This is a genomic window from Pseudenterobacter timonensis (assembly GCF_900021175.1).
GTDB lineage: Bacteria > Pseudomonadota > Gammaproteobacteria > Enterobacterales > Enterobacteriaceae > Enterobacter > Enterobacter timonensis.
In genome coordinates, this window is the sequence record NZ_FCOP01000010.1 from 224,716 (window position 1) to 338,623 (window position 113,908).

Annotated in this window: 109 protein-coding genes and 2 tRNA genes (2 of these 111 running past the window's edge); 68 read left to right on the top strand and 43 right to left on the bottom strand. The window is 56.3% G+C overall.

Translation table 11 applies throughout. The features are described from left to right. The 8 genes from csrD to tldD all read left to right on the top strand — a co-directional run. A protein-coding gene (gene csrD, locus BN3796_RS03535; RefSeq protein ID WP_061707021.1) for an RNase E specificity factor CsrD crosses the window boundary here: on the top strand, positions 1-1,299 show its 3' portion. Its footprint begins 642 nt before the window's first position; 1,299 of the gene's 1,941 nt are visible here — the last part of the coding sequence; the start codon falls outside the window, past its left edge; the stop codon is at positions 1,297-1,299. Positions 1,300-1,578: 279 nt separating this feature from the next. After that, entirely contained in the window at positions 1,579-2,622 is a 1,044-nt protein-coding gene (gene mreB / locus BN3796_RS03540) for a rod shape-determining protein MreB (protein ID WP_000913396.1), read from the top strand. A 61-nt stretch (positions 2,623-2,683) separates the two neighbouring features. Continuing rightward, positions 2,684-3,703, top strand: coding sequence for a rod shape-determining protein MreC (gene mreC / locus BN3796_RS03545; protein ID WP_061707022.1), 1,020 nt, complete (start codon positions 2,684-2,686; stop codon positions 3,701-3,703). Beyond that, positions 3,703-4,191 carry a rod shape-determining protein MreD gene (gene mreD / locus BN3796_RS03550; RefSeq protein ID WP_061707023.1) on the top strand — a complete coding sequence of 163 codons (489 nt, stop codon included), beginning with the start codon at positions 3,703-3,705 and terminating at the stop codon, positions 4,189-4,191. Before mreC ends, mreD begins: the two co-directional genes overlap by 1 nt. Before the next feature lie 8 nt (positions 4,192-4,199). After that, positions 4,200-4,793, top strand: coding sequence for a Maf family protein (locus tag BN3796_RS03555; RefSeq protein ID WP_061707024.1), 594 nt, complete (start codon positions 4,200-4,202; stop codon positions 4,791-4,793). Then, positions 4,783-6,252: a ribonuclease G gene (rng, locus tag BN3796_RS03560; protein WP_061707025.1), complete on the top strand. Its 1,470-nt coding sequence runs from the start codon at positions 4,783-4,785 to the stop codon at positions 6,250-6,252. Before BN3796_RS03555 ends, rng begins: the two co-directional genes overlap by 11 nt. A 40-nt stretch (positions 6,253-6,292) precedes the next feature. Continuing rightward, entirely contained in the window at positions 6,293-10,090 is a 3,798-nt protein-coding gene (gene yhdP, locus BN3796_RS03565) for an AsmA2 domain-containing protein YhdP (RefSeq protein WP_061707026.1), read from the top strand. Between the two features lie 83 nt (positions 10,091-10,173). Continuing rightward, positions 10,174-11,619, top strand: a complete 1,446-nt coding sequence (gene tldD / locus BN3796_RS03570; protein ID WP_061707027.1) for a metalloprotease TldD — start codon at positions 10,174-10,176, stop codon at positions 11,617-11,619. 52 nt (positions 11,620-11,671) lie between these two features. Here tldD and aaeR read toward each other — a convergent pair whose 3' ends face one another. After that, complete coding sequence (aaeR, locus tag BN3796_RS03575) at positions 11,672-12,598, bottom strand: HTH-type transcriptional activator AaeR (protein WP_061707028.1); 927 nt, start codon at positions 12,596-12,598, stop codon at positions 11,672-11,674. A 180-nt stretch (positions 12,599-12,778) separates the two neighbouring features. Between aaeR and aaeX the strand changes: the two genes are divergently transcribed. The 5 genes from aaeX (at position 12,779) to BN3796_RS03600 (ending at position 17,753) form a co-directional block, all read left to right on the top strand. After that, the gene (gene aaeX, locus BN3796_RS03580) at positions 12,779-12,982 is read left to right on the top strand and encodes a p-hydroxybenzoic acid efflux pump operon protein AaeX (RefSeq protein ID WP_061707541.1); all 204 of its coding nucleotides are present in this window, start codon (positions 12,779-12,781) and stop codon (positions 12,980-12,982) included. Positions 12,983-12,989: 7 nt separating this feature from the next. Continuing rightward, positions 12,990-13,922, top strand: coding sequence for a p-hydroxybenzoic acid efflux pump subunit AaeA (aaeA, locus tag BN3796_RS03585; RefSeq protein WP_061707542.1), 933 nt, complete (start codon positions 12,990-12,992; stop codon positions 13,920-13,922). A gap of 5 nt (positions 13,923-13,927) precedes the next feature. Continuing rightward, positions 13,928-15,895 carry a p-hydroxybenzoic acid efflux pump subunit AaeB gene (gene aaeB, locus BN3796_RS03590; RefSeq protein WP_061707029.1) on the top strand — a complete coding sequence of 656 codons (1,968 nt, stop codon included), beginning with the start codon at positions 13,928-13,930 and terminating at the stop codon, positions 15,893-15,895. A gap of 84 nt (positions 15,896-15,979) precedes the next feature. After that, a complete protein-coding gene (locus BN3796_RS03595) occupies positions 15,980-17,434 on the top strand; it encodes an NAD-dependent succinate-semialdehyde dehydrogenase (protein ID WP_061707030.1) in 1,455 nt (484 codons plus the stop codon). A 46-nt stretch (positions 17,435-17,480) separates the two neighbouring features. Further along, positions 17,481-17,753: a barstar family protein gene (locus BN3796_RS03600; protein ID WP_061707031.1), complete on the top strand. Its 273-nt coding sequence runs from the start codon at positions 17,481-17,483 to the stop codon at positions 17,751-17,753. Between the two features lie 64 nt (positions 17,754-17,817). Here BN3796_RS03600 and yhcN (BN3796_RS03605) read toward each other — a convergent pair whose 3' ends face one another. The 3 genes from yhcN (BN3796_RS03605) to argR all read right to left on the bottom strand — a co-directional run bounded on the left by yhcN (BN3796_RS03605) (position 17,818) and on the right by argR (position 19,292). Further along, positions 17,818-18,084 (bottom strand): peroxide/acid stress response protein YhcN, encoded by a 267-nt coding sequence (gene yhcN, locus BN3796_RS03605; RefSeq protein WP_061707032.1) that lies wholly within the window; start codon positions 18,082-18,084, stop codon positions 17,818-17,820. Between the two features lie 100 nt (positions 18,085-18,184). Next, positions 18,185-18,448 carry a peroxide/acid stress response protein YhcN gene (gene yhcN / locus BN3796_RS03610; protein WP_061707033.1) on the bottom strand — a complete coding sequence of 88 codons (264 nt, stop codon included), beginning with the start codon at positions 18,446-18,448 and terminating at the stop codon, positions 18,185-18,187. Between the two features lie 373 nt (positions 18,449-18,821). After that, complete coding sequence (argR, locus tag BN3796_RS03615) at positions 18,822-19,292, bottom strand: transcriptional regulator ArgR (RefSeq protein WP_061707034.1); 471 nt, start codon at positions 19,290-19,292, stop codon at positions 18,822-18,824. 399 nt (positions 19,293-19,691) lie between these two features. On the opposite strand from argR, the gene mdh reads away from it, so the two are divergent. Further along, entirely contained in the window at positions 19,692-20,630 is a 939-nt protein-coding gene (gene mdh / locus BN3796_RS03620) for a malate dehydrogenase (protein WP_061707035.1), read from the top strand. Between the two features lie 57 nt (positions 20,631-20,687). Here the strand turns inward: mdh and degS are convergent, their stop codons facing one another. From degS to zapG, 3 genes are all read right to left on the bottom strand, one after another. Next, a complete protein-coding gene (gene degS, locus BN3796_RS03625; RefSeq protein ID WP_061707543.1) occupies positions 20,688-21,755 on the bottom strand; it encodes an outer membrane-stress sensor serine endopeptidase DegS in 1,068 nt (355 codons plus the stop codon). A gap of 89 nt (positions 21,756-21,844) precedes the next feature. Beyond that, the gene (gene degQ / locus BN3796_RS03630) at positions 21,845-23,212 is read right to left on the bottom strand and encodes a serine endoprotease DegQ (protein WP_061707036.1); all 1,368 of its coding nucleotides are present in this window, start codon (positions 23,210-23,212) and stop codon (positions 21,845-21,847) included. Between the two features lie 168 nt (positions 23,213-23,380). Then, entirely contained in the window at positions 23,381-23,779 is a 399-nt protein-coding gene (gene zapG, locus BN3796_RS03635) for a Z-ring associated protein ZapG (protein WP_061707037.1), read from the bottom strand. Positions 23,780-23,969: 190 nt separating this feature from the next. Between zapG and zapE the strand changes: the two genes are divergently transcribed. The 11 genes from zapE (at position 23,970) to BN3796_RS03690 (ending at position 34,060) form a co-directional block, all read left to right on the top strand. Continuing rightward, the gene (gene zapE / locus BN3796_RS03640) at positions 23,970-25,094 is read left to right on the top strand and encodes a cell division protein ZapE (protein WP_061707038.1); all 1,125 of its coding nucleotides are present in this window, start codon (positions 23,970-23,972) and stop codon (positions 25,092-25,094) included. A 300-nt stretch (positions 25,095-25,394) separates the two neighbouring features. Beyond that, positions 25,395-25,823: a 50S ribosomal protein L13 gene (gene rplM, locus BN3796_RS03645; protein WP_040073847.1), complete on the top strand. Its 429-nt coding sequence runs from the start codon at positions 25,395-25,397 to the stop codon at positions 25,821-25,823. Positions 25,824-25,838: 15 nt separating this feature from the next. After that, positions 25,839-26,231 (top strand): 30S ribosomal protein S9, encoded by a 393-nt coding sequence (gene rpsI / locus BN3796_RS03650; RefSeq protein ID WP_000829818.1) that lies wholly within the window; start codon positions 25,839-25,841, stop codon positions 26,229-26,231. Between the two features lie 307 nt (positions 26,232-26,538). Beyond that, positions 26,539-27,180 (top strand): stringent starvation protein SspA, encoded by a 642-nt coding sequence (sspA, locus tag BN3796_RS03655; RefSeq protein WP_061707039.1) that lies wholly within the window; start codon positions 26,539-26,541, stop codon positions 27,178-27,180. Positions 27,181-27,185: 5 nt separating this feature from the next. Next, entirely contained in the window at positions 27,186-27,677 is a 492-nt protein-coding gene (gene sspB, locus BN3796_RS03660) for a ClpXP protease specificity-enhancing factor (RefSeq protein WP_061707040.1), read from the top strand. Between the two features lie 387 nt (positions 27,678-28,064). Then, positions 28,065-28,805, top strand: a complete 741-nt coding sequence (locus BN3796_RS03665) for a DUF1120 domain-containing protein (protein ID WP_073885064.1) — start codon at positions 28,065-28,067, stop codon at positions 28,803-28,805. Between the two features lie 50 nt (positions 28,806-28,855). Then, positions 28,856-29,602 (top strand): DUF1120 domain-containing protein, encoded by a 747-nt coding sequence (locus BN3796_RS03670; RefSeq protein ID WP_061707042.1) that lies wholly within the window; start codon positions 28,856-28,858, stop codon positions 29,600-29,602. A gap of 145 nt (positions 29,603-29,747) precedes the next feature. Then, positions 29,748-30,419, top strand: coding sequence for a fimbria/pilus chaperone family protein (locus tag BN3796_RS03675; protein ID WP_061707043.1), 672 nt, complete (start codon positions 29,748-29,750; stop codon positions 30,417-30,419). Positions 30,420-30,438: 19 nt separating this feature from the next. Then, on the top strand, positions 30,439-32,832 hold the full coding sequence (locus BN3796_RS03680; RefSeq protein WP_073885065.1) for a fimbrial biogenesis usher protein: 2,394 nt from the start codon (positions 30,439-30,441) through the stop codon (positions 32,830-32,832). Further along, on the top strand, positions 32,829-33,359 hold the full coding sequence (locus BN3796_RS03685) for a DUF1120 domain-containing protein (protein WP_073885066.1): 531 nt from the start codon (positions 32,829-32,831) through the stop codon (positions 33,357-33,359). Before BN3796_RS03680 ends, BN3796_RS03685 begins: the two co-directional genes overlap by 4 nt. Further along, positions 33,356-34,060, top strand: a complete 705-nt coding sequence (locus BN3796_RS03690) for a DUF1120 domain-containing protein (protein WP_061707045.1) — start codon at positions 33,356-33,358, stop codon at positions 34,058-34,060. The genes BN3796_RS03685 and BN3796_RS03690 overlap by 4 nt, the downstream gene beginning before the upstream one ends. A gap of 150 nt (positions 34,061-34,210) precedes the next feature. Here the strand turns inward: BN3796_RS03690 and BN3796_RS03695 are convergent, their stop codons facing one another. From BN3796_RS03695 to gltB, 4 genes are all read right to left on the bottom strand, one after another. Then, complete coding sequence (locus BN3796_RS03695) at positions 34,211-35,491, bottom strand: cytosine deaminase (RefSeq protein ID WP_061707046.1); 1,281 nt, start codon at positions 35,489-35,491, stop codon at positions 34,211-34,213. Further along, on the bottom strand, positions 35,481-36,731 hold the full coding sequence (gene codB / locus BN3796_RS03700) for a cytosine permease (RefSeq protein ID WP_061707047.1): 1,251 nt from the start codon (positions 36,729-36,731) through the stop codon (positions 35,481-35,483). Before codB ends, BN3796_RS03695 begins: the two co-directional genes overlap by 11 nt. Before the next feature lie 288 nt (positions 36,732-37,019). Next, positions 37,020-38,438, bottom strand: coding sequence for a glutamate synthase small subunit (locus BN3796_RS03705; protein WP_061707048.1), 1,419 nt, complete (start codon positions 38,436-38,438; stop codon positions 37,020-37,022). A gap of 9 nt (positions 38,439-38,447) precedes the next feature. Next, a complete protein-coding gene (gene gltB, locus BN3796_RS03710) occupies positions 38,448-42,908 on the bottom strand; it encodes a glutamate synthase large subunit (protein WP_061707049.1) in 4,461 nt (1,486 codons plus the stop codon). Between the two features lie 682 nt (positions 42,909-43,590). On the opposite strand from gltB, the gene BN3796_RS03720 reads away from it, so the two are divergent. Both BN3796_RS03720 and BN3796_RS03725 read left to right on the top strand, forming a co-directional pair. Then, positions 43,591-44,517 carry a TIGR01212 family radical SAM protein gene (locus BN3796_RS03720; protein ID WP_148381766.1) on the top strand — a complete coding sequence of 309 codons (927 nt, stop codon included), beginning with the start codon at positions 43,591-43,593 and terminating at the stop codon, positions 44,515-44,517. 73 nt (positions 44,518-44,590) lie between these two features. Further along, a complete protein-coding gene (locus BN3796_RS03725) occupies positions 44,591-46,228 on the top strand; it encodes a dihydroxyacetone kinase subunit DhaK (protein WP_061707051.1) in 1,638 nt (545 codons plus the stop codon). A gap of 42 nt (positions 46,229-46,270) precedes the next feature. Here BN3796_RS03725 and ahr read toward each other — a convergent pair whose 3' ends face one another. Both ahr and BN3796_RS03735 read right to left on the bottom strand, forming a co-directional pair. After that, complete coding sequence (gene ahr / locus BN3796_RS03730; protein WP_061707052.1) at positions 46,271-47,290, bottom strand: NADPH-dependent aldehyde reductase Ahr; 1,020 nt, start codon at positions 47,288-47,290, stop codon at positions 46,271-46,273. 83 nt (positions 47,291-47,373) lie between these two features. Next, positions 47,374-47,877 (bottom strand): GNAT family N-acetyltransferase, encoded by a 504-nt coding sequence (locus BN3796_RS03735; protein ID WP_061707053.1) that lies wholly within the window; start codon positions 47,875-47,877, stop codon positions 47,374-47,376. A 183-nt stretch (positions 47,878-48,060) separates the two neighbouring features. Here BN3796_RS03735 and BN3796_RS03740 point away from each other — a divergent pair, with 183 nt between their 5' ends. Beyond that, positions 48,061-49,254 carry a YjgN family protein gene (locus BN3796_RS03740; protein WP_061707054.1) on the top strand — a complete coding sequence of 398 codons (1,194 nt, stop codon included), beginning with the start codon at positions 48,061-48,063 and terminating at the stop codon, positions 49,252-49,254. A gap of 38 nt (positions 49,255-49,292) precedes the next feature. Here BN3796_RS03740 and BN3796_RS03745 read toward each other — a convergent pair whose 3' ends face one another. The 3 genes from BN3796_RS03745 to pepA all read right to left on the bottom strand — a co-directional run bounded on the left by BN3796_RS03745 (position 49,293) and on the right by pepA (position 54,221). Then, positions 49,293-52,148, bottom strand: a complete 2,856-nt coding sequence (locus tag BN3796_RS03745) for a valine--tRNA ligase (protein ID WP_061707055.1) — start codon at positions 52,146-52,148, stop codon at positions 49,293-49,295. After that, positions 52,148-52,591 (bottom strand): DNA polymerase III subunit chi, encoded by a 444-nt coding sequence (gene holC, locus BN3796_RS03750; RefSeq protein WP_061707056.1) that lies wholly within the window; start codon positions 52,589-52,591, stop codon positions 52,148-52,150. The genes BN3796_RS03745 and holC overlap by 1 nt, the downstream gene beginning before the upstream one ends. Positions 52,592-52,709: 118 nt before the next feature. Then, positions 52,710-54,221: a leucyl aminopeptidase gene (gene pepA, locus BN3796_RS03755; RefSeq protein ID WP_061707057.1), complete on the bottom strand. Its 1,512-nt coding sequence runs from the start codon at positions 54,219-54,221 to the stop codon at positions 52,710-52,712. A gap of 266 nt (positions 54,222-54,487) precedes the next feature. Between pepA and lptF the strand changes: the two genes are divergently transcribed. The 5 genes from lptF to mtgA all read left to right on the top strand — a co-directional run bounded on the left by lptF (position 54,488) and on the right by mtgA (position 60,751). Then, positions 54,488-55,588: an LPS export ABC transporter permease LptF gene (gene lptF, locus BN3796_RS03760; protein WP_061707058.1), complete on the top strand. Its 1,101-nt coding sequence runs from the start codon at positions 54,488-54,490 to the stop codon at positions 55,586-55,588. After that, on the top strand, positions 55,588-56,670 hold the full coding sequence (gene lptG, locus BN3796_RS03765; RefSeq protein WP_061707059.1) for an LPS export ABC transporter permease LptG: 1,083 nt from the start codon (positions 55,588-55,590) through the stop codon (positions 56,668-56,670). The genes lptF and lptG overlap by 1 nt, the downstream gene beginning before the upstream one ends. Before the next feature lie 132 nt (positions 56,671-56,802). Continuing rightward, a complete protein-coding gene (gene arcB / locus BN3796_RS03770) occupies positions 56,803-59,136 on the top strand; it encodes an aerobic respiration two-component sensor histidine kinase ArcB (protein ID WP_061707060.1) in 2,334 nt (777 codons plus the stop codon). A gap of 230 nt (positions 59,137-59,366) precedes the next feature. Continuing rightward, positions 59,367-60,020 (top strand): isoprenoid biosynthesis glyoxalase ElbB, encoded by a 654-nt coding sequence (gene elbB / locus BN3796_RS03775; protein WP_061707061.1) that lies wholly within the window; start codon positions 59,367-59,369, stop codon positions 60,018-60,020. Continuing rightward, entirely contained in the window at positions 60,017-60,751 is a 735-nt protein-coding gene (mtgA, locus tag BN3796_RS03780; protein WP_061707062.1) for a monofunctional biosynthetic peptidoglycan transglycosylase, read from the top strand. The genes elbB and mtgA overlap by 4 nt, the downstream gene beginning before the upstream one ends. A gap of 23 nt (positions 60,752-60,774) precedes the next feature. Here the strand turns inward: mtgA and npr are convergent, their stop codons facing one another. The 11 genes from npr to BN3796_RS03835 all read right to left on the bottom strand — a co-directional run bounded on the left by npr (position 60,775) and on the right by BN3796_RS03835 (position 68,691). Then, on the bottom strand, positions 60,775-61,047 hold the full coding sequence (npr, locus tag BN3796_RS03785; protein ID WP_061707063.1) for a PTS phosphocarrier protein NPr: 273 nt from the start codon (positions 61,045-61,047) through the stop codon (positions 60,775-60,777). After that, a complete protein-coding gene (gene rapZ / locus BN3796_RS03790; RefSeq protein WP_061707064.1) occupies positions 61,044-61,898 on the bottom strand; it encodes an RNase adapter RapZ in 855 nt (284 codons plus the stop codon). Before rapZ ends, npr begins: the two co-directional genes overlap by 4 nt. Positions 61,899-61,943: 45 nt before the next feature. Next, entirely contained in the window at positions 61,944-62,435 is a 492-nt protein-coding gene (gene ptsN, locus BN3796_RS03795) for a PTS IIA-like nitrogen regulatory protein PtsN (RefSeq protein ID WP_061707065.1), read from the bottom strand. A gap of 82 nt (positions 62,436-62,517) precedes the next feature. Next, positions 62,518-62,805: a ribosome hibernation promoting factor gene (hpf, locus tag BN3796_RS03800; RefSeq protein ID WP_061707066.1), complete on the bottom strand. Its 288-nt coding sequence runs from the start codon at positions 62,803-62,805 to the stop codon at positions 62,518-62,520. A 22-nt stretch (positions 62,806-62,827) separates the two neighbouring features. Continuing rightward, positions 62,828-64,261, bottom strand: a complete 1,434-nt coding sequence (gene rpoN / locus BN3796_RS03805) for an RNA polymerase factor sigma-54 (protein WP_061707067.1) — start codon at positions 64,259-64,261, stop codon at positions 62,828-62,830. Positions 64,262-64,308: 47 nt separating this feature from the next. Beyond that, positions 64,309-65,034: an LPS export ABC transporter ATP-binding protein gene (gene lptB, locus BN3796_RS03810; protein ID WP_061707068.1), complete on the bottom strand. Its 726-nt coding sequence runs from the start codon at positions 65,032-65,034 to the stop codon at positions 64,309-64,311. 6 nt (positions 65,035-65,040) lie between these two features. Continuing rightward, on the bottom strand, positions 65,041-65,595 hold the full coding sequence (lptA, locus tag BN3796_RS03815) for a lipopolysaccharide ABC transporter substrate-binding protein LptA (protein ID WP_061707069.1): 555 nt from the start codon (positions 65,593-65,595) through the stop codon (positions 65,041-65,043). After that, a complete protein-coding gene (gene lptC / locus BN3796_RS03820) occupies positions 65,564-66,139 on the bottom strand; it encodes an LPS export ABC transporter periplasmic protein LptC (RefSeq protein WP_061707070.1) in 576 nt (191 codons plus the stop codon). The genes lptA and lptC overlap by 32 nt, the downstream gene beginning before the upstream one ends. After that, complete coding sequence (kdsC, locus tag BN3796_RS03825; protein WP_061707071.1) at positions 66,136-66,702, bottom strand: 3-deoxy-manno-octulosonate-8-phosphatase KdsC; 567 nt, start codon at positions 66,700-66,702, stop codon at positions 66,136-66,138. Before kdsC ends, lptC begins: the two co-directional genes overlap by 4 nt. 14 nt (positions 66,703-66,716) lie before the next feature. After that, on the bottom strand, positions 66,717-67,703 hold the full coding sequence (gene kdsD / locus BN3796_RS03830) for an arabinose-5-phosphate isomerase KdsD (RefSeq protein WP_061707072.1): 987 nt from the start codon (positions 67,701-67,703) through the stop codon (positions 66,717-66,719). Positions 67,704-67,716: 13 nt separating this feature from the next. Beyond that, a complete protein-coding gene (locus BN3796_RS03835; RefSeq protein ID WP_061707073.1) occupies positions 67,717-68,691 on the bottom strand; it encodes a calcium/sodium antiporter in 975 nt (324 codons plus the stop codon). A 247-nt stretch (positions 68,692-68,938) separates the two neighbouring features. Here BN3796_RS03835 and mlaF point away from each other — a divergent pair, with 247 nt between their 5' ends. From mlaF to murA, 7 genes are all read left to right on the top strand, one after another. Further along, positions 68,939-69,751, top strand: a complete 813-nt coding sequence (gene mlaF, locus BN3796_RS03840) for a phospholipid ABC transporter ATP-binding protein MlaF (RefSeq protein ID WP_061707074.1) — start codon at positions 68,939-68,941, stop codon at positions 69,749-69,751. A gap of 6 nt (positions 69,752-69,757) precedes the next feature. Continuing rightward, on the top strand, positions 69,758-70,540 hold the full coding sequence (gene mlaE / locus BN3796_RS03845) for a lipid asymmetry maintenance ABC transporter permease subunit MlaE (RefSeq protein WP_061707075.1): 783 nt from the start codon (positions 69,758-69,760) through the stop codon (positions 70,538-70,540). Positions 70,541-70,545: 5 nt separating this feature from the next. Further along, entirely contained in the window at positions 70,546-71,094 is a 549-nt protein-coding gene (mlaD, locus tag BN3796_RS03850; protein WP_061707076.1) for an outer membrane lipid asymmetry maintenance protein MlaD, read from the top strand. Between the two features lie 18 nt (positions 71,095-71,112). Continuing rightward, positions 71,113-71,748, top strand: a complete 636-nt coding sequence (mlaC, locus tag BN3796_RS03855; protein WP_061707077.1) for a phospholipid-binding protein MlaC — start codon at positions 71,113-71,115, stop codon at positions 71,746-71,748. Then, positions 71,748-72,041, top strand: coding sequence for a lipid asymmetry maintenance protein MlaB (gene mlaB, locus BN3796_RS03860; protein WP_061707078.1), 294 nt, complete (start codon positions 71,748-71,750; stop codon positions 72,039-72,041). Before mlaC ends, mlaB begins: the two co-directional genes overlap by 1 nt. A 126-nt stretch (positions 72,042-72,167) precedes the next feature. Beyond that, positions 72,168-72,422 (top strand): BolA family iron metabolism protein IbaG, encoded by a 255-nt coding sequence (ibaG, locus tag BN3796_RS03865; protein WP_061707079.1) that lies wholly within the window; start codon positions 72,168-72,170, stop codon positions 72,420-72,422. 51 nt (positions 72,423-72,473) lie between these two features. Next, positions 72,474-73,733 (top strand): UDP-N-acetylglucosamine 1-carboxyvinyltransferase, encoded by a 1,260-nt coding sequence (murA, locus tag BN3796_RS03870; protein ID WP_061707080.1) that lies wholly within the window; start codon positions 72,474-72,476, stop codon positions 73,731-73,733. A gap of 225 nt (positions 73,734-73,958) precedes the next feature. Here murA and sfsB read toward each other — a convergent pair whose 3' ends face one another. Together sfsB and ispB are read right to left on the bottom strand one after the other, a co-directional pair. After that, positions 73,959-74,222 carry a DNA-binding transcriptional regulator SfsB gene (gene sfsB, locus BN3796_RS03875; protein ID WP_061707081.1) on the bottom strand — a complete coding sequence of 88 codons (264 nt, stop codon included), beginning with the start codon at positions 74,220-74,222 and terminating at the stop codon, positions 73,959-73,961. A 228-nt stretch (positions 74,223-74,450) separates the two neighbouring features. Next, positions 74,451-75,422 carry an octaprenyl diphosphate synthase gene (gene ispB, locus BN3796_RS03880; protein ID WP_061707082.1) on the bottom strand — a complete coding sequence of 324 codons (972 nt, stop codon included), beginning with the start codon at positions 75,420-75,422 and terminating at the stop codon, positions 74,451-74,453. Between the two features lie 258 nt (positions 75,423-75,680). Here ispB and rplU point away from each other — a divergent pair, with 258 nt between their 5' ends. From rplU to cgtA, 4 genes are all read left to right on the top strand, one after another. Continuing rightward, positions 75,681-75,992, top strand: a complete 312-nt coding sequence (gene rplU / locus BN3796_RS03885; protein WP_000271401.1) for a 50S ribosomal protein L21 — start codon at positions 75,681-75,683, stop codon at positions 75,990-75,992. Between the two features lie 19 nt (positions 75,993-76,011). Continuing rightward, a complete protein-coding gene (gene rpmA, locus BN3796_RS03890) occupies positions 76,012-76,269 on the top strand; it encodes a 50S ribosomal protein L27 (RefSeq protein WP_003861831.1) in 258 nt (85 codons plus the stop codon). A gap of 93 nt (positions 76,270-76,362) precedes the next feature. Next, positions 76,363-77,328, top strand: coding sequence for a DMT family transporter (locus BN3796_RS03895; RefSeq protein WP_061707083.1), 966 nt, complete (start codon positions 76,363-76,365; stop codon positions 77,326-77,328). A 15-nt stretch (positions 77,329-77,343) separates the two neighbouring features. Continuing rightward, complete coding sequence (gene cgtA, locus BN3796_RS03900; RefSeq protein WP_061707084.1) at positions 77,344-78,516, top strand: Obg family GTPase CgtA; 1,173 nt, start codon at positions 77,344-77,346, stop codon at positions 78,514-78,516. A gap of 38 nt (positions 78,517-78,554) precedes the next feature. Here the strand turns inward: cgtA and pmrB are convergent, their stop codons facing one another. From pmrB to dacB, 3 genes are read right to left on the bottom strand one after another with little or no spacing between them, the layout of a single operon-like run. Continuing rightward, the gene (gene pmrB / locus BN3796_RS03905) at positions 78,555-79,598 is read right to left on the bottom strand and encodes a two-component system sensor histidine kinase PmrB (protein ID WP_061707085.1); all 1,044 of its coding nucleotides are present in this window, start codon (positions 79,596-79,598) and stop codon (positions 78,555-78,557) included. Then, positions 79,595-80,257, bottom strand: coding sequence for a two-component system response regulator PmrA (gene pmrA / locus BN3796_RS03910; protein WP_061707086.1), 663 nt, complete (start codon positions 80,255-80,257; stop codon positions 79,595-79,597). The genes pmrB and pmrA overlap by 4 nt, the downstream gene beginning before the upstream one ends. A 2-nt stretch (positions 80,258-80,259) precedes the next feature. Next, positions 80,260-81,693, bottom strand: coding sequence for a serine-type D-Ala-D-Ala carboxypeptidase (dacB, locus tag BN3796_RS03915; RefSeq protein WP_061707087.1), 1,434 nt, complete (start codon positions 81,691-81,693; stop codon positions 80,260-80,262). 247 nt (positions 81,694-81,940) lie between these two features. Here dacB and greA point away from each other — a divergent pair, with 247 nt between their 5' ends. Continuing rightward, positions 81,941-82,417 (top strand): transcription elongation factor GreA, encoded by a 477-nt coding sequence (gene greA / locus BN3796_RS03920; protein ID WP_061707088.1) that lies wholly within the window; start codon positions 81,941-81,943, stop codon positions 82,415-82,417. 151 nt (positions 82,418-82,568) lie between these two features. Here the strand turns inward: greA and yhbY are convergent, their stop codons facing one another. Next, the gene (gene yhbY / locus BN3796_RS03925; RefSeq protein WP_061707545.1) at positions 82,569-82,862 is read right to left on the bottom strand and encodes a ribosome assembly RNA-binding protein YhbY; all 294 of its coding nucleotides are present in this window, start codon (positions 82,860-82,862) and stop codon (positions 82,569-82,571) included. 127 nt (positions 82,863-82,989) lie between these two features. Between yhbY and rlmE the strand changes: the two genes are divergently transcribed. The 6 genes from rlmE to BN3796_RS03955 all read left to right on the top strand — a co-directional run bounded on the left by rlmE (position 82,990) and on the right by BN3796_RS03955 (position 88,580). Further along, positions 82,990-83,619, top strand: coding sequence for a 23S rRNA (uridine(2552)-2'-O)-methyltransferase RlmE (gene rlmE, locus BN3796_RS03930; RefSeq protein WP_061707089.1), 630 nt, complete (start codon positions 82,990-82,992; stop codon positions 83,617-83,619). A 99-nt stretch (positions 83,620-83,718) separates the two neighbouring features. After that, the gene (gene ftsH / locus BN3796_RS03935; protein WP_061707090.1) at positions 83,719-85,653 is read left to right on the top strand and encodes an ATP-dependent zinc metalloprotease FtsH; all 1,935 of its coding nucleotides are present in this window, start codon (positions 83,719-83,721) and stop codon (positions 85,651-85,653) included. A 97-nt stretch (positions 85,654-85,750) separates the two neighbouring features. Further along, positions 85,751-86,599 carry a dihydropteroate synthase gene (gene folP, locus BN3796_RS03940; RefSeq protein ID WP_061707091.1) on the top strand — a complete coding sequence of 283 codons (849 nt, stop codon included), beginning with the start codon at positions 85,751-85,753 and terminating at the stop codon, positions 86,597-86,599. Continuing rightward, on the top strand, positions 86,592-87,929 hold the full coding sequence (gene glmM, locus BN3796_RS03945) for a phosphoglucosamine mutase (RefSeq protein WP_061707092.1): 1,338 nt from the start codon (positions 86,592-86,594) through the stop codon (positions 87,927-87,929). The genes folP and glmM overlap by 8 nt, the downstream gene beginning before the upstream one ends. Positions 87,930-88,152: 223 nt before the next feature. Then, positions 88,153-88,485, top strand: coding sequence for a preprotein translocase subunit SecG (secG, locus tag BN3796_RS03950; protein WP_061707093.1), 333 nt, complete (start codon positions 88,153-88,155; stop codon positions 88,483-88,485). 8 nt (positions 88,486-88,493) lie between these two features. Beyond that, positions 88,494-88,580, top strand: a tRNA-Leu gene (locus BN3796_RS03955). A gap of 172 nt (positions 88,581-88,752) precedes the next feature. On the opposite strand, the gene argG is transcribed toward BN3796_RS03955, so the two are convergent. Further along, the gene (gene argG / locus BN3796_RS03960) at positions 88,753-90,099 is read right to left on the bottom strand and encodes an argininosuccinate synthase (RefSeq protein ID WP_061707094.1); all 1,347 of its coding nucleotides are present in this window, start codon (positions 90,097-90,099) and stop codon (positions 88,753-88,755) included. A 285-nt stretch (positions 90,100-90,384) separates the two neighbouring features. Between argG and BN3796_RS03965 the strand changes: the two genes are divergently transcribed. From BN3796_RS03965 to mtr, 12 genes are all read left to right on the top strand, one after another. Beyond that, positions 90,385-90,461, top strand: a tRNA-Met gene (locus tag BN3796_RS03965). A gap of 208 nt (positions 90,462-90,669) precedes the next feature. Beyond that, a complete protein-coding gene (gene rimP / locus BN3796_RS03970) occupies positions 90,670-91,122 on the top strand; it encodes a ribosome maturation factor RimP (protein WP_061707546.1) in 453 nt (150 codons plus the stop codon). Between the two features lie 27 nt (positions 91,123-91,149). Next, positions 91,150-92,637: a transcription termination factor NusA gene (nusA, locus tag BN3796_RS03975; RefSeq protein WP_061707095.1), complete on the top strand. Its 1,488-nt coding sequence runs from the start codon at positions 91,150-91,152 to the stop codon at positions 92,635-92,637. 24 nt (positions 92,638-92,661) lie between these two features. Beyond that, positions 92,662-95,343: a translation initiation factor IF-2 gene (gene infB, locus BN3796_RS03980; protein WP_061707096.1), complete on the top strand. Its 2,682-nt coding sequence runs from the start codon at positions 92,662-92,664 to the stop codon at positions 95,341-95,343. 103 nt (positions 95,344-95,446) lie between these two features. Continuing rightward, positions 95,447-95,848, top strand: a complete 402-nt coding sequence (gene rbfA, locus BN3796_RS03985; protein ID WP_061707097.1) for a 30S ribosome-binding factor RbfA — start codon at positions 95,447-95,449, stop codon at positions 95,846-95,848. After that, positions 95,848-96,798, top strand: a complete 951-nt coding sequence (truB, locus tag BN3796_RS03990) for a tRNA pseudouridine(55) synthase TruB (protein WP_061707098.1) — start codon at positions 95,848-95,850, stop codon at positions 96,796-96,798. The genes rbfA and truB overlap by 1 nt, the downstream gene beginning before the upstream one ends. A 156-nt stretch (positions 96,799-96,954) precedes the next feature. Continuing rightward, positions 96,955-97,224 (top strand): 30S ribosomal protein S15, encoded by a 270-nt coding sequence (gene rpsO / locus BN3796_RS03995; protein WP_003861789.1) that lies wholly within the window; start codon positions 96,955-96,957, stop codon positions 97,222-97,224. 240 nt (positions 97,225-97,464) lie between these two features. Continuing rightward, a complete protein-coding gene (pnp, locus tag BN3796_RS04000; RefSeq protein ID WP_061707099.1) occupies positions 97,465-99,600 on the top strand; it encodes a polyribonucleotide nucleotidyltransferase in 2,136 nt (711 codons plus the stop codon). A 109-nt stretch (positions 99,601-99,709) separates the two neighbouring features. Then, complete coding sequence (gene nlpI / locus BN3796_RS04005) at positions 99,710-100,594, top strand: lipoprotein NlpI (protein ID WP_061707100.1); 885 nt, start codon at positions 99,710-99,712, stop codon at positions 100,592-100,594. Positions 100,595-100,699: 105 nt separating this feature from the next. After that, complete coding sequence (gene yrbN / locus BN3796_RS20655; RefSeq protein WP_010723222.1) at positions 100,700-100,780, top strand: protein YrbN; 81 nt, start codon at positions 100,700-100,702, stop codon at positions 100,778-100,780. Beyond that, positions 100,773-102,656 carry an ATP-dependent RNA helicase DeaD gene (deaD, locus tag BN3796_RS04010; RefSeq protein WP_061707101.1) on the top strand — a complete coding sequence of 628 codons (1,884 nt, stop codon included), beginning with the start codon at positions 100,773-100,775 and terminating at the stop codon, positions 102,654-102,656. Before yrbN ends, deaD begins: the two co-directional genes overlap by 8 nt. A 143-nt stretch (positions 102,657-102,799) precedes the next feature. Next, positions 102,800-104,044, top strand: a complete 1,245-nt coding sequence (gene mtr / locus BN3796_RS04015) for a tryptophan permease (RefSeq protein ID WP_061707102.1) — start codon at positions 102,800-102,802, stop codon at positions 104,042-104,044. Between the two features lie 133 nt (positions 104,045-104,177). Here mtr and BN3796_RS04020 read toward each other — a convergent pair whose 3' ends face one another. From BN3796_RS04020 to ubiU, 3 genes are all read right to left on the bottom strand, one after another. After that, positions 104,178-105,185, bottom strand: coding sequence for a luciferase-like monooxygenase (locus tag BN3796_RS04020; RefSeq protein ID WP_061707103.1), 1,008 nt, complete (start codon positions 105,183-105,185; stop codon positions 104,178-104,180). A 218-nt stretch (positions 105,186-105,403) separates the two neighbouring features. Continuing rightward, positions 105,404-106,282, bottom strand: coding sequence for a U32 family peptidase (locus BN3796_RS04025; protein ID WP_061707104.1), 879 nt, complete (start codon positions 106,280-106,282; stop codon positions 105,404-105,406). A 7-nt stretch (positions 106,283-106,289) separates the two neighbouring features. Continuing rightward, positions 106,290-107,285 (bottom strand): ubiquinone anaerobic biosynthesis protein UbiU, encoded by a 996-nt coding sequence (gene ubiU, locus BN3796_RS04030; RefSeq protein WP_061707105.1) that lies wholly within the window; start codon positions 107,283-107,285, stop codon positions 106,290-106,292. Between the two features lie 220 nt (positions 107,286-107,505). Between ubiU and ubiT the strand changes: the two genes are divergently transcribed. Together ubiT and BN3796_RS04040 are read left to right on the top strand one after the other, a co-directional pair. Continuing rightward, positions 107,506-108,030 (top strand): ubiquinone anaerobic biosynthesis accessory factor UbiT, encoded by a 525-nt coding sequence (ubiT, locus tag BN3796_RS04035; RefSeq protein WP_061707547.1) that lies wholly within the window; start codon positions 107,506-107,508, stop codon positions 108,028-108,030. Further along, positions 108,024-108,527: a GNAT family N-acetyltransferase gene (locus tag BN3796_RS04040; protein ID WP_061707106.1), complete on the top strand. Its 504-nt coding sequence runs from the start codon at positions 108,024-108,026 to the stop codon at positions 108,525-108,527. The genes ubiT and BN3796_RS04040 overlap by 7 nt, the downstream gene beginning before the upstream one ends. Here the strand turns inward: BN3796_RS04040 and BN3796_RS04045 are convergent. Then, complete coding sequence (locus BN3796_RS04045) at positions 108,514-108,843, bottom strand: GIY-YIG nuclease family protein (protein ID WP_073885069.1); 330 nt, start codon at positions 108,841-108,843, stop codon at positions 108,514-108,516. The two genes, BN3796_RS04040 and BN3796_RS04045, sit on opposite strands and share 14 nt — an antisense overlap. Before the next feature lie 14 nt (positions 108,844-108,857). Here BN3796_RS04045 and BN3796_RS04050 point away from each other — a divergent pair, with 14 nt between their 5' ends. Further along, positions 108,858-109,292: a YhbP family protein gene (locus BN3796_RS04050; RefSeq protein ID WP_061707108.1), complete on the top strand. Its 435-nt coding sequence runs from the start codon at positions 108,858-108,860 to the stop codon at positions 109,290-109,292. Here the strand turns inward: BN3796_RS04050 and BN3796_RS04055 are convergent. Further along, the gene (locus tag BN3796_RS04055; protein ID WP_061707109.1) at positions 109,272-109,790 is read right to left on the bottom strand and encodes a type 1 glutamine amidotransferase domain-containing protein; all 519 of its coding nucleotides are present in this window, start codon (positions 109,788-109,790) and stop codon (positions 109,272-109,274) included. The two genes, BN3796_RS04050 and BN3796_RS04055, sit on opposite strands and share 21 nt — an antisense overlap. 130 nt (positions 109,791-109,920) lie before the next feature. On the opposite strand from BN3796_RS04055, the gene BN3796_RS04060 reads away from it, so the two are divergent. Then, the gene (locus tag BN3796_RS04060; RefSeq protein ID WP_061707110.1) at positions 109,921-110,565 is read left to right on the top strand and encodes an NAD(P)H-binding protein; all 645 of its coding nucleotides are present in this window, start codon (positions 109,921-109,923) and stop codon (positions 110,563-110,565) included. A 40-nt stretch (positions 110,566-110,605) separates the two neighbouring features. Then, on the top strand, positions 110,606-111,643 hold the full coding sequence (locus BN3796_RS04065; protein ID WP_061707111.1) for a permease: 1,038 nt from the start codon (positions 110,606-110,608) through the stop codon (positions 111,641-111,643). A gap of 48 nt (positions 111,644-111,691) precedes the next feature. Here BN3796_RS04065 and dolP read toward each other — a convergent pair whose 3' ends face one another. The 4 genes in view from dolP to BN3796_RS04085 are tightly spaced (at most 21 nt apart) and all read right to left on the bottom strand, a layout consistent with a single transcriptional unit that may run on beyond the window. Next, positions 111,692-112,267: a division/outer membrane stress-associated lipid-binding lipoprotein gene (gene dolP / locus BN3796_RS04070; RefSeq protein WP_061707112.1), complete on the bottom strand. Its 576-nt coding sequence runs from the start codon at positions 112,265-112,267 to the stop codon at positions 111,692-111,694. Positions 112,268-112,276: 9 nt separating this feature from the next. Further along, a complete protein-coding gene (diaA, locus tag BN3796_RS04075) occupies positions 112,277-112,867 on the bottom strand; it encodes a DnaA initiator-associating protein DiaA (protein ID WP_003861754.1) in 591 nt (196 codons plus the stop codon). Between the two features lie 21 nt (positions 112,868-112,888). Beyond that, positions 112,889-113,284, bottom strand: coding sequence for a YraN family protein (locus tag BN3796_RS04080; RefSeq protein WP_061707113.1), 396 nt, complete (start codon positions 113,282-113,284; stop codon positions 112,889-112,891). After that, on the bottom strand, positions 113,242-113,908 hold the end of the coding sequence (locus tag BN3796_RS04085) for a penicillin-binding protein activator (protein ID WP_061707114.1). Its footprint extends 1,499 nt past the window's final position; the window shows 667 of its 2,166 coding nt (coding positions 1,500-2,166); its start codon lies off the right edge, out of view — the gene reads right to left on this strand; the stop codon is at positions 113,242-113,244. Before BN3796_RS04085 ends, BN3796_RS04080 begins: the two co-directional genes overlap by 43 nt.

The following is a 113,908-nucleotide window of genomic DNA, read 5'->3' on the forward strand; positions in this document are numbered from 1 at the left end:
AGAATGGATACGCTTATCCGCTCCTATGCCGCTCACGATAATAAAACCGGCCTTAATAACCGCCTCTTTTTTGATAATCAGCTGGCGACGCTGCTGGACGATACGGAGAAAGTGGGCACGCACGGCGTGGTGATGATGATTCGCCTGCCGGATTACGATCTGCTGCGCGACAGCTGGGGGCGCAAGGCGGTGGAGGAGAATCTCTTCACCATTATCAACCTGCTCTCCACCTTTATTATGCGCTATCCCGGCTCGCTGCTGGCGCGCTATTACCGCAGCGATTTTGCCGTCCTGCTGCCGCACCGTACGCTGAAAGAGTCTGAAAGCATCGCCAGCCAGCTGCTGAAAGCGGTGGATGCCCTGCCGCCAAGTAAAATGATCGACCGGGGCGATATGGTTCACATCGGCATCTGTGCCTGGCGCGGCGGGCAGTCGGTCGAACAGGTAATGGAGCATGCCGAGGCCGCCACGCGAAACGCGGTGCTGCAGGGGGCAAACAGCTGGGCCATCTATGATGACTCCCTGCCGGAGAAGGGGCGTGGCAACGTGCGCTGGCGAACTCTGATCGAACAGATGTTAAGCCGTGGCGGGCCGCGTATTTATCAAAAACCGGCGGTACTGCGTAACGGGCAGGTTCATCATCGGGAGCTGATGTGCCGGATATTTGATGGCACGGAAGAGGTAGTGTCGGCGGAATATCTGCCGATGGTCTTGCAGTTTGGCCTTTCGGAAGAGTATGACCGCCAGCAGATCACTCGCCTGATCTCCTTTTTAACCTTCTGGCCGGAGGAGAACCTGGCGATTCAGGTGACGGTTGAGTCGCTGATTCGTCCTCGTTTTCAGCGCTGGCTGCGCGATCTTTTAATGCAATGCGAAAAATCGCAACGCAAGCGGATTATTTTTGAACTTGCAGAGGCAGATGTTTGTCAACATATCGGCCGACTGGAGTCGGTTGTCAGACTGTTGAATGCGCTCGGCGTCCGCGTGGCGGTGTCGCAGGCGGGCCTGACGCTGGTCAGCACCAGCTGGATCAAGGAGCTGGATGTCGAGCTGTTGAAGCTGCATCCGGGGCTGGTAAGGAATATCGAAAAACGCACGGAAAACCAGCTGCTGGTACAGAGCCTGGTGGAGGCGTGCAAGGGAACGCGAACACAAGTTTTTGCCACAGGCGTACGCTCAAAAAGCGAATGGCAGATGTTGACGGAGCGCGGTGTTGCGGGCGGTCAGGGGGATTTTATCGCCTCCTCGCAACCCATCGACAGCAATGTGAAAAAATATTTGCAAAGATACTCTGTTTAACCTGCCGTTTAATTTGTTTTCACGTAGAATATCGCGCCTGTAGCTTTGAGTAAGACGAGCAAAAAGCCAGTGAACGCCCTTTGAGTGGTTAAAGATCAAGACAGGAACGTTGCTGATGACTCAGTCCTGAAGGATTCAGGTGACGACTTGTAACAAAGGAAACGTACTGCACTAATTTTCACCGTAGCAGATGATTTTTGCGCCTTGTCGCTGCTGCGTGTGGTTGGTAAAGTAAGCGGATTTTGTTTTCCGCCCCAGCTTTCAGGATTATCCCTTAGTATGTTGAAAAAATTTCGTGGCATGTTTTCCAATGACCTGTCCATTGACCTGGGTACCGCGAATACCCTGATTTACGTAAAAGGACAAGGCATCGTATTGAATGAGCCTTCCGTTGTGGCCATTCGTCAGGATCGTGCCGGCTCTCCGAAAAGCGTGGCCGCCGTCGGCCATGATGCTAAGCAGATGCTGGGGCGTACCCCTGGCAACATCGCCGCGATCCGTCCGATGAAAGATGGCGTTATCGCTGACTTCTTCGTAACCGAAAAAATGCTTCAGCACTTTATTAAACAGGTGCACAGCAACAGCTTTATGCGCCCAAGCCCGCGCGTGCTGGTGTGTGTGCCGGTCGGCGCGACCCAGGTGGAACGCCGCGCCATTCGCGAATCTGCACAGGGGGCAGGGGCACGTGAAGTTTTCCTGATTGAAGAGCCGATGGCCGCCGCGATTGGCGCGGGCCTGCCGGTTTCCGAAGCGACAGGTTCGATGGTGGTGGATATCGGTGGTGGTACGACCGAAGTGGCCGTCATCTCCCTGAACGGCGTGGTCTACTCCTCCTCCGTGCGTATCGGCGGCGACCGCTTTGACGAAGCGATCATCAACTACGTGCGCCGTAACTACGGCTCGCTGATCGGTGAAGCTACCGCAGAGCGCATCAAGCACGAAATCGGCTCTGCCTATCCGGGCGACGAAGTCCGCGAAATCGAAGTTCGCGGCCGTAACCTGGCCGAGGGCGTGCCGCGCGGCTTTACCCTCAACTCCAACGAAATTCTCGAAGCGCTGCAGGAGCCGCTGACCGGTATCGTGAGCGCGGTCATGGTGGCGCTGGAGCAGTGCCCGCCGGAGCTGGCGTCCGATATCTCCGAGCGCGGTATGGTACTGACCGGTGGTGGTGCGCTGCTGCGTAATCTCGACCGCCTGTTGATGGAAGAGACAGGTATTCCTGTCGTAGTTGCAGAAGATCCACTGACTTGCGTAGCCCGTGGCGGCGGCAAGGCGCTGGAAATGATCGACATGCACGGCGGCGACTTGTTCAGCGAAGAGTAGTTGGGTGTGAAAGGGTAGCGGTGGCTACCCTTTCTCTCTGACGCGAGAATACGCATAGCCTATGAAGCCAATTTTTAGCCGTGGCCCGTCGCTACAGTTTCGCCTTATTCTGGCGGTGCTGGTTGCGCTCGGCGTCATTATTGCCGATAGCCGCCTGGGTATGTTCAGCCAGATCCGAACATACATGGATACCGCCGTCAGTCCTTTCTATTTTGTCTCAAATGGTCCGCGTGAGTTGCTTGATACCGTCTCCCAGACGCTCTCGTCCCGCGACCAGCTCGAACTTGAAAACCGCGCCCTGCGTCAGGAACTGTTGCTGAAAAACAGCGAACTGCTGCTGCTGGGCCAGTATCGTCAGGAAAATGCCCGTCTGCGTGAGCTGCTGGGTTCGCCGTTGCGCCAGGATGAGCAGAAGATGGTCACGCAGGTGATCTCCACCGTCAACGATCCTTACAGCGATCAGGTTGTGATCGACAAGGGCAGCGTTAACGGCGTCTATGAAGGCCAGCCGGTGATCAGCGATAAAGGGGTGGTGGGGCAAGTTGTGGCCGTGGCCAAACTGACCAGCCGCGTACTGCTGATCTGCGATGCGACCCACGCGCTGCCGATTCAGGTGCTGCGTAACGATATCCGCGTCATCGCGGCCGGTAACGGCTGCACCGACGATCTGCAGCTGGAGCATCTGCCGGCCAATACCGATATTCGTGTCGGCGACGTGCTGGTGACCTCCGGGCTGGGCGGTCGCTTCCCGGAGGGGTATCCCGTTGGCGTGGTCTCTTCCGTTCGCGTGGATACGCAGCGCGCCTACACCGTGATTCAGGCACGTCCTACCGCGGGCTTACAGCGTCTGCGTTACCTGCTGCTGCTGTGGGGCGCCGATCGCAATGGCGCGAACCCGATGACGCCTGAAGAGGTGCACCGCGTGGCGAATGAACGCCTGATGCAGATGATGCCGCAGGTCCTGCCGCCAGCCGACTCCATGGGACCGCCAGCGCCTGTTCCTGCGCCAGCGACCGGAATTACTGCGCCTGCTGCTGATACACCGCCGCTACCGCCGAAACGCTCATCGGGAGGGCAGTAGTGGCCAGCTATCGTAGCCAGGGGCGCTGGGTGATCTGGCTCTCTTTTCTCATTGCACTGTTGCTGCAAATCATGCCCTGGCCGGACGAGATCCTCGTTTTCCGGCCAAACTGGGTATTGCTCATACTGCTTTACTGGATCCTCGCCCTGCCGCACCGCGTAAATGTGGGAACAGGTTTTGTGATGGGTGCCATACTGGATCTCATTAGTGGCTCTACGCTTGGCGTGCGCGCCTTGTCCATGAGTATTGTCGCGTACCTGGTCGCTCTCAAATACCAGCTTTTCCGTAATCTTGCGCTCTGGCAACAGGCGCTGGTAGTGATGTTGTTATCTCTCGCCGTGGATATCATTGTTTTCTGGGCAGAGTTTTTAGTGATCAACGTCTCTTTCCGACCGGAAGTGTTCTGGAGTAGTGTAGTGAACGGTGTGCTCTGGCCGTGGCTGTTCCTGCTGATGCGTAAGATCCGCCAGCAGTTCGCCGTGCAGTAAAGGTTTCTATGACGTCTCTCTATTTAGCTTCCGGTTCCCCGCGCCGTCAGGAACTGCTGACGACGCTTGGCGTCTCGTTCGAACGTATCGTAACGGGTATCGAAGAGATGCGCGCTGAGGGCGAAAGCGCTCAACAGTATGTTTCCCGCCTGGCGCGGGAAAAGGCGCGCGCAGGCGTGGCGCAAACGCCGCGCGATCTCCCGGTACTGGGTGCCGATACCATCGTGATACTGAATGGCGAAGTTCTTGAGAAACCGCGTGATGCCGCACATGCGGCGCAGATGCTGCGCAAGCTGTCGGGACAGACGCACCAGGTGATGACGGCGGTCGCGCTGGCGGACAGCCAGCACGTGCTGGACTGCCTGGTGGTAACCGACGTCACGTTCAGAGTGCTTACCGATGAGGAGATCGCCGGGTATATCGCCAGCGGTGAACCTATGGATAAGGCAGGTGCATACGGTATTCAGGGGCTGGGTGGCTGTTTTGTCAGGAAGATTAATGGCAGCTATCACGCCGTAGTCGGCTTACCGCTGGTGGAAACGTATGAGTTGCTGAGCAATTTTAACTCACTGCGTATGAGAAGAGATAATTATGACGGCTGAATTGTTGGTAAACGTAACGCCATCGGAAACCCGCGTGGCTTACATTGATGGCGGCATTCTTCAGGAAATTCATATTGAGCGTGAAGCGCGACGCGGAATCGTAGGCAATATCTACAAAGGTCGTGTCAGTCGTGTACTACCGGGTATGCAGGCGGCATTTGTAGATATTGGACTGGATAAAGCCGCGTTTCTTCACGCCTCCGATATTATGCCGCACACCGAATGCGTGGCGGGTGACGAACAAAAACAGTTTACCGTTCGCGACATCTCCGAGCTGGTGCGTCAGGGCCAGGATCTGATGGTGCAGGTGGTGAAAGATCCGCTGGGCACCAAAGGGGCGCGCCTCACCACCGATATCACCCTGCCATCCCGCTATCTGGTTTTTATGCCGGGCGCCTCGCACGTTGGCGTCTCCCAGCGTATCGAAAGCGAATCCGAACGTGAGCGCCTGAAAAAAGTGGTGGCTGACTACTGCGACGAGCAGGGCGGGTTTATCATCCGTACCGCCGCAGAAGGGGTGTGTGAAGAGGATCTCGCCTCTGACGCCGCCTACCTGAAGCGCGTCTGGACAAAGGTGATGGAGCGTAAAAAGCGCAACCAGACCCGCTGCCAGCTCTACGGCGAACTGGCGCTGGCCCAGCGCGTACTGCGCGACTTCGCCGACGCCCAGCTTGATCGCATCCGCGTTGACTCCCGTCTGACCTACGAAGCGCTGCTGGAGTTTACCGCCGAATATATCCCGGAGATGCCGGGTCTGCTGGAGCACTACACCGGCAAGCAGCCGATTTTCGATCTTTACGATGTTGAAAACGAGATCCAGCGTGCGCTGGAACGTAAGGTCGAACTGAAGTCGGGCGGCTATTTGATTATCGACCAGACCGAAGCGATGACCACCGTGGATATCAATACCGGGGCGTTTGTCGGCCATCGTAATCTGGACGACACCATCTTTAATACCAATATCGAAGCGACTCAGGCTATTGCGCGCCAGCTTCGCCTGCGCAATCTCGGCGGCATCATTATTATCGACTTTATCGACATGAGTAATGAGGATCACCGCCGTCGCGTGCTGCATTCGCTGGAGCAGGCGCTGAGTAAGGATCGCGTGAAAACCAGCATTAACGGCTTCTCCCAGCTGGGGCTGGTGGAGATGACCCGGAAACGGACCCGTGAAAGCGTGGAACATGTGCTGTGTAACGAGTGTCCTACCTGTCACGGGCGCGGTACGGTAAAAACGGTAGAGACGGTCTGCTACGAAATCATGCGCGAAATTGTGCGCGTTCATCACGCCTACGACTCCGACCGTTTTCTGGTCTATGCTTCCCCTGCGGTGGCAGAAGCCCTGAAAGGCGAGGAGTCCCATGCGCTGGCAGAAGTGGAAATCTTTGTCGGCAAACAGGTGAAAGTCCAGATCGAGCCGCTCTATAACCAGGAGCAGTTTGACGTGGTGATGATGTAAAAGGCAGCGTGCTGCAAGAACGGCTGACAAGGAGAGACGCGTGAGGCGATTGCCGGGGATTCTACTGCTTACAGGGGCAACGCTGGTCGTCATTGTCGCCTTGCTGGTGAGTGGACTACGTCTGGTACTGCCGCATCTCGACAGCTGGCGCCCGCAGGTGCTGGCAAAAATCGAATCCGCGACCGGCGTGCCGGTCAACGTCAGCCAGCTTAGCGCCAGCTGGCAAAACTTTGGTCCAACGCTCGACGTTCGGGATATTCATGCCAGCCTGAACGACGGCGGCCATCTTAAGATCAAACGTGTGACGCTGGCGCTGGATGTCTGGCAAAGTCTGCTGCATCTGCGCTGGCAGTTTCGCGATCTCACCTTTTATCAGCTGCAGTTTGTCACCAATACGCCCATCACTAAAGGCGACGACAGCAAGGGGATCGAGACCAACCGCTTCAGCGATCTCTTTTTGCGCCAGTTCGATCACTTCGATCTGCGCGACAGCGAAATCAGTTTTATCACCCTTTCCGGCCAGCGCGCGTCGCTGGCGATTCCTCAGCTGACCTGGCTCAACGGGCGCGATCGCCACCGGGCGGAAGGGCAGGTGAGCCTCTCCAGCCTCACAGGCCAGCACGGCGTGATGCAGGTGCGTATGGATCTGCGCGATGACAAAGGGCTGCTGAATAACGGCCGGGTATGGCTGCAGGCGGACGATGTGGACCTCAAGCCGTGGCTCGGCAGGTGGATGCAGGATAACGTGGCACTGCAAACCGCGCGCTTTAGCCTGGAGGGATGGCTGACCCTTAACGACGGCGAAGTAAACGCGGGCGACGTCTGGCTGAAGCAGGGCGGCGCCTCCTGGAAGGGCGATGCGCGTCTGCATCAGATGTCGGTGGATAACCTGACGGCGCACGTCACGCGCGCAGGCGACGGCTGGCAGTTCGCCATTCCCGATACCCGCATCACCATGGACAATAAGGCCTGGCCGCGCGGCGCGCTCACGCTGGCATGGTTACCTGCGCAGCAGGTACAGGGCAGCGACAAACGCAGCGACGAACTGCGCATCCGCGCCAGCAACCTGGAGCTGGCCGGTCTGGAAGGGTTACTCCCCATCGCAACGCGCCTGTCGCCTGCGCTGGGGGAGATCTGGGAAGCGACGCAGCCGTCAGGGCAGATTAAGACGCTGGCGCTCGATATTCCGCTCCAGGCGACGGACAAGATCCGCTTTAACGCCGCCTGGGATGACCTGGCGTGGAAGCAGTGGAAGATGTTGCCGGGCGCGCAACACTTCAGCGGTACGCTGGAGGGCAGCGCGGAGAACGGCAGGCTGACGGCGCAGATGCGCGATGCGACTATGCCCTATGAAACGGTCTTTCGCGCGCCGCTGGAGATTAAAAAGGGAACGGCAACGCTGAGCTGGCTGAAAAACGAAAAGGGTTTTCAGCTGGATGGCCGCCATATCGACGTGACCGCGAAAGCGGTGCGCGCACGCGGCGATTTTCGCTATCTGCAGCCTGCCCATGACGAGCCCTGGCTCGGTATTCTGGCGGGTATCAGCACCGATGATGGCGGCCAGGCCTGGCGCTATTTCCCGGAAAACCTGATGGGCAAGGCGCTGGTGGACTATCTGAGCGGCGCCATTCAGGGAGGGCAGGCGGATAACGCCACGCTGGTCTACGGCGGTAATCCCCATCTCTTCCCCTACAAACATAACGAAGGACAGTTTGAGGTGCTGGTGCCGCTGCGTAACGCCACCTTCGCCTTCCAGCCCGGCTGGCCCGCGCTGAAGAACCTCGATATCGAACTCGACTTCCTTAACGACGGGCTGTGGATGAAATCGGACCGCGTGGCGCTGGGAGGGGTGACCGCCAGCCATCTCAGAGCCGCCATTCCCGACTACTCGAAAGAGAAGCTGATTATCGATGCTGATATCAACGGCCCTGGCAAAGCCGTCGGCCCCTATTTTGACGAGACGCCGCTGGACGACTCTCTGGGCGCGGCGCTGCAGCAGCTGCAACTCGACGGTAACGTCAATGCCCGCCTTAATCTGGATATTCCGCTGAATGGCAACATGACCACGGCGAAGGGCAACGTGGCGCTGAATAACAACAGCCTCTATATCAAGCCCCTCGACACAACGCTGAAGAACCTGAGCGGCGGATTCCGCTTTGAGAATGGCAACCTGCAGAGCGGGCCGCTGCGGGCGACCTGGTTCAATCAGCCGCTGAACGTGAATTTCTCCACCACCGAAGGTGCAAAAGCCTATCAGGTGGCAGTCAACATGGACGCCAACTGGCAGCCGTCGCGCATGGACGTTATGCCTGCGCCGCTGGCGCAGTCGGTGGCGGGTTCGGTGGCCTGGAACGGCAAGGTGGCGATCGATCTGCCTTATCACGCAGGGGCGCGCTACCAGGTGGCGATCAACGGCGATATGAAAAATATCAGCAGCGATCTGCCAGCCCCGCTGACGAAACAGGCTGGCGATCCGCTGCCGGTCAAGCTGAACGTCGACGGTAATCTCAACGGTTTCCAGCTTACCGGCAGCGCCGGGAGCGACAATCACTTTAACAGCCGCTGGCTGCTGAACCGCAAGCTGACGCTCGACAGGGCCATCTGGGCCAGCGACAGCCGCACCGTTCCGCCGCTGCCGGAGTTTGCCGGCGTCGAACTGAATCTGCCGCCGATGGATGGCGCCCAGTGGCTGGCGTTGTTTAATAAAGGGGTGGCGCAGAATGTGGATCAGACGGCCCAGTTTCCGCAGTCGATTACGCTGCGCACGCCAGCGCTGACCCTCGGTGGACAGCGCTGGAATAACCTCAGCATTGTTTCGCAACCGACGCTTAACGGCTCGAAAATCGAGGCACAGGGGCGCGAAATCAACGCGACGCTGACCCGGCGTGATAATGCGCCATGGCAGGCGGCGATTCGCTATCTCTATTACAATCCCTCCAGCACAGACGGGACGGCGCAGAGCGGTAACGCTTCGCCGTTCAGCGCGCCTTCACGGATCGATTTCAGCGGCTGGCCTGATCTACAGCTGCGCTGCGCCGAGTGCTGGCTGTGGGGACAAAAATATGGGCGTATCGACGGCGACTTTACCATCAAAGGCGATACGTTAACCCTGGCGGGCGGTCTGGTCGATACCGGTTTTGGCCGTCTGACCGCTAACGGCGAGTGGGTGAACGGCGCGCGCGAGCAGCGTACGTCGCTGAAGGGCGAGGTGAAAGGCCATAAGCTCGATTCCACCGCCAATTTCTTCGGCGTCAGCACGCCGCTGCGCGGCTCCTCGTATGACATCAATTATGACCTGCACTGGCGCGCCGCGCCGTGGAAACCCGATATCGCCACCCTGAACGGCATTATCAGAACGTCGCTGGGCAAGGGGCAGATCGCCGATCTCAGCACCGGCCATGCGGGCCAGCTGCTGCGTCTGCTGAGCTTCGACGCCTTGCTGCGTAAGCTGCGCTTTGACTTCAGCGATACCTTCGACGAGGGCTTCTATTACGACTCCATCCGCGGAACGGCGTGGATCAAGGATGGCATACTCCATACGGACGATACGCTGCTGGATGGCCTGGAGGCGGATATCGCCATGAAAGGGGCAGTGAACCTGGTTCGTCGCGAGCTGGATATGGAGGCGGTGGTTGCGCCGGAGATCTCCGCCAGCGTGGGCGTGGCGACGGCATTTGTTGTAAACCCTATCGTCGGCGCCGCGGTCTTTGCCGCCAGCAAGGTGCTGGGGCCGTTATGGAGTAAAGTCTCTATTCTGCGCTACCGGGTGACCGGCCCGATAGATAAGCCGCAGATCAATGAGGTGCTGCGCCAGCCGCGCAAAGTTACGCAGCAATGATTTGACGGGGGCGGTGAATTGCCCCACTCTCAATGAATAACCTTTTTACCGCCCTGTTGCGGCAACGAACGAGTAGCAAAACGATGAGTCTGAACCTGGTAAGTGAACATTTGCTCGCAGCGAACGGCCTGAGTCATCAGGATCTGTTTTCCATTCTTGGTCAATTAACCGAGCGCCGCCTCGACTACGGCGATCTCTACTTTCAGTCGAGCTATCACGAATCCTGGGTTATGGAAGACAGCATCATCAAAGATGGCTCCTGGAATATTGACCAGGGCGTCGGCGTGCGCGCGGTAAGCGGTGAAAAAACCGGTTTCGCCTATGCCGACCAGATTAGCCTGGCAGCGCTGGAACAGAGCGCGCAGGCGGCGCGTACTATCGTGCGCGATACCGGCAACGGCCAGGTGAAAACCCTCGGCGAAGTGCAGCACACTGCGCTCTATACCAGCATCGACCCGCTGCAGAGCATGAGCCGGGAAGAGAAGCTGGATATTCTGCGCCGCGTGGATAAGGTGGCGCGCGCCACTGACAGCCGCGTGCAGGAGGTCTCCGCCAGCCTGAGCGGGGTTTATGAGTTGATTCTGGTGGCAGCGACCGACGGTACGCTGGCCGCCGATGTTCGTCCGCTGGTGCGCCTCTCCGTGAGCGTGCTGGTGGAAGAGGATGGCAAACGCGAGCGCGGCTCCAGCGGCGGCGGTGGCCGTTTTGGCTATGAGTGGTTCCTTGGCGATGTGGATGGCGAGGCTCGCGCCGACGCCTGGGCGAAAGAGGCGGTGCGGATGGCGCTTGTTAACCTTTCGGCCGTCGCAGCGCCTGCCGGTACGTTGCCCGTGGTGCTTGGCGCGGGCTGGCCGGGCGTTCTGCTGCATGAAGCGGTGGGCCATGGCCTGGAAGGAGATTTTAACCGTCGCGGCACTTCGGTGTTCAGCGGGCAGATGGGCGAGCTGGTCGCCTCTGAACTCTGCACCGTGGTGGATGATGGCACGATCGCCGATCGCCGTGGTTCCGTCTCCGTCGATGATGAAGGGACGCCGGGCCAGTACAACGTGCTGATCGAAAACGGCGTGCTGAAGGGCTATATGCAGGACAAGCTGAATGCCCGGCTGATGGGTGTGGCGCCAACCGGCAACGGCCGCCGCGAATCCTATGCGCATCTGCCAATGCCGCGCATGACCAATACGTATATGCTGGCCGGTAAATCGACGCCGCAGGAGATTATCGAGTCCGTAGATTACGGTATCTACGCGCCGAACTTTGGCGGCGGGCAGGTGGATATCACCTCCGGCAAGTTTGTCTTTTCGACCTCCGAGGCTTACCTGATTGAAAAGGGTAAGGTCACCAAAGCGGTGAAAGGGGCGACGCTGATTGGCTCCGGCATCGAAGCGATGCAGCAGATCTCTATGGTCGGTAATGACCTGAAGCTGGATAACGGCGTAGGGGTTTGCGGCAAAGAGGGGCAGAGCCTGCCGGTAGGGGTGGGCCAGCCGACGCTGAAGGTCGATAATTTAGTGGTAGGCGGTACGGCCTGATTTTACCGTTTCTCACCCTCTCCCCACAGGGAGAGGGTGCATTATCCAGCCATTACACCTTGCTTCTTCCCCGCATCTCCTGAAACAGCGTCGCCACTTCCACAAAATATTCCGTTAAATAGTTAATGCACACCTGCACCTTCAGCGGCAGCTTATCTTTCTCGGTGTAGAGCGCATAGACCGGGCGCGGATCGGACTGATAGCGCGGGAAGAGGATCTCCAGCATGCCGCTATTGATCTCCTCGATGACCCACATCAGCGGCACATAGGCGATGCCGGTGCCCGCCACCAGCCAGCGGGAGATGGTCATGGGATCGTTAGTCACAAACCGCCCCTGGGGGATCATTTTGGTCGACAGCCCTTCCGGGGCTATCAGCTCAAACTCATTGTCCGGGCGTACGCTATACTCCAGCCAGGAGTGGTTGCTCAGATCGGCCGGTTTTTCCGGCACGCCATACTGGGCCAGATAGGCCTTAGAGGCGCAGACCACCATCGGCATGCTGCCCAGGCGGCGGGAGAAGAGGCTGGAATCCTGGAGAGCGCCCACGCGGATCACCACATCAAGACCATCGGCGATCAGATCGGGGGCGGGAATGCCGGTCACCAGGTTGACCGTCAGGCCGGGGTACTCTTTCAGCATCTTCGCCGTCATGCCGGCCAGGACGTTTTGCGCCATGGTGGATGAACAGCCGATGCGCAGGGTGCCGATAGGGGTGTTATTAAAGGCGTAGAGCTGCTCGTGTACCTCCTGCACCTCGTGCAGCATGCGGCGACAGCCCTGATAGTAGATTTTACCCGCTTCGGTTAGGCCGATGCTTCGCGTGCTGCGGTTGAGCAGTTTAACCTGAAGCTCATCTTCCAGCCTGGAGACCGTCTGGCTGATGGAAGAGACGCTCATTTGAAGTTGCCTGGCGGCGGCCGTAAAGGAGCCAAACTCCACCACTTTGGCGAACACCGACATGCGCTTTAAACGTTCCATTATTCACTCTGGCTTAAAAGTGATTTAGATCACATATAATAGATAACTGATAGTCAGTTACGTTAATATACTATGAGTTACCGACAAGCTACGCCACTTTCGCCCAGCTTTTAACGCCCTTCCGGCGGGGTGGTGCTTAAAAATCATCTTTCGCCTGCTCGCACTCTAATCAAGGTCAACATGAGTCTGTTTCCCGTTATTGTGGTGTTCGGGTTATCGTTCCCACCGATATTTTTTGAATTAATTTTGTCGCTGGCGATCTTCTGGCTGGTGCGCAAGGTGCTGACTCCAACCGGAGTCTACGATTTCGTATGGCATCCTGCATTGTTTAATACTGCACTATATTGCTGCCTGTTCTATCTGGTATCGCGTCTGTTTGTTTGAGGTAGAAGTGAAAACGCTAACAAGAAAAGTCTCTCGTACCGCCATTACCGTTATTTTGGTTATCCTCGCCTTTATCGCTATCTTTCGGGCGTGGGTGTTTTATACCGAATCTCCGTGGACGCGCGACGCGCGTTTTAGCGCCGACGTGGTGGCGATTGCCCCTGACGTCGCAGGCCTCATCACGGCGGTAAATGTGCACGACAACCAGCTGGTGAAGAAAAACCAGGTGCTGTTCACGGTCGATCGTCCGCGTTACCAGAAAGCGCTGGAGCAGGCCGAAGCGGATGTCGCCTACTATCAGGCGCTGGCAGCGGAAAAACGTCGTGAGGCGGGGCGCCGTAATCAGCTTGGGGTCCAGGCCATGTCCCGCGAGGAGATCGACCAGTCGAACAACGTTCTGCAGACCGTTCTGCATCAGCTGGCGAAAGCGCAGGCGACCCGCGATCTGGCGAAGCTGGATCTGGAGCGTACCGTGATCCGCGCGCCGTCCGACGGCTGGGTAACCAACCTCAACGTCTATGCCGGTGAATTTATCACCCGCGGCTCTACCGCCGTGGCGCTGGTGAAGCAGAACTCCTTTTACGTGCAGGCCTATATGGAAGAGACCAAGCTCGAAGGCGTCCGTCCCGGCTTTCGCGCGGAGATCACCCCGCTTGGCAGCAATCGCGTCCTGAAAGGTACCGTTGAGAGCGTGGCCGCCGGGGTGACAAACGCCAGCGCGACCCGCGACAGCAAAGGGATGGCAACCGTCGACTCCAACCTTGAGTGGGTGCGTCTTGCCCAGCGCGTTCCGGTGCGTATCCGACTTGATCAACAGCAGGGCGACCTGTGGCCGGCCGGCACCACCGCGACGGTAGTGATCACCGGCGAGAGCGATCGCGATGCCAGCAATGACTCCCTGTTCCGCAAAATTGCCCATCGCCTGCGCGAGTTTGGTTAACCGCTATGGGTATCTTCTCCATCGCCAGCCAGCACATACGCTTCGCGATGAAGCTGGCGTGCGCCATCGTGCTGGCGCTGTTTGTCGGCTTTCACTTTCAGCTTGAGACGCCCCGCTGGGCGGTGCTGACGGCGGCGATTGTCGCCGCCGGTCCGGCGTTCGCAGCGGGGGGCGAACCCTACTCCGGCGCCATCCGCTACCGCGGCATGCTGCGCGTCGTCGGCACTTTCATCGGCTGTATCGCCGCGCTGACGATTATCATGCTGATGATCCGCACGCCGCTGCTGATGCTGATTGTCTGCTGTATCTGGGCCGGTTTCTGTACCTGGATCTCCTCTCTGGTCAAAGTGGAAAACTCCTACGCGTGGGGACTTTCCGGCTACACCGCCCTGATCATTATTATCACCATTCAGGCCGATCCGCTGCTTGCGCCGCAGTTCGCGGTAGAGCGTTGCAGCGAAATCCTGATCGGCATCGTCTGCGCCATCATGGCCGACCTGCTCTTCTCTCCGCGCTCCATTAAGCAGGAGGTGGATCGCGAACTGGATGCGCTGATCGTTGCTCAGTATCAGCTGATGCAGCTCTGCATTAAACATAGTGACAAGAGTGAGGTCGATAAAGGCTGGGGCGGGCTGGTGCGCCGAACTACCGCGCTGGAAGGGATGCGCAGCAATCTGAATATGGAGTCGTCCCGCTGGACGCGCGCTAACCGCCGTCTGAAGGCGCTTAATACGCTGTCTCTTACGCTGATTACCCAGGCCTGTGAAACCTTTTTAATTCAGGACAGCCGTCCTGAAACGATTACCGACACCTTCCGGGAGCTGTTTGCCGAGCCGGTCGAGACGGCGCAGGATGTGCATAAACAGCTTAAGCGGATGCGGCGGGTGATCGCCTGGACCGGCGAGCGCGATACGCCGGTCACCATCTATACCTGGGTGGGGGCGGCGACGCGCTACATGCTGCTCAGACGCGGCGTCATTGGTAACACCAAAATCAGCGCCACGGAAGAGGAGGTGCTGCAAGGCGAAACCATCGTCAGGCCGGAATCGGCCGAGCGGCATCATGCGATGATTAACTTCTGGCGTACCACGCTCGCCTGTATTTTTGGCACGCTCTTCTGGCTCTGGACCGGCTGGACCTCAGGCAGCGGCGCGATGGTGATGATTGCGGTCGTCACCTCCCTGGCGATGCGTCTGCCGAACCCGCGCATGGTGGCGATCGACTTTTTGTACGGCACGCTGGCCGCTCTGCCGCTCGGCGCGCTCTACTTCCTGGTCATTATTCCGAACACGCAGCAAAGCATGCTGCTGCTCTGTATCGCCCTCGCGGTCATGGCGTTCTTTATCGGTATTGAGGTACAAAAACGCCGCCTGGGATCGCTGGGGGCACTGGCGAGCACCATCAACATTATCGTGCTGGATAACCCCATGACTTTCCACTTCAGCCAGTTCCTGGACAGCGCCCTGGGCCAGCTGGTGGGCTGCTTTGTGGCGATGATGGTGATTTTGATCGTGCGGGATAATTCGCGCGCCCGCACGGGCCGCGTGCTGCTGAACCAGTTTGTCTTTGCCGCCGTCTCAGCCATGACCACCAATACCGCGCGGCGCAAGGAGAACCACCTGCCGGCGCTCTATCAGCAGCTCTTTTTGCTGCTCAATAAGTTCCCGGATGATATCGGCAAATTCCGCCTGGCACTGACAATGATCATTGCCCATCAGCGTCTGCGTAACGCGCCGATCCCGATCAACGACGATCTCTCTGCCTTTCACCGGCAGCTGCGGCGCACCGCGGATCATGTTATTTCCGCCTCAAGCGACGATAAGCGCCGTCGCTATTTCGGACAACTGCTGGAGGAGCTGAACGTGTACCAGGAAAAACTGCGGGTCTGGGAGGCTCCGCCGCAGGTGACCGAATCGGTGGCCCGTCTGACCGGGGTGCTGCACCGATACCAGAACGCCCTTACAGAGAGCTAACCCTGTGAAAACCGACGCCAGAAGCGTCGGTTTTTTTATAGCTATACTTAATCCGCGGCCTATTAACCTACACAGGGAGAAACCATGACGACGCAGAATCTCCAGGAGAATGCGCTATTTCAGACCGGTTACCTGGTGGACGGCGTCTGGAAAACGCTGGATACCACCTTTGACGTGCTCAACCCGGCGACGGGCGAGGTGGTGGCGAAAGTCGCCAAAGCGGGTAAACAAGAGACGCAGGAGGCCATTGAAGCGGCAAGCCGCGCGTTTCCTGCCTGGCGCGCCAGAACGGCGAAAGAGCGCTCGGCCTTACTCTATCGCTGGTATGAGCTGATTATTGAAAATAAAAGCTGGCTCGGGCAGCTGATGACCACCGAGCAGGGCAAGCCGCTAAAAGAGGCGGAAGGCGAGGTGGAATATGCCGCCAGCTTTATCCAGTGGTTTGCTGAACAGGCGAAGCGGGCGAACGGGGAGATTATCCCGCCCGTGAAGCCGGGCTCGCGTATTCTGGCGACCCGTGAGCCGGTCGGCGTCGTGGCGGCGATCACTCCCTGGAACTTCCCCATGGCGATGCTCACGCGCAAGCTCGGCCCGGCGCTTGCCGCAGGCTGTACCGGCGTAATCAAGCCTGCCAACAACACGCCGCTGAGCGCCTTTGCTTTGCTGACGCTGGCGAAAAAAGCGGGCATTCCGGACGGCGTACTGAATGCCGTGGCGGGCAACACCCATGAAATCAGCGATGCGATTATGGCCAGCGCCGCGGTGCGCAAGCTCTCCTTTACCGGCTCAACCGCCGTGGGGAAAACGCTGATGCGTAACGCCGCGGAAACCATGAAAAAGGTCTCCATGGAGCTGGGCGGGAACGCCCCTTATATCGTCTTTGATGACGCCGATATCGACGCGGCGGTCAAAGGGGCGATAGCCAATAAGTTCCGTAACGCGGGCCAGGTATGTGTGAGCGTAAACCGCTTCTATATTCAGGAGTCGGTCTATGAGACCTTCGTGAGTCAGCTGGCCGAGGCGGTTAAGGCGCTCAAGGTCGGCAACGGGCTGGAGGAAGGGGTGATCGTGGGGCCGCTGATCGAGCCATCGGCGGTGGATAAAGTCCGCGAGCATGTAGAGGATGCGGTCACCAAGGGGGCGAAAGTTCTGGCTGGCGGGAAACCTCACGAGCTGGGCGGCAACTTCTGGCTGCCAACGGTGCTGGGCGACTGCCACGACGGAATGAAGCTCGCCGCAGAAGAGACCTTTGGCCCGGTAGCGGCCTGCTTCCGTTTTACCTCAGAAGAAGAGGTGATCCAGCGGGCAAATAACACGCCGTTCGGCCTGGCGGCTTACTTTTATACGCAAAACCTGCAGCGCGTGTTCCGGGTTTCGCAGGCGATTGAAAGCGGCATGATTGGTATTAACGAATGTGCCGTTTCAACGGAACTGGGGCCGTTTGGCGGCGTAAAAGAGTCCGGACTGGGCCGGGAAGGATCGGTGTTGGGTCTGGAGGAGTTTATGGAAGTAAAAACCCTTCACATCGGAGGGTTATGATATACAGACGGGCGGTGCAAGCCGCCCGCAGGACAGGTGACTGGCAATGAAGACTTATACATTTGATTTTAAAGAAATCGATAGCCAGGAGGCGTTTTACCGTGAGTTTACGCGTACTTTTGGCATAGAACAGGAAAAAGTCACCAATCTGGATTCGCTATGGGATGTGGTGGTCGGCGGCGCGTTGCCGCTACCGTTAGAGATTGAGTTTATCCATTTGCCGGAGAAGGTACGCCGACGGTTCGGCGCGCTGATCCTGCTCTTTGATGAGGCAGAAGAGGAGCTGGAAGGAGCGTTGCGCTTTAACGCCCGCCACTAGAGGCATAAAAAAAGCCCCTGACAAGGTGTCAGGGGCAAGTCGTATGATGAGATACGACGAGGGTTTACTTGTACAGTTCCGCCGTAGCGTGCCAGTGGTCGCCCTGGGTCATTTCGGTAACCCGATAGCTGCTGGCGCCCGCTTTTTCTGCTTTCTGCGCCAGTTCATGACGAATATCCATCGGCGAACCAGTTACGGATGAGACGGAGATGCTGCCCATCGGCTGCATATTCTGCGCCTGGTCGGTATTAACCTGCTGAACGGCTGCGCTTGCGCCAAAAGAGATAACGGTAGCCAGACCAAGGACAGAAGCCAGTGTTTTGATTTTCATAGTCATTACTCCTGAAAAGGTTTACTCAGCGGCGAAAGGGTTGAAATGCTTTTTTTATGCCGGGCCGCTGAGGGACATTATTGCGATCTTAAAGTGCTTCTTATTTATAGAGTTCTGCAGTGGCGTGCCACTGATCGCCGGAGCGAGCTTCGATGATGCGATAGGAAGAGGCGCCATTTTCTTCCGCTTTCTTATTCAGCATCTGGTCCATATCCATCGGAGAGGTACTTACCGCACCGACGGAAACCGTACCCAGCGACTCGCGGGACTGCGCCTGATCGGCGTTGATAGCATCGGCCGCGAAGGCGCCAAAGGAGAGAACGGAAAGGATGCTGAGTGCTGCTACGGTGGTTTTGATTTTCATGATTTTTACCTCGTCGAATTTTTTAGGGGTCTTTCGTTTCGTGACCCTCATCACAAAATCAATTATACACTAATCACCCAAAAAATTAATACCACGCTAATTGTTTCATAAGGTATTAAGTCATAATCATGAACATACATATAACAATGCGATATAAAAATGTGCTTTTGCACAGGTCATTTAAATAAAAATGTAGATTAATCAAAGGTTTTTTAAAATTTAGCTTTTTGTGCGCTTTAAACAGCGCGTTAACCTGGATAATTCCAAATGGCCAGGAAAAAGCACGTAAAGCTAAAGAGAAGCCGACGCAATATCGCGGGAAGAGAGAGGAAAGCAGAGGTTTACCCCGCCGCGCTATGCGGCAGGGCGAGGATCAGAGCTCTTGTTCGAACAGCACCAGAATGGCTTCGTAGAGATCTTTTACCGAGAAGCCGGTGGCAGGGGTGGTGAAGATCGTATCGTCGCCAGCGATAGTGCCGAGGATCCCTTCCGCTTTACCGAGGGAGTCCAGCAGGCGGGCGATCAGCTGCGCGGCGCCCGGGCTGGTATGGATAACCACCACGGCGTCGTTATAGTCGATATCCAGCACCAGGTTTTTCAGCGGGCTGGAGGTTGTCGGCACGCCGAGTTCGGCAGGCAGGCAATAGACCATCTCCATTTTGGCGTTGCGGGTGCGTACGGCACCAAACTTGGTCAGCATGCGGGAGACTTTCGACTGGTTGATATTCTCGAAGCCCTGCTCCTGCAATGCCTGAACGATCTCACCCTGAGAACTGAACTTTTCTTCTTTGAGCAGCGCTTTAAAAGCCCTGACTAATTCTTCTTGTTTTGAGGAGCTTCGCATGGGTCACCCGAAATAGAACGAAAGGAAAACATTATTATGCATGTTGGTGAATTTTTATGCAAACCGTCTGGCGTAAGCTAAACTGAATTTATGTTATGAAAGAGACCAATTTTATCAAATTTCGTTATCAGAAAACATGCCTGCGTCACGGCATGCAAATAAGCCTAAAAGTAAATTAATTGTTATCAAATTGATGTTGTTTTGCTGGTCTTGCAGGGTGTATTGTAACCACCTCTTGATTCGTTACTTTGTTGTTACAGAAATGCCATGAAAGGCGGCTGTAAAAGGTGCGTAAACCCAGATTCTTTAATTACAAGCGTTGTAATTATTTAGCTGCTGAATTATGGTCGCCGCAACGGAGTGACAGATACTTAAGTTAACCATAATAAGGAGTTTAGGATGAAAGTCGCAGTCCTCGGCGCTGCTGGCGGTATCGGCCAGGCGCTTGCCCTTCTACTGAAAACCCAGCTGCCTTCAGGCTCAGAACTCTCCCTGTACGATATTGCTCCGGTAACCCCAGGCGTGGCGGTTGACCTGAGCCACATCCCTACCGCAGTAAAAATCAAAGGCTTCTCCGGTGAAGATGCCCGCCCTGCGCTGGAAGGCGCGGACGTTGTGCTGATCTCCGCAGGCGTCGCGCGTAAGCCAGGTATGGATCGCTCCGACCTGTTTAACGTCAATGCCGGTATCGTGAAGAACCTCGTGCAGCAGATCGCGGAAACCTGTCCGAAAGCGTGTGTAGGGATCATTACTAACCCGGTGAACACGACCGTCGCTATCGCGGCAGAAGTGCTGAAAAAAGCGGGCGTCTATGACAAGAACAAACTGTTTGGCGTGACCACGCTGGACATCATTCGCTCTAATACCTTTGTGGCGGAGCTGAAAGGCAAACAGCCGACCGAGGTTGAAGTGCCGGTCATCGGCGGCCACTCTGGCGTGACCATTCTGCCGCTGCTCTCCCAGATCCCGGGCGTGAGCTTCACCGAGCAGGAAGTAGCTGATCTGACCAAACGCATTCAGAACGCGGGCACCGAAGTGGTGGAAGCAAAAGCCGGTGGCGGCTCTGCGACCCTCTCTATGGGCCAGGCGGCGGCACGTTTCGGCCTCTCTCTGGTTCGTGCGCTGCAGGGCGAACAGGGCGTGGTGGAATGCGCTTACGTTGAAGGTGACGGCGAGCATGCGCGCTTCTTCTCTCAGCCGCTGCTGCTGGGTAAAAACGGTATTGAAGAGCGTAAATCTATCGGCACCCTGAGCGCCTTCGAACAGCAGGCGATGGAAGGGATGCTGGATACGCTGAAGAAAGATATCACTCTGGGCGAAGAGTTCGTTAATAAGTAAGCGAACGCCTCGAGAGACAAAAACCGGAGCGCGAGCGCTCCGGTTTTTTTTTGCCCGTCAGTTGGTCGCCGGATACTCTCCGATGGTGACCCGGAAGGTCAGCTTTTTATCATCGCGCATGACTTCTACCGGGATGACCGAGCCGGGGCGAATTTCCGCCACCTGGTCCATGGTTTCAAGCGCAGAGATGGCAGGTTTGGCATTGACGGAGATGATCACGTCGTTGACCTGAATGCCGGCATTAGCCGCCGGGCCGCCCGGCGTCACCTCGTTCACCACGATGCCCTGGATCTGATCGATACCGCCGCCCTGGCTATGCATCGGGGCGATTTCCCGCCCGCCAATGCCGATAAAGCCGCGGATAACGCGTCCGTCACGGATCAGCTTGTCCATAATTTTAGTCGCCAGCTGGAACGGGATCGCAAAGCCGATGCCCTCCGGCGTTTCGCCGTCGTTGCTCTTGTCAAACGAGAGGGTGTTAATGCCCATCAGCTCGCCCACGGAGTTGACCAGCGCGCCGCCGGAGTTGCCGTGGTTGATGGAGGCGTCGGTCTGCAGGAAGTTCTGCCGACCGGACGGGTTCAGGCCGATCCGCCCGGTGGCGCTGATAATCCCCTGGGTGATGGTCTGGCCCAGGTTATATGGGTTACCAATCGCCAGTACCACATCGCCGATATGCGGCGTACGCTTGCGGTTAATCGGGATAACCGGCAGCCCGCCGTTGGCGTTGATTTTCAACACCGCAAGATCGGTCAGACTATCGGAACCGACCAGCAGCGCTTCAAAGACGCGGCCATCCTGGAGGGCGACGATAATCTGGTCGGCGTCGTTAATCACATGTTTGTTGGTAATAATGTAGCCGCGCTCGTCCATGATCACCCCGGAGCCGAGGGTGCGGATCTCCAGCTGATTGTGCGCGGAGCTATTCATGCCGCGGTTATAGACATTAACCACGGCGGGCGCGGCCCGGCGCACGGCCTGGTTGTAACTTACAGGCGTCTCATCCGCGCTGTCGAACTGCGGCGCCGCCAGCTTATTGAACTGACGTAAAGAGGGCATTGCAGCCAGTAACAGGCCGCCAACAATGACTCCGATGGCGACCGAACGAAATAGCTTAAAAACCATGATGCGGGCGTCGTTAAGAAAAGAACGGAAGCAGCATAACACGACTTATTCGGACATCACACGTGGCGGTGATGTCCGGTGCGGCACGCTTAACGGAGCAACAGATAAATTGTCTCTTTGCCGCGGACAATTTGCAGCGCAATGATCGCCGGTTTGCCCTCCAGCAGCTTACGCATCTCGGCTATCGACTGCACACGGGTGCGGTTTAAGCCGATGATCACATCATCCTGATGCAGACCGGCCTGCGCGGCTGGGCTGCTCTTTTCGACGCTATCCACGGTGATGCCTTTGGTGCCGTCCTTAAGCTGGCCGTCGCTCAGGGTAGCTCCCTGAAGAGCTGGCGTGAGGGTTTCCGCGCTTGCCGAAGAGGAAGTGCTCTTATCCAGCGTGACCTCTACGTCCAGCGGCTTGCCGTCGCGCAGCAGGCCAAGTTTTACCTTCGTCCCCGGTTCTGTGGTGGCGATACGCGAGCGCAGCTCCGCGAAGCTGCTGAGCGGCTTCCCGTTGAGGCTGACAATGACGTCGCCTGACTTCACCCCCGCCTTCGCCGAGCCAGAGCCAGGCAGCACTTCACTGACGAACGCGCCGCGCTGCACGTTCAGGTTAAAGGCTTTGGCGATATCGGCGCTCATCTCCATCCCTTTAATACCGAGCAGCCCGCGCTTCACTTCGCCAAAATCGATCAGCTGCTGCGCCAGGGTTCTCGCCATATTGCTGGGGATCGCAAACCCGATGCCAATACTGCCGCCGCCCGGCGCCAGGATGGCGGTATTAATGCCGATCAGCTCGCCGTTGAGGTTCAGCAGCGCGCCGCCGGAGTTGCCGCGGTTGATGGAGGCGTCGGTTTGAATAAAGTTCTCCAGCCCTTCCAGGTTGAGGCCGCTTCGTCCCAGCGCTGAAATAATGCCGGAGGTGGCGGTTTGCCCCAGCCCGAAGGGGTTGCCCACCGCTACGGCGAAATCACCGACGCGCAGCTTATCGGAGTCGGCGATGGCGATTTGTGTCAGGTTAGTGGGATTCTGGATCTGTAACAGGGCGATATCGCTCTGGTCATCGCCGCCGATCAGTTTGGCGTCAAATTCGCGACCATCGTTCATCTGCACGCTGATCTTGTCGGCCTGGCTTATCACATGGTTATTGGTCAGCACATAGCCCTTCGCAGCGTTAATTACCACGCCTGAGCCCAGCCCTTCAAAAGGCTGAGCCTGCTGATCGGGTGCCTCGTCACCGAAGAATTTTTTCAGCTCCTCCGGCACGCGCTGGGTCTGCGTGGCCGTTCCTTCCACTTTCACGCTCACTACCGCGGGCAGTACTTTTTCAAGCATTGGTGCGAGGCTCGGCAACGCCGCCTGGCCTGGTACCTGCGCAGGCAGTGACGCCGCCACCGGCCCGGAGGCCGCAAGAGATAGCCCGACACTTAACGCTAACGCGCTTAACAGCTGGTTTTTTTTCTTCATTGATGCTGGCTCTCGTAACCTGGAATTAAAGAAGAACGGCCCCAAAACATGACGATGTTATTGAATTTTAAAACGCCGAACAATGAGACGATTGAGTAAATAATAGCTGGGAAGGGAGAGAAAGGACGGGCGCAGCGCGTGCGCCCGTAAAATTTTTTTGCGCTACGCTTAGTCGCGCTTTGCGCCACCGCGCAGCAGGCCGGATGCGCCTTCTGAGTAGTCGCGCGGGATCTGGACCGGCGCCTGATCGTTGCTCGCTTCGGACTCCGCCAGGCGATTGCGGAACGGATTGGTCTCTGCGGTCATCTCCGGCAACAGAGTGCTGGAGCTTTTCGCCATATGTTGATAAAGCTGACGATAGTCGGTAGCCATATTATCCAGCAGTTCGGCGCTACGGGCGAAGTGGCTGACCAACTCCTCACGATACTCTTCCAGCTCAGCTTTGTTTTTTTCCAGCTCATACTGGAGCGACTGTTGCTGACGCAGTTTGCGATTACCGAAACGCATGGCGACCGCGCCAATGATGATGCCGACGACTAAACCAATTAGCGCATATTCCCAGGTCATGAACTTCTCCCGTTATCTTGTGGTTCCGTAGGATAGTGGCTCGGCTCCTGCCTGTGCCTGCTTATGCCACTATAACCGCTATTTCTGCAGAAGTGGAATCCTGACGCATCATCGCGTACTGTAGAACGGCCTTTTTTTTCGTCTGTCGAACAAGCTGGCACGTATTAATTCAAGGAATAACAATAACATCATGCAAAACCTTTCTCCCGCATCGCGATATCAACAGGCCCTGGACGAGGGCTCACACCAGCCAGACAGCGTCCAGCGCGACGCCATTCACCGTCTGGACGCCATTTATCAGGCCCTGCTAAGCAAACCGGCTAACGCGGGTTCACAGGGCGGCCTGAAATCCGCACTTGGCCGCCTGCTGGGGAGAAAGGTGCCAGCTTCCGATGCGCCGGTGCGCGGCTTATATATGTGGGGCGGAGTAGGGCGGGGGAAAACCTGGCTGATGGATATGTTTTACCAGAGCCTGCCGGGAGAGCGAAAACAGCGTCTGCACTTTCACCGCTTTATGCTTCGCGTGCATGAAGAGCTGACCGCATTGCAGGGGCATACCGATCCGCTGGATATTGTCGCCGACCGTTTTAAGGCACAAACCGACGTGCTCTGTTTTGATGAATTTTTTGTCTCGGATATCACCGACGCGATGCTGCTCGGCGGGCTGATGAAAGCGCTATTCGCCCGCGGCATTACGCTGGTGGCAACCTCCAATATCCCGCCGGACGAGCTCTACCGGAACGGGCTGCAGCGCGCGCGCTTCCTGCCCGCTATCGACGCTATCAAGGCGCACTGCGACATTATGAACGTGGACGCTGGCGTGGATTACCGTCTGCGCACGCTTACCCAGGCGCACCTGTGGCTTTCGCCGCTCGGTGATGAGACGCAAAGCCAGATGGATCGCCTCTGGCAGGCGCTGGCGGGCGCGAAACGCGACAACGCGCCGACGCTTGAGATTAACCACCGTCCGCTGCCGACGCTGGGGGTGGAGAATCAGACGCTGGCGGTGTCGTTCGCCACCCTCTGCGTCGACGCCCGCAGCCAGCACGATTACATCGCCCTGTCGCGCCTTTTTCATACGGTCATGCTGTTTGACGTGCCGGTAATGACGCCGCTGATGGAGAGCGAAGCGCGGCGATTTATCGCGCTGGTGGATGAATTTTACGAGCGCCATGTGAAGCTGGTGGTGAGTGCCGCAGCAATGCTTTATGAGATCTACCAGGGGGAGCGGCTCAAGTTTGAGTTCCAGCGCTGCCTGTCGCGCCTGCAGGAGATGCAGAGCGAGGAGTACCTCAGGCGCGAGCATATGCCGTAAATGCGCCCCCTTTCCGGGAGATGAAAAGCGTGCAGACCGGGTAAGGTATAGCCAGAGCCCGGCATTGTTCTTACCCTCGAAAAACCCGCCCCAAATCACAATTAGGGGTCGATCTTTAACCTCGACTTCTCTATAATCTTGCGACCCCACGTTACGAGAAGGTTTTTTTCCCGAAACTTTCTAGTGTCGGCATAGGCTATTCGAAGGGGTAGGTTTGCCGGACTTTGTCGTGTGAACCTCAACTGACTAAACGTTTGGGTGTTCACCAACGTGTAACTTATTTATTTGGGTAAGCTTTTAATGAAAACTTTTACAGCTAAACCAGAAACCGTAAAACGCGACTGGTATGTTGTTGACGCGACCGGTAAAACTCTGGGCCGTCTGGCTACTGAACTGGCTCGTCGCCTGCGCGGTAAGCATAAAGCGGAATACACTCCGCACGTTGATACCGGTGATTACATCATCGTTCTGAACGCTGACAAAGTTGCTGTTACTGGCAACAAGCGTACTGACAAAATGTACTATCACCACACTGGCCACATCGGTGGTATCAAAGAAGCGACCTTTGAAGAGATGATTGCCCGCCGTCCTGAGCGTGTGATTGAAATCGCGGTTAAAGGCATGCTGCCAAAAGGCCCGCTGGGTCGTGCTATGTTCCGTAAACTGAAAGTTTACGCAGGCAATGAGCACAACCACGCGGCACAGCAACCGCAAGTTCTTGACATCTAATCGGGATTATAGGCAATGGCTGAAAATCAATACTACGGCACTGGTCGCCGCAAAAGCTCCGCCGCTCGCGTGTTTATCAAACCGGGCAACGGTAAAATCGTAATCAACCAGCGTTCTCTGGAACAGTACTTCGGTCGCGAAACTGCCCGCATGGTAGTTCGTCAGCCGCTGGAACTGGTCGACATGGTTGAAAAACTGGATCTGTACATCACCGTTAAAGGTGGTGGTATCTCTGGTCAGGCTGGTGCGATCCGTCACGGTATCACCCGCGCTCTGATGGAGTACGACGAATCCCTGCGTTCTGAACTGCGTAAAGCTGGCTTCGTTACTCGTGACGCTCGTCAGGTTGAACGTAAGAAAGTCGGTCTGCGTAAAGCACGTCGTCGTCCGCAGTTCTCCAAGCGTTAATTGGATCCTGCTTCGGCAGAGTACAGTTGCAAAAACCCGCTTCGGCGGGTTTTTTTATGCATAAGGTTGCGCTTATCCACAAGAGGCGTCCGATTCTTCCTCTTTTTCCGCATTTGCGGTATCCCCTCACCACAAACCCTGCAAAATCTGGTAAACTATCATCCAATTTTCTGCCCAAATATCGGCAAAACCGCTATTTTTGTTCGCTTTTTAAACAATGTCGCGTTTTCCGGGATGGGCACTACATCATCTGGCTGGCCCGCAGGGCTGGTAGCAGTAAAAATTCTGAATATACCTGGAGGTTTTCATGGCTGTCGCTGCCAACAAACGTTCGGTAATGACGCTGTTTTCTGGTCCTACTGACATTTATAGCCATCAGGTTCGTATCGTGCTGGCCGAGAAGGGTGTCAGTTTTGAGATCGAGCATGTGGAAAAGGATAACCCGCCTCAGGATCTTATCGATCTCAACCCGAGTCAGAGCGTACCGACGCTGGTGGATCGTGAGCTGACCCTGTGGGAATCCCGTATCATTATGGAATATCTGGATGAGCGTTTCCCGCATCCGCCACTGATGCCCGTTTACCCGGTCGCGCGCGGTGAAAGCCGCCTTTATATGCAGCGTATTGAGAAAGACTGGTATACGCTGATGAACGCTATCGTTAACAGCAATTCTGCGGCTGAAGCTGACGCTGCGCGTAAGCAGCTTCGTGAAGAACTGCTGGCGATCGCGCCGGTCTTTGGTCAGAAGCCTTTCTTCCTGAGCGATGAGTTCAGCCTGGTTGACTGCTATCTGGCACCACTGCTGTGGCGTCTGCCTGTTCTGGGCATCGAGTTTAGCGGTCCGGGCGCGAAAGAGCTGAAGGGCTACATGACGCGCGTCTTTGAGCGCGACTCTTTCCTGGCTTCGCTGACCGAGCCAGAGCGTGAAATGCGTCTTGGTCGGGGTTAATCATAGTGGAAATGTCACAGCTTTCTCCACGCCGTCCGTATCTGCTGCGCGCCTTCTATGAATGGCTGCTGGATAACCAGCTCACGCCGCACCTGGTTGTGGATGTGACGTTGCCGGGCGTACAGGTTCCGATGGAGTATGCGCGCGATGGGCAAATTGTGCTGAACATCGCGCCGCGTGCGGTAGGTAATCTTGAGCTGGCCAATGACGAAGTGCGCTTTAACGCGCGTTTCGGCGGCGTACCGCGTCAGGTTTCCGTTCCCCTGGCCGCCGTGCTGGCTATTTACGCGCGTGAAAACGGTGCCGGTACGATGTTCGAGCCGGAGGCGGCTTACGATGAAGAAGTTGCCAGCCTCAATGACGAAGAGGGTGGTAGCGAAAGCGAGACGGTAATGTCGGTCATCGACGGCGATAAGCCTGACCATGACGACGACAACGATCCTGACGATGAACCGCCGCCGCGTGGCGGACGTCCGGCGCTTCGCGTTGTGAAATAAGTCATTAAAGGTTCATACCGTTATAGCCCTGTATAATTATACGGGGCTTTTTTATAATTAACGACCAACTACCGGCATAAAATGTTTTATAGTAAAGGTAAGTCTGCTTATTTTTCTTACTCTTAGTAGATCACTTAATCTTAAAAATTCTTTAATCATAGCTAACTTGACTTAAAAATATATTATTTATTCATTTGGTTATAATTTTCTGGCTTTGAAATTATTATCTTTTCAGTGTGATTAATAAAGATTTTGGATAAAAATGTTGGAGTCGTTTTTGACAGTAAGCGATATTGTCCTTATTATCCGCTCCGAATCCGCAATTATACGATATATAAATGAGAGTTATAGTTTCGGAAAAACGGAAGTTTATTTTAAGGATTGAATATGAACGTGAATTTTAAAAAAGCATTAACAGCTACAGCTATTTGCGTTGCGCTTAGCATTTCCAGTGCCTATGCGGCGGGAGATGTAACGTTAAAAGTTACAGGTAATATTGTTCCAGGGTCATGTGTGCCGAGCCTGCCAAACGGAGGTGTGGTTGATTACGGCGCGATGCCGGGTTCTACCATCAATCCAACCGGCACGACGAATAAACTGGTTCAACTGGGTGCTAAAAACATCACTCTGACAGTCACCTGCTCAAGCGATACCAGCGTTGGGGTGAGTGCTACGGATAATCGTCATGATTCGCTGGTGGGGCTGGGTAGCGGCGCCTTTATTGAGAATGCCTATTACAATAATGCCAATGCTACCGCAACAGGAAACGGATTTGGACTGGGTAAAACGAGTGCGGGCGTGAAGATCGGCACCTACGCGATTGCAGCCGATCCCTCCACTACAACAGCAGATGGCGCAGCGGCTGATCTTATTGAAACTGACGATATCTATGCGGCAGATGAGGCATGGGGAAAAGTCGGCTCTGGCGCTTTTGCGCCGACTAACAATGGACTTAACCAGACGCGTGTTTTCACCGCTGCCGCTCCGGGAACCACCACGCCAAAAGCGTTTAGAGTGATGAATATGCCGTTACGCATAACGTCAGCGGTTCAGGATAATACCGTACTGGGTACGGGAAATACCATCACGCTTGATGGTAACACCACGTTGAGTCTGGTTTATCTCTGATAATCGCATTTACTAAATGCTATCGAAAATAAAAACGGGAAATAAATATAATGGAATTTAAAAAAGTACTTTCGGCAGCAACTGTAGCCGCTGCTTTAGGCCTGTCTGCATTTGGTGTTCAGGCCGCTAATGATGTTACCCTTAAGGTTATCGGTACGATTAATCCGGCCGCATGTACGCCATCCCTGCCTAACGGTGGCATCGTGGATTACGGAACCATCCTTAACCAGGCCATTAAACCCACGGGCGCCACCAATACGCTGGTGCAGCTGGGGCAAAGAAGCATCACGCTTAATGTGAGCTGTGAAAGTAACCTGAGCGTTGGTTTTACATCCACGGATAATCGTCTGGACAGCCGCGTCCCTCTGTCGTCAACCGCCTTTATTTCCGGTAGCGGCACCGACCATTCAGATTTCAGCAACCCCACAGGCACATTTGGCCTGGGTAAAACCACCGCGGGCGTGAATATTGGCGCGTATACCGTTGCCATTGATACAGCGGCGGTCACAGCGGATGGTCAGAGCGTTGATACGCTGGTCAGCGAGGATATTACGAGTGAGGACTCAACCTGGAACAAGGTTATGCCAGGGCTGGGCTATCTTTGCTCAACAAACGGCTGCACCGGCTATCATAAAGCGAACACAGTAGCAGAGACCGGCTCTTTAGCCCCGAAAGCGTTTAAAGAGCTGAGCGTTCCCCTGTTGGTGACGTCCGCTGTACAGGATAACTCCGTATTAGGTACCACGGATGTAATTACACTGGACGGTAACGCAACGATTAGTCTGGTTTATCTGTAATAACGTAGCGCTAAATTGTCGTGACAATGGTTTGCATTTAAAAAAGCCGTTGTCACGCTTTTTTTGTGTCGAAATTATTTTCTTTGCCGCATGAATAATAAAAATAGTGCCGGTATGATTTTTTTATTTTAGTGAGAAGAGAGTAATGAAAAAAATTTTATGCCTTGCGCTATTAGCCATAGCAACAAAGAGTATCGCCACTGGCATGGTGCCTGAAACGTCTGTTTTATTAGTTGACGAGCAGAAAGGCGAAGCCAGTATGAACGTTAAAAATACGGATACACAGCCTGCGCTGCTCTATACAAATATCGTTGATTTACCGGATAGTGATAAATCTGTTCGTCTGATTGTTTCTCAGCCCGTTGTTCGCGTCGATGCGGGTGATACGCAACGTATGCGTTTTCTGCTGCAAACCAGCAAGCCATTAAAGCATGAAGAGCTTAAGCGCGTTACGTTCGAAGGTATTCCGCCAAAAGAAAAAGGGAAAGATAAAGTCGCGCTGACCATCCGCCAGGACTTGCCGGTGGTAATTCATCCGGCGGGGCTACCTGACGAAACACAACCCTGGAAATTTCTGACGTGGCAGAAAAAGGGTAACGACCTCGTCATTAATAACCCCAGTGATTACGTAGTGCGTATGACGGCATCTTTTAAAACATTGCCTTCAGGAAAAATGGGTGTTCTGGAAAAAACCTATATCCTTCCCCACACATCACTAAAAACAAAGCTACTGAATCTCTCTGATAATAAAGTCGAATTCTATCCGGCAAGTCGTTACGGCTATAAAGGGGAACGCTTTACTACTGAATTAAAATAAGCCGCTTACAAGGATGGCAATGGCTATGCAGCAAAAAACGTTACTCGCCTGTATTGTAGGCCTGCTCTGTTCAGGCCAGGTAATGGCCCAGCAAATGGAAACTGCAGCCGTTGATTTCGATCAGGACACGCTTCGCTCTCTGGGAATTAACCCGGAAATATCAAACTATTTTTCTCACCACACGAAGTATTTGCCGGGTAGCGTTTCTGTCGCGTTGAAAGTGAATGGCGATAGCAGAGGTAATGTTATCGCGAATTTCGACAATAACGGCGATCTCTGTTTCGATAAAACCTTTATGGAGCAGGCAGGGCTGAAAATTCCCTCCGACTATGAGTCGGGTTGTTATGACTATGTCGGTCACGTACCGGGCGCCATCGTTGATCCTTCGCCCGCTCAGGAGACGTTGAGCCTTGTTGTACCGCCAGAGCAGGTGATGAATGCTGAATCCGATATCGGCGCTTATACCTCTGGCGGCACCGCGGCGTTACTGAATTATTCCTTACTCGCTTCCCGTAACGAGTTTGGCAATGACCACTCTGATTACTCGCAGGCCATGCTGGACGGCGGGGTTAACATTAATGACTGGTTATTACGTACCCAACAGTTGCTGAGCCGGAGCGATGGAAAGTATGAGAGCAACAACGCATCGACCTATTTGCAGCATACCTTTGTGCCGCTGAAAAGTACGCTGAAAGCGGGTGAGGTCAATCTCAACAATACCCTGCTTCAGGGGACGGGGATTTATGGTATGGAACTTACGCCGGAGAGCACGCTGCAAAGGGGCGGCAGCGGCGTGAAAGTTTCAGGGATCGCCAATACGCCTCAGGCCCGTGTGGAGGTCCGTCAGCAAAACGTGCTGGTGTACAGCACGCTGGTTCCGGCTGGGCCGTTTAATCTTACCGACGTCCCGGTGCGCAACGGCGTCAGCGATCTGAACGTGACGGTGGTGGAAACGGACGGCAGCCAGCATAGCTTTGTGGTACCCGCTTCGCTCTATAACCAAAGCGCAGGCTCGCCATCTGGCTACCATTTCGCTCTCGGACGAGTGAGCGATGATTATAGTGAAACGCCCTGGGTGGCCAGCGCCTCAGGGGGCTGGAAGCTGAATAGCTTAATGAACCTCAATGCCGGATCGATTATTGCCGAACGTTATCAGGCGGTGGGTACGAGTCTTGATATGGTGCCGTTACCGGCGCTCATCGTCTCGCTTCAGGCGAATCAGTCGAATGATTCGGGCGATTCGCTGGAAGGGCAAAAATACACGGCCTCCACTTCCTGGAGTTCAGACCCCGCTCTGGGAATAGGCGTGAGCACTTCCATCACCCATAAATCCGAGGACTATCGTGAGTTTTTCGAAGCGCTGGACGAGGATTTCGACAGCAGCAATAAAAATGAATACTCCGTAGGGCTTTCCTGGGCCGCTCCCTATTTAGGTACGATCAATACCAGCTATTATGAGACTCAAGGCTATGATAAATCTGATGATTCTCGCTATCTTTCCGTGGGCTGGAACAAAACCCTGAAATACGCCACGGTGTCAATGAACTGGCAGCACCAGCTTGGTGCGGACGAAGAGAATGATAATGACGGCGATCTGTTCTACGTCAACATGAGTATTCCATTCGGGGCGAGTAATAGCGTGAGTCTGTACAGCCGTCACGACGATCATAAAACGCGTTATGGCGCATCTGCGCTGGGCGTAGTGAGCGATACAACGTCGTATTCGATTGGCGTAGAACATGATGATGCGAGCAATCGTGATAATTTCAACGGCGGTTTAACCAGTAACCTTCACTATACGCAGCTTGGCCTGAGCGCCAGTTCGGATAACGACAACAGCCGTAGCTATTCAGGATCGCTACAGGGAGGGATCGCGATGCACGGTCATGGCGTTACGTTCTCGCCCTGGACGATTCGCGATACCTTCGCTATTGCCTCGCTGAGTCAACCTGTTTCCGGGGTGAAGCTTGATACCCCGCAGGGACCGGTGTGGACGGACTTCGCCGGACAGGCTGTGGTGTCATCGGTCAGCGCCTGGCGTCCCGCCAGGGTTGAAATCGACACAGGGACGCTACCGAAGAATATGGATGTCGGAAACGGAACCCGCATCGTTACGCTTGGCAAAGGCGCCGTGGGGCAGCTTGATTTTACCGCATTGACGCAGCGTCGTGCGCTGGCCAACGTTACGCTGGCCGATGGTACAAAGCTGCCGAAAGGCATTGCGCTGGAGGATATGCAGGGAAATTATCTCACGACGTCGGTGGATGACGGCGTTGTCTTTTTTAATGATGTTCAACCTGCTCAGCAGGTGGTGGCAAAACTGGATAATCGCACCTGCACATTTGCGCTGACGCTGCCGGCAGAAACAAATACCAATACGTTTTATGAAACCGTCAGCGAGGTGTGTAAATGAAGAGGCTCTTTATATCTACGTGCGCCATGCTGCTTTCCCTGCATGCCGTGGCAGGCTGCCAGCTTATATCAAGCCAGCAAAAGGTCAGCTATGGTCGAATAAGCGCCGCCGAGCGTCAGGCAGAAGGCAATAATCTGGTCGAACTGCCGGAAAAACAGATCGCTCTCAACGTGGTATGCGACGAGCCGTCACGTATTCGCCTCTTTATCGGCAGCAATTTGCCAAAAGGGGATGGTTTTGGTTTTGGCGATAACGGCGTAATGCAGGTGACCGCTTCGAATGCGACAGTCGATGACCATAATGCGAATCTCGCCACCGTCCGCGCTGGCGATGCCTCGGTAACTCAGGGCGGAATAAAAGAGGTATCACCTGCTCTGAACGAAGGGATCGCTTTTGTCGATGGGCAGGAGCTGCGCGGGAAAACGGCCACCGTGACGCTAACTCTCAAACCGCGTTTTAAAAGTAGCGCTATTACGGACCGGGAGGTCTGGCGTGGAAATTTACGCGTAAGGATGGATGCGCAATGAAAAAGTCTTTAGCGCTATTATTGTGTGGCGTTTGCAGCGCCTCATCAGCATTTGCTGCTGATACGGTAAATATTGATGTGGATGTCACCGCCGACGCCGCCGCCTGTACGCCAGCATTAAGCAGCGGCGGCGTGGCTGACTTCGGGAGCCGAAATGCGGGCTCGCTCTCTCCCGGTGCCTTTACCCAGTTAGGGACTCGCGACCTGACGCTTACGGTAACCTGTGAGTCGTCTACCGGTGTGGCGATTACCGCGCGCGATACGCGCGCCAGTTCTGTTGTCGTTGGTAAAGATGCTCAGGGGCATGACGGCGTGAAATTCCAGATTAACAATGGCGGTTATATCAGCGATACGACCCGCCTGTTTGGACTTGGCGTAACAAGCGAGCAGAAGCCTATTGGCAGCTATGGTGTTCAAATTAATGGCAGTGCCGTAACGGCAGCAGACAATACGACAGCGGTTCAGGTGGAAATGGCCGGTGCGGCGGAGAAGAGTGGCCCATGGGCGCGCGCGACAATGCTGCCTCTACCGACTCAGCAGGACTATTTCTACACGTTTGTGCAAAAAGGTACGGATATTCCGCAGCCGATCTCATCGGCGGTTGTTCCGCTACAGGTAAGCGCCGCTGTCGCCAACGGGCTTGGCAGCGGGCAAGAAATCAAGCTGGACGGCGAGGCGGTGATTACGCTGGTCTATTTATAATCTCTTTTCTGCAAAAGATTATTGAAAACAGAGGCGCCAGTTCACCGCTGGCGCCGCGCTTACCAGGTCTGCAAAGAGGCTGCGATTTGTAGACCTGATAAAGCGTAAACAAGCCGATAAGGCTCCGGATGAGATTTCCTGAAACGATAATTACCGTTTAAAGGTCACCGCTTCCGGCTGCGTCAGATGCAGCGTTGTCTGGCTGGGTACCGTCTCGGCGATAACCCGCCCGTGGCGAACAGAATAACGCGCTGGCGTCTGGCGACGGACCGCGTCAAAGCCATTTTCGGCCGGTAAAATCACCAGGTTCGCAGAATTACCCACCTTCACGCCGTAGTCCTGCAGGTGAAGCGTTTTCGCGCTGTGGGTAGTGATCAGGTTCAGCCCGTCGTTAATCTGTCCGTACCCCATCAGCTGGCAGACGTGTAATCCCATATGCAGCACCTGCAGCATATTTGCTGTTCCCAGCGGATACCATGGGTCGAAAACGTCATCATGCCCAAAGCAGACGTTGATCTCCGCCTCCAGCATCTCTTTTACGCGCGTCACGCCGCGGCGTTTAGGATAGGTGTCGAAACGGCCCTGCAGGTGGATGTTCACCAGCGGATTAGCGACAAAGTTGATGCCCGACATTTTCAGCAAACGGAACAGGCGGGACGCGTAGGCGCCGTTATAGGAGTGCATGGCCGTGGTATGGCTGGCAGTGACACGCGCACCCATCCCGTCACGGTGTGCCAGTGCGGCGACAGTTTCAACGAAGCGCGACTGCTCATCATCGATTTCATCACAGTGAACGTCGATAAGCCTGTCGTACTTCTGCGCCAGGGCGAAGGTTTTGTGCAACGACTCCACGCCATACTCGCGGGTAAATTCAAAGTGCGGAATTGCGCCAATGACGTCCGCCCCCATACGCACCGCTTCTTCCAGCAACGCTTCGCCGTTGGGGTAAGAAAGAATGCCCTCCTGCGGGAACGCCACGATTTGCAGATCGACCCACGGGGCGACCTCCTGCTTCACTTCCAGCATCGCTTTCAGCGCCGTCAGGGTGGGATCGGAGACGTCAACGTGAGTACGGACATGCTGAATACCGTTGGCCATCTGCCACTTCAGCGTCTGCATTGCGCGGGTCTTAACATCTTCGTGGGTGAGTAGCGCCTTACGTTCAGCCCAGCGCTCAATCCCCTCGAATAAGGTACCAGACTGGTTCCAGCTCGGCTCACCTGCCGTTTGTGTGGTATCCAGGTGAATATGCGGTTCAACGAAAGGGGGAATGACCAGCCCGCCTTCAGCATCAAGCACCTGGCCCGCGGGCGACGATGCAGCGTCCTGCGGTTCAATACGGCTAAAGCGCCCGTTTTCAATTGCGATCTGCCATAACCCCTCTTGCCCCTGTAAACGGGCCTGACGAATGGTGAGGGTATTATTCTGCATGGGGAGCCTCCGGGGTGGTAGCAAAGGTACGTCTGACAAAGGGGGTTAAAAGAAGGTAGCTGACTACGCCGCCGAGGACCGCATTCACCGGCACAATACCGGGAATAACATTTCCGGCAGCCACGCCGAGCGCGACCGACAGAATGGCTACCCAGTTGACCGGCACAAAGGTGGCGCTATGGAAGCTGGCGTAGCGGCGGCGGTTGATCAGATAGTCGGCGATAATCACTCCGCCAACGGGTGGGATCGCCGCCGACAGAAAGGTGAGCCAGCCGACAAAGTTATTGTACAGCCACAGCGCGCAGAGCGTGCCGATAATACCGTTAACCACCGAAAGCGTGCGGCTGGAAAGCCCGGTAACGTTGGCAAAGCCCAGACCCGATGCGTAGAGCGCGTTGTCATTGGTTGTCCAGATGTTCAGGCCGAGAACGATAATGGCGGGCAGCAGTAGTCCCTGAGCGATCATCACGTCCGAGATGTCCGCCTGTCCCGCTGCCGCGGCGCCTGCCGCACCGAAGATAAACATCAGCGAGTTGCCAAGGAAAAACGCCACCATCGCCACCACCACGGCGCCTTTTGCGTTGCGCCCAAAGCGGACGAAGTCGGCGGTCAGCGTTCCGGCGCTGATGAAGGAGCCGACGACCAGCGCCAGCGCGCCTGAAAAACTGAGCGGAGTCTGCGGCACGATCGCTTTTAAATGATCCAGCCCGCCCACGCCGTCCACCGCCAGCCAGACGGAGTAACTGCCGAGGATAACTATCGCAGGAACGGCGATGATCGACAGAATCGTCAGCGCTGAGATACCAAAGAAGATGGTCATGGTCATCAGCAGACCGGAGACCGCGATCAGGATATTGACGTCGATGCCCGTCGCTTTACTCACCGGAATAGCGAACATCGCCACGCCAACCCCAAACCAGCCCACCTGCGTCCCGCCTAACAGTATGGAGGGAAGCCATGAGCCTTTTACGCCAAAGGAGTAACGGGCGAGGAGGTGGGTCGAAAGCCCTGTTTTTGCGCCGATGTAACCGAGAAAAGCGGTGTAAATACCGAGGAGAAGATTACCGAAGAAAACTGCCAGGAAGAAATCATCATAGGAAAGACCGGTGCCGAGCGTGCCGCCGGTCCACATACTGGCGGAAAAAAAGGTTAATCCCAACATCACAAACGTCAATGGAATTACGCCTTTCCGCGCCGTCAGTGGGACGGGCCCCTGGCTATAATTGTTATCTTGCGACACAACGCCTCCTCAAATTGTGGTCAAAAACCCGCCGCATAATATACATTTTTTCAGTGAATGCAAACGTTTCCGTATGCAATTGAAAAGCCGTAAAGCAGATGAATTTGCTGATAATCTTCAGTACGTTGTAGAGATATTGATCCTGACAGGCCATCCCTTACGGGATTGTTGCTATGTGACGCTATTTCACTACCCATACGCTTTCGGAGCGTGGCGGGAAGGAAGGGGGGACAGACTGTCGACTCCCCGGCTTAAGCGCAACGCCTGAGCCGGGGAGCCGGAGCAGTTTTACACTTCCAGGTAGTTCAGGATCCCGTCAGCCGCTTTGCGTCCTTCGGCAATCGCCGTAACCACCAGGTCAGAACCGCGAACGATATCGCCACCGGCGAAAATTTTCGGGTTGCTGGTCTGGAAGGCGTTTTCGCTGCCTTCCGGGGCGATGATACGACCCTGTGAATCGAGCTCAACGCTGTGCTCTTTCAGCCATTCCATGCTGTGCGGACGGAAACCAAACGCCATTACCACCGCATCAGCCGGAAGGATATGCTCCGAACCCGCCACGATTTCCGCGCGACGACGGCCCTTCGCATCCGGCGCGCCCATTTCAGTGCGCGCCATTTTCACGCCGCACACCTTGCCGTTGGCGTTAACTTCCACACCGAGCGGCTGCACGTTGAACTGAAACTCGACACCCTCTTCGCGCGCGTTTTTCACTTCGCGCTTCGAGCCAGGCATATTCTCTTCATCACGACGATAGGCGCAGGTGACGTGCGTAGCTCCCTGACGAACGGAAGTACGCACGCAGTCCATGGCGGTATCGCCGCCGCCCAGCACCACCACGCGTTTGCCTTCCATGCTGACGAACGGCTCATCGACGGTTTCGCCAAAGCCCATGATCTGCTTCGTATTGGCGATCAGGAACGGCAGGGCGTCAAACACACCGTCGGCCTCTTCATTTTCCAGCCCGCCGCGCATCGACTGGTATGTCCCGACGCCAAGGAAGACTGCGTCGTAGCTTCCCAGCAGATCGCTAAGCTGCACGTCGCGGCCCACTTCGGTGTTGAGTTTGAACTCAATCCCCATGCCGGTGAAAATTTCGCGGCGGCGGGTCATGACCTCTTTCTCCAGCTTAAAGGCTGGAATACCGAAGGTCAGCAGACCGCCGATTTCCGGATGGCGATCGTAGACCACCGCCTTTACGCCGTTGCGGGTCAACACGTCGGCGCAGGCCAGACCGGCAGGACCGGCGCCAATAATCGCCACGCGCTTGTCGGTCTGGCGCACGCCGGTCATATCGGGGCGCCAGCCCATCTCGAAAGCCTTGTCGTTGATGTAGCGCTCGATATTACCGATAGTCACCGCGCCAAACTCGTCGTTCAGCGTACAGGAACCTTCGCACAGACGGTCCTGCGGGCAGACGCGCCCGCACACTTCCGGCAGGGTGTTGGTCTGGTGCGACAGCTCGGCGGCCTCAAAAATACGCCCTTCGTTGGCCAGCTTCAGCCAGTTCGGAATGTAGTTATGGACCGGACATTTCCACTCGCAGTAAGGGTTACCGCAGGAGAGGCAACGATCTGCCTGCGCCTTGGCCTGACCCTCTGAAAACGGCTCATAGATTTCAACAAATTCAATTTTACGGATCTTCAGCGGTTTCTTCGGCGGATCCACGCGCTGCAGGTCGATAAACTGGTAAACGTTCTGACTCATTCCAACCCCTTACTGCGCCTGCACGCGCAGCTCTGCTGCGCTACGACTACGGTGACCCAACAGTGCTTTAACATCGCTGGACTTCGGTTTAACCAGCGCGAATTTCGCCGAGAAGGCCGGCCAGTTCGCCAGGATCTCCTCGCCGCGCGTCGAACCGGTGTGCTGCACATGCTCGGTAATCAGGCCGCGCAGGTGCTCCTCGTGGATAGCGAGAGAATCTACCTCCAGCACCTCCACCAGCTCCGGGTTCACGCGTTTGCGGAACTCACCGTCTTCGTCCAGCACATAGGCGAAACCGCCCGTCATGCCTGCGCCAAAGTTGACGCCGGTTTTGCCCAGCACGCAGACAATACCGCCGGTCATATATTCGCAGCCGTTGTCGCCAATGCCTTCCACCACGGTGATGGCACCGGAGTTACGCACCGCAAAACGCTCGCCCGCGCGGCCCGCGGCAAACAGACGTCCGCCGGTGGCGCCGTACAGACAGGTGTTGCCGATGATGCTCGCTTCATGGCTGCGGAAGGCTGAACCGACCGGCGGACGCACCGCCAGCAAACCGCCCGCCATGCCTTTGCCGACGTAGTCGTTGGCATCGCCGGTCAGATACAGTTCCACGCCGCCCGCGTTCCAGACGCCGAAGCTCTGGCCCGCTGTACCGCTGAAGTGCGCGGTAATCGGATCGGAGGCCAGCCCCTGATCGCCGTGGGTCTGCGCAATATAACCGGAGAGGGAGGCGCCCACAGAACGGTCAGTGTTGCGGATATCAAACCAGAAGGTTTTGCTCTGCTTCTCGTCCACATACGGCTTCGCCTGTTGCAGCAGCTGCGCGTTCAGCACGCCGTTGTCGAACGGCGGGTTATGTTCGGTGCAGTAGACCGCTTTACCTGGATGGGGTTCGGCGGTCTCCAGCAGCTTAGAGAGTTCCAGCTTCTGCTGTTTGGCCGTGAAGCCCTCAAGCTCTTTCAGCAGGTCGGTACGGCCAATCAGATCCACCAGACGTTTCACGCCCAGCTGCGCCATCAGCTCGCGGGTTTCACGGGCGATAAACTCAAAGTAGTTGGTCACTTTGAACGGCAGGCCGTGATAGTGGTTCTTACGCAGCTTTTCGTCCTGGGTTGCCACGCCGGTCGCGCAGTTGTTCAGGTGGCAAATACGCAGGTATTTACAACCCAGAGCCACCATCGGGCCGGTACCAAAGCCGAAGCTTTCCGCTCCCAGAATCGCCGCCTTGATGATGTCGAGGCCGGTTTTCAGACCGCCGTCCACCTGCAGACGGATCTTATGGCGCAGGCCGTTAGCGACCAGCGCCTGCTGGGTCTCCACCAGGCCAAGCTCCCACGGACAGCCTGCGTATTTCACGGAGGAGAGCGGGCTTGCGCCGGTGCCGCCGTCGTAACCGGCGATAGTGATCAGATCCGCATAGGCTTTCGCCACACCGGTGGCAATGGTGCCAACGCCCGGTTCGGAAACCAGCTTCACGGAGATCATCGCTTTCGGGTTGACCTGTTTCAGATCGAAAATCAGCTGCGCCAGATCCTCGATAGAGTAGATATCGTGGTGCGGCGGCGGAGAGATCAGCGTCACGCCCGGCACGGAATAGCGCAGTTTAGCGATGTACGGGGTGACTTTATCACCCGGCAGCTGACCGCCTTCGCCCGGCTTCGCGCCCTGAGCCACCTTAATCTGGATCACGTCGGCGTTAACCAGGTAGGCTGGCGTTACGCCGAAACGGCCGGACGCCACCTGCTTGATACGGGAGACTTTGTTAGTGCCGTAGCGCGCCGGATCTTCACCGCCTTCGCCGGAGTTGGAGTTACCGCCAATGCTGTTCATCGCCTCGGCCAGCGCTTCGTGGGCTTCCGGGCTGAGTGCGCCGATAGACATCGCCGCGGTGTCGAAGCGTTTGAACAGCTCAGACGCAGGCTCTACGTCGTCGATGCTGACTGCCTCGTCACCCGGGTTCAGGGCGATGAGATCGCGCAGCGTCGCCGGCGGACGGTTGTTCACCAGCTCCGCATACTGCTGATAATCGCTGTATTCGCCGCTCTGCACCGCCTGTTGCAGGGTGCGCACCACGTCCGGGTTGTAGGCGTGATATTCACCGCCGTGAACGTATTTCAGCAGGCCGCCCTGTTCCAGCGGCTTACGCGCCAGCCACGCGCGTTTCGACAGGTTCAGCAGATCCTGCTGGAAGTCGGTAAAGCCTGCGCCACCGATGCGGCTCACCACGCCCTGGAAGCAGAGATTAGCCACTTCGTCGTGCAGCCCCACCGCTTCGAACAGCTTCGAGCAGCGGTAGGAGGCGATGGTGGAGATCCCCATCTTGGACATGATCTTATACAGACCTTTATTGATGCCGTTACGGTAGTTCAGCATCACGGTCCGGTACGCTTTCTCGATGGCGCGGGTATCAACCAGCTTCGCCAGCGATTCATAAGCCAGATACGGATAAATAGCGGTCGCGCCAAAGCCCAGCAGCACCGCAAAGTGGTGCGGATCGCGGGCGCTGGCGGTCTCTACGATGATGTTCGCGTCGCAACGCAGGCTCTTTTCCACCAGTCGGGTCTGGATCGCGCCCACCGCCATCGGCGCCGGAACCGGCAGCCGGTTTTTGGCGATATTACGATCGGAGAGCACCAGCAGCACGGTACCGTTACGCACCATCTGCTCGGCTTTATCGCACAGCGCCTTTACCGTCTCTTCAAGACCCGCTTCGGTCACGTCGAAGGTGATATCGAGCGTGTCGGCGCGATAATGATCCTCCTGCATGGTGGTGAGCTGTTTGAAGTCGGAGTAGAGCAGGATCGGTGATTTAAAGCTCAGACGGTGCGCCTGACCTTCGGCCTCGCAAAAGACATTCATCTCGCGGCCGATGCTGGTGGCCAGCGACATCACGTGCGCTTCACGCAGCGGGTCGATCGGCGGGTTAGTCACCTGCGCGAACTGCTGACGGAAGTAGTCATAGATAATGCGCGGCTGGCTGGAGAGAACGGCGAACGGGGTGTCGTCGCCCATGGATCCGACCGCTTCCTGACCATTTTCACCCAGTACGCGGACGACAGAGTCCAGCTCTTCGGCGCTGTAGTTAAACTGTTTCTGGTAGCTGGCCAGCAGATCGTCATCCAGCTCGCGGCTGCCCACCTCTTCATCCGGCAGATCTTCAAACGGCACCAGGCGGCGGACGTTTTTCTCCATCCACTCTTTATAAGGGTGGCGGCTTTTCAGATCGTCATCGGTCTCTGCCGAGTGCAGAATACGGCCGTTGCGGGTATCGATTACCATCAGTTCGCCAGGCCCGACGCGGCCCTTTTCCATCACTTCGTCCGGCTGATAGTCCCAGATGCCCACTTCGGAGGCGCAGGTGATTAGCTTGTCTTTGGTGATGACGTAGCGCGCCGGACGAAGACCGTTACGGTCGAGGTTACAGGCGGCAAAACGTCCGTCGGACATGACGATGCCCGCCGGGCCATCCCACGGCTCCATGTGCATGGAGTTGAAGTCGAAGAAAGCGCGCAGCTCCGGATCCATATCCGGGTTATTCTGCCAGGCCGGTGGAACGAGCAGACGCATGGCGCGCACGATATCCATCCCGCCCGCCAGCAGCAGCTCCAGCATGTTATCCATGGAGCTGGAGTCGGAGCCGGTTTCGTTGACGAACGGCGCGGCGTCGTGCAGGTCCGGGATCAGCGGCGTCTGGAACTTATAGGTACGGGCACGCGCCCACTGGCGGTTGCCGGTAATGGTGTTGATCTCGCCGTTGTGCGCCAGGTAGCGGAACGGCTGCGCCAGCGGCCAGCGCGGCACGGTGTTGGTGGAGAAGCGCTGGTGGAAGAGGCAGATGGCCGATTCCAGACGCAGATCCGCCAGGTCCAGGTAGAAGCGCGGCAGGTCTGCCGGCATGCAGAGACCTTTATAGATATTCACCAGGTTAGAGAGGCTACAGACGTAGAACTCTTTATCTTCCTGCAGACGTTTTTCGATACGGCGGCGGGCAATAAACAGACGGCGTTCCATATCGCGCGGACGCCAGCCCGCAGGCGCGTTCACAAAAATTTGTTCAATACGAGGCAGCGAGGAGAGGGCGATTTCACCGAGCACCCCGTTGTTGGTTGGCACATCGCGCCAGCCGACAATCGACAGGGTTTCACGCTGAAGTTCTTCTTCAACAATGCGGCGCGCGCTGGCGGCTTTTTCTGCGTCCTGGTTCAGGAACAGCATGCCGACAGCGTAGTTTTTGGCTAAACGCCAGCCGCGCTCTTCCGCCACGATGCGGAAAAAACGATCCGGTTTTTGCAGCAGCAGGCCGCAACCGTCGCCGGTTTTACCGTCGGCAAGGATCGCGCCACGGTGCTGCATGCGGGCCAGTGCGTGTATGGCGGTACGCACCACCTTGTGGCTAGGTTCGCCTTCTATGTGGGCGATCAGGCCGAAACCACAGTTATCCCTCTCAAGGGATTTGTCGTACAACATATCAGTGAACCTCCCCAGGCTCTTAGGGACTAACCTCCAGACCGTTACGCGCAGGCGCAAAGAGGGCGTGGCGACGGGGCTGGCGCATCGTGCGCTCACCTCGCATTCGCCCTCATTTATCCTTTCGTATAGGTCAAACAAGTTTGAGGACTTGCTTAAGAGGGAATCTCAATTACTGCATAAATATGATGAGCAGACTGCCCATCCAGAAAGCTTCCAGCGGATTTCCAACTTATCGGGAATTGGTACACAGGTCAAATGGCAATCTTATTTATACAAAAGTGTGCTATATGGAGATTAATTAATTGATATATAAGTTTTTTATGTCGGCGTATGACCGGATAAACCTTTACGGCGAGGGGCAGGTAGTGTGATCTGACTCACTGTATCAAAGCGCCATTAGCCTCCATCAATGCTGAACAGACGCACTTTGGTAGTGTTTAGCTCTGCGATAATGCGTCAGGCCGCATAAAATCACTGTTTTTCATCAGAGCCGCTATAAATGAAAATTTCCTGCCGAACATAAGCAAAAGTAATCTCAGGGAACGTGAATAAAATTGCAGTAATTTTGGTTTGTTATGCGGATGGATAAAGGGTGTCCAGGGCGCTTGATCCAGGTCATCGCCGACAGAGATTAAAAATGGCAGGCTTACCCCCTTTCTTCGGGGCGGTCTATCAGATTATGCAGTTACAGAAATTAGTCAATATGTTTGGTGGGGATCTTTCACGCCGCTATGGCGAAAAGGTCCATAAGCTGACGCTGCACGGCGGCTTTAGCTGCCCCAACCGCGACGGCACCATCGGGCGCGGGGGCTGTACCTTCTGTAACGTGGCGTCGTTTGCCGACGAAGCCCAGCAGCACAAATCCATCGCGGAACAGCTCGCCCATCAGGCGAGCCTGGTGAACCGCGCGAAACGCTATCTGGCCTATTTCCAGGCTTACACCAGCACCTGGGCGGAGGTGCAGGTGCTGCGCTCGATGTACCAGCAGGCGGTAAGCCAGGCCAACATAGTTGGACTTTGCGTCGGCACGCGCCCGGACTGTGTGCCGGAAGCGGTGCTGGATCTGCTCAGTGAGTATCGCGAGCAGGGCTACGAAGTGTGGCTCGAACTGGGCCTCCAGACCGCCCATGATAAAACTCTCCACCGCATTAATCGCGGCCATGACTTTGCCTGTTATCAGCGCACCGCCCGGCTTGCCCGCGCACGCGGGCTTAAGGTCTGCGCGCATTTGATTGTCGGCCTGCCGGGAGAGAGCCATCAGCACGCTCTCCAGACGCTGACGCGGGTGGTCGAGACGGGGGCAGACGGCATCAAGCTGCATCCGCTGCATATCGTCAAGGGCAGCATTATGGCGAAAGCGTGGGAAGCGGGGCGGCTGAACGGGATTACGCTTGAGGAGTATACCGTGACGGCGGGCGAGATGATTCGCCATACGCCGCCTGAGACGATTTACCACCGTATCTCCGCCAGCGCGCGGCGTCCTACGCTGCTGGCTCCGCTGTGGTGTGCAAACCGCTGGACAGGGATGGTGGAAATCGACCGCTATCTCAACGAACATGGCGGGCAAGGAGCGGCGGTGGGACGGCCGTGGGTGCTACCTTCCTGAGTTTCTCCTCCTGCGGCAAGTGAGCCAGCGCCGACTATGCTTTTGCATACGGTTCACTAACAAGCAGGAAATTATGTCCAGATTCTTCTTTAACGATCGCAAACAGCTGGTCAACGACGCCCTTGAAGGGATGTTGATCTCCGCGCCGCACGGCAACCTGGTGAAACTTGATATCGACCCGGCCATTCGCATTGTGGCGCGGGCAGACTGGGATAAAAGCCGCGTGGCGGTGATTTCAGGCGGCGGTTCCGGGCATGAGCCCGCCCACGCAGGCTTCGTGGGGAAAGGGATGCTCACCGCGGCCGTCTGTGGCGATCTCTTTGCTTCCCCAAGCGTTGACGCGGTGCTTAACGCCATCGTGGCGGTGACGGGCGAAAGCGGCTGTCTGCTGATCGTCAAAAACTATACCGGGGATCGGCTGAACTTTGGGCTGGCGGCGGAAAAGGCGAAACGTCTTGGGCTGAAGGTCGAGATGGTGATTGTCTCCGATGACATTGCGCTGCCGGAGAACAAACAGCCGCGCGGGATCGCCGGCACGGCGCTGGTACATAAAATTGCGGGCTACGCGGCGGAGCAGGGTCACCCGTTAACCGAAGTGCGCGATCTCGCTCGCCAGGCTTGCGATAACCTCTGGAGCCTGGGCGTCGCCATGCAGACCTGCAATCTTCCGGGCAGCGATGAAGAGGAGGGGCGCATCAGGCCGGGCCAGGTGGAGCTGGGGCTGGGGATCCACGGCGAGCCGGGCGCATCGGTGATGGAGACGCAAAACAGCCGGGAGATTGTCACGACACTGGTGGAGGCGCTCAGGGCGCAGGCGGGCGAGGGGCGCTTTGCGGTGCTGATTAACAACCTGGGCGGCGTTTCAGCGCTGGAGATGGCGATACTCACCAAAGAGCTGGCCCACTCGGCGCTCAGCGATCGCATCGCCTGGCTGATCGGACCCGCGCCGCTGGTCAGCGCGCTGGACATGAAAGGCTTCTCCCTGTCGCTACTGAAACTCAACGCCACCTTTGAAAAAGCCCTTCAGGCAGAGACTATGACCCTGGGCTGGCAAACACCGGTCGCCTTCGCACCGCTGCGCACGCAGCCGCAGCAGGCGTTGCAGGATCGGGTGGAGTTTACGCCCTCGGAAAATGCGTCGGTTGCCGGACTGGTCGCTACCGTTACCCGTACGCTGATAGCGCTTGAAGACCGGCTTAACGCGCTGGATGCCAAAGTGGGCGACGGTGATACGGGCTCTACTTTTGCGCAGGGGGCAAGAGACATTGCGCAACGGCTGGAACAGAATGCCCTCCCGCTGAACGATCTCCCGGCGTTGCTGATGGTAACAGGCGAGCGGCTGGCGACGGTAATGGGAGGATCGAGCGGCGTGCTGATGTCGATCTTCTTCACTGCTGCCGGGCAGACGCTTCAGGAGGGGAAACCGCTGGCGGAATCGCTGCTGAACGGGCTTGCGCAGATGAAGCAGTATGGCGGCGCGGATCTCGGCGATCGTACCTTGATCGACGCCCTGCAGCCTGCGCTGGAAGCGTTGCAGCAAGGGGATATCCAGGCGGCAGCGCAGGCGGCGAAAAAGGGGGCGGAGGCGACGGCCGGCATGCAAAAAGCGGGAGCAGGGCGCTCGTCCTATGTGAATAAAGAGAATCTGGATGGCGTAACCGATCCCGGCGCCGTGGCGGTGGCGGAAGTGTTTACCGCGCTGGCACGGTAGGGGAATTGCCCGGTGGCGCTACGCTCACCGGGCCTGCAAACATCAAAAATCGGCTTTTAACACCACGCGATAGCGGGCTTTGCCGTCGCGTACGTGCTGGATCGCCTCATTAATTTTCGACATCGGATAGAGCTCCGTGGTCGGGGCGACTTTAGTACGGCTGGCAAACTTCATCAGCTTGCGCAGCTCATACGGCGTGCCGGTAGCCGAACCGGAGATGCTGCGATCGCCGCCGATCAGGGTAAAAGCCGGGACCGGGAGCGGTTTGAGTACGGCGCCGACGGTGTGGAAGTTACCGCCGTAGGCTAGCGCTTCAAAATAGGGCTGCCAGTCGAGATCGACGTTAACGGTATTAATGATCAGATCGAACTGGCCCGCCAGCGCTTTCAGCGCCTCCGGATCGCGACTGTTGACCACCTTATCGGCGCCCATCGCCAGCACTTCCTGCTCTTTCGCCGGGTTGGAGCTGAACGCGGTCACTTCGCAACCCATCGCATGCAGCAACTTAATGGCGATATGCCCCAGGCCGCCGATCCCGATAACCCCGACGCGGCTGGTGGCGGTGACATGATGCATCAGCAGCGGTTTGAAAACGGTAATACCGCCGCACAGCAGCGGGCCGGCGGATTCAATATCGATACTCTCCGGCAGGGGAATGACCCATTGCCAGTCGGCGCGAAGCTTCTCAGCGAAACCGCCTTTATTCAGAATGGTAGGAACGGCCCCTTCCAGACAGTTAATCTGGTTGCCGCTGATACAGGCATCGCAATGGCCGCAGCTGCGGGCGGTCCAGCCGATCCCCACGCGCTGGCCCACTTTTAAACCTTTGCTCTGCGCGTCGGTGCCAAGCGCAACCACGCGGCCGATCACCTCATGTCCGGCGACCAGCGGATATTGCGAGAAGCCCCATTCGTTGTCGATCATCGACAGATCGGAGTGGCAAATACCACAATAATCGACCTGCACTTCAACGTCCTGCGCCTGCAGCTCACCGGCATCGTATTCATACAGTTCAAGTTCTGCGCCCGCCTGCGGTGCGGCGTAGCTTTTTATTATCGACATCGTTTTTCCCCTGTGTTGGTGTGAACTGAAAGTGTAGAGCATTCAGTTTACGGTCGCTTAGCAGAAGCGATCGGGAACGACGTTTACAGACTTTTCAGCATGCGAACTTCACAATCCACATGGCCGGTACAGCCCAGCGGCGCGTCGATATGCGCAAAGCCCAGATGTTCATAGAGGGCGATAGCCTCTTTCAGAAAAGCGGTGGTTTCGAGATAGCAGCGGGTAAAGCCCTGCTCACGGGCATGTTCCATTGCCAGCAGCGCCAGCTTTTTTGCCATCCCTTTGCCGCGCGCGGAGGGCAGGAAGTACATTTTTTGCAGTTCACAGATGCCCGGCTCTCCGCAGGTCAGCGGTGCGATCCCGCCGCCGCCAACGACCTTGCCCGCCTGCTCAACCACCCAGTAGGCGTGTCCCGGCTGGCTGTAAAGCTGATAAAGTTCGTCCAGATTCGGATCGGCAACGGTGTAGCCTTTATCGGCGGTGAGCCCGTATTCAGCGGAAACCTGGCGGATCACGCTGGCGATAGCCGCGTTATCTTCCATGGAAAGGCGACGTAATTGCAGCGCTTGCGGAGATGCTAGATTCATAGAGTCATTCAATATTTAATTAAAAACTATAACTTATTTTAATACCACTAATCTTTTTACCGCGCAAGGCGTTAATGAAATCAGTTGTCTGAAGACATATTAATCAGATACCCTGCGCTCGCAAGGGAAATAAAAGTTTATTTATTGATTTTGTTTATGTCTCAGGATGGGAAATCGTTATTTATGAATATAAATTCTGGCGGGCAGGATAAACATCTGCATCGTTTTGTTTTTCACGGTCAGGTGAAATCCTATTTAATTCTCTGTCTGGTTAACCTTATTTTATCGATCGTTACGTTTGGCGTTTTTATTCCCTGGGCGTGGGTAAGGGATCGTCGCTACCTGGCGGAAAATAGCGAGCTTAACGGCATGCGCTTTGGCTACCATGGGTGCGGCGGGACGTTATTATTAAGCGGGGTGGTGTTTGTTCTGGTTCTGATAGGATGCAGCGCGCTTTTATCGCTTATTCATCCGCAGGGGGCGACGCTGGGGATGCTCCTCGTCCTTCTGCTGCTGCCAGTTCTTGTGGTGAAAGGGCTCAGCTACCATGCATCCATGACCTCTTTTCACCAGCTGCGCTTCGGTTTTCACACCTCTGCGCTGCGCGCCTGGTGGATTATGCTGGGACTGCCGGTGCAGATGTTTATCTTACTGGGTTGCCTGTTGGCGCTAATGAGCTCCTCGTTATCCCTCTCATGGAGCAGGGGCCCGCTGATCCTGGCGACGGCGTTAATTGCCCTTACCGCTTTTTTGGGAAGCAGCGCCATCCTGGGGCTGGTTTACAGCTACTGGCTGGATTTAATCGGTAAAAGCGCCACGCTTGGGAAATATGCGTTTAATATTACGCTCTGCAGCCGGCGATGCGTAAAAATATTCCTGCTGGCAATGGTTATTCAGCTGCCCTTTATCCTGGTCTTTTTTATTATTTTAATTTCCATTTACTCACGCATAGCGGTGGGCTGCCTGTTGGGGACATGCAATGAATCCACTTTTGCTATGATGATTGCCGGCAATATTCCTGCGTTTGTCCTGGCTTATATCCTTCACATCGTCGGTATCGTTCTGTCCGCTGCTTATATCTGGGCCGCGTTACGTAACCATGCTGTCAACAATCTGGTGCTAGGGAATACGCTGCAGTTTGGATCGACCCTGACTTTTTCCGGACTGGCGCCGCGCCTGCTGGGACTGCTGTTTGGTTCGATCCTCACGCTGGGGCTGGCGTGGCCGTGGCTGAGAATTATGCTGGCGCGCTATATCGCTACAAACACGACGGTGCAGGGGGAGGTGAATGCGCTGGCGTTTACGCAGGAGGAGATGCCTGTGCCGACGGGCAATAAACTGTGCGCGGTTTTTATCCCGACGTTGCCGTTTATCTGACAGTAAAAGGCCGGAGCATGCTCCGGCCTTTTGGCGTTTTACAGGGCGCTAATCACGGCCTGCTGCTCTATCAGCTTCGCTTTCGCATCGGCGTAGCCTGCGAGTTTTTCACGCTCTTTGGCAATAACCGCTTCCGGCGCGCGGGCGACAAAGCCTTCATTCGCCAGCTTGCCTTCGATGCGGCCAATCTCCGCTTCCACCTTCGCTACCTCTTTTGCCAGACGATCTAGCTCGGTCGCTTTATCGATCAGGCCAGCCATCGGGATCAGCAGCTCGGCGCCGTCGATGATCTTGGTGACCGATACCGGACCTTTGTCATCGGCAGGCAGCACGGTGATGCTCTCCAGACGCGCCATGTTTTGCAGGAAGCTCTGGTTTTCGTTTACGCGACGTACCGCCGCCTCGCTGCAGCCGCGCAGCAGCAGTGCCAACGGTTTACCCGGCGCGATGTTCATTTCCGCGCGGATGTTACGTACGGCGACGATCGCCTGCTTCAGCCATTCGGTATCAGCCAGCGCCGCCTCGTCAACCTGAGACGCGTTATATTCCGGGAACGGCTGCAGCATAATGGTGTCGGCGTTAATGCCGGCAATCACCTTCACGCGCTGCCAGATGGTTTCCGTGATAAACGGAATGATCGGATGCGCCAGGCGCAGCAGACCTTCCAGAACGGTAATCAGCGTGTGGCGAGTGCCGCGCAGCTCTGCCTCAGAACCGCCGTTCATTACCGGCTTGGTCAGCTCCAGATACCAGTCGCAGAACTGGTTCCAGGTGAACTCATAGAGAATGCCTGCGGCAATATCGAAGCGGAAGCTGTCCAGCGCGTCGCGGTACGCTTTCACCGTCTGGTTGAACTCGGCCAGGATCCAGCGATCTGCCAGCGACAGCACTTTTTCGCCGCCATTGAAGCCGCAGTCCTGATCTTCGGTATTCATCAGCACAAAGCGGCTGGCGTTCCACAGCTTGTTACAGAAGTTGCGGTAGCCTTCCAGGCGCTTCATATCCCAGTTAATGTCGCGACCGGTAGAAGCCAGCGCCGCCAGGGTGAAGCGCAGAGCGTCGGTGCCGTGCGGCTCAATGCCGTCCGGGAACTGCTTCTCGGTACGCTTGCGGATTTTTTCCGCCAGCTGCGGCTGCATCATGTTGCCGGTGCGTTTTTCCAGCAGCTCCGGCAGGGAGATGCCGTCCACCATATCCAGCGGGTCGATGACGTTCCCCTTGGATTTGGACATCTTCTGGCCTTCATCGTCGCGGATAAGCCCGGTCATGTAGACAGTCTTGAACGGTACCTGCGGCTTGCCGTTTTCATCCTTGATGAAGTGCATGGTCATCATGATCATGCGGGCGATCCAGAAGAAGATGATGTCGAAGCCGGAAACCATCACGCTGGTCGGGTGGAACTGACGCAAGGCATCGGTATTTTCCGGCCAGCCGAGGGTGGAGAAGGTCCACAGGGCGGAGGAGAACCAGGTATCCAGCACGTCGTCATCCTGACGCAGGGCAATATCGGCACTCAGGTTATTTTCCTGACGCACTTCCTCTTCGCTACGGCCAACGTAAACATTGCCTTCGTTGTCATACCAGGCCGGGATGCGGTGGCCCCACCAGAGCTGACGGGAGATACACCAGTCCTGAATGTCGCGCATCCAGGAGAAGTACATATTTTCGTACTGCTTCGGCACGAACTGGATGTCGCCGTTTTCTACCGCTTCGACTGCTGGTTTCGCCAGCACATCGGCGCGCACGTACCACTGGTCGGTCAGCATCGGTTCGATAACCACGCCGCCGCGATCGCCGTACGGTACGGTCAGATCATGCGGTTTAATCTCTTCCAGCAGGCCCAGCGCGTCAACGGCAGCCACGATCGCTTTACGCGCGGCAAAGCGTTCCAGCTTCTGGAACTCAGCCGGAATGTCGCTGGAGTAAACGTCGGATTCGTTGCCTTTGGTGTCGAACACTTCGGCGCTTTCACGGATATCGCCGTCAAAGGTCAGGATGTTGATCATCGGCAGCTGATGACGGCGACCCACTTCATAGTCGTTAAAGTCGTGCGCCGGGGTGATCTTCACGCAGCCGGTCCCTTTTTCCATGTCGGCGTGCTCGTCGCCCACAATCGGAATACGGCGGTTCACCAGCGGCAGAACAACGAACTTGCCAATCAGATCTTTGTAGCGCGGATCTTCCGGGTTGACGGCCACGCCGGTATCGCCCAGCAGGGTTTCCGGACGGGTGGTCGCGACAACCAGGTAATCTTTACCGTCGGCGGTTTTGGCGCCGTCGGCCAGCGGATAGCGGATGTGCCACATGGAGCCTTTTGACTCGCGGTTTTCCACTTCCAGATCGGAGATCGCGGTGCGCAGTTTCGGATCCCAGTTCACCAGGCGCTTGCCGCGGTAGATGAGATCTTCTTTATACAGGCGGACAAACACCTCTTTCACGGCATTGGAAAGACCGTCGTCCATGGTGAAGCGTTCGCGCTCCCAGTCAACGGAGTTGCCGAGACGGCGCATCTGGCGGGTGATCGTGCCGCCGGACTCCGCTTTCCACTGCCAGATTTTGTCGATAAAAGCGTCGCGACCGTAGTCGTGGCGGGTTTTACCCTCTTCAGCGGCAATCTTACGTTCAACCACCATCTGGGTCGCGATACCGGCGTGGTCGGTACCGACCTGCCACAGGGTGTTTTTACCCTGCATACGCTGGTAGCGAATCATGGTATCCATGATGGTCTGCTGGAAGGCATGACCCATATGCAAACTGCCGGTGACGTTTGGCGGCGGGATCATGATGCAGAAGGACTCTTTGCTTTCATCGCCGTTAGGCTTGAAATAGCCCTGCTGTTCCCAGTGCTCGTAAAGCGGCTGTTCGATATCGCGTGGGTTGTATGTTTTTTCCATTATTTCCAGGTTGCCGTATTCAGGTTAAAACCGGCCAGGCGGTACGCTTTGTAGCGTTCGCGCGCCAGTTGTTTTAAAGAATCTTCGTGAGGGACAAAGTCTATCACTTCTGTGAAAGCGGTGGCAAAATCTGCAAAGCCTGTGCGCAGGCTGATCAGAATATCGCGCGCGCTGCTGCTGCGTTTTTGCGGCCAGGCAATTTCTACCGGCGCACCGCCCCGTGGCCCCTCGCCTGAGAGATTATGTGGAACAAAACTCTCCGCCGGACGTGCCCAGAGCGCTTCATCCAGACGAATGGCCTGCTGCTCATCTTCACAGGCAATCAGGACACGCTTGCCGCTGCGCCAACGTTCTGCGGCAATCTCACACACCAGCTGTTCCACGGCGCTCAGGCCGTCCTGATGGGTGTCGTTGTCCAGAAGGTAGAACGTTGCATTCTTCATATGTGGGGCTTCTTGTCGTGAATTTAAATGCAAAGCCGGGTGGCGCTTCGCTTACCCGGCCTGTGGTTGAGTGACGTTGCAGGCCGGGTAAGGCGAAGCCGCCACCCGGCGTTTTACATCACTCGTCGCCGTTAAAACCCGCGCGATTGAGCAGGAACTGCGACAGCAACGCCACCGGACGCCCGGTAGCGCCTTTCGCTTTACCGGAACGCCATGCGGTGCCGGCGATATCCAGGTGCGCCCAGTTGTACTTGCGGGTGAAGCGCGACAGGAAGCAACCCGCGGTAATCGCGCCGCCCGGACGGCCGCCGATGTTGGCCATATCCGCGAAGTTCGATTCCAGCTGCTCCTGGAACTCATCGCCCAGCGGCAGACGCCAGGCGCGGTCACCCGCCTGTTCAGACGCGCCGATCAGCTCATGCGCCAGCGGGTTGTGGTTCGACATCAGGCCGGTGATGTGATGACCCAGCGCAATCACGCAGGCACCGGTCAGCGTGGCCACGTCAATCACCGCTTCCGGCTCGAAGCGCTCCACGTAGGTCAGCACGTCGCACAGCACCAGACGGCCTTCGGCGTCGGTATTCAATACTTCTACAGTCTGGCCCGACATGGTTGTCAGGACGTCGCCCGGACGATAGGCGCGCCCGCCAGGCATATTCTCACAGCCCGCCAGCACGCCGACGACGTTAATCGGCAGCTGCAACTCAGCCACCATGCGCATCACGCCGTAGACCGCCGCCGCGCCGCACATATCGTACTTCATCTCATCCATGCCTTCAGCAGGCTTGATGGAGATACCGCCGGAGTCGAAGGTCAGCCCTTTGCCGACGAGGACGATGGGACGCGCCTCTTCGGACGGGCTGCCTTTATATTCGATCACCGACATCAGGGATTCGTTTTGCGACCCGTTGCCCACCGCCAGGTAAGAGTGCATACCCAGCTCGCGCATCTGCTGTTCGCCAATCACGCGGGTGACGACGTTCTTGCTGTAGGCATCCGCCAGCTGGCGCGCCTGGGAGGCGAGATAGGCGGCGTTGCAGATATTGGGCGGCATATTGCCCAGATCTTTTGCCGCCTTAATACCGGCCGCAATCGCCAGGCCGTGCTGAATGGCGCGCTCGCCGCAGGTCAGCTCGCGGCGGGTCGGGACGTTAAAGACCATCTTACGCAGCGGACGACGCGGCTCGCTTTTATTGGTTTTCAGCTGATCGAAGCTGTAGAGGGTCTCTTTTGCCGTTTCCACCGCCTGACGCACTTTCCAGTAGGTGTTACGCCCCTTCACATGCAGCTCGGTCAGGAAACAGACCGCTTCCATGGAGCCGGTATCATTCAGCGTATTGATTGTTTTCTGGATGACCTGCTTATACTGACGCTCGTCCAGCTCGCGCTCTTTACCGCAGCCTATCAGCAGGATGCGCTCGGAGAGGACGTTCGGGACATGGTGCAGCAACAGGGTCTGCCCCGGTTTTCCTTCCAGTTCGCCGCGGCGCAGCAGGGCGCTAATATAGCCGTCGCTGATCTTGTCGAGTTGTTCGGCGATGGGGGAGAGTCGGCGTGGTTCAAAGACGCCCACAACGATGCAGGCACTCCGCTGTTTCTCCGGGCTACCACTTTTTACACTGAACTCCATGCACTACGCTCCTGAATCTTAAAGACAACGACGGCGGCTACGGATAGAATTGAAAGCTTTCGTAACTCATGTCCGCGGTTGTGGTGACTTCGTGTTAATCTTACGTTACTACGGTTTCGACACGTCAAAAAATGTCCTGATGCACGAATCCGCGAATTTTTTTAATCTTAGCGACGATTTCGACGACTCAAGAGAATAAATGACGTTTAAGCCATGAAACAAGCTAAATTCCTGCAAGAGACGAGTTTTTACGGGCGTATTTAAAAGTGATAATCATAAGATATCTGGTGCGGGAGACGCTCAAAAGCCAACTGGCGATCCTCTTTATTCTGCTCCTGATTTTTTTCTGTCAGAAGCTGGTTAAGATCCTCGGTGCGGCTGTAGACGGCGAAATCCCAACAAATCTGGTACTTTCTCTTCTGGGATTAGGGGTACCGGAAATGGCGCAGCTTATTCTACCGCTGAGCCTTTTTCTTGGCCTGCTGATGACGCTCGGAAAGCTCTATACCGAAAGCGAAATCACGGTGATGCACGCCTGCGGCCTGAGTAAGGCGGTGCTGGTGAAAGCAGCCATGGTGCTGGCGTTATTTACCGGCATTATCGCAGCGGTCAACGTGATGTGGGCAGGCCCCTGGTCATCCCGCCATCAGGACGAAGTGTTGGCCGAAGCCAAAGCGAACCCCGGCATGGCGGCGCTGGCGCAGGGACAGTTCCAGCAGGCGACCGACGGCAACTCCGTGCTGTTCATTGAAAGCGTCGACGGCAGCCGCTTCAATGATGTTTTTCTTGCTCAGCTTCGTCCCAAAGGCAATGCGCGCCCCTCCGTGGTGGTGGCCGACTCTGGCCAGCTCTCCCAGCGTAAGGATGGCTCGCAAATTGTGACCCTCGATAAGGGCACACGCTTTGAAGGTACCGCGCTGCTTCGCGATTTCCGCATCACCGATTTCCAGAATTATCAGGCTATTATCGGCCATCAGGCGGTGACGCTGGATCCGACCGATACCGAGCAGATGAACATGCGCACGCTCATTAACACCGACAACGATCGCGCCCGGGCGGAGCTGCACTGGCGTATCACGCTGGTCTTTACCGTCTTTATGATGGCGCTGATGGTGGTGCCGCTGAGCGTGGTCAACCCGCGTCAGGGCCGCGTGCTGTCGATGCTGCCCGCCATGCTGCTTTATCTGGTCTTTTTCCTGTTGCAGACCTCGATTAAATCTAACGGCGGGAAAGGCAAGATCGACCCGGTGGTATGGACCTGGGTGGTCAACGGCTTCTACCTGCTGCTGGCGCTGGCGTTGAATGTGTGGGATACGGTGCCGATGCGTCGCATACGTGCCCGTTTTGTGCGTAAAGGAGCGGTGTGATGCAGGCGTTTGGCGTTCTTGACCGCTATATCGGTAAAACCATTTTTACCACCATCATGATGACCCTGTTCATGTTGGTGTCGCTCTCGGGCATTATCAAATTTGTCGACCAGCTGAAAAAGGCCGGGCAGGGGAGCTACGACGCGATGGGGGCGGGGATGTATACCCTTCTCAGCGTGCCGAAAGATGTGCAGATCTTCTTCCCGATGGCGGCGCTGCTTGGCGCGCTGCTGGGGCTGGGGATGCTGGCGCAGCGCAGCGAGCTGGTGGTGATGCAGGCGTCGGGCTTTACCCGTATGCAGGTTGCGCTGTCGGTGATGAAAACCGCGATCCCGCTGGTGCTGCTGACCATGGCGATTGGCGAATGGGTGGCGCCGCAGGGTGAACAGATGGCGCGTAACTACCGCGCTCAGGCGATGTATGGCGGCTCGCTGCTCTCCACGCAGCAGGGGCTGTGGGCGAAAGACGGTAATGATTTCGTCTATATCGAACGGGTGAAAGGCGATAATGAACTCGGCGGCGTCAGCATCTACTCCTTTAATGACCAGCGCCGTTTGCAGTCGGTTCGTTATGCCGCTACCGCCAAATTCGACGCAGATCAAAAGCAGTGGCGTCTGTCGCAGGTGGATGAGTCTGACCTGAAAAATCCGAAGCAGATCACCGGCGCGCAGACCGTCTCTGGCACCTGGAAAACGAACCTGACGCCGGACAAGCTGGGGGTAGTGGCGCTTGATCCTGACGCGCTCTCCATCAGCGGCCTGCACAGTTACGTGAAATACCTGAAGTCGAGTGGCCAGGATGCCGGACGTTATCAGCTCAATATGTGGAGTAAAATCTTCCAGCCACTCTCCGTGGCGGTCATGATGCTGATGGCGCTGTCATTTATCTTCGGCCCGCTGCGCAGCGTACCGATGGGCGTGCGCGTGGTGACCGGTATCAGCTTCGGTTTTGTCTTCTACGTGCTGGACCAGATCTTCGGCCCGCTGACCCTGGTGTATGGCATTCCGCCCATTGTGGGCGCGCTGCTGCCCAGCGCCAGCTTCTTCCTGATCAGCCTCTGGCTGCTGCTCAAGCGCTCCTGATGCGCTTTGCCTCGCTCCCGTTCCCCGGGGCGAGGCTAATCACCTGTTAAAGCCTGCATTTTTCAAACAACCTCCAACGTCGCGCCCCGATTTTGAGTATTATTGAGCGATGTAGCCGTGAAGGGATCCCCTATGAAGCAAATTCGCATGCTTGCGCAGTACTACGTCGACCTGATGATGAAGCTCGGCCTGGTGCGTTTCTCCCTGCTGTTGGCCCTGGCGCTGGTTATTCTGGCGATTGTGGTGCAGATGGCCGTTACCATGGTGCTCCACGGCAGGGTGGAGAGTATCGACGTGATCCGCTCCATCTTCTTTGGCCTGCTGATCACCCCCTGGGCGGTCTATTTTCTCTCAGTGGTGGTGGAACAGCTTGAAGAGTCGCGCCAGCGTTTATCCCGGCTGGTGGAGAAACTGGAAGAGATGCGCGAGCGCGATCTGAAGCTCAACGTGCAGCTTAAGGACAATATCGCCCAGCTGAACCAGGAGATTGCCGACCGTGAAAAGGCGGAGGCCGAGCGCCAGACCACCCTTGAACAGCTCAAGGTGGAGATGAAAGAGCGTGAGGTAACGCAGATTCAGCTTGAACAGCAATCCTCCTTCCTGCGCTCTTTCCTCGACGCCTCCCCGGACCTGGTCTTTTATCGCAATGAAGATAAAGAGTTTTCCGGCTGTAACCGGGCGATGGAGCTGCTAACGGGCAAAAGCGAGAAGCAGCTGATCAACCTTAAGCCGCAGGATGTTTACTCCCCCGAGGCGGCGGCGAAAGTGATTGAAACCGACGAGAAGGTCTTCCGGCATAACGTTTCGCTGACCTACGAACAGTGGCTCGATTACCCGGACGGACGTAAAGCCTGCTTTGAGATCCGCAAAGTGCCTTATTACGACCGGGTAGGTAAACGCCACGGTCTGATGGGCTTTGGCCGTGACATCACCGAGCGTAAGCGCTATCAGGATGCGCTGGAGCGCGCCAGCCGCGACAAGACGACGTTTATCTCCACCATCAGCCACGAATTACGTACGCCGCTGAACGGTATCGTGGGCTTAAGCCGCATCCTGCTGGATACCGAGCTGACCGCAGAGCAGGAGAAATACCTGAAGACGATCCACGTCTCGGCGGTGACGTTAGGAAATATCTTTAACGATATCATTGATATGGACAAGATGGAGCGACGTAAGGTCCAGCTGGATAACCAGCCGGTGGACTTTACCAGCTTCCTCGCCGATCTTGAGAACCTCTCCGGCCTGCAGGCGCAGCAGAAGGGGCTGCGGTTTGTGATGGAGCCGACGCTGCCGCTGCCGCATAAAGTCATTACGGACGGCACGCGTCTGCGCCAGATCCTCTGGAATCTTATCAGCAACGCCGTGAAATTTACCCAGCAGGGGCAGGTGGCGGTACGGGTTCGCTATGAGCAGGGCGATATGCTGCGCTTCGAAGTGGAAGATTCCGGGATCGGTATTCCGCAGGAGGAGCAGGATAAAATTTTTGCCATGTACTATCAGGTCAAAGACAGCCACGGCGGTAAGCCGGCCACCGGCACCGGTATTGGCCTTGCGGTCTCGCGCCGGCTGGCGAAAAGCATGGGCGGTGATATTACCGTCGCCAGCCAGCAGGGGAAAGGCTCCATCTTTACCCTGACGGTACAGGCGCCTGCGGTGGCGGAAGAGGTGGAAGACACCTTCGACAATGACGAGATGCCACTGCCCGCGCTGCACGTCCTGCTGGTGGAAGATATCGAGCTGAACGTGATTGTCGCCCGCTCGGTACTGGAGAAGCTTGGTAATAGCGTTGACGTGGCGATGACCGGTAAAGCCGCGCTGGAGATGTTCGCCCCGGACGAATATGACCTCGTGCTGCTGGATATCCAGCTGCCGGATATGACCGGGCTGGACATCTCCCGCGAACTGACGCGCCGCTACAAGCCGGAGGAGCTGCCGCCGCTGGTGGCGCTGACGGCAAACGTGCTGAAAGATAAAAAAGAGTATCTCGATGCCGGTATGGACGATGTGCTCAGCAAGCCGCTGGCGGTGCCTGCCCTGACCGCCATGATTAAGAAATTCTGGAATAGCCGTATTGAAGAGGAGAGTGCCATGACGTCTGAAGAGAACGACAAAACGCAGTCAATACTGGATATTGCGATGCTTGAACAATATATCGATCTGGTCGGCCCGAAACTGATTACTGATGGTTTAGCGGTATTTGAAAAAATGATGCCGGGCTACCTGAATGTTCTGGAATCGAATCTCACTGCCCGCGATCAGAAAGGCATTGTTGAAGAGGGGCACAAAATTAAAGGCGCCGCCGGTTCGGTGGGCTTGCGCCATCTGCAACAGCTCGGCCAGCAGATCCAGACGCCTGACCTGCCAGCGTGGTGGGATAACGTCGGAGAATGGGTGGAAGAGATGAAGCAGGAGTGGCAAAACGACGTCGACGTGTTAAAAGCGTGGGTTGAGGCCAGAAAAAAATGACCCCGGCTTGACCGGGGTGCGCGAACACTGCGCCAACACCAGGGAAATTGTGGTTGCGCCAGGTAATTATTATATTTTGCTTGGGCGCAGCCAGGATATTCAGGCCGCACGCAAATAAGATAGCAAATCTTAAATGATTTGTTACATGAAACAGTGAAATGTGTGAAGCATAGCGTTTTAATCAAAATTATTAATGTGTTTCGGATGGTTGTGACAGAAGGAATCTCACGATGAAAAAAGTTGGCGTAGTGCTGAGCGGGTGCGGCGTTTACGATGGCGCGGAAATTCATGAGTCTGTAATCACACTCCTGGCGCTGGCGCGTCAGGGCGCGCAGGCGGTCTGTTTCGCCCCGGATAAAAATCAATCAGAAGTGATTAACCATCTTACGGGTGAGCCTATGGCTGAAACGCGCAATATATTAATCGAGGCGGCCCGTATCGCCCGCGGCGCGATCCAGCCGCTGAGCCAGGCAAAGGCAGATGAGCTGGACGCGCTAATTGTGCCCGGCGGTTTTGGCGCGGCAAAAAATCTCAGCAGCTTCGCAAGCCAGGGCAGTGAGTGCCACGTCGATGCCAGCCTGCAGGCGCTGGCGCAGCAGATGCACGCTGCCGGAAAGCCGCTCGGTTTTATCTGCATCGCGCCCGCGCTGCTGCCTAAAATTTTCGATTTTCCCCTGCGCCTGACCATCGGCACCGACATAGATACCGCCGAGGCGATCGAGGAGATGGGTGGGGAGCATGTGCCTTGTCCGGTGGATGATATCGTCGTGGACGAAGAGAACAAAGTGGTGACCACGCCCGCTTATATGCTGGCTGAGGATATCGCGCAGGCGGCTACCGGCATTGAAAAACTGGTGGAACGCGTACTGGTTCTCGCCTCGTGAGCCGATCGCATCCGCCTCTGCGCTGGGTAAAACGCATCCTGCTGCGGGTGCTGCTGGCGCTGGCTATCTTCTGGGGCGGCGGCATTGCGCTCTTTAGCGTGGCGCCGGTCCCCTTTTCCATGGTGATGGTGGAGCGGCAGCTTGGCGCGTGGCTGACGGGCGATTTTCACTATGTGGCCCATTCCGATTGGGTGAGCATGGATGATATCTCGCCGTGGATGGGGCTGGCGGTAATTGCCGCAGAAGATCAGAAGTTTGCTGAACACTGGGGATTTGACGTAGGGGCGATTGAGAAGGCGCTGGCGCATAATGAACGCCACGAGAGCCGGATCCGCGGCGCCTCAACCCTCTCGCAGCAGACGGCGAAAAATCTCTTTTTATGGGATGGCCGCAGCTGGCTGCGCAAAGGGCTGGAAGCGGGGCTGACGCTGGGGATAGAGACCGTCTGGAGTAAAAAACGGATCCTGACCGTCTATCTCAATATCGCCGAGTTTGGCGAGGGGGTGTTTGGCGTGGAGGCTGCCGCGCAGCGCTATTTCCATAAGCCTGCCAGCAAACTGAGCATGTCCGAAGCGGCGCTGCTGGCGGCTGTTCTGCCTAATCCCATACGCTTTAAGGCCAACGCGCCGTCAGGGTATGTGCGAAGCCGTCAGGCGTGGATCCTGCGCCAGATGCGTCAGTTGGGTGGGGAGAGCTTCATGCAGCGCAATAATCTTAGCCAGGGCGGGTAAGCGTAGCGCCACCCGCCGATGCGTTAGTCCTCGTCAAACCCCGCATTAAACAACGCGACCACCGCCGCCAGCGCTTCAACCTCCTGCGGCCCGGTCGCTTCAACTTCAATCTGCCTGCCTTTTGCTGAATCGAGCATCAACAGCGCAATTACGCTGTTCGCTTCCGCCTCCGTGCCCTCGTCGTTTCGCAGCAAAACCTCTGCATCGAATCCTTGCATCAGCTCAAACAGCTTCATGGCCGGGCGCGCATGCATCCCCAGCTTATTAGTGATCTCAACGGTCTGTTTTACGGTCATGTTTTGCGTTTTTCCAGCGTACGATGACGGGACTGGACGTTTTTACCCCGCGAGCGGAAGTAGTCGGCCAGCTGTTCGGCAATATAGACCGAACGGTGTTTACCGCCGGTACAGCCAATCGCAACGGTGAGGTAGCTGCGGTTGTTAGTCTCCAGCATAGGTAACCATAGCTCAAGGTAGCTTCGCGTCTGGTAGATAAAGTTATGAACTTCGGTGTGTCGGTCGAGGAACGCCGCCACCGGCTTGTCCAGACCTGTCATTGGACGCAGTTTTGGATCCCAGTGCGGGTTCGGCAGGAAGCGCACGTCGAAGACATAGTCCGCATCAATCGGAATGCCGTGCTTAAAGCCGAATGACTCAAAGACCATCGTCAGCTCGCGCTCGCGCTTGCCCAGCAGGCGCGTACGCAGCATCTCCGCCAGCTCGTGAACGGACATCTCTGACGTATCAACAATCAGGTCGGCACGCGAGCGCAGCGGCTCCAGCAGGTCGCTCTCCTGATCGATCGCGCTTTCCAGCGACAGGTTTTTACTGGAGAGCGGATGCAGGCGACGCGTGTCGCTGTAGCGGCGAATCAGCGTGTTACGGTCGGCGTCAAGGAAGAGCAGCTGCGGAGAAAACGCCGCTGGCAGGCTGCTCATCGCCTTCTCAAAGATCTCCGGAGATTCCGGCATATTACGCACGTCGATACTGACCGCGGCGGAGATCTCCCGGTCCGCAAGCGTATTTGCCAGATCGGGCAGCAAAACCACAGGCAGGTTATCTACGCAATAAAAGCCCATATCTTCAAGCGCGCGCAGGGCGACGGATTTCCCCGACCCCGAGCGACCGCTGACGATCATCAGCACCATCTTCCGTCTCTCCTCAGGGCTCCCGACATGGAGGCCCGCTCCCGGTTATGCCTCATCCTGATTGCCTTCCGCTTCCGTGATAATCTGGTATAGCTCCTCATCGCTCTGGGCAGCGCGCAGGCGGCGGCAAATGGCTTTATCCGCCAGCCGTCGGGCAACCAGCGAGAGCGTATGCAGGTGGGTTTTGGTCTGATCGGCCGGCACCAGCAGCGCGAACAGCAGGTCAACCGGCTGATTGTCGATGGCGTCGAAGGCGATAGGGGTCTCAAGCTGCACAAAGACGCCCACGGCGCGTAAGGTATCTTCCTCCAGTTTGCCATGCGGGATAGCGATGCCGTTGCCGATACCGGTACTCCCCATCTTTTCACGGGTCAGAATGGCTTCGAATACCACCTGCGGCGGCAGGCTGAGCTGTTTAGCCGCCAGTTCACTGATAATTTCAAGCGCGCGTTTTTTGCTCTGGCAATTAACGCCGCTGCGGGTACATTCCTGGTTAAGGACAGTGCTCAGTTGGAGAGCGGAATCGTTGTTCATCATAATTTCACCTAAGCGCTAACTGTACAAACGGCCCGTTGTGTTTCACAACAGGCCTTCCTGCACCCGTTAACTGCCCGGACAATTAGTGTTGTTTCAGTTTATCTTTATGTTTATTAAGCTGCCGCGCCAGCTTGTCAATCAAGCCGTCGATAGCCGAGTACATATCTTGCCCTTCCGCACTGGCGTGAAGTTCCCCCCCGTTAACGTGCAGGGTCGCATCTGCGATATGCGTCACTTTCTCCACTTTCAACACAATGTAGACCTGATTGATCCGGTCGAAATACTGTTCCAGCTTGGCGAATTTGGTGTTCAGAAATTCGCGCAAAGCCTCGGTCACTTCGACGTTGTGTCCTGTGATATTAAGCTGCATAGTGTCTTCCTTATCGGTTGTGTCAGACCAGTTGTTTACGCTGGTTAGACGGCGGAATGGATAAAGACTCTCGATACTTCGCAACGGTACGGCGAGCCACCATAATACCCTGATCGGAGAGTATGGTGGTCAACTTACTGTCGCTCAGCGGCTTCGCGGGGTTCTCCGCGGCTATTAACTTCTTCACCAGCGCGCGGATCGCCGTAGACGAGGCTTCGCCGCCGCCTTCGGTGTTCACATGGCTGGAGAAGAAATACTTCAGCTCAAAGATGCCGCGCGGGCTATGCAGATACTTCTGCGTCGTCACGCGCGAGATGGTTGATTCATGCATTTCGACGGCCTGGGCGATATCCGCCAGCACCATCGGCTTCATAAACTCTTCGCCCTGTTCAAAAAATGCCTGTTGTTGCTCAACAATGCAACGGCTTACGCGCAGCAGCGTGTCATTTCGGCTCTCGAGGCTCTTAATCAGCCAGCGCGCTTCCTGGAGGTTACTGCGAATAAACTGGTTATCCGAATCGTTGCGCGCGCTGGTGCACAGGGAGGCGTAGTGCTGGTTAATTTGCAGGCGAGGAATGCTGTCGGAGTTGAGTTCAACCACCCAGCGGCCATGATGTTTTCGCACCAGCACGTCGGGAATGACATATTCCGGCTCGCTGGTCTGGATCGACTGGCCGGGACGCGGATCGAGCGACTGGATCAGATTGACCGCCTCTTTCAGCACATCCTCTTTCAGGCGGGTAACGCGCATCAGGGTGCGGAAGTCATGGTTCGCCAGCAGATCCAGATGGGTGCTGATAATCAGCCGCGCTTCCTCCAGCCATGGCGTCTCTTTAGCAAACTGGGAGAGCTGGATCAGCAGACAGTCGCGCAGATCCCGGGCGGCGACCCCTACCGGGTCGAAGCGTTGCACGCGCTTTAGTACGGCCTCGACCTCGTCCATATCGATCTTCTCGTCGCCAATGCTTTCGAGAATGTCGTCCAGCGAAACGGTCAGGTAGCCCGTATCGTCCACGGCGTCGACGATTGACGTGGCGATCGCCCGGTCGGTATCGGAAAAGGGGGTCAGCTCCACCTGCCACATCAGGTAGTCCTGAAGCGACTGGGTTGTTTCCCCCTGATAGACCGGCAGTTCGTCATCCTGATAATCCGCCCGGGTACCGGATGGCGTACCGGCGGTATAGATCTCGTCCCAGCTGGCATCCAGCGGCAGCTCGTCCGGCATCTCTTTTTGCTCAAGCGCATCCACCGTGTCGAGCGTTTCGCGATCCTGAGCCTGCTGGGTATCTATCTCGTCATGAAGATCGGTTTGCTCCAGCAACGGATTGCTCTCCAGCGCCTGCTGAAGTTCCTGCTGGAGTTCTAATGTGGACAACTGCAGCAGACGAATTGCCTGCTGGAGCTGCGGCGTCATTGCCAGCTGCTGGCTGAGCCTTAATTGCAAACCTTGCTTCATGTTCAGAGCGGTTATCCCCCATTCGGCCTGGCTAAACCTCTACCCTATCAGAGTCTGAAGTCTTCCCCAAGGTAGACGCGCTTAACATGTTCATCTTCGAGGATCTGCTGCGGCGTGCCGTGGGCGATCAGGTGACCCTGGCTGACGATATAGGCGCGCTCGCAGACCGCCAGCGTTTCACGCACGTTGTGGTCAGTGATAAGGACGCCCAGCCCGCTGTCGCGCAGATGTTCAATAATGCGTTTGATGTCGATAACGGAGATGGGGTCAACGCCCGCAAAGGGTTCATCCAGCAGGATGAATTTCGGGTTAGCGGCGAGCGCTCGGGCGATTTCCACGCGGCGGCGTTCCCCGCCCGATAGCGCCTGGCCAAGGCTGTCGCGCAGATGCTCAATATGGAACTCTTTCATCAGTTCGTTGGCGCGATCGGTACGCTGTTCGGCGGTTAAATCGTCGCGGATCTGCAGCACGGCCATCAGGTTATCGAATACGCTCAGGCGGCGGAAAATCGAGGCTTCCTGCGGCAGATACCCGATACCGCGACGTGCGCGGGCATGCAGCGGCAGCAGGCTGATATCATCGTCATCAATGATGATGTTGCCGGCATCGCGCGGAACAATCCCGACCACCATGTAGAAGGTAGTGGTTTTCCCGGCGCCGTTCGGCCCCAGCAGGCCGACAATTTCGCCAGAGTTGACGGTCAGACTGACATCTTCAACAACGCGACGGCCCTTGTAGGCTTTCGCGAGGTTTTTTGCAGTTAAGGTTGCCATATCGAATTAGTTACTCTTCTTCTGTGCCGGTGCCTGGTTGTTGCCTTTATCCTGCAGCTGCGACGGTACCAGCACGGTGGTAACGCGTTTGCCTTTCTCGCTGAACGCCTGCATTTTTTGCTCTTTCACCAGGTAGGTGATCTTGTCGCCGGTGATATTGCTGTCCAGCTGTTCGAGATAGCCGTTGCCGGTCAGCACCACCAAATCTTTCGCCAGCTCATAGTGCATATGGGAAGCGTGGCCTTTCACCGGCTTGCCATTATCCTGCATCTGGTAAAAGGTTGCCGGTTCGCCGTAGCCGTCGATGATCTCTTTACCCTGCTCGCCGCCGGGACGGGTGACCACCACCTTGTCGGCATTGATCTTGATGGTGCCCTGCGTCACAACCACGTTGCCGGTAAAGGTCACCACGTTGCCCTGCATATCCAGCGACTGGGTATCGGACTCGATATGGATCGGCTGGTCGGTATCGCCCGTCACGGCAAGCGCGGGAAGGCTGGCTGCGAGCAGCGCGCTGGCGATGACGACATTAAGGCTGAGTTTGTTTGTTTTGAATTTCATAAGAGGTTCTCACCTTTTCAATCAGCTCGGCGTTTTTGCTGCGTAAGTTCCCGCGCATTTTCAGACCGCTGGAATTAAAAGTCGTGCCGTATAACGTCACCAGATCCTGAGAGGTCACATCCTGGGTCACCAGGTTGATCTGGGCGTTATCGGTGGTAATTTTGCGCAGTTGCGCGTCCGGGGTCAGGGCATTTACCTCCACGTGACCATACAGATAAAGCATACGGTCATTGGTCAATTTTGCCCTGTCAGATTTGATCGACCATGTGGGTACTTTGTCGGTGTCAAACGTGGTCAGGACCGGTTGGGTAAACCACGAGACGCCGTTTTCAGAAAAATATTCCACATGCCGGGCGATCAGGCGATAGTTCAGCGCCCCTTCCGGGCTATAGACCACGGTATCGCTGTGATCGCTTTTATAGGTCGGATCGCCGGTATTTGTCGCTTGCGTTTGCGTATCGTCCCGATCCGCCAGATTGATGCCGATCAGCACCAGCGCGACAAGCGAAAGCAGAATGATAACCCAACGTCTGGTTTTACTCATATTGATTGCCCTTTGGCCTCATCAAGCTTGCCCTGCGCCAGAAGCAGTAGATCGCACACCTCACGGACCGCGCCGCGACCGCCGTTGATTCGGGTCACGTAGTCCGCACGCGGGAGCAAAAGCGGGTGGGCGTCGGCCACCGCCACGCTTAATCCCACTTCGGCCATAACCGGCCAGTCGATCAGATCGTCGCCGACATAGGCGACATTTTCCGGCGCGACAGAAAGTTCTGCCAGCAGATGCCTGAAAGCGACCATTTTGTTCGACTGCCCCTGATACAAATGGGTGATCCCCAGGGTGGCGCAGCGCTCTTCTACCAGTTTAGCTTTCCGCCCGGTGATGATCGCCACCTCTATGCCGGAGGTGAGGGCGCAGCGAATGCCATAGCCGTCGCGAACGTTAAACGCCTTTAGCTCTTCGCCATTATTGCCCATATAAATCAAGCCGTCAGAAAGCACGCCGTCAACATCCAGAATCAGCAGACGGATCTTCTCCGCCTGCGCCATCATCGTTGCGCTCACCGGGCCATAACAGGTTGCAAGGGATGCACCCGCATTACTCATTGTCTTTTCCTTCATTACACTACGCCCGCGCGCAGCAGATCATGCATATGTACCACACCCTGCAGCTGGTCGCCATCGGCAACCATCACCGAGGTAATATGACGGGACTGCATCAGGTTGAGCACCTCTACCGCCAGCGTCCCCGGACGAACCCGGATACCCCCTGGAGTCATAACGTCGGCAATCCCCAGATTGCGCACGTCGACCCCCATATCAAAGACCCGACGCAGATCGCCGTCGGTAAAGATCCCCTCAATGCGCATCTGCTCGTCACAGATTACCGTCATACCGAGGTTTTTACGGGTGATCTCCAGCAGGGCGTCGCGCAGAGAGGCCTGCTTATTGACATGCGGGATCTCATCGCCGGTATGCATAATATCGTTCACCCGCAGCAGCAGCTTACGGCCCAGCGCGCCTCCCGGATGGGAGAGGGCGAAATCTTCCGGCGTAAAGCCGCGCGCCTCCAGCAGGGCGACGGCGAGCGCATCGCCCATCACCAGCGCCGCGGTGGTGCTGGAGGTCGGAGCCAGGCCGAGCGGGCAGGCCTCTTTTGGCACCTTTACGCAGAGGTGGATATCCGCCGCGCGGGCCATGCTGCTCTCGGGGCGGCTGGTCATGCAGATGAGCGGGACGTGCAGCCGCTTCAGCACCGGGATTAGCGCCAGGATCTCATTCGACTCGCCCGAGTTGGAGAGGGCAATTACCACATCCTGCGGCGTTACCATTCCAAGGTCACCGTGCGCCGCTTCCCCTGGATGGACGAAGAATGAGGAGGTACCGGTACTGGCGAAAGTGGCAGCCATCTTGCGGCCGATATGGCCCGACTTGCCCATCCCCATCACTACCACTTTGCCTGTGCAATGGAACATCTTTTCGCACGCCAGGCTGAAATCGTGATTAATGTACTGATCCAACTGCGCCAGGCCTTCACGTTCAATCTTCAGAACCTCCTGGCCTGCTTTCTGAAAGTCAAAACCCGGCTGCAACTCTATATGCGACATAATGCGTTTCCGTTTACCCAGAAAGAAGCGGCGATAGCCAGTAGAGCATCGCCATCCATACGATAAATCCACCCGTCAGCAGGGCGCCCACCCCTTTGCCAATTCGCGTTTTCCGCCGCCAGCAGAGCAGGGCGAAAATGAGGCTGACCAGCAGCATCACACCGTAGTCGCGCGTGAAGGCCAGCGGGTTAAAGTATCCTGGCGCTATCAGTGCGGGCAGCCCCAGCACGATAGCGATATTGAAAATATTCGAACCGATGATATTGCCGATAGCGATATCATCTTCACCTTTACGCGCGCCAGCAATGGCTGTGGCAAGCTCAGGCAGACTGGTGCCAATGGCGATCGCCGTCAGGCCAATGGTCAGTTCGCTGATGGCGAAGTAATTGGCCAGTACCGTCGCGTTATCGATCACCATGCGGGTCGCCATCGGCATGATGATCAGCGCCACCCCCAGCCAGAGCAGCGCCACCGGCAGCGAACCCTCGCGCGGCAGCTCGGCCAGCTGTTCGCGCGTCAGGCTGTCGTTCAGCTTCTCCGCCGCCCGGGCGATTTTTACTATATAGAGCAGCCAGATGACCGCCAGCGACAGCAGGAGGATACCGTCATCCAGGGTAAGCTGCCCGTCATAGAGCACATAGCCGGCGAGCAGGCTTACGACCAACATTAGCGGCAATTCACGGCGCAGAACATCGGAATGCACGCGAAATGAATGCAGCAGGGCGGCAAGGCCGAGGATCAGCAGAATATTGACGATATTCGAGCCAATGGCGACGCCGATGGCCAGATCGCGCTGCTCATGCAGAGAGGCGGAGACAGAGACGATAATTTCTGGCAGGGAGGTCCCGACGCTGACGACCGTCATCCCGATCAGTAGCGGCGGTATGCCCAGCAGTCGGCAAAGTATTGAGGCTGCGAATACCAGGCGGTCGGCACTGTAGACGACCAATAGTAAACCAATGATTAACAGTGCCGTTGCTAAAAGCATCAAAAGTCCTTTCTTCAGGTATACTCGCCGGTCCACTGAGCACAACTTTTTGGCGCTGCAACAGTCTGTAGACGTAACGTTCTCCTAATTTTGACTTTATGCGCCGGAAAAGTAAAACAAATGCCAGCTTTCGCTAACCTGCATGGATAATATTCTGTAAAAATGCTGGGTTTAAAGCTGAAATAAGCACCATGCTTAGAGCTTGTCCATCAGGCTCTTAACCTGAAGGGAAAGAAAGGAACTATAAATGAGCCAAACTATGGCGAATATAGTCGACGTCCGTGATGTCAGCTTCTCTCGCGGCAGCCGATTGATATTTGATAATATCTCGCTGACGGTGCCGCGCGGTAAGATCACGGCGATCATGGGCCCGTCCGGGATCGGCAAAACCACGCTGTTGCGCCTGATTGGCGGCCAGATCCCCCCCGATCGCGGCGAAATACTTTTTGACGGTGAAAACATCCCGGCCATGTCGCGCTCTCGCCTTTATACCGTCCGCAAACGCATGAGCATGCTCTTTCAGTCGGGGGCGTTATTCACCGATATGAACGTCTTCGATAATGTCGCCTATCCGCTGCGCGAACATACCCGCCTGCCATCCGCCCTGCTCAAAAGCACGGTGATGATGAAGCTGGAGGCGGTGGGGCTGCGCGGCGCGGCGAAGCTGATGCCATCTGAACTTTCGGGCGGGATGGCGCGACGTGCGGCGCTGGCGCGCGCCATCGCGCTGGAGCCGGATTTAATCATGTTCGACGAGCCGTTTGTCGGCCAGGATCCCATCACCATGGGCGTGCTGGTAAAGCTTATCTCTGAGCTTAACAGCGCGCTGGGCGTCACCTGTATTGTGGTGTCGCATGACGTGCCGGAGGTGTTGAGCATCGCGGATTACGCGTACATCGTGGCGGATCAAAAAATCGTCGCCCACGGCGGCGCGCAGGCGCTGCAAACGAACAGCGATCCGCGGGTGCGGCAGTTCCTTGACGGCATCGCGGACGGCCCGGTGCCGTTCCGCTATCCGGCGGGCGATTACCATCACGATCTACTGGGAATAGGGAGTTAGCCACTCATGCTGTTAAATGGATTGGCTGCGCTCGGGCACCGTGGGATAAAAACCATCAGGACGTTCGGGCGCGCCGGGTTGATGTTATTTAATGCGCTGGTGGGCAAGCCGGAGTTTCGCAAGCATGCTCCGCTGCTGGTGCGTCAGCTCTATAACGTCGGCGTTTTATCGATGCTTATCATCATCGTCTCCGGCCTCTTTATCGGCATGGTGCTCGGGCTGCAGGGGTATCTGGTACTGACCACCTACAGCGCGGAGACCAGCCTCGGCATGCTAGTGGCACTCTCCCTGCTGCGTGAGCTCGGCCCGGTCGTCGCGGCGCTGCTGTTTGCCGGGCGTGCCGGGTCGGCGTTAACCGCCGAAATCGGCCTGATGCGCGCCACCGAGCAGCTCTCCAGCATGGAGATGATGGCGGTCGATCCGCTGCGTCGGGTGATCTCGCCGCGCTTCTGGGCGGGGATGATTTCCCTGCCGCTGCTGACCATTCTTTTCGTCGCGGTCGGCATCTGGGGCGGCTCGCTGGTGGGCGTACAGTGGAAAGGCATTGATGCAGGCTTTTTCTGGTCCGCCATGCAGGACGCCATCGATCTGCGTATGGATCTGATCAACTGCCTGATAAAAAGCGTGGTGTTCGCGCTGACGGTGACCTGGATTGCCTTATTTAACGGTTATGATGCAATCCCGACCTCGGAAGGCATTAGCCGTGCTACAACGCGTACCGTCGTGCATTCGTCGCTGGCCGTACTGGGGCTGGATTTTGTGCTTACCGCACTGATGTTTGGGAATTAAAGTTCATGCAAACGAGAAAAAATGAAATTTGGGTAGGGGTGTTTTTGCTGCTGGCGCTGCTGGCGGCGCTGTTTATCTGCCTGCGCGCTGCGAATATCACCTCTGTCCGTACGGAACCTACCTACCGTATTTACGCCACGTTCGATAATATCGGCGGCCTGAAGGTTCGCTCGCCGGTACGTATCGGCGGTGTGGTGGTTGGCCGCGTGGCGGACATTACGCTGGATGAAAAAACCTATTTACCGCGCGTGGCGTTAGATATCGAAGAGCGTTACAACCATATTCCTGATACCAGCTCGCTCTCTATCCGCACCTCCGGCCTGCTGGGAGAGCAATACCTGGCGCTGAACGTCGGCTTTGAGGACCTGGACCTGGGAACGTCTATCCTTAAAGATGGCGGCGTCATTCAGGATACGAAATCGGCAATGGTGCTTGAAGATATGATTGGCCAGTTCCTTTACAACAGCAAAGGCGACGACAAGCAATCTGACGATGCCCCTGCGCAGAGTGAAGGCCAAACCGACGTCGCGCCGACCCCGGACGCAACGCATTAATTTCAGGAGAAGTGATCCATGATTAAACGACTGTTAATGGTAGCCATGCTGGTGATTGCCCCTTTAACGGCGGCAACGGCGGCTGACCAGACCAACCCCTACAAGCTGATGAACGAGGCGGCGCAAAAGACCTTTGATCGCCTGAAAAACGAACAGCCCAAAATTCGCGCCAATCCGGACTATCTGCGTGATGTTGTCGATCAGGAGCTGCTGCCTTACGTGCAGATTAAATATGCGGGCGCGCTGGTGCTGGGACGCTACTACAAAGAGGCGACCCCGGCTCAGCGTGACGCCTACTTCGCCGCCTTCCGCGAATACCTGAAGCAGGCTTATGGCCAGGCGCTGGCGATGTATAACGGCCAGACCTATCAGATCGCGCCGGAAAAACCGCTGGGCGACGCCACCATCGTGCCGATTCGCGTCACCATCATCGATCCGAACGGTCGTCCGCCGGTACGCCTGGACTTCCAGTGGCGTAAGAACAGCCAGACCGGTAACTGGCAGGCTTACGACATGATCGCGGAAGGGGTGAGCATGATCACCACTAAACAGAACGAGTGGAGCGATCTGCTGCGCACGAAAGGCATCGACGGCCTGACCGCACAGCTGAAATCCATCTCCCGCCAGAAAATTACCCTGGATGAGAAGAAATAATGACGCAGCAACTCGGCTGGTCGCGTGAGGGAGAGACGTTGCTGCTCTCGGGCGAACTGGATCAGGATCTGCTCAATCCCCTGTGGGACGCCCGCCAGCAGGCGATGCAGGGCGTGACGTTTATCGACCTGAGCACGATTACGCGGGTGGATACGGCAGGCGTTGCGCTGCTGATGCATCTGGTCGCCGAGGGGAATCGGCAGGGGCAGAAGGTGACATTAACCGGCGCAAGCGAGAATGTTTTTACGCTTGCCAAGCTCTACAACCTGCCTGCCGATCTTTTGCCACGTTAATTATTTCAGTACGTTACTTGTTAAAGCCCCGACTGTTTTATCGTCGGGGCTTTTTGCTTGTTTAAGACGGCGCCACTTTGCTCTAAGATGTTGGGCTTGTTTTCACTACCAGATGATATAGAACCCATGGAAAATCATGAAATCCAGACGGTGCTGATGAACGCACTCTCCCTTCAGGAAGTCCACGTCTCCGGCGATGGCAGTCACTTTCAGGTTATTGCTGTGGGTGAGATCTTCGACGGCATGAGCCGCGTGAAGAAACAGCAGGCTGTCTACGCGCCGCTGATGGAATATATCGCGGATAACCGCATCCACGCCCTGTCGATTAAAGCGTATACCCCGCTGGAGTGGGAACGCGATCGTAAGCTAAACGGTTTTTGAGCTGAGGGTGATTTGCCCTCAGCACGGTTGAATTTATAAGAGAGTAAACACATGGATAAATTTCGTGTACAGGGGCCGACGCGTCTCCAGGGCGAAGTCACTATTTCCGGCGCAAAAAACGCCGCGTTGCCGATCCTGTTCGCCGCGCTGCTTGCTGAAGAGCCGGTAGAGATCCAGAACGTACCAAAACTGAAAGATATCGACACCACCATGAAGCTGCTCAGCCAGCTTGGCACTAAGGTGGAGCGTAACGGTTCCGTCTGGATCGACGCCAGCAAGGTCAATATCTTCTGCGCTCCTTATGAGCTGGTCAAAACCATGCGCGCCTCTATCTGGGCGTTGGGGCCGCTGGTGGCGCGTTTTGGCCAGGGTCAGGTCTCCCTGCCGGGTGGCTGCGCGATTGGCGCGCGTCCGGTCGATCTGCACATCTTTGGCCTGGAGAAGCTGGGCGCCGAGATCAAGCTGGAAGAGGGCTACGTTAAAGCCTCCGTTAACGGTCGCCTGAAGGGGGCCCATATCGTGATGGATAAGGTGAGCGTGGGCGCCACCGTCACCATCATGTCGGCGGCGACGCTGGCCGAAGGGACGACGATTATCGAAAACGCCGCGCGCGAGCCGGAGATTGTCGATACGGCAAACTTCCTCGTGGCGCTGGGGGCGAAGATCACCGGTCAGGGCACCGATCGCATCACCATCGAAGGGGTGGAGCGTCTGGGCGGCGGCGTTTACCGCGTGCTGCCGGACCGTATCGAAACCGGGACTTTCCTGGTGGCCGCGGCGATCTCCGGCGGCAAGATCGTCTGCCGTAACGCCCAGCCCGATACGCTGGACGCGGTGCTGGCGAAGCTGCGCGAAGCGGGCGCGGATATTGAGACCGGTGAAGACTGGATCAGCCTGGATATGCACGGCAAGCGTCCGAAGGCGGTTAACGTGCGTACCGCGCCGCACCCGGCCTTCCCAACCGATATGCAGGCGCAGTTCACTCTGCTGAACCTGGTAGCGGAAGGAACCGGCGTAATCACCGAAACCATTTTCGAAAACCGCTTTATGCATGTGCCGGAACTGATCCGCATGGGCGCGCACGCGGAGATCGAGAGCAACACCGTTATCTGCCACGGCGTGGAAAAACTCTCTGGTGCTCAGGTAATGGCGACGGATTTGCGCGCCTCTGCAAGCCTGGTGCTGGCCGGCTGTATTGCCGAAGGGACCACGCTTGTGGATCGTATTTATCATATCGATCGTGGCTACGAGCGCATCGAAGATAAACTTCGTGCTCTGGGCGCAAATATCGAACGCGTTAAAGGCGAATAATCTTCCTGCTCCCGTCCGGCAGGGCGGGAGTATTTCCTTTCCAGGCTTTTCCTGCTCTCTCTTATTTCACCTCTTTTTTACGCTGACCTGAAAAATAGTTCTCAGGGTGAAAGTCCGCAGCAATGGCGCCACGTGCGAAAATATCGCATGGAGAGAATAAATTAACCTGAAAGAGAGTAAAAAGAGCGAGAAAACAGGGCAACCGGGGCCAGGCCCCGGCAGTGCTTAGCGTTTGCGAATCATGCGTGTTCTGTCGATAAACTCATGGGTGACAGGATCGTGATAGCGTGACGGCCAGATAACCCACGGCTGGGTTTCAAGCGCTCGGGCAATGATCAGCTCTCCTTTCGGCCATGGTCGCGTCAGCGCATTGGCAAGCGTAGAGGAGCTCAGGCCGTTACGGCGTGATTCCGCCGCGAGCGAGGTTCCTTTTTTGCGTAGTGCCGCAATAACGTCTGCCGGATGCCAGTCAATAAATTTTGAATCCATATGCTATCCCTCTTTTTAAATACGTCCACGTCGTTTCAGTTGCACTGACGCTGATTACTATACCTTCTTCGAACGGCGGTTCTAAAAAGTTCGTGTTACAGGAAGCAATATTCAGAATATGACGGGGCTTTATTAATGGGGCGTTTAAAGGGATTATTTAACGCATATAAATAATTAACTGGAGCTTACGGGAATATCCCCGCGGCAGTCGCGGGGAATAAATATAAATTAACGGTCGCGCTGAACAGCAATATGCGCCAGCCCAATTAAGGCGTCGCGCCAGGGGCTGTCAGGGATCACCTCAAGTGCGGCGATCGCTTTGTCCGCTTCTTCTTCAGCACGCTGACGCGTCCATTCGAGGGAGCCGCAGATTGCCATTGTTTCCAGTACTGGTTCCAGAAGATGGCGACCATTTCCCTGCTCGATGGCCTCCCGGATCATTTTCGCCTGCTCCGGCGTACCGTTATGCATCGCGTGGAGCAGCGGCAGCGTTGGCTTGCCTTCGTTCAGATCGTCGCCAACGTTTTTGCCGAGCGTTTCACCGTCGGCGCTGTAGTCAAGCAGGTCATCGATCAGCTGGAACGCGGTGCCAAGGTAGCGCCCGTAATCCTGCAGGCCGCGCTCCTGCGCCTCGCTACAGCCCGCCAGAATACCGGAACACTGCGCCGCCGCTTCGAACAGCCGCGCCGTTTTGCTGTAGATCACCCGCATGTAGTTCTCTTCGGTGATGTCCGGATCGTTGACGTTCATCAGCTGCAGCACTTCGCCTTCTGCGATAACGTTGACCGCTTCTGACATCACCTCCAGCACCTTCAGCGAGCCCAGGCTGGTCATCATTTGAAAGGCGCGGGTGTAGATAAAATCGCCAACCAGCACGCTGGCGGCATTGCCGAATGCCGCGTTAGCGGTCGCTTTACCGCGGCGCATATCGGATTCATCCACCACATCGTCATGCAACAGCGTGGCGGTGTGAATAAATTCGATCAGCGCGGCGATGGAGACATGGGCGTTTCCCTCATAGCCGACAGCGCGCGCCGCCAGCACGGCAATCATCGGACGGATACGTTTTCCGCCTCCGCTGACAATGTAATAACCTAACTGATTGATCAACTGAACGTCAGAGTTGAGTTGCTCCAGAATTGCTGCATTCACACCCGCCATGTCTTGCGCGGTTAACTCATTGATTTTTTCTAAATTCATCGCAAAAGTCGGGCTTCTTGTCCTGTATGCCCCCTGTCAAAAGGGCTAACGAAGGGTTTCGGTTTATCAATAGTATCGCTGATTGTACTGAAAAAACGCGCCAGATAAACGTTACCAAACGCGTTGTGTTTTTTTTCTTCATCCATTGACTGTAGCACTTGTCAAAGGCTCGCGTTTTGCGTAATATTCGCGCCCTATTGTGAATATTTATAGCGCACTCTGAATCATACGAGGATGTGCGCGGAAGCGGAGTTTTATATGTACGCGGTTTTCCAAAGTGGTGGTAAACAACACCGAGTAAGCGAAGGTCAGACCGTTCGCCTGGAAAAGCTGGACATCGCAACTGGCGAAACTGTTGAGTTCGCTGAAGTTCTGATGATCGCAAACGGTGAAGAAGTCAAAATCGGCGTTCCTTTCGTTGATGGCGGCGTAATCAAAGCTGAAGTTGTTGCTCACGGTCGTGGCGAGAAAGTTAAAATCGTTAAGTTTCGTCGTCGTAAACACTATCGTAAGCAGCAGGGCCATCGTCAGTGGTTCACTGATGTGAAAATCACTGGCATCAGCGCCTAAGACCTGAGGAGAGATTTAAATGGCACATAAAAAGGCTGGCGGCTCCACACGTAACGGTCGCGATTCAGAAGCTAAACGCCTGGGCGTTAAGCGTTTCGGTGGCGAATCCGTTCTGGCGGGTAGCATCATCGTTCGTCAGCGTGGCACCAAGTTCCACGCGGGCACTAACGTAGGTTGCGGTCGTGACCACACTCTGTTTGCTAAAGCAGACGGTAAAGTGAAATTCGAAGTTAAAGGCCCGAACAACCGTAAATACATCAGCATCGTTGCTGAGTAAGGTTTTCTGGTCCGGTAACGGATTAAAGCCCCGCACCTGTTGCGGGGCTTTTTACATTAGTGGCCCCTGAAATTTTCTGTAGGGAAACCGGGCATGAAGCAGCAGGCCGGCATTGGTATTCTTCTGGCGCTCACCACCGCAATGTGCTGGGGTGCGCTGCCAATAGCAATGAAGCAGGTACTGGAAGTGATGGAGCCGCCTACGGTGGTCTTCTATCGCTTTCTGATGGCAAGTTTCGGGCTTGGTGTAATTCTGGCGCTGAAGGGCAAGCTGCCGCCGATGCGGATCTTTCGCAAGCCACGCTGGCTGGTTGTACTGGCGGTGGCGACGGGCGGTCTGTTTGGCAACTTCATTCTCTTCAGCTCTTCCCTGCAGTATCTGAGCCCGACGGCGTCACAGGTGATTGGTCAGTTGTCTCCGGTGGGCATGATGGTCGCCAGCGTCTTTATCCTCAAGGAGAAGATGCGTGGCACGCAGATTATCGGCGCCAGCATGCTGCTGTGCGGTCTGGTGATGTTCTTCAACACCAGCCTGACAGAAATTTTTACCCGCCTGACCGATTATACCTGGGGTGTCATTTTCGGCGTGGGGGCTGCTACGGTCTGGGTGAGTTACGGCGTCGCGCAAAAGGTGTTATTGCGTCGTCTGGCCTCACAGCAGATCCTCTTTTTACTGTACACTTTATGTACACTGGCGTTATTGCCGCTGGCTAAGCCGGGAGTTATCACCCAGCTGAGCGACTGGCAGCTGGCGTGTCTGGTTTTCTGCGGGCTGAACACGCTGGTAGGATACGGCGCGCTGGCCGAAGCGATGGCGCGCTGGCAGGCGGCGCAGGTGAGCGCGCTAATCACGCTCACCCCGCTGTTTACGCTCTTATTTTCAGATTTGTTATCAATGGCCTGGCCCGATTTCTTCGCCAGACCGATGCTCAACCTGTTGGGCTATCTCGGTGCGTTTGTCGTGGTTGCGGGCGCGATGTATTCCGCCATTGGTCATCGTCTCTGGGGACGCTGGCGCAAAAATGAAGCGGTTGTAATAGTCCCCCGCTCAGGCGAATGAGTTACGGAGAGTAAAATGAAGTTTGTTGATGAAGCGACGATTCTGGTCGTGGCAGGTGATGGCGGTAACGGCTGCGTAAGCTTCCGCCGTGAAAAATATATTCCGAAAGGCGGTCCTGACGGCGGTGACGGCGGTGATGGCGGTGACGTGTGGCTTGAGGCGGACGAAAACCTCAACACCCTTATCGACTATCGCTTTGAGAAATCCTTCCGCGCTGAACGCGGGCAGAACGGCCAGAGCCGTGACTGTACCGGCAAGCGTGGTAAAGATGTCACCATCAAGGTGCCGGTAGGGACGCGCGTCATCGATCAGGGGACGGGCGAAACCATGGGTGATATGACTAAACATGGTCAGCGCCTGATGGTGGCGAAGGGCGGCTGGCACGGCCTGGGCAATAGCCGCTTTAAATCTTCCGTTAACCGTACGCCGCGCCAGAAAACGATGGGCACGCCGGGCGATAAGCGCGACCTGCAGCTGGAGCTGATGCTGCTGGCTGACGTGGGAATGCTGGGGATGCCAAACGCCGGTAAATCCACCTTTATCCGCGCCGTCTCTGCCGCGAAACCCAAAGTGGCCGACTACCCGTTCACCACGCTGGTGCCGAGCCTCGGTGTCGTGCGTATGGATAACGAAAAGAGCTTCGTTGTCGCTGACATCCCGGGTCTGATTGAAGGCGCCGCGGAAGGGGCTGGCCTCGGGATTCGCTTCCTGAAGCATCTTGAGCGCTGCCGCGTACTGCTGCATCTCATCGATATCGATCCGATCGACGGTTCCGATCCGGTTGAGAATGCCCGCATCATTATCGGCGAGCTGGAGAAATACAGCGACAAGCTGGCCCAGAAGCCGCGCTGGCTGGTCTTTAACAAGATTGACCTGATGGATAAAGCGGAAGCTGAAGCGAAAGCGAAAGCCATCGCTGAAGCGATGGGCTGGGAAGATAAGTACTACCTTATCTCCGCCGCCAGCCAGGTAGGCGTGAAAGAGCTTTGCTGGGATGTCATGACCTTTATCATCGAGAACCCGATTGTTCAGGCAGAAGAGGCGAAACAGCCTGAGAAAGTCGAGTTCATGTGGGATGACTACCACCGTCAGCAGCTGGCCGAGCTGGAAGCTGAAGAAGATGAAGAGTGGGATGACGACTGGGATGAAGACGACGAAGAAGGCGTCGAGTTCATCTACAAGAAATAAGCCATTCACTGAAGCCCCCATTCGATGGGGGCTTTTTTTTAGCCTAGCGTTGCAGGCAACCAGCAGGTAACGATAAGCCCGCCCTTGTCGCCGTTCTCCAGCGTCAGCGTGCCGTGATGGAGCTGCACGATGCGCTGTACGATGCTCAGCCCCAGGCCGCTGCCGCCGTAGCGCTGATCGAGGCGGCGGAAAGGCTCCGTTATTGACTGTCGGTGCGCCTCATCTATGCCCGGACCTTCGTCAGTTACGCTGACCGCCGTACCGCCATCTTGTTCTCTGAGCGTGATGCGGATCGTGGTCCCTGCCGGACTGTAGCGGGCCGCGTTTTCCAGTAAATTGCGCAGCATCAGGCGCAGCAGCACCGCATCGCCCTGCACGGTGAGCGGGCTTCTCTGCGGGGCAATCAGGCGATGTTCGGGACACTCATATTCCAGCATCAGCGGGCCGATAACATTCTCCGTCCAGCTGAAGGTGGCGTAATGACCACTCGCCAGCGCCTGTCCGGCTCGCGCCAGCATCAGCAGCTGCTCTACCGTATGCATCAGCTGATCGATACGGCTTACCAGCGCGGCAGCCTGCGGCGTACCCGACTGCGCCATCAGCTCAAGATGCAGCCGGATGCCTGCGAGAGGCGTACGCAGCTCGTGCGCGGCATCGGCAGTAAAGAGGCGCTCCTGCTGAAGAGTACGATCCAGCCGGGCAAGCAGCTGGTTAAGCGACGTTGTGACGGCGCCGATCTCCTCCATATCGGAGTAAATCGGCAGCGGTGACAAATTATCTGCCGAACGGTTGGCCAGACTCGCGCGCAGCTTGTTTAAGGGACGGGTGATCCAGGTGACCGCCCAGAAGGAGAAGAGCAGGGTAAAACCCACCATCACCAGCGACGGAACCAGCAGAGAGGCGATCGCTTCACGGATCTCTTTTTCCACATGCCGGTTTCGCGCTTTGGCGGAGAGGGTTTCGTTGACCAGAAAGCCGATCTGCTCGCGGCTCTCATGCCAGAGCCAGATAACGCTAATGAGCTGAAAGAACAAAAGAATAATCGCCAGCAAAATCATCAGTCGCCGACGCATGCTGTTCATTTTTGGCTCTCCAGCCGATAGCCGACGCCGCGGATCGTTTTGATGCGATCTTTACCCAGCTTGCGGCGCAGGTTGTGAATATGTACCTCCAGCGTGTTTGAGCCGGGATCGTCCTGCCAGGAGTAAATATCCTGCTGCAGCGTTTCCCGATGTACCGTCTGTCCCGAGCGCATAATCAGGCGCGTGAGGAGGGCAAACTCCTTGGGCGTAACCTCCACGGGCCGATCGTGGTGCAGGACCTGCTGGGTTTGCAGATTGAGCGCCAGATCGCCATCGGAAAGCAGGTTATCGCTGTGGCCCTGATAGCGGCGGATCAGCGCGCGGGCGCGGGCCTGAAGCTCGGCAAGGGCAAATGGCTTCACCAGATAATCATCTGCGCCGGAGTCGAGGCCGTTGATGCGATCCTCCAGCGCGTCGCGCGCGGTGAGGATCAGCACCGGGTTATCAATGCCCCGACGGCGCCACTGGCTCAGCAGCGTAGCGCCGTCTTTATCCGGCAGCCCCAGATCGAGGATCACCAGACTGTACTCTCCGCTCTGAATCAGCGCGTCAGCCTCCGCCGCCGTAGCGGCGCAATCCAGCGCGTAACCTTCGTTAGTCAGCGCCAGCGACAGCCCTTCCTGTAACAACAGATCGTCTTCAACAATGAGGAGTTTCATCGCTAATTATTCTGGTAGATATCTTTATAAAGCCTGCTTTCGAAACGCACGAGTGGAATACGGCGATTACGATAGTCGGCCGGTTCAACAGCATAGCCTGAAAGATACTGCACAAACGCCATGCGTTGACCGCTGGCGGTAGTAATAAAGCCCGCAAGGTTATATACCCCCTGCAGCGAGCCGGTCTTGGCGGAGACCTTACCGTCTACGCCCGCGGCATGGAGACCAGCACGGTACTGCAGCGAACCATCATAACCGGCAAGCGGCAGCATCGAGATGAAGTTTAGCTCAGTGTCATGCTGGGCAATGTACTGTAGCACTTTCATCATGGTGGCGGGGGAGATGAGGTTATGACGGGAGAGCCCGGAGCCATCCACTGCAATGGTGTTACCCAGGTCGATACCCGCCTGCTGGCGCAGGATCTGGCGTACCGCGTCGGAGCCTGCGCGCCAGGTGCCTGGCACCCCAAAGCGGGCATGGCCAATCATCCGAAAGACGGTATCGGCGATCATATTGTCCGACTTCTTGAGCATGATTTTCAGCAGGTCATGCAGCGGGGCGGACTGCTTGCTGGCAATCACGGTTCCCGGCTCGTTGGGCTGGGTCTGACGCAGCAGCGTACCGGAATAGCTGATATTGGCCTGCTTCAGCTCATCCTTCAGGATGGCTCCCGCGTAGCTGGCACCATCCTGAATCGCGAACGCCAGCGGCAGCGGGTCGGCACGCTGGGAGAGACAGCCGGTCAGCGTATAGCGGTTAAGATCGCCTGGTACCACGTCCAGCTCGCAATACTGCGCATCCGGCGAGCCTTTGGCCAGCGTACGCACCTGGCTGAACATGGTGACGGGATAATAAGAGGCGACGCGAATAAACGCTAAATCATTTGCCTTTGGCGCGCTGTAGAGCGAAACGGAGAAGCAGTTGCGGTCAACAATCGCGGCTGACGGCGGCGCGCTGAAACACTGGGTCATATCGTTCCACGGCCAGCCGGGCGCTTTATCGTGGCTGGCAAAAACAGAGGTGTCGATCAGCACGTTCCCCTCTATCCTTTGCACGCCCGATTTTTTTAACACCGCGACCATGTTACGAATATCCTGCCGCTTAAAGGTGGGATCGCCGCCGAAACGGGCAATAAGATCGCCTTTCAGCACTCCCTCTTCGACATTCCCTTTACTCTCAAGGGTAGTGGTAAAGCGAAAGTCCGGCCCGAGCTGGAGCAGTGCGGCCAGCGCGGTAATTACCTTTTGCGTACTGGCGGGAAGGGCCATCTGCTGGCTGTGGTAATCAATCTGCGGCGACTGGGCGCCCACCTTTTGCACCATAAGGGCAAGGTTAGCGCCAGCGGGGAGCTGAGTCACATAGTCATCAACATTCGCGGCCTGAACAGAGAACGTGATACTGGTAGTCAATCCGATGATAAAACTAGAAAATCGCATAATCTCGCGCTAACAACCCGGAAACAAACCGTCATACTACGGCGCATCGCCCTGCAAAGTAAACGATGACCCATAGTGAACTTCGGGGTAAAATGCGTATCAAACTGAAAAATTGCTGCTGGCCTGGAACTTCGCTTCCGGGTCAGTTTTCTTTTGCTTCTGACCTGTGTCAGGCTATGGATGCCTGCGAGGCCAGTAGTCGGGGCGGTCTGCCGTACCCAACAGGAATGTTCAAGAGGTATAACAAATGCAAGCTATTCCGATGACCTTACGTGGCGCTGAAAAACTGCGCGAAGAACTGGATTATCTGAAATCCGTACGTCGCCCGGAAATCATCGCCGCGATCGCTGAAGCGCGCGAACATGGCGATCTGAAAGAGAACGCCGAATACCACGCTGCGCGTGAACAACAGGGCTTCTGCGAAGGCCGTATCAAAGATATTGAGGCCAAGCTCTCTAACGCCCAGGTGATCGATATCACCAAAATGCCTAACAATGGCCGGGTGATTTTCGGTGCGACCGTCAGCGTGCTGAACCTGGACAATGATGAAGAGCAGACCTACCGCATCGTGGGTGACGACGAGGCGGATTTTAAGCAGAACCTGATCTCCGTGAACTCGCCTATCGCGCGCGGGTTAATTGGCAAAGAGCAGGATGATGTGGTGACGATCCGCACGCCGGGCGGCGAAGTGGAATATGAAATCACCAAGGTAGAGTATCTCTGATTCGCATCTCCCCAAAGATGTTGATACATTGTAAAGATAGGAAAAAGGCCGCATAGCGGCCTTTCAACTACTTAAAGAGCGTGGCATTTTGCTCGCCTGCTTTGAGAAATCCCGCTTTTTTCACGTAAAACGTGTTTGATTCAGGATATTCTTAGCGTGGCAGCGAGATTTTACGCTCTGCAGTCGGGCGATAGAGCACCAGCGTTTTGCCGATGACCTGTACGTTACAGGCACCGGTTTCGCGCACGATAGCTTCCACGATCAGGTTTTTCGTCTCTCTGTCTTCAGAGGCAATTTTCACCTTGATCAGCTCGTGGTGCTCCAGCGCTTGTTCGATCTCGGCAAGCACCCCTTCGGTCAAACCATTGTTGCCAAGCATAACTACCGGCTTGAGCGGATGTGCCAGACCTTTAAGGTGCTGTTTTTGTTTAGTACTCAGATTCATCGTATATTTTTGCTTACGTTGGGATTGAAAACGGTTCATTCTACCGCCATCTCCCATAATACGCCAAACGAGCGCGTAGAAATTTACGTCAAAGGCCGGCTGCGATGAACCACGACGGAAATGTTAAATGACAGGTAAAAAGCGTTCTGCCAGCTCAAGCCGCTGGCTTCAGGAACACTTTAGCGATAAATATGTTCAACAGGCGCAGAAAAAAGGGTTACGTTCCCGCGCCTGGTTTAAACTTGATGAAATCCAGCAAAGTGACAAACTTTTTAAGCCGGGAATGACGGTTGTCGACCTCGGCGCAGCCCCCGGGGGATGGTCCCAGTATGCGGTGACGCAGATTGGCGGTTCGGGCCGCATCATCGCATGTGACCTTTTGCCGATGGATCCTATCGTCGGCGTCGACTTCCTTCAGGGCGATTTTCGTGATGAATTAGTGCTAAAAGCGTTACTCGAACGTGTGGGTGACAGTAAAGTACAGGTTGTCATGTCTGATATGGCGCCAAATATGTGCGGAACACCGGCGGTGGATATCCCCCGCGCCATGTATCTGGTGGAATTGGCGTTAGAAATGTGTCGTGATGTACTGGCGCCAGGTGGTAGTTTTGTAGTGAAGGTGTTCCAGGGCGAAGGTTTCGAGGAGTATCTAAAGGAAATTCGCTCCCTGTTTACGAAGGTGAAAGTTCGTAAGCCGGACTCTTCCCGGGCTCGTTCCCGTGAAGTGTATATTGTAGCGACCGGGCGTAAACCATAACTGGCAGAAATCAGACGAAAGTTTGAAAGAGGCTGGATATAGCGTATCCTGACGCTGTTTTTAACACAGTTGTAATAAGAGGTTAATCCCTTGAGTGACATGGCGAAAAACCTAATACTCTGGCTGGTCATTGCCGTTGTGCTGATGTCAGTGTTCCAGAGCTTTGGGCCCAGCGAGTCGAATGGCCGTAAGGTGGATTATTCAACCTTCCTGCAAGAGGTCAATCAGGACCAGGTTCGCGAAGCGCGTATCAACGGACGTGAGATCAACGTTACCAAGAAAGATAGTAACCGTTACACGACTTACATCCCGGTGAACGATCCTAAGCTGCTTGATAACCTTCTGACTAAAAACGTCAAGGTAGTCGGTGAGCCGCCGGAAGAGCCGAGCCTGCTGGCTTCTATCTTTATCTCCTGGTTCCCGATGCTGCTGCTTATCGGCGTCTGGATCTTCTTTATGCGCCAGATGCAGGGCGGCGGTGGCAAAGGCGCCATGTCGTTCGGCAAGAGCAAGGCGCGTATGCTGACGGAAGATCAGATCAAAACCACCTTTGCTGACGTCGCAGGCTGTGACGAAGCGAAAGAAGAGGTGGGCGAACTGGTTGAATACCTGCGTGAGCCGAGCCGCTTCCAGAAACTGGGCGGTAAGATCCCGAAAGGCGTGCTGATGGTTGGCCCTCCGGGTACCGGTAAAACGCTGCTGGCGAAAGCGATCGCCGGTGAAGCGAAGGTGCCGTTCTTCACGATTTCCGGTTCCGACTTTGTGGAAATGTTCGTCGGTGTCGGCGCATCCCGTGTGCGTGACATGTTCGAACAGGCCAAGAAGGCGGCGCCTTGCATCATCTTCATCGATGAAATCGACGCCGTAGGCCGCCAGCGTGGCGCTGGGCTGGGTGGCGGTCACGATGAACGTGAGCAGACCCTGAATCAGATGCTGGTTGAGATGGATGGCTTCGAAGGTAACGAAGGTATCATCGTTATCGCGGCGACTAACCGTCCTGACGTACTGGACCCGGCGCTGCTGCGTCCTGGCCGTTTCGACCGTCAGGTTGTGGTTGGCCTGCCGGATGTACGCGGTCGTGAACAGATCCTGAAAGTCCACATGCGCCGCGTACCGCTGGCGCCGGATATCGACGCGGCAATTATCGCGCGCGGTACTCCGGGCTTCTCCGGTGCGGATCTGGCGAACCTGGTCAACGAAGCTGCACTCTTTGCCGCCCGCGGTAACAAGCGCGTGGTTTCTATGGTGGAGTTCGAAAAAGCGAAAGACAAAATCATGATGGGTGCGGAACGCCGCTCCATGGTGATGACGGAAGCGCAGAAAGAGTCTACCGCGTATCACGAAGCGGGCCACGCGATTATCGGTCGCCTGGTGCCGGAACACGATCCGGTGCACAAAGTGACGATTATCCCGCGCGGCCGTGCGCTGGGTGTGACCTTCTTCCTGCCTGAGGGCGACGCCATCAGCGCCAGCCGTCAGAAGCTGGAAAGTCAGATCTCCACCCTCTACGGTGGTCGTCTGGCGGAAGAGATTATCTACGGGCCTGAGCATGTCTCCACCGGTGCCTCTAACGACATCAAAGTGGCGACTAACCTGGCGCGTAACATGGTGACCCAGTGGGGCTTCTCCGACAAACTCGGTCCGCTGCTCTATGCAGAGGAAGAGGGCGAAGTATTCCTGGGCCGCTCTGTGGCGAAGGCGAAACATATGTCCGATGAGACCGCGCGTATCATCGACCAGGAAGTGAAAGCGCTGATCGAACGTAACTACGGTCGTGCACGTCAGATCCTGAACGACAATATGGATATTCTGCACGCGATGAAAGATGCGCTCATGAAGTATGAGACCATCGACGCACCGCAGATCGATGACCTGATGGCACGCCGCGAAGTGCGTCCGCCAGCGGGCTGGGAAGATCCAGGCGCCTCCAACAACTCTGACAATAATGGCACCCCGCGTGCGCCGCGTCCGGTCGATGAACCGCGTACGCCGAACCCGGGCAACACCATGTCAGAACAGTTGGGCGACAAGTAAGCCACGCGTTTGACCGCGTTATCTTTACCCAAAACCCTGGAGCTTGCTCCGGGGTTTTTCATATCTGCTTAACCATAAAAATACCAGGGAATTAGCCATGAAACTTTTCGCCCAGGATTCGGTTCTCGATCTCTCTCATCCCCATGTGATGGGGATCCTGAACGTAACGCCTGACTCCTTCTCTGACGGCGGTACGCACAACACGCTGATTGAGGCGGTGAAACATGCCAATCTGATGATCAACGCGGGCGCGACGATCGTGGATATCGGCGGCGAATCGACACGTCCCGGCGCGGCGGAGGTCAGCGTGGAGGAGGAGTTATCGCGCGTGATCCCGGTAGTAGAGGCCATTGCGCAGCGCTTTGAAGTCTGGATATCGGTCGACACCTCCAAGCCTGAAGTGATCCGTGAATCTGCGAGAGTGGGCGCTCACATCATAAATGATATCCGCTCGCTGACCGAGCCAGGAGCGCTGGAAGCGGCCGCGGAAACCGGCCTGCCCGTCTGCCTGATGCATATGCAGGGAAAACCAAAAACGATGCAGGAAGCGCCGAAATATGACGACGTACGCGCAGAGGTTAACCGTTTCTTTGTGGAGCATATCGAACGCTGTGAGCGGGCAGGTATCGCAAAAGAGAAATTGCTGCTCGACCCGGGGTTCGGTTTCGGTAAAAATCTCTCACACAACTATGAACTGCTTGCGCACTTATCCGATTTTCATCACTTTGGCCTGCCGTTGCTGGTGGGCATGTCGCGAAAATCGATGGTAGGGCAACTGCTGAACGTCGGGCCATCCGACCGTCTTAGCGGTAGCCTGGCCTGCGCGGTCATTGCGGCCATGCAGGGTGCACATATTATTCGCGTCCATGACGTCAAAGAGACCGTAGAAGCTATGCGCGTGGTGGAAGCTACACTGTCAGCGAAGGAAAACAAACGCTATGAGTAATCGTAAATATTTTGGTACGGATGGTATTCGTGGACGCGTAGGCGAAGCACCCATTACCCCTGATTTTGTGCTCAAGCTGGGCTGGGCGGCGGGCAAGGTGCTGGCGCGTCACGGCTCACGTAAAATTATTATCGGCAAAGATACCCGTATCTCCGGCTATATGCTGGAATCGGCGCTGGAGGCGGGCCTTGCGGCGGCAGGACTTTCAGCCTCCTTCACCGGCCCAATGCCAACCCCTGCGGTGGCTTATCTGACACGTACCTTCCGTGCGGAAGCGGGCATCGTGATCTCTGCATCCCATAACCCGTTCTACGATAACGGCATCAAATTCTTCTCCATTGACGGGACCAAACTGCCGGACGAGGTGGAAGAGGCGATTGAAGCCGAGATGGAAAAAGAGATTACCTGCGTCGACTCGGCGGAGCTGGGGAAAGCCAGCCGTATCGTTGACGCGGCGGGCCGTTACATTGAGTTCTGTAAGGCGACCTTACCGAATGAGCTGAGCCTGAGCGCCCTGAAAATCGTGGTGGACTGTGCCAATGGCGCGACCTACCACATTGCGCCGAGCGTCTTTCGCGAGCTGGGGGCCAAAGTTATCGCTATCGGCTGTGAGCCGGACGGCTTAAATATCAACGAAGAGGTAGGCGCCACGGACGTGCGTGCGCTCCAGGCCCGCGTGCTGGCGGAAAAAGCGGATCTCGGTATCGCCTTTGACGGCGACGGCGATCGCGTCATTATGGTTGACCACGAAGGCAACAAAGTCGACGGCGACCAGATCCTCTATATCATCGCCCGCGAAGCGCTGCGTCAGGGTCAGCTGCGCGGCGGCGCGGTGGGCACGCTAATGAGCAACATGGGCCTTGAGCTGGCGCTCAAGCAGCTCGGTATTCCGTTTACCCGTGCCAAAGTGGGCGACCGCTACGTGCTGGAAAAAATGCAGGAAAAGGGCTGGCGTATCGGGGCGGAAAACTCCGGCCACGTTATTCTTCTCGATAAAACCACGACCGGCGACGGCATCGTGGCGGGGCTGCAGGTGGTCGCGGCGATGGTTCGCAACCATATGAGCCTCCACGATCTTTGCAGCGGCATGAAAATGTTCCCGCAGATCCTGGTCAACGTGCGCTTTACCGCCGGCAGCGGCAATCCGCTGGAAAACGAGACGGTAAAACGCGTGACGGCAGATGTGGAAGCGGCGTTGGGCAATCGCGGGCGCGTGCTGTTGCGGAAGTCAGGCACCGAGCCGCTGATCCGTGTGATGGTGGAAGGCGAGAATGAAGCCCAGGTCACCGAATTTGCCCATCGCATTGCTGATGCGGTAAAAGCGGTCTGATTATCCGGTTAAGTGATTAAAAAGGCGGCGTTTGCCGCCTTTATTGTGCGCAGAAAGAGAGCTTTTGCTGTTTTTTTCCGCACTTGATAAAATGCGATGAAATTGCCCTTGCACAGGGCATTCGCTTTGGTTAGTATTCACACCCGCTTCAGTGGGAAAGATAAATTCCTGCTAACTGGTTGAAGCATTGGTATGCGGCAAATCCGCAAGGAACAGGTTGATTATGTACGAAGCTCTTTTAGTAGTTTTCCTTATTGTAGCAATCGCGCTGGTAGCGATGGTTATGCTGCAACAGGGTAAAGGCGCTGATATGGGAGCCTCCTTCGGAGCAGGCGCTTCCGGTACGCTGTTTGGCTCAAGTGGTTCTGCGAACTTCATGACCCGTACAACGGCGATTCTGGCAACGTTGTTCTTCATCATCAGTCTGGTGCTTGGCAATATCAACAGCAACAAGACCAGCAAAGGAAGCGAGTGGGAAAACCTGAGCGCGCCAGCGAAAACTGAGCAAACTCAGCCAGCTGCACCGGCTAAGCCGACCAGCGATATCCCGCAGTAAGTACCTGTACCGAGGTGGTGGAATTGGTAGACACGCTACCTTGAGGTGGTAGTGCCCTAACGGGCTTGTGGGTTCGAGTCCCATCCTCGGTACCAATATTCCAGAAGAAAGACGTCGAAAGACGTCTTTTTTTTCGTCTGTATATTCTGTGTCTCCGAGCTTTTGTAGGCCCGCTAAGCGCAGCGCCAGCGGGCAAAATGGCGTCGCCCTACACAAGCCAAATAAAAAAGGCGCCCATTGGACGCCTTTTGCATTTCTTGTCAGCGCTTACTTCTTATCGCTGTGTTCCAGATTTTCGACCTGCGGCAGACCGTTACCGGAGCTGGCGGAGAGCAGGCCATTCTCAACATAGTTGAACAGTTTCTCGCGGGTATCGGTAATATCCAGATTACGCATGGTCAGCTGCCCGATACGATCGTCCGGAGAGAATACGGACTCGCCTTTTTCCATGGTCAGACGTTCTGCTTTATAGGTCAGGTTGTCAGAGACGGTGTTCAGGATGGAGTAGTCGTTACCGCGACGCAGCTCCAGCGTCACCTCGCCGGTGATAGCGCTCGCCACCCAGCGTTGCAGAGCATCACGCAGCATCAGTGCCTGGGGATCAAACCAGCGGCCCTGATAGAGCAGTTTGCCCAGCTGGCGACCGTGAGAGTGGTACTGTTCAATGGTATCTTCGTTATGAATGCCGGTCAGCAGACGCTCATAGGCGATATGCAGCAGTGCCATCCCCGGAGCTTCATAAATCCCGCGGCTTTTTGCTTCAATAATACGGTTTTCAATCTGGTCGCTCATGCCCAGCCCATGACGTCCGCCGATGCGGTTCGCTTCCAGCATCAGTTCGACATCATCAGAGAAGGTTTTGCCGTTCAGGGCGACGGGATGGCCGCGCTCGAAACGCACCGTTACCTCTTCAGCCGGGATCTTCACGCTCTCATCCCAGAACTTTACGCCCATAATAGGGTTAACAATCTTGACGCTGGAGTTCAGGAACTCAAGATCCTTCGCTTCGTGCGTGGCACCCAGCATGTTGGAATCGGTGGAGTAGGCTTTTTCAGCCGACATTTTATAGTCAAAGCCTGAAGCGACCATAAATTCGGACATCTCCTGACGCCCGCCCAGCTCATCAATAAAGTCGGTATCCAGCCACGGCTTATAGATCTGCAGCTCTGCATTGGTCAGCAGACCGTAGCGATAAAAACGCTCAATGTCGTTGCCTTTATAGGTGCTACCATCGCCCCAGATATTCACGCCATCTTCTTTCATGGCGGCGACCAGCATGGTGCCGGTAACGGCGCGGCCCAGCGGAGTGGTGTTGAAGTAGGTCAGGCCGCCGGTGGTGTTATGAAACGCCCCGCACTGGATGGCAGCAATACCTTCGGCTACCAGCTGCTTACGGCAATCAATCAGACGCGCATTCTCTGCACCATACTCCATGGCGCGACGGGGGATCGCTTCATAATCCTCCTCATCCGGCTGACCGAGGTTGGCGGTATATGCATAAGGCACCGCTCCCTTCTGGCGCATCCACAGCAGCGCGGCGCTGGTATCCAGGCCGCCGGAAAAAGCGATGCCAATACGTTGTCCTTGCGGAAGATGCTTGAGAATCGTCGTCATAAAATAAAACCCTGCTTGATTGACTGATAGAGACCGCTTTCGCTCTCATTGCATGTTTATGCAAAATAAGTGAGTTTTCATTTAATCATCTTTTCCCGAGGACCGGAAGAGAATCGTGCATTTTTTGTAAAAATTTCCCGCACTTTAGGAGAGAGGAGGGAAGCTTGACATGAGGGGGCTGTAATCACTATACTGAATGCCGATTTTACGTCCCGTCTTCGGTACCAAATCCCAGCATTATTTGCATTTTTTACCCAAAACGAGTAGAATTTGCCACGTTTCAGGCGCGGGGTGGAGCAGCCTGGTAGCTCGTCGGGCTCATAACCCGAAGGTCGTCGGTTCAAATCCGGCCCCCGCAACCAACTTTCCCATTAAGTTCTTTTTCAAATATACTATGAAGACTTAGCGCCTTCGTAGCTGGATTTGAAAAAACGCTTTCGGAAGGTTCTCCAGGCCGCCGTTGCGGCTATAGGGTTCAGTTATCTAAAGCCCCGATTTATCGGGGTTTTTTGTTATCTGACTACAGAATAACTGGGCTTTACGCCCTTTTTTTATGTCTTGGGGGTGGGCTTGTCCACATTAGAGCAAAAATTAACAGAGATGATTACAGCACCGGTTGAAGCACTGGGCTATGAACTGGTCGGCATCGAATTTGTTCGTGGCCGTACATCCACGCTGCGCATCTACATTGATAGTGAAGATGGCATCAATGTTGATGATTGTGCTGATGTTAGCCACCAGGTGAGTGCGGTTCTCGACGTTGAAGATCCGATTACCGTCGCCTATAACCTGGAAGTTTCCTCGCCTGGCCTCGATCGCCCGATGTTCACAGCTGAACACTACACGCGCTTTACCGGTGAAGAAGTGGCTCTCGTTCTGCGCATGGCCGTACAGAACCGCCGTAAATGGCAGGGCATTATTAAAGCCGTGGATGGTGAGATGATCACGGTAGCAGTCGAAGGCAAAGATGAAGTGTTCGCGCTGAGTAATATCCAGAAGGCGAACCTGGTTCCCCACTTTTAACAGTCTGGATGAGGTGAAAAGCCCGCGATGAACAAAGAAATTTTGGCTGTTGTTGAAGCCGTCTCCAACGAGAAAGCGCTGCCGCGTGAGAAAATTTTCGAAGCGCTGGAAAGCGCGCTGGCTACGGCAACCAAGAAAAAATACGAGCAAGAAATCGACGTTCGCGTAGAGATCGATCGTAAAAGCGGCGACTTCGACACCTTCCGTCGTTGGTTGATTGTAGAAGAAGTCACCCAGCCGACCAAAGAGATCACCCTTGAAGCCGCGCGTTTTGAGGACGAAAGCCTGAACGTGGGCGACTACGTTGAAGATCAGATCGAGTCGGTCACCTTTGACCGTATCACCACCCAGACCGCGAAGCAGGTTATCGTACAGAAAGTACGTGAAGCCGAGCGCGCCATGGTGGTCGATCAGTTCCGCGAGCACGAAGGTGAGATCATTACCGGCGTGGTGAAAAAAGTGAACCGCGATAACATCTCTCTCGATCTGGGTAACAACGCTGAAGCGGTTATCCTGCGTGAAGATATGCTGCCGCGTGAAAACTTCCGCCCTGGCGACCGTATCCGCGGCGTGCTTTATGCCGTTCGCCCGGAAGCGCGTGGCGCGCAGCTCTTCGTCACCCGCTCCAAGCCGGAGATGCTGATTGAACTGTTCCGCATTGAAGTGCCGGAAATCGGTGAAGAAGTTATTGAGATCAAAGCGGCAGCCCGCGATCCAGGCTCCCGTGCGAAGATCGCGGTGAAAACCAACGATAAGCGTATCGATCCGGTTGGCGCTTGCGTCGGTATGCGCGGTGCGCGCGTACAGGCGGTATCTACCGAGCTGGGCGGCGAGCGTATCGACATCGTCCTCTGGGATGATAACCCGGCGCAGTTCGTGATCAACGCGATGGCACCAGCGGATGTGGCCTCCATCGTTGTTGATGAAGATAAGCACACCATGGATATCGCCGTTGAGGCGGGTAACCTGGCGCAGGCGATTGGCCGTAACGGTCAGAACGTACGCCTGGCGTCTCAGCTGAGCGGCTGGGAACTCAACGTCATGACCGTTGATGACCTGCAGGCGAAGCATCAGGCGGAAGCCCACGCGGCGATCGATACCTTTACCAAATATCTGGATATCGATGAAGAGTTCGCTACCGTACTGGTAGAAGAAGGCTTCTCAACCCTGGAAGAACTGGCCTATGTGCCAATGAAAGAGCTGCTGGAAATTGACGGTCTGGATGAACCAACCGTTGAAGCCCTGCGTGAACGCGCTAAAAACGCACTGACCACCCTGGCGCTGGCTCAGGAAGAGAGCCTTGGCGATAAGAAGCCGGCTGATGACCTGCTGAATCTGGAAGGTCTTGATCGTGCGGTTGCGTTCAAGCTGGCTGCCCGTGGTGTTTGTACGCTGGAAGATCTCGCTGAGCAAGGCGTTGATGACCTGGCCGATATCGACGGTTTAACCGACGAGAAAGCCGGTGAGCTCATCATGGCCGCACGTAATATTTGCTGGTTCGGCGACGAAGCGTAATAAACTGTAGCAGGAAGGAACAGCATGACTGATGTAACTGTAAAATCGCTGGCTGCTGAGATTCAGACCTCCGTGGACCGCCTGGTACAGCAATTTGCTGATGCAGGGATCCCGAAGTCCGCTGATGACTCGGTGACCGCGCAAGAGAAACAAACCTTGTTAGCGCACCTGAACCGTGAACACGGCTCAGCGCCTGACAAGCTGACGTTGCAGCGCAAAACGCGCAGCACGTTGAACATCCCTGGTACCGGTGGTAAAAGCAAATCGGTACAAATCGAAGTCCGCAAAACGCGCACCTTTGTAAAACGTGATCCGCAAGAGGCAGAACGTCTCGCTGCGGAAGAGCAGGCACAGCGTGAAGCGGAAGAACAAGCCCAGCGTGAGGCAGAAGAACGAGCCAAACGTGAGGCAGAATTAAAAGCTGAACGTGAGGCCGCAGAAAAAGCGAAGCGTGACGCCGCTGAGAAAGCGAAGCGCGAAGCTGCGGAAAAAGACAAAGTGAGCAATCAACATACTGACGAAATGACCAAAACCGCACAGGCAGAAAAAGCCCGCCGTGAAAACGAAGCCGCCGAGCTGAAGCGCAAAGCGGAAGAAGAAGCACGTCGTAAGCTTGAAGAAGAAGCGCGCCGTGTAGCGGAAGAAGCTCGCCGTATGGCGGAAGAGAACCAGTGGACCGATAACGCTGAGCCGACTGAAGACTCCAGCGATTATCACGTCACCACTTCTCAGCATGCCCGCCAGGCTGAAGACGAAAACGATCGTGAAGTTGAAGGCGGCCGTGGCCGCACTCGCAGCACGAAAGCGGCCCGTCCGGCGAAAAAAGGCAACAAGCACTCTGAATCGAAAGCCGATCGCGAAGAAGCGCGCGCGGCAGTACGCGGCGGCAAAGGCGGCAAGCGTAAAGGTTCCTCTCTGCAGCAGGGCTTCCAGAAGCCGGCTCAGGCCGTTAACCGTGACGTGGTGATTGGCGAAACCATCACCGTGGGCGAACTGGCAAACAAGATGGCTGTTAAAGGCTCTCAGGTCATCAAAGCGATGATGAAGCTGGGCGCGATGGCGACCATCAACCAGGTTATCGACCAGGAAACCGCACAGCTGGTGGCCGAAGAGATGGGCCATAAAGTTATCCTGCGTCGTGAAAACGAGCTGGAAGAGGCGGTAATGAGCGACCGTGATACGGGCGCAGCGGCTGAACCGCGCGCGCCGGTCGTGACCATCATGGGTCACGTTGACCACGGTAAAACCTCTCTGCTGGACTACATTCGTTCAACGAAAGTGGCCTCTGGCGAAGCGGGCGGCATTACCCAGCACATCGGTGCGTACCACGTTGAAACTGACAACGGTATGATCACCTTCCTGGATACCCCTGGCCACGCCGCGTTTACATCCATGCGTGCTCGTGGTGCGCAGGCAACGGATATCGTGGTTCTGGTTGTTGCAGCAGACGACGGCGTCATGCCGCAGACCATCGAAGCTATCCAGCACGCGAAAGCGGCGGGTGTGCCGGTGGTGGTTGCAGTGAACAAAATCGATAAGCCGGAAGCAGATCCGGATCGCGTTAAAAACGAACTCTCCCAGTATGGCATCCTGCCGGAAGAGTGGGGCGGCGAAAGCCAGTTCGTTCACGTATCTGCAAAAGCGGGTACCGGTATCGACGAACTGCTGGATGCTATCCTGCTGCAGGCTGAAGTACTGGAGCTGAAAGCGGTACGTAAAGGTATGGCGAGCGGCGCAGTAATCGAGTCCTTCCTGGATAAAGGTCGTGGCCCGGTAGCAACCGTTCTGGTTCGCGAAGGTACCCTGCATAAAGGCGATATCGTTCTGTGCGGCTTCGAATATGGTCGTGTCCGTGCGATGCGTAACGAACTGGGTCAGGAAGTGCTGGAAGCGGGTCCGTCCATTCCGGTGGAAATCCTCGGCCTGTCCGGCGTACCGGCTGCTGGTGACGAAGTGACCGTAGTCCGTGACGAGAAGAAAGCGCGTGAAGTGGCTCTCTATCGTCAGGGCAAATTCCGTGAAGTTAAGCTGGCGCGTCAGCAGAAATCTAAACTCGAGAACATGTTTGCTAACATGACCGAGGGCGAAGTTCACGAAGTGAACGTCGTGCTGAAAGCGGACGTACAGGGTTCTGTGGAAGCGATCTCCGACTCCCTGCTGAAACTCTCCACCGACGAAGTGAAGGTGAAGATTATCGGTTCTGGCGTGGGTGGTATCACTGAAACCGACGCAACCCTGGCTGCGGCGTCCAACGCGATTCTGGTTGGCTTTAACGTCCGTGCTGACGCTTCCGCGCGTAAAGTGATCGAAGCTGAAAGCCTGGATCTGCGCTACTACTCCGTCATCTATAACCTGATTGACGAAGTGAAAGCGGCGATGAGCGGCATGCTCTCTCCGGAACTGAAACAGCAGATCATCGGTCTGGCTGAAGTGCGTGATGTGTTCAAATCACCGAAATTCGGTGCGATCGCGGGCTGTATGGTTACCGAAGGGATCATCAAGCGTCACAACCCAATCCGCGTTCTGCGCGACAACGTGGTTATCTATGAAGGCGAGCTGGAATCCCTGCGCCGCTTCAAAGATGACGTTAACGAAGTCCGTAACGGCATGGAATGTGGTATCGGCGTGAAGAACTACAACGACGTTCGCGTTGGCGACATGATCGAAGTGTTCGAGATCATCGAGATCCAGCGTAGCATTGATTAATCCCCTGCGGATTAATTCAGAGCGTAGGCCGGGTTAGCGAAGCGCCACCCGGCATGAATTTCAAAAGGGGCTTATGGCCCCTTTTTTGACTGGAGAATTTACTATGGCGAAAGAATTTGGTCGCCCGCAGCGCGTGGCGCAGGAGATGCAGAAAGAGATCGCCATCATTCTGCAACGTGAAATTAAAGATCCCCGCGTCGGCATGATGACCACTGTCTCCGGCGTGGAGATGTCCCGCGATCTGGCGTATGCCAAAGTCTTCGTGACTTTCCTGAACGATCAGGATGAAGAGGCGGTGAAGAACGGCATTAAAGCGTTGCAGGAAGCCTCTGGTTTCATCCGCTCCCTGCTGGGCAAAGCGATGCGTCTGCGTATCGTGCCGGAACTGACCTTCTTCTACGACAACTCGCTGGTGGAAGGGATGCGCATGTCTAACCTGGTGACCAGCGTGGTTAAGCAGGATGATGAGCGCCGCGTCAACCCGGACGACAGCAAGGAGGACTAATGAGTCGTCCTCGTCGTCGCGGTCGCGACGTGCACGGCGTGCTGCTGCTGGATAAACCGCAGGGCGCTTCCAGCAACGACGTGCTGCAAAAAGTAAAACGCATTTATAACGCCAACCGCGCCGGACACACTGGCGCGCTGGATCCGCTCGCCACCGGCATGCTACCGATTTGTCTGGGCGAAGCGACCAAGTTTTCCCAGTACCTGCTCGACTCCGACAAGCGTTACCGCGTTATCGCGAAGCTTGGCCAGCGCACCGATACCTCTGATGCGGATGGCCAGGTTGTGGAGGAACGTCCTGTGACCTTCAGCGCAGAGCAACTTGATGCGGCGCTGGAGAGCTTCCGTGGCGATACGCTGCAGGTGCCTTCGATGTATTCGGCGCTGAAATATCAGGGCAAGAAGCTCTACGAATATGCGCGCCAGGGCATTGAAGTCCCGCGCGAAGCCCGTCCGATAACCGTGTATGAGCTGCTGTTTATTCGTCACGAAGGTGACGAGCTGGAGCTGGAAGTTCACTGTTCGAAAGGGACCTATATTCGTACCATTATCGACGATCTCGGTGAAAAGCTCGGTTGCGGCGCGCATGTAATCTATCTGCGTCGTCTGGCGGTCAGTAAGTATCCGGTCGATCGCATGGTGACGCTTGAGCAGCTGAACGCGCTGGTGGAACAGTCGCAGGCGCAGGAGATCCCCGCCGCCGATCTGCTCGACCCGCTGCTGATGCCGATGGACAGTCCTGCTTCGGACTATCCTGTCGTTAATATTCCGTTGACGTCGTCGGTATACTTTAAAAACGGTAATCCGGTTCGTACCACGGGGGCGCCGTTGAACGGCCTGGTACGCGTGACCGAAGGCGACGAAGGTAAATTTATCGGCATGGGTGAAATCGATGACGAAGGGCGCGTAGCGCCGCGTCGTCTGGTGGTGGAGTACCCGGTCGAAGCATGACGGCGCATCTGCTCGCCTTGCGATAAGCAGGGGAGACGAGTAGAATATCGCCGCTTAACGCCTGGTAAATTGTTTAACAATTCGCGGGGCGTTGCCTATGGGATTGCTGAATTAGAGATCGGCATCCTCACATTCTTTATACTTTGGAGTTTTAAAATGTCTCTAAGCGTTGAAGCTAAAGCTAAAATCGTTTCTGAGTTTGGTCGCGGTACTAACGACAGCGGTTCTACCGAAGTTCAGGTTGCTCTGCTGACTGCACAGATTAACCACCTGCAGGGTCACTTTGCAGAGCACAAAAAAGATCACCACAGCCGTCGTGGTCTGCTGCGCATGGTTTCTCAGCGTCGTAAACTGCTCGACTACCTGAAACGTAAAGATGTTGCACGCTACACTGCGCTGATCGAGCGTCTGGGTCTGCGTCGCTAATTCTTGCGAGTTTCAGAAAAGGGGGCCTGATGGCCCCTTTTTTCAACCGCACCGCAGCAATTCATTAAAAACTAATGTATTGTTGCTATAAATGATCTTCATTGCAGAGGTTCGCGCGGCTAATGAGAGGCTTCACCCATGGGGGTGTTGGTTGTCATTAGTCGCGAGGATGCTGAAGGTCGGGGTAAACTGACAGCACGCCAGTGGGTGTGCTGTCCTTCATTAAGAAAGGATAGAATTTTGCTGAATCCGATCGTTCGTAAATTCCAGTATGGTCAGCATACCGTGACGCTGGAAACCGGCATGATGGCGCGTCAGGCGACCGCTGCCGTTATGGTTAGCATGGATGACACCGCGGTATTTGTGACCGTTGTAGGCCAGAAAAAAGCCAAGCCAGGCCAGGACTTCTTCCCGCTGACCGTTAACTACCAGGAGCGTACCTACGCTGCCGGTAAAATCCCGGGCGGCTTCTTCCGTCGTGAAGGCCGTCCAAGCGAAGGCGAAACGCTGATTGCGCGTCTGATTGACCGCCCGGTTCGCCCGCTGTTCCCGGAAGGCTTCGTTAACGAAGTGCAGGTTATCGCCACCGTAGTTTCCGTTAACCCGCAGGTTAACCCGGATATCGTGGCGATGATCGGCGCTTCCGCTGCGCTCTCCCTGTCTGGCATTCCGTTCAACGGCCCAATCGGTGCCGCGCGCGTCGGTTACATCAATGACCAGTACGTACTGAACCCGACCCAGGAAGAGCTGAAAGCGAGCAAGCTGGATCTGGTGGTTGCTGGTACCGAAGCGGCAGTGCTGATGGTTGAATCCGAAGCGGAACTGCTGAGCGAAGACCAGATGCTGGGCGCGGTGGTCTTTGGCCACGAGCAGCAGCAGGTGGTTATCCAGAACATTAACGATCTGGTGAAAGAAGCGGGTAAACCGCGTTGGGACTGGCAGCCAGAAGCGGCCAACGAAGCGCTGAACGCGCGCGTTGCAGCCCTGGCGGAATCCCGTCTGAGCGACGCTTATCGCATCACCGACAAACAGGAGCGTTACGCTCAGGTTGACGCGATCAAATCTGAAACCATCGCCACTCTGGTTGCGGAAGACGAAACCCTGGACGAAAACGAACTGGGTGAAATCCTGCACGCTATCGAGAAGAACGTTGTTCGTAGCCGCGTACTGGCAGGCGAGCCGCGTATCGATGGCCGTGAGAAAGATATGATTCGTGGTCTGGACGTACGCACCGGCGTACTGCCGCGTACCCACGGTTCTGCGCTCTTCACCCGTGGTGAAACTCAGGCGCTGGTTACCGCGACGCTGGGTACCGCACGTGACGCGCAGATCATCGACGAACTGATGGGCGAGCGTACCGACAACTTCCTGTTCCATTACAACTTCCCTCCGTACTCCGTAGGGGAAACCGGTATGGTTGGCTCGCCGAAGCGTCGTGAAATTGGTCACGGCCGTCTGGCGAAGCGCGGTGTACTGGCTGTGATGCCGGATGCCGATAAATTCCCGTACACCGTTCGCGTGGTTTCTGAAATCACCGAATCTAACGGTTCTTCTTCCATGGCTTCCGTGTGTGGTGCCTCCCTGGCGCTGATGGACGCTGGCGTGCCGGTTAAAGCGGCCGTTGCGGGTATCGCGATGGGTCTGGTGAAGGAAGGCGACAACTACGTTGTGCTGTCTGATATCCTGGGCGACGAAGATCATCTGGGCGATATGGACTTCAAAGTGGCGGGTTCCCGCGACGGTATCTCTGCGCTGCAGATGGATATCAAAATTGAAGGTATCACCAAAGAGATCATGCAGGTTGCGCTGAACCAGGCGAAAGGCGCCCGTCTGCACATCCTGAGCGTGATGGAGCAGGCGATCAACGCGCCGCGCGGCGACATCTCTGAGTTCGCACCGCGTATCCACACCATCAAGATCAACCCGGACAAGATCAAGGATGTGATCGGTAAAGGCGGTTCCGTGATCCGCGCGCTGACCGAAGAGACCGGCACCACCATCGAAATCGAAGATGACGGTACCGTGAAGATCGCAGCGACCGACGGCGACAAAGCGAAACACGCTATCCGTCGTATCGAAGAGATCACTGCAGAGATCGAAGTGGGTCGCATCTATAATGGTAAAGTGACCCGTATCGTTGACTTTGGCGCGTTTGTTGCCATCGGCGGCGGTAAAGAAGGTCTGGTTCACATCTCTCAGATCGCTGACAAGCGCGTTGAGAAAGTGACCGACTACCTGCAGATGGGCCAGGAAGTCCCGGTTAAGGTTCTGGAAGTGGACCGCCAGGGCCGTATCCGTCTGAGCATTAAAGAAGCGACCGAGCAGTCTCAGCCTGCCGCCGCGCCGGAAGCGCCGGCTGCGGAACAGGGCGAGTAAGGTTGCCATTTGCCCTCCGCCTGTGCGGAGGGCTGGTATCAGGCAGGACGCCTTGTTGAGCCGCCGGGGGACAGGACGTTCATCCAATTGTTGTCTTCGGGAGTGGGAAATGAAGCCTTTTTTGCGCTGGTGTTTCGTTGCGACAGCTTTAACGCTGGCAGGATGCAGCAACTCTGCCTGGCGTAAGAGCGAGGTCCTCGCAGTGCCACTGCAACCGACTTTGCAACAGGAAGTGATTCTGGCACGCATGGAACAAATACTTGCCAGTCGGGCTTTAACCGATGATGAACGCGCACAGCTTTTATATGAGCGCGGAGTGTTGTATGATAGTCTTGGTCTGAGGGCACTGGCGCGGAATGATTTTTCACAAGCGCTGGCTATCCGACCGGATATGCCTGAAGTATTCAATTACTTAGGCATTTATTTAACGCAGGCAGGCAATTTTGATGCTGCCTATGAAGCGTTTGATTCTGTACTTGAGCTTGATCCAACTTACAACTACGCGCACTTGAATCGCGGTATCGCATTGTATTACGGCGGTCGCGACAAGCTAGCGCAAGATGATCTGCTGGCGTTTTATCAAGACGATCCCAATGATCCTTTCCGCAGCCTGTGGCTTTATCTCGCTGAGCAGAAGCTCGATGAGAAGCAGGCGAAAGAAGCTCTGAAAGAGCGCTTCGAGAAATCGGATAAGGAACAGTGGGGATGGAACATTGTCGAGTTCTACCTGGGCGACATTAGCGAAGCAACGCTGATGGAACGTCTCAAGGCGGACGCAACGGATAACACCTCGCTCGCTGAGCATCTCAGTGAAACCAACTTCTATTTAGGTAAGTACTACCTAAGTCTGGGGGATTTGGACAGCGCTAAGGCTCTGTTCAAACTGGCGGTGGCTAACAACGTTCATAACTTTGTTGAGCACCGATATGCATTGTTGGAATTATCGCTCCTGGGCCAGGACCAAGATGACCTGGCAGAATCGGACCAGCAATAGCTGACGACCACATCAGCCCGTAATCTTTTTGATTGCCATCACCTTCGCGGGTGAGGGCGTTGTTGTTCGTTAATACACCTACTTTGAGCCGGTTCACACTTTTCAATGAAAATTGCAGATCAATTTCATGATGAGTTATGTAGACTGGCCGCCATTAATTTTGAGGCACACGTACTACATGGCTGAATTCGAAACCACTTTTGCAGATCTGGGCCTGAAGGCTCCTATCCTTGAAGCCCTTAACGATCTGGGTTACGAAAAACCATCTCCAATCCAGGCAGAGTGCATCCCGCATCTGCTGGGCGGTCGCGATGTTCTGGGTATGGCCCAGACCGGTAGCGGCAAAACTGCAGCGTTCTCTTTACCGCTGCTCAACAATCTTGATCCTGAGCTGAAGGCACCTCAGATTCTGGTGCTGGCACCGACCCGCGAACTGGCGGTTCAGGTTGCTGAAGCCATGACAGATTTCTCTAAACATATGCGCGGCGTAAACGTGGTTGCCCTCTATGGCGGCCAGCGTTATGACGTGCAGTTACGCGCCCTGCGTCAGGGGCCGCAGATTGTGGTCGGTACCCCGGGCCGTCTGCTGGATCACCTGAAACGCGGTACGCTGGATCTCTCTAAACTGAGCGGTCTGGTACTGGATGAAGCTGACGAAATGCTGCGCATGGGCTTCATCGAAGACGTTGAAACCATTATGGCGCAGATCCCGGAAGGGCATCAGACCGCGCTGTTCTCCGCGACCATGCCGGAAGCGATCCGTCGCATCACCCGCCGCTTTATGAAAGAGCCGCAGGAAGTGCGCATTCAGTCCAGCGTGACGACTCGTCCTGACATCAGCCAGAGCTACTGGACCGTCTGGGGCATGCGTAAAAACGAAGCGCTGGTCCGTTTCCTGGAAGCGGAAGATTTTGATGCGGCGATTATCTTTGTTCGCACCAAAAACGCGACTCTGGAAGTGGCTGAAGCGCTGGAGCGCAACGGTTACAACAGCGCCGCGCTGAACGGCGATATGAACCAGGCGCTGCGTGAGCAGACCCTGGAGCGTCTGAAAGATGGTCGTCTGGATATCCTGATTGCCACCGACGTGGCGGCACGTGGTCTGGACGTGGAACGCATCAGCCTGGTTGTGAACTACGATATCCCGATGGATTCTGAGTCTTACGTTCACCGTATCGGCCGTACCGGTCGTGCAGGTCGTGCTGGTCGCGCGCTGCTGTTCGTTGAGAACCGCGAGCGTCGTCTGCTGCGTAACATCGAACGCACCATGAAGCTGACCATTCCGGAAGTGGAACTGCCGAACGCAGAGCTGCTGGGCAAACGCCGTCTGGAAAAATTCGCCGCAAAAGTTCAGCAGCAGCTGGAAAGCAGCGATCTGGATCAGTACCGCGCGCTGCTGGCGAAAATCCAGCCGACCGCGGAAGACGAAGAGCTGGATATCGAAACCCTGGCTGCCGCACTGCTGAAGATGGCGCAGGGTGAACGTACCCTGATCGTGCCGCCGGATGCGCCGATGCGTCCTAAGCGTGAGTTCCGTGACCGCGACGACCGCGCCCCGCGCGATCGTAACGATCGTGGTCCGCGTGAAGATCGTCCGCGTCGTGAGCGTCGTGACGCTGGCGAAATGGAGCTCTACCGCATCGAAGTGGGTCGTGACGATGGCGTGGAAGTGCGTCATATCGTTGGCGCCATCGCGAACGAAGGCGATATCAGCAGCCGTTACATTGGTAACATCAAGCTGTTCGCATCCCACTCTACCATTGAGCTGCCGAAAGGTATGCCGGGCGAGGTTCTGCAGCACTTTACCCGCACCCGCATCCTGAACAAGCCGATGAACATGCAGCTGCTGGGCGATGCACAGCCGCGTACTGACCGTGGCGGCGAGCGTCGTGGCGGTGGTCGCAGCTTCGGTGGCGAACGTCGTGAAGGCGGTCGTACTGAAGGGCGTCGCTTCTCCGGTGAACGTCGTGAAGGCGGCCGCAGCTTCGGTGGCGAACGCCGCGAAAGCCGTGGCCCGCGCCGCGAAGAGGGCGCCAGCCGCCGTCGTTTCGGTGACGCGTAAGCCTTACATCTGCTGACGTAAAGTAAATGATACAGCCCCGATACTGGTTATCGGGGCTTTTTTTATTCCTTTTGTACTCCTGTACTGGTACAGTGTTTCGCAATGGATGGCGACACCACATTATTCACTGGAGAAAAGGCTGTATGGCGACACTAACCACCACAAAAATGTCACCTTCGCTGCTTGGCGGCGTGGTGATCATCGGCGGGACAATCATTGGTGCGGGTATGTTCTCCCTGCCGGTAGTGATGTCCGGCGCGTGGTTTTTCTGGTCGCTGGCGGCGCTGGTCTTTACCTGGTTCTGTATGCTCCACTCGGGGCTGATGATCCTTGAGGCCAACCTCAACTACCGCATTGGTTCGAGCTTTGACACTATCACCAGAGACCTGCTCGGCAAGGGCTGGAACCTGGTCAATGGCCTCTCCATCGCCTTCGTGCTCTATATCCTGACCTATGCCTATATCTCCGCGAGCGGTTCGATTCTGCATCATACCTTCTCGGAGATGTCGCTGAATGTACCCGCGCGGCTGGCGGGGCTCTGCTTTGCTCTGGGAGTGGCCTTTATCGTCTGGCTGAGCACCAAAGCGGTAAGCCGCATGACGGCCATCGTGCTGGGCGCCAAGGTGATCACCTTCTTTCTGACCTTCGGCAGCCTGCTGGGACATGTTACGCCAGCGACGCTGTTTAACGTCGCGGAGAGTCACGCCACCTATACCCCTTATCTGCTGATGACGCTGCCGTTCTGTCTGGCCTCGTTTGGCTATCACGGCAACGTGCCAAGCCTGATGAAGTACTACGGCAAAGATCCGCGCACCATTGTGAAATGTCTGGTGTACGGCACGCTGCTGGCGCTGGGGCTGTATGTGATCTGGCTGCTGGGAACGATGGGCAATATCCCGCGCCCGGACTTTATCGCCATTGCGCAGAAGGGCGGTAATATTGATGTGCTGGTGCAGGCGCTGAGCGGCGTGCTGAACAGCCGCAGCCTGGATCTGCTGCTGGTGATCTTCTCGAACTTCGCGGTCGCCAGCTCGTTCCTTGGCGTGACGCTGGGGCTGTTCGACTATCTGGCGGATCTGTTTGGTTTTGATGATTCGGCGTTCGGACGCCTGAAAACCGCGCTGCTGACCTTCCTGCCGCCGATTGTGGGCGGCCTGCTGTGGCCAAACGGCTTCCTGTACGCTATCGGCTATGCGGGCCTTGCGGCAACCATCTGGGCTGCGATTGTCCCGGCGCTGCTGGCGCGTAAATCACGCAAGCGCTTCGGCAGCCCGAAATTTCGCGTCTGGGGCGGCAGGCCGATGATTGCGCTGATCCTGGTTTTTGGCGTGGGGAATGCGGTTGTGCACGTGCTGTCGAGTTTTAATCTGTTGCCTGTTTATCAGTAATCGGGAAGGGATGCCCCTCACCCTAACCCTCTCCCCGCAGGGGAGAGGGGACAGTATGGCACCGCTTTTCGGCTTTTATCCCCCTCTCCCCGCTGGGGAGAGGGCCGGGGTGAGGGGAGCCACGAGCACGCATCTACCCCACCAACTCCTCTTTCACCTGCATCGCCAGATCAAACGAATGCAGACGTGCCTCGTGATCGAAAATCTGGCCGTTAACCATTATCTCGTCCGCCTGCGTCTCGCGCAGCACCGCTTCCAGACCGTGGCGCACCTTCGTCTTATCCCCCACCAGCGACATGCTCAGCGCCTGCTGCACGCCGTACTGCTCGGAGGCGGACCATAGCTGATGCATATTTTCTACCGGTGGCGGCAGCTGTCCGCTCTCGCCGCGGCGCAGCTTCACAAACGCCTGCTGCATGGAGGTGAAGAGAAACTCCGCATCCCGATCGCTGTCGGCGGCGATAATATTGATGCAGACCATCGCGTATGGCTTCTCCAGCCGTTCGGAAGGTTTAAAGTTGGTACGGTAGAGATGCAGCGCCTGGAACAGCATGTCTGGCGCAAAATGGGAGGCGAAGGCAAACGGCAGGCCGAGCTGTGCCGCGAGCTGGGCGCTGTAGAGACTCGAGCCTAACAGCCAGACCGGGATCTTCTCCCCGTAGCCCGGTACCGGGCGCACCAGCGGGGCAGGATCGCGCGCGTCAAACCAGTCCACCAGCTCCGCCACATCGCGCGGGAAGTTATCAATATCACCGCCCATATGGCGGCGCAGCGCCCGCATGGTGGGCTGATCGCTGCCCGGTGCGCGCCCCAGACCTAAATCAATACGTCCCGGGAAGAGAGTGTTAAGCGTACCGAACTGCTCGGCAATTACCAGCGGGGAGTGGTTTGGTAGCATCACGCCGCCGGAGCCAAGGTGCAGGGTGGTGGTATTTGCCGCCAGATAGCCAATCAGCACCGAGGTGGCGGCGCTGGCGATACCGACCATATTATGATGTTCCGCCAGCCAGTAGCGATGATAGCCGCGCTGTTCGGCGAGACGGGCAAGGGCGAGAGAGTGGGAAAAGGCCTCTTTAGCCGAGGAGCCCTGAGGGATCGGCGCCAGATCCAGCACCGAAAACGGAATCGATTTTTCAGTCATAACAGCTCACTTTGTTACCGGTTAATCTTTTCATACTGCATTAAAGATTAGCTAAAGCTGTTAACAAAGTGAGCTTTATCGTTGGCAGGGCTGCCTGCCGGTACAACTGCCGTAGGCAGGATAAACCATTTATGCCGCCATCCGGCGGGTATTGGCAGAATGCCGAAACCATGCCAGATGGTGCTGCGCTTATCAGTCCTGCAGGTGTGGCCTGTCGGTTAAGCTTGTAACGTTAGCCCCGCCACGCGCTTCCAGTAGCCGTTGCAGTCGTTATTGGCTGCCAGCGGCAGCGGCGCGTCGCCATTCTCATTGGCGCGGAAGGCATCGATCATGGTGAGCGTCTCTGTGCCTAAAGGTGACAGTCGCACCATATCGACCAGCCCCTGCATCGACGCCAGTTCGTTGCCGAGGTTATAGACATAGCCGCTCATGGTCTGAATGCCGTTAAGCACGAACACCTGCTGATTCTCCTGCGACAGCATGTTGCGCCCGTTCGGGTATTTAATGCAGCAGGTTTCGCACTCATCTTTCGGCCGGTTTTCCGAGCGTGCGGTAAAGCAGCGAGCGGAATAAGCGAGCGGCAGATGGCCGTAGCTCAGCACTTCCACCTCAAACTGGTTGCGGATCCCTAGCTCGTCGCACTGCGCCAGCAGATTCGCCAGCCAGTCCCGGGAGAGCTCCACCGGCATACACCAGCGCGTCATCCCCTGTTTCAGCAGCAGGCGCAGGGTGACGGCGTTATAGCAGTTAAGCGCGTGGCCGGCGACAAACGGCAGTTTGCGTTCGGCGCACATGTTTACCACGCCAAGATCGCTCGCCTCCAGCAGAAACTCGCCGTTATCCACGAAGCGCTTCAGTTCGTTCAGCTCCGATGAGGCCTGAACCAGCGCCAGGGTGGAGAGCACCACCTGCTTGCCGCTGGCTGCCAGGCTTTTTGCCATATCGAGCCAGTCGCCCGCTTTAGTGGCGCGGCGCTTGCTGCATACCGCCTCGCCAAGGTAGATCACATCGGCGCTGCTCGTCGCCGCCTGCTGATAAAATGTTTCCAGCGTCTCTTTTGGCCAGTAGTAAAGTACCGGCCCCAATGAATATTTCATGATGTTCTCACTGCCATTTACGGTGGTAGGCGCCAAGCGTCGTCTGGGTGCCTTCGGACATTGCGCCGAGGGTCTCCATCCATGCCGGTTGCGGAGCATAGTTTTGCGGATCGGCCATGCAGCGGTCGATCGCCTGCCGCCAGACCTTCGCCACCTGGCTGACATAGGCCGGGCTGCGCTGACGTCCTTCGATTTTGACCGAAGCGATATTCGCCGCGAGCAGCTCGGGCAGCAGCTCCAGGGTGTTCAGGCTGGTGGGCTCTTCCAGAGCGTGATAGCGTGCGCCATCTACCAGATAGCGGCCTTTGCACAGCGTCGGGTAGCCCGCGTTTTCTCCGTCCTGATAGCGGTCGATCAGCACGTCGTTCAGACGCGACTCCAGCCCCTGCGGGGTCTGCTGCCAGCGCACAAAGCGGGCCGGGGAGCAGGCGCCCACGGTATTGGGCGATTCACCGGTTAAATAGGAGGAGAGGTAGCAGCGGCCTTCAGCCATGATGCACAGGCTGCCGAAGGCAAAGACCTCCAGCGGCACAGGCGTGACGCGCGCCAGCTGCTTAACCTGATGGATGGAGAGGACACGGGGTAGCACAACCCGGGACACGTCAAAGTGGCGATGGTAAAACCGCACGGCTTCTTCATTGGTGGCGGATGCCTGAACAGAGACATGGCGCTCAATATGCGGATAGCGAGATGCGGCATACTCCAGCATGGCAAGGTCGGCCAGAATCAGCGCGTCGGCCCCAAGCTGTGCCGCCATATCGACGGCGCGTTGCCAGCGGGCGTAACCGTCCGGATGCGCAAAGGTGTTGATAGCGATATGTAGCTTACGGCGGTGCTGGTGAACGAAGGTGACGGCCTCCTGAAGCTTTTTCTCCGTAAAGTTAAGACCAGCAAAATGGCGGGCGTTAGTATCATCTTTCAGCCCGATATAGACCGCATCGGCGCCGTTTTCGATGGCCGCCTTAAGCGCCGGAAGGTTTCCGGCTGGGCAGAGCAGCTCCATAGTATTTCCTGACGTTCGCCGCCCCGGGGGGCGCATAATTGTTAACGAACGAAGATTTTAATTAACCTGCATGCGACAATTTTTGATTTCAGGCAGTTAATGGCGTATTGATGACACCAATATTGGGCAAGGTCTGATGCCGGTTTGTTGATTTATGCCGCTATCACATCGGCAGGATATGGCAAAATGGCAGAACTATAGCTATCAGGGAGTAATGCTCGTGCTGGATAAACTGCGTTCACGTCTCGTACAATTTGGCCCGTCAATGTTAAGCGTGCCGGTTAAGCTGGCGCCCTTTGCGCTCAAGCGTCAGGTGCTGGAGCAGGTTTTACACTGGCAGTTCCGGCAGGCGCTGGAAGAGGGCGAACTCGAGTTTCTGAAAGGCCGCTGGCTGAGTATTCACGTGCGCGATATCGGGCTGCGCTGGTATACCTCCGTGGAAGAGGATCGCCTGATTGTCCGTGAATTTGCCGAGGCCGACGTGAGCTTCAGCGCCGATGCCAGCGATCTGCTGATGATCGCCGCCCGCAAGCAGGACCCGGATACGCTCTTTTTCCAGCGCCGTCTGGTGATCGAAGGCGATACCGAGTTGGGCCTGTACGTCAAAAATTTGATGGATGCCATTGAACTGGATCAGATGCCGAAGCCGCTGCGCGCGGTGCTGATGCAAATGGCTGATTTCGTTGAGGCGGGGTTAAAAACATCGCCGGATACTAAACATAATTCTGTAGGTGAGCCATGCTGATTCGAGTCGAAATAGGCATTGATGCCCCCGGCATTGATGCGCTGCTGCGCCGTTCTTTTCCTGGCGAAGCCGAAGCCCAACTGGTGCACGACCTTCGTGAGGATGGTCTGATTACCCTGGGCCTGGTCGCCACTGATGATGAAGGTCAGGTGGTGGGCTACGTGGCGTTTAGTCCTGTCTCCGTCCACGGCGAAGAGTTGCAGTGGGTGGGGATGGCGCCGCTGGCGGTAGATGAAAATTACCGCGGACAAGGTCTGGCGCGTCAGCTGGTCTATGAAGGGCTGGATTCGCTTAACGAATTTGGCTACGCGGCGGTGGTCGCGCTGGGCGATCCCGCTTTCTACAGCCGTTTAGGGTTTGAGCAGGCTGCGCACTACGACCTGCACTGCCGCTGGCCGGGTACGGAGACGGCATTCCAGGTGCATCGCCTGGCGGACGATGCGCTGAACGGCGTATGCGGGCTCGTGGAGTATCACGATCATTTCAATCGGTTTTGAGCAGGCGCTCGCGTAGCGCCTCAAAAGACCCATCCCCGGCGACGAGGCGCTCTTTCTGAGGCTTCGTCAGCTGTTTCACGCGGTACTCCAGCTTTAGCGCCAGTGAGCGTTCACCAACCGGTGCGGAAAAGGCCAGGGTCAGCGTCCCCTTACCCCGCAGCGCCTTTGCCCCTTTTCCTGTCTGATGCTCGACGAAACGCCGGGCCACGTCGGTAGTTATACCGGTATAGAGCGCATTGTCAGCTGTACGGACAAGATAGAGAAACCAGCACACGGTAGCGAGAGTCGTTATGGTAAGGTGAGTGCACCTTAGCATGGGAGGGAAGCAAAATGGAAACACTCGCAGCCATTAACCGCTGGCTGGCGAAACAGCATGTCGTCACCTGGTGCGTCAGTTGTGATGGGGAGCTCTGGTGCGCCAACGCCTTTTATTACTACGATCCGGTTCGCGTGGCCTTTTACGTCATGAGCGACGAAAAAACGCGTCACTCACAGATGACCGGCGAACGTACCCATGTAGCGGGCACCGTTAACGGGCAGCCAAAAACCGTCGCGCTGATCCGCGGCGTGCAGTTTAAAGGTGAGATCCGGCGTCTGGAGGGGGAGGAAAGCGACGCGATACGTAAGCACTATCTTCGCCGCTTTCCGGTTGCCGTGGCGCTGTCAGCCCCGCTGTGGGAAATCCGTCCCGATGAACTTAAGTTCACCGACAACACCCTCGGCTTTGGTAAAAAGCTCTGCTGGTTACGCGCCGAGCAGGCGTAACGCCTCGCGATTAAAGGCGGGCAGGTCGTCAGGAGTACGGCTGGTCACGATCTGATCGTTATCTACCACCACTTCCTGATCGTGGAACTCCGCGCCGGCGTTTTTCAGATCGATAACGATCGGTTTGACGGCGGTAAGCTTACGCCCGCGTACCACTTCGGCGCTGATCAGCAGCTGTGGACCGTGGCAAATGGCAAAGACCGGCTTGCCGCTCGCGACAAAATCCCGGGTAAAAGTTACAAAACGCTCGTCACCGCGCAGCGCATCTGGTGAATGGCCGCCGGGCAGCAGCAGGGCGTCAAATTCCGCCGGACGTACCTCGTCAATGGTTTTGTCGATGGTCACGCTGGCTTCGCCCTTATGGCCTTTCACGGTTTTACCCGCCTCTTTTTCAATAGTAATCACCTCGTGTCCCGCTTTGCGGAACGCCTCGGCGGGCGAGGTAAATTCTGAATCTTCAAACTCGTCGGTGATCAAGACTGCAATTTTCTTGCTCATACTTCCTCCGTTGTTATCTCTTCAGACAGATAATTCTCCCGTTCTGGTAAATAATTACCTGATGCAGACTATTAAGTGTGGTTGAGCAGGCTGAAATCGCAAACGGACAATTCCGCAAAGGGGAGAGATGATGAGTCAGGTGTTAATCACAGGCGCCACCGGGCTGGTGGGCAACCACTTGCTGCGGATGCTAATCCCTTCGGGTAAAGTGAACTATATCGCTGCTCCCACCCGTCGCCCGCTGGGAGGGATCGACGGCGTCTTTAATCCTCACGATCCGCAGCTGACCGATGCGCTGGCGATGGTGAAAGATCCTATTGATATCGCTTTCTGCTGTCTGGGGACCACCCGGCGCGAAGCGGGCAGTAAAGAGGCTTTTATTCATGCTGATTACACGCTGGTGGTGGATACCGCTCTTACCGCCAGGAAGCTGGGCGCTAAACATTTTCTGGTGGTGAGTGCGATGGGCGCCAGCGAAAGCTCCCATTTTTTCTACAACAAAGTGAAAGGGAAAATGGAGGCGGCGTTGATCGCGCAGAGGTGGGAACGGTTAACGATTGTCCGCCCTTCCATGCTGCTGGGCGATCGTGAAAAGCACCGTTTCAGCGAATCTCTTTTTGCCCCACTGTTCCAGCTTCTGCCGGGGAACTGGAAATCGATCGAGGCACGGGACGTGGCGCGCGCCATGATGAAAGAGGCTTTTTCTCCTTCCCGGGAGGGGGTGACGATTATCCCATCGGCAAAACTGCGTGAAATTGCCAGGGGCGAGGCGTAATATCCGGGGGCAAAATTCACTCAATTCCCCGGGATAGGTTATGGCTGGTCAGTCTTCATCTCAGGCGGCGCCCCACGTTCAGTGGTGGAAACCCGCGCTTTTTCTGCTCGTTGTTCTTGTTGGTCTCTGGTATGTGAAGTGGCAGCCCTACTATGGCAAAGCCTTCACCGCCGCCGAAACGCACAGTATCGGCAAATCGATTCTTGCTAACGGCGATCCCAGCCCGCTTAAGGCGGCCTGGGATTACGCGATGGTTTACTTTCTCGCCGTCTGGAAAGCGGCCGTGCTGGGGGTATTGCTGGGCTCGCTTATTCAGGTGCTGATCCCGCGCGACTGGTTGATGCGCACCCTCGGACAGCCACGCTTCCAGGGAACGCTGCTGGGGACGATCTTCTCTCTGCCCGGAATGATGTGCACCTGCTGCGCGGCGCCGGTCGCCGCCGGCATGCGCCGCCAGCGCGTGTCGATGGGTGGCGCGCTGGCGTTCTGGATGGGCAACCCGCTGCTCAACCCGGCCACGCTGGTCTTTATGGGCTTTGTGCTCGGCTGGCATTTTGCGCTGATCAGGCTGGTGGCCGGGCTGCTCACCGTGCTGGTGGTCGCCTCGCTGGTGCAGTATCTGGTGAAAGAGCGCGATCTGCCTGCTGCCACGGTTGAAACAAGCGCCGTTGAGCCGCAGGGGAGTTTTATGGCCCGCTGGAGCCGGGCGCTGTGGCAGCTTTTCTGGAGCACTATCCCGGTCTACATCCTGGCAGTACTGGCGCTGGGGGCCGCGCGCGTCTGGCTCTTCCCTCATGCGGATGGCGCCATTGACAACACCCTGCTGTGGGTGGTGGCGATGGCGATTGCCGGCTGCCTGTTTGTGATCCCGACCGCCGCCGAGATCCCGATTGTGCAGACGATGATGCTGGCAGGGATGGGCACCGCCCCCGCGCTGGCGCTGTTGATTACCTTGCCTGCGGTCAGCCTGCCGTCGCTGATTATGCTGCACAAAGCTTTCCCGGCGAAAGCCCTGTGGCTTACCGGCGCGCTGGTGGCGTTAAGTGGGGTGATAGTGGGAAGTATTGCGCTGCTTTAACGTTGACGGGCAGTTCCCTCTCCCCGCAGGGAGAGGGTTAACGACTGTTTATTTAATATAGGTAAACGCCGTCGTCACGTGCTTCACGCCGCTGACGCGGCTGGCGATATCCGCCGCGGCTTTACCTTCGCGGTCGGTTACCAGACCCAGCAGGAACACCTCGCCATTTTCCGTGGTGACCTTCACGTTTGAGGATTTCACCTGGTCGCTGCCGAGAAGCTGCGAGCGTACTTTAGTGGTGATCCAGGTATCTGACGACGCGGTGCCGAGGCTAATCGGCTGACCCTGGCGGATCTCGTTAAACACCTCGGTGGCACCCTCTACACCCATAGCGATCTGCTTCGCGCGGGAGGCGAGATCCGGGTTCGGCGCCTGGCCGACCAGCAGCACTTTGCCCTGATAGGCGGTGACGTTAATACGCGCCTCTTTCTTGATTTGCTCGTCTTTCGACAGAGCGCTATTGACGCGCAGCTCCAGCGTGCCGTCATCAACCTGCGTTCCAACAGTGCGCGGATCGGTCGCCGCCTTGGTGCCGACCGCGGCGGTGCCAACGACGGCCGCCGCGACGCATCCCTGAAGCAGCAGCGCAGAAATAAGGACTGCGAGGGGCGAAAAGGCCTTCATGTGTACTCCTTAATCATCCTGGTGAGGGAAAAGCGTGTTATCGATCAGATCGCAAAGGCAGTTCACCGTCAGCATATGCATCTCCTGAATGCGCGCGCTGCGATGAGAGGGAATACGAATTTCCACATCCTGCGGCCCTAACAGACCCGCCAGCTCGCCGCCGTCATAGCCGGTTAACGCCACGATAGTCATATCGCGGGTGACGGCGGCTTCAACGGCCTTGACGATGTCGCGGCTGTTACCACGTGTGGAAATCGCCAGCAGAACATCGCCCGCATGGCCCAGCGCCCGCACCTGTTTAGCGTAAATCTCATCGTGCAGGCGATCGTTTGCAATCGCCGTTAAGACCACGTTATCCGTATTAAGTGCGATCGCCGGCAGGCTTGGACGTTCAGTTTCAAAGCGGTTAATCATACTGGCAGCAAAATGCTGTGCGTTGGCGGCGGAGGTACCATTGCCACAACAGAGGATTTTGTTGCCGTTAAGCAGGGACTGTACCAGCGTCATCGCTGCGCGGGAAATGGCATCCGGCAGCGCTTCCGCTGCTGCAATCTGGGTCTGAATGCTTTCCGTAAAGCAAACCTTAATTCTTTCGAGCACGATATCCCTTTGAAATCTTAATTATGCATCTTCGCCGAAGGCGTTTTTGTACCATTCAACGTCGTTTCCGGTGAAGGCTACCACATCGAATCGGCAATCCACAGTATCAAAACTCCCATTATGGCGGGTAAGCCACAAGAGGGCAGTCTGTAATAATTTATGTTGTTTGGCGGCCGTCACGCTGGCCGCCGCGCCGCCGAAACGCGACGAGCGGCGGTAGCGCACTTCGATAAACACCGTGGTGCGACCCTCTTTCATAATCAGGTCGATTTCGCCGCCGCGCCCACGGACGTTGGCGGCGATAAAACGCAGTCCCTTGCCTTCCAGCCAGCGACGCGCTTTTAACTCCCACGCCTCGCCGGCCTGCTTAGGGCTTAACTGGCCGGGACAATCTCTCCCTGCTGGTATTTGAGCCACGATAACTTCCTGTTAATGACGCAATTTTCGTTAGCGGTGAGGTCCCCGGTATTGCCGTTCAGCTCAAAGCCAGGCACCTGGCGCATCTGGGTGAAGTGATTAGCCAACGCCCACGCATCGACGCCCATGGCATACAGACGCGCCAGCGAGTAGTCGTTATTGACCGTGCTCAGTGCCTGCTGCATCAGGGAGGGGCTGCTGCCCGCCAGCATCGGAATTTCGCTGTACTGTAGCCCGTCCATCTCCAGACGGAAGTCCGGTCCGGCGGTACCCTGGGCGCTGCGCGAGCTGGCGTAGAGCGTTGTCGCGCTCTGGCTACCGTTGCGCATGGCGATCATCGGCTTGATAAAGGCGATCTCTTCCGGCGTGGCGACGATGTAGGCGGCATCGACGTTACCGCCGCCGCTGATTTGCGCCTCGCTCGGCGGCGCAGGAATGGTCAGGTCACCGATGGTGACAGCCTCCTGCTGCGGCAGGCTGGCGGCGATGGGGCTGCCGGTAAGGGCAATACCCGCGCCGCCATTTACGCCCGCTCTCAGTTCAGAAGCGGAACCAAACTTCTGCGCCAGTACGACCCCCCCGCCCAGGCGCTTCCATTCGTCGGCAAAAGCGTTAGCGACACGA

Coding starts and splice junctions, on each gene's coding strand:
- mreB (WP_000913396.1), top strand. CDS start 1,579: ATGTTGAAAAAATTTCGTGGCATGTTTTCCAATGACCTGTCCATTGAC.
- mreC (WP_061707022.1), top strand. CDS start 2,684: ATGAAGCCAATTTTTAGCCGTGGCCCGTCGCTACAGTTTCGCCTTATT.
- BN3796_RS03555 (WP_061707024.1), top strand. CDS start 4,200: ATGACGTCTCTCTATTTAGCTTCCGGTTCCCCGCGCCGTCAGGAACTG.
- rng (WP_061707025.1), top strand. CDS start 4,783: ATGACGGCTGAATTGTTGGTAAACGTAACGCCATCGGAAACCCGCGTG.
- tldD (WP_061707027.1), top strand. CDS start 10,174: ATGAGTCTGAACCTGGTAAGTGAACATTTGCTCGCAGCGAACGGCCTG.
- aaeR (WP_061707028.1), bottom strand. CDS start 12,598: ATGGAACGTTTAAAGCGCATGTCGGTGTTCGCCAAAGTGGTGGAGTTT.
- aaeX (WP_061707541.1), top strand. CDS start 12,779: ATGAGTCTGTTTCCCGTTATTGTGGTGTTCGGGTTATCGTTCCCACCG.
- aaeB (WP_061707029.1), top strand. CDS start 13,928: ATGGGTATCTTCTCCATCGCCAGCCAGCACATACGCTTCGCGATGAAG.
- BN3796_RS03595 (WP_061707030.1), top strand. CDS start 15,980: ATGACGACGCAGAATCTCCAGGAGAATGCGCTATTTCAGACCGGTTAC.
- BN3796_RS03600 (WP_061707031.1), top strand. CDS start 17,481: ATGAAGACTTATACATTTGATTTTAAAGAAATCGATAGCCAGGAGGCG.
- yhcN (WP_061707032.1), bottom strand. CDS start 18,084: ATGAAAATCAAAACACTGGCTTCTGTCCTTGGTCTGGCTACCGTTATC.
- yhcN (WP_061707033.1), bottom strand. CDS start 18,448: ATGAAAATCAAAACCACCGTAGCAGCACTCAGCATCCTTTCCGTTCTC.
- argR (WP_061707034.1), bottom strand. CDS start 19,292: ATGCGAAGCTCCTCAAAACAAGAAGAATTAGTCAGGGCTTTTAAAGCG.
- mdh (WP_061707035.1), top strand. CDS start 19,692: ATGAAAGTCGCAGTCCTCGGCGCTGCTGGCGGTATCGGCCAGGCGCTT.
- degS (WP_061707543.1), bottom strand. CDS start 21,755: ATGGTTTTTAAGCTATTTCGTTCGGTCGCCATCGGAGTCATTGTTGGC.
- degQ (WP_061707036.1), bottom strand. CDS start 23,212: ATGAAGAAAAAAAACCAGCTGTTAAGCGCGTTAGCGTTAAGTGTCGGG.
- zapG (WP_061707037.1), bottom strand. CDS start 23,779: ATGACCTGGGAATATGCGCTAATTGGTTTAGTCGTCGGCATCATCATT.
- zapE (WP_061707038.1), top strand. CDS start 23,970: ATGCAAAACCTTTCTCCCGCATCGCGATATCAACAGGCCCTGGACGAG.
- rplM (WP_040073847.1), top strand. CDS start 25,395: ATGAAAACTTTTACAGCTAAACCAGAAACCGTAAAACGCGACTGGTAT.
- rpsI (WP_000829818.1), top strand. CDS start 25,839: ATGGCTGAAAATCAATACTACGGCACTGGTCGCCGCAAAAGCTCCGCC.
- sspA (WP_061707039.1), top strand. CDS start 26,539: ATGGCTGTCGCTGCCAACAAACGTTCGGTAATGACGCTGTTTTCTGGT.
- BN3796_RS03665 (WP_073885064.1), top strand. CDS start 28,065: ATGAACGTGAATTTTAAAAAAGCATTAACAGCTACAGCTATTTGCGTT.
- BN3796_RS03670 (WP_061707042.1), top strand. CDS start 28,856: ATGGAATTTAAAAAAGTACTTTCGGCAGCAACTGTAGCCGCTGCTTTA.
- BN3796_RS03675 (WP_061707043.1), top strand. CDS start 29,748: ATGAAAAAAATTTTATGCCTTGCGCTATTAGCCATAGCAACAAAGAGT.
- BN3796_RS03680 (WP_073885065.1), top strand. CDS start 30,439: ATGGCTATGCAGCAAAAAACGTTACTCGCCTGTATTGTAGGCCTGCTC.
- BN3796_RS03685 (WP_073885066.1), top strand. CDS start 32,829: ATGAAGAGGCTCTTTATATCTACGTGCGCCATGCTGCTTTCCCTGCAT.
- BN3796_RS03690 (WP_061707045.1), top strand. CDS start 33,356: ATGAAAAAGTCTTTAGCGCTATTATTGTGTGGCGTTTGCAGCGCCTCA.
- BN3796_RS03695 (WP_061707046.1), bottom strand. CDS start 35,491: ATGCAGAATAATACCCTCACCATTCGTCAGGCCCGTTTACAGGGGCAA.
- BN3796_RS03705 (WP_061707048.1), bottom strand. CDS start 38,438: ATGAGTCAGAACGTTTACCAGTTTATCGACCTGCAGCGCGTGGATCCG.
- gltB (WP_061707049.1), bottom strand. CDS start 42,908: ATGTTGTACGACAAATCCCTTGAGAGGGATAACTGTGGTTTCGGCCTG.
- BN3796_RS03720 (WP_148381766.1), top strand. CDS start 43,591: ATGCAGTTACAGAAATTAGTCAATATGTTTGGTGGGGATCTTTCACGC.
- BN3796_RS03725 (WP_061707051.1), top strand. CDS start 44,591: ATGTCCAGATTCTTCTTTAACGATCGCAAACAGCTGGTCAACGACGCC.
- ahr (WP_061707052.1), bottom strand. CDS start 47,290: ATGTCGATAATAAAAAGCTACGCCGCACCGCAGGCGGGCGCAGAACTT.
- BN3796_RS03735 (WP_061707053.1), bottom strand. CDS start 47,877: ATGAATCTAGCATCTCCGCAAGCGCTGCAATTACGTCGCCTTTCCATG.
- BN3796_RS03740 (WP_061707054.1), top strand. CDS start 48,061: ATGAATATAAATTCTGGCGGGCAGGATAAACATCTGCATCGTTTTGTT.
- BN3796_RS03745 (WP_061707055.1), bottom strand. CDS start 52,148: ATGGAAAAAACATACAACCCACGCGATATCGAACAGCCGCTTTACGAG.
- holC (WP_061707056.1), bottom strand. CDS start 52,591: ATGAAGAATGCAACGTTCTACCTTCTGGACAACGACACCCATCAGGAC.
- pepA (WP_061707057.1), bottom strand. CDS start 54,221: ATGGAGTTCAGTGTAAAAAGTGGTAGCCCGGAGAAACAGCGGAGTGCC.
- lptG (WP_061707059.1), top strand. CDS start 55,588: ATGCAGGCGTTTGGCGTTCTTGACCGCTATATCGGTAAAACCATTTTT.
- arcB (WP_061707060.1), top strand. CDS start 56,803: ATGAAGCAAATTCGCATGCTTGCGCAGTACTACGTCGACCTGATGATG.
- elbB (WP_061707061.1), top strand. CDS start 59,367: ATGAAAAAAGTTGGCGTAGTGCTGAGCGGGTGCGGCGTTTACGATGGC.
- npr (WP_061707063.1), bottom strand. CDS start 61,047: ATGACCGTAAAACAGACCGTTGAGATCACTAATAAGCTGGGGATGCAT.
- rapZ (WP_061707064.1), bottom strand. CDS start 61,898: ATGGTGCTGATGATCGTCAGCGGTCGCTCGGGGTCGGGGAAATCCGTC.
- ptsN (WP_061707065.1), bottom strand. CDS start 62,435: ATGATGAACAACGATTCCGCTCTCCAACTGAGCACTGTCCTTAACCAG.
- hpf (WP_061707066.1), bottom strand. CDS start 62,805: ATGCAGCTTAATATCACAGGACACAACGTCGAAGTGACCGAGGCTTTG.
- rpoN (WP_061707067.1), bottom strand. CDS start 64,261: ATGAAGCAAGGTTTGCAATTAAGGCTCAGCCAGCAGCTGGCAATGACG.
- lptB (WP_061707068.1), bottom strand. CDS start 65,034: ATGGCAACCTTAACTGCAAAAAACCTCGCGAAAGCCTACAAGGGCCGT.
- lptA (WP_061707069.1), bottom strand. CDS start 65,595: ATGAAATTCAAAACAAACAAACTCAGCCTTAATGTCGTCATCGCCAGC.
- lptC (WP_061707070.1), bottom strand. CDS start 66,139: ATGAGTAAAACCAGACGTTGGGTTATCATTCTGCTTTCGCTTGTCGCG.
- kdsC (WP_061707071.1), bottom strand. CDS start 66,702: ATGAGTAATGCGGGTGCATCCCTTGCAACCTGTTATGGCCCGGTGAGC.
- kdsD (WP_061707072.1), bottom strand. CDS start 67,703: ATGTCGCATATAGAGTTGCAGCCGGGTTTTGACTTTCAGAAAGCAGGC.
- BN3796_RS03835 (WP_061707073.1), bottom strand. CDS start 68,691: ATGCTTTTAGCAACGGCACTGTTAATCATTGGTTTACTATTGGTCGTC.
- mlaF (WP_061707074.1), top strand. CDS start 68,939: ATGAGCCAAACTATGGCGAATATAGTCGACGTCCGTGATGTCAGCTTC.
- mlaE (WP_061707075.1), top strand. CDS start 69,758: ATGCTGTTAAATGGATTGGCTGCGCTCGGGCACCGTGGGATAAAAACC.
- mlaD (WP_061707076.1), top strand. CDS start 70,546: ATGCAAACGAGAAAAAATGAAATTTGGGTAGGGGTGTTTTTGCTGCTG.
- mlaC (WP_061707077.1), top strand. CDS start 71,113: ATGATTAAACGACTGTTAATGGTAGCCATGCTGGTGATTGCCCCTTTA.
- mlaB (WP_061707078.1), top strand. CDS start 71,748: ATGACGCAGCAACTCGGCTGGTCGCGTGAGGGAGAGACGTTGCTGCTC.
- ibaG (WP_061707079.1), top strand. CDS start 72,168: ATGGAAAATCATGAAATCCAGACGGTGCTGATGAACGCACTCTCCCTT.
- murA (WP_061707080.1), top strand. CDS start 72,474: ATGGATAAATTTCGTGTACAGGGGCCGACGCGTCTCCAGGGCGAAGTC.
- sfsB (WP_061707081.1), bottom strand. CDS start 74,222: ATGGATTCAAAATTTATTGACTGGCATCCGGCAGACGTTATTGCGGCA.
- ispB (WP_061707082.1), bottom strand. CDS start 75,422: ATGAATTTAGAAAAAATCAATGAGTTAACCGCGCAAGACATGGCGGGT.
- rplU (WP_000271401.1), top strand. CDS start 75,681: ATGTACGCGGTTTTCCAAAGTGGTGGTAAACAACACCGAGTAAGCGAA.
- rpmA (WP_003861831.1), top strand. CDS start 76,012: ATGGCACATAAAAAGGCTGGCGGCTCCACACGTAACGGTCGCGATTCA.
- BN3796_RS03895 (WP_061707083.1), top strand. CDS start 76,363: ATGAAGCAGCAGGCCGGCATTGGTATTCTTCTGGCGCTCACCACCGCA.
- cgtA (WP_061707084.1), top strand. CDS start 77,344: ATGAAGTTTGTTGATGAAGCGACGATTCTGGTCGTGGCAGGTGATGGC.
- pmrB (WP_061707085.1), bottom strand. CDS start 79,598: ATGAACAGCATGCGTCGGCGACTGATGATTTTGCTGGCGATTATTCTT.
- pmrA (WP_061707086.1), bottom strand. CDS start 80,257: ATGAAACTCCTCATTGTTGAAGACGATCTGTTGTTACAGGAAGGGCTG.
- dacB (WP_061707087.1), bottom strand. CDS start 81,693: ATGCGATTTTCTAGTTTTATCATCGGATTGACTACCAGTATCACGTTC.
- greA (WP_061707088.1), top strand. CDS start 81,941: ATGCAAGCTATTCCGATGACCTTACGTGGCGCTGAAAAACTGCGCGAA.
- yhbY (WP_061707545.1), bottom strand. CDS start 82,862: ATGAATCTGAGTACTAAACAAAAACAGCACCTTAAAGGTCTGGCACAT.
- rlmE (WP_061707089.1), top strand. CDS start 82,990: ATGACAGGTAAAAAGCGTTCTGCCAGCTCAAGCCGCTGGCTTCAGGAA.
- ftsH (WP_061707090.1), top strand. CDS start 83,719: ATGGCGAAAAACCTAATACTCTGGCTGGTCATTGCCGTTGTGCTGATG.
- folP (WP_061707091.1), top strand. CDS start 85,751: ATGAAACTTTTCGCCCAGGATTCGGTTCTCGATCTCTCTCATCCCCAT.
- glmM (WP_061707092.1), top strand. CDS start 86,592: ATGAGTAATCGTAAATATTTTGGTACGGATGGTATTCGTGGACGCGTA.
- secG (WP_061707093.1), top strand. CDS start 88,153: ATGTACGAAGCTCTTTTAGTAGTTTTCCTTATTGTAGCAATCGCGCTG.
- argG (WP_061707094.1), bottom strand. CDS start 90,099: ATGACGACGATTCTCAAGCATCTTCCGCAAGGACAACGTATTGGCATC.
- nusA (WP_061707095.1), top strand. CDS start 91,150: ATGAACAAAGAAATTTTGGCTGTTGTTGAAGCCGTCTCCAACGAGAAA.
- infB (WP_061707096.1), top strand. CDS start 92,662: ATGACTGATGTAACTGTAAAATCGCTGGCTGCTGAGATTCAGACCTCC.
- rbfA (WP_061707097.1), top strand. CDS start 95,447: ATGGCGAAAGAATTTGGTCGCCCGCAGCGCGTGGCGCAGGAGATGCAG.
- truB (WP_061707098.1), top strand. CDS start 95,848: ATGAGTCGTCCTCGTCGTCGCGGTCGCGACGTGCACGGCGTGCTGCTG.
- rpsO (WP_003861789.1), top strand. CDS start 96,955: ATGTCTCTAAGCGTTGAAGCTAAAGCTAAAATCGTTTCTGAGTTTGGT.
- nlpI (WP_061707100.1), top strand. CDS start 99,710: ATGAAGCCTTTTTTGCGCTGGTGTTTCGTTGCGACAGCTTTAACGCTG.
- yrbN (WP_010723222.1), top strand. CDS start 100,700: ATGAAAATTGCAGATCAATTTCATGATGAGTTATGTAGACTGGCCGCC.
- deaD (WP_061707101.1), top strand. CDS start 100,773: ATGGCTGAATTCGAAACCACTTTTGCAGATCTGGGCCTGAAGGCTCCT.
- mtr (WP_061707102.1), top strand. CDS start 102,800: ATGGCGACACTAACCACCACAAAAATGTCACCTTCGCTGCTTGGCGGC.
- BN3796_RS04020 (WP_061707103.1), bottom strand. CDS start 105,185: ATGACTGAAAAATCGATTCCGTTTTCGGTGCTGGATCTGGCGCCGATC.
- BN3796_RS04025 (WP_061707104.1), bottom strand. CDS start 106,282: ATGAAATATTCATTGGGGCCGGTACTTTACTACTGGCCAAAAGAGACG.
- ubiU (WP_061707105.1), bottom strand. CDS start 107,285: ATGGAGCTGCTCTGCCCAGCCGGAAACCTTCCGGCGCTTAAGGCGGCC.
- BN3796_RS04040 (WP_061707106.1), top strand. CDS start 108,024: ATGCTGATTCGAGTCGAAATAGGCATTGATGCCCCCGGCATTGATGCG.
- BN3796_RS04045 (WP_073885069.1), bottom strand. CDS start 108,843: ATGCTAAGGTGCACTCACCTTACCATAACGACTCTCGCTACCGTGTGC.
- BN3796_RS04050 (WP_061707108.1), top strand. CDS start 108,858: ATGGAAACACTCGCAGCCATTAACCGCTGGCTGGCGAAACAGCATGTC.
- BN3796_RS04055 (WP_061707109.1), bottom strand. CDS start 109,790: ATGAGCAAGAAAATTGCAGTCTTGATCACCGACGAGTTTGAAGATTCA.
- BN3796_RS04060 (WP_061707110.1), top strand. CDS start 109,921: ATGAGTCAGGTGTTAATCACAGGCGCCACCGGGCTGGTGGGCAACCAC.
- BN3796_RS04065 (WP_061707111.1), top strand. CDS start 110,606: ATGGCTGGTCAGTCTTCATCTCAGGCGGCGCCCCACGTTCAGTGGTGG.
- dolP (WP_061707112.1), bottom strand. CDS start 112,267: ATGAAGGCCTTTTCGCCCCTCGCAGTCCTTATTTCTGCGCTGCTGCTT.